The organism is Amphritea opalescens (genome assembly GCF_003957515.1).
In the GTDB taxonomy this organism is placed as follows: domain Bacteria; phylum Pseudomonadota; class Gammaproteobacteria; order Pseudomonadales; family Balneatricaceae; genus Amphritea; species Amphritea opalescens.
In genome coordinates this window covers 1-115,343 of the sequence record NZ_RQXW01000002.1, presented here as the reverse complement: position 1 = coordinate 115,343, position 115,343 = coordinate 1, and the positions used below count along the sequence as shown (strand labels likewise).

95 protein-coding genes, 5 tRNA genes and 1 other RNA gene (1 of these 101 running past the window's edge) are annotated in these 115,343 nt (G+C 49.9%); 33 read left to right on the top strand and 68 right to left on the bottom strand.

The annotated features are described in order from the left end of the window. Together EH243_RS02695 and EH243_RS02690 are read right to left on the bottom strand one after the other, a co-directional pair. Positions 1 to 2,094, bottom strand: partial view of a circularly permuted type 2 ATP-grasp protein gene (locus tag EH243_RS02695; protein ID WP_126157100.1) — the 5' portion only. The gene continues 459 nt to the left of window position 1, outside the view; 2,094 of the gene's 2,553 nt are visible here — the first part of the coding sequence; it begins with the start codon at positions 2,092 to 2,094; the stop codon falls past the left edge of the window. A gap of 51 nt (positions 2,095 to 2,145) precedes the next feature. After that, positions 2,146 to 5,496 carry a transglutaminase family protein gene (locus EH243_RS02690; RefSeq protein WP_126157099.1) on the bottom strand — a complete coding sequence of 1,117 codons (3,351 nt, stop codon included), beginning with the start codon at positions 5,494 to 5,496 and terminating at the stop codon, positions 2,146 to 2,148. Between the two features lie 563 nt (positions 5,497 to 6,059). Between EH243_RS02690 and EH243_RS02685 the strand changes: the two genes are divergently transcribed. Continuing rightward, positions 6,060 to 7,361, top strand: coding sequence for a hypothetical protein (locus EH243_RS02685; protein ID WP_126157098.1), 1,302 nt, complete (start codon positions 6,060 to 6,062; stop codon positions 7,359 to 7,361). A gap of 126 nt (positions 7,362 to 7,487) precedes the next feature. On the opposite strand, the gene EH243_RS02680 is transcribed toward EH243_RS02685, so the two are convergent. The 8 genes from EH243_RS02680 to EH243_RS02645 form a co-directional block, all read right to left on the bottom strand. Then, positions 7,488 to 9,107: a diguanylate cyclase domain-containing protein gene (locus EH243_RS02680; RefSeq protein WP_206441486.1), complete on the bottom strand. Its 1,620-nt coding sequence runs from the start codon at positions 9,105 to 9,107 to the stop codon at positions 7,488 to 7,490. A gap of 203 nt (positions 9,108 to 9,310) precedes the next feature. Then, positions 9,311 to 10,222, bottom strand: coding sequence for a pseudouridine synthase (locus tag EH243_RS02675; protein WP_126157097.1), 912 nt, complete (start codon positions 10,220 to 10,222; stop codon positions 9,311 to 9,313). A 152-nt stretch (positions 10,223 to 10,374) separates the two neighbouring features. Continuing rightward, a tRNA-Thr gene (locus tag EH243_RS02670) sits at positions 10,375 to 10,450 on the bottom strand. A gap of 71 nt (positions 10,451 to 10,521) precedes the next feature. Then, positions 10,522 to 10,598 (bottom strand) — tRNA-Asp (locus EH243_RS02665). A 379-nt stretch (positions 10,599 to 10,977) separates the two neighbouring features. Further along, positions 10,978 to 11,053: transfer RNA gene (locus tag EH243_RS02660), tRNA-Thr, on the bottom strand. An 87-nt stretch (positions 11,054 to 11,140) separates the two neighbouring features. Further along, a non-coding RNA gene (locus tag EH243_RS02655) (RtT sRNA) lies at positions 11,141 to 11,263 on the bottom strand. Positions 11,264 to 11,310: 47 nt separating this feature from the next. Then, positions 11,311 to 11,387 (bottom strand) — tRNA-Arg (locus EH243_RS02650). A 133-nt stretch (positions 11,388 to 11,520) separates the two neighbouring features. After that, positions 11,521 to 13,632, bottom strand: coding sequence for a putative bifunctional diguanylate cyclase/phosphodiesterase (locus EH243_RS02645; protein WP_126157096.1), 2,112 nt, complete (start codon positions 13,630 to 13,632; stop codon positions 11,521 to 11,523). Between the two features lie 414 nt (positions 13,633 to 14,046). On the opposite strand from EH243_RS02645, the gene EH243_RS02640 reads away from it, so the two are divergent. After that, on the top strand, positions 14,047 to 14,469 hold the full coding sequence (locus EH243_RS02640) for a c-type cytochrome (RefSeq protein WP_126157095.1): 423 nt from the start codon (positions 14,047 to 14,049) through the stop codon (positions 14,467 to 14,469). Positions 14,470 to 14,530: 61 nt separating this feature from the next. On the opposite strand, the gene rep is transcribed toward EH243_RS02640, so the two are convergent. After that, positions 14,531 to 16,546 (bottom strand): DNA helicase Rep, encoded by a 2,016-nt coding sequence (rep, locus tag EH243_RS02635; protein WP_126157094.1) that lies wholly within the window; start codon positions 16,544 to 16,546, stop codon positions 14,531 to 14,533. Positions 16,547 to 16,876: 330 nt separating this feature from the next. Between rep and EH243_RS02630 the strand changes: the two genes are divergently transcribed. Continuing rightward, positions 16,877 to 18,538 carry a putative bifunctional diguanylate cyclase/phosphodiesterase gene (locus EH243_RS02630; RefSeq protein ID WP_164549034.1) on the top strand — a complete coding sequence of 554 codons (1,662 nt, stop codon included), beginning with the start codon at positions 16,877 to 16,879 and terminating at the stop codon, positions 18,536 to 18,538. Here the strand turns inward: EH243_RS02630 and EH243_RS02625 are convergent. The 3 genes from EH243_RS02625 to EH243_RS02615 all read right to left on the bottom strand — a co-directional run bounded on the left by EH243_RS02625 (position 18,510) and on the right by EH243_RS02615 (position 22,327). After that, positions 18,510 to 20,009: a YifB family Mg chelatase-like AAA ATPase gene (locus EH243_RS02625; protein ID WP_126157092.1), complete on the bottom strand. Its 1,500-nt coding sequence runs from the start codon at positions 20,007 to 20,009 to the stop codon at positions 18,510 to 18,512. The genes EH243_RS02630 and EH243_RS02625 overlap by 29 nt on opposite strands. 84 nt (positions 20,010 to 20,093) lie before the next feature. Further along, the gene (locus EH243_RS02620) at positions 20,094 to 22,010 is read right to left on the bottom strand and encodes an EAL domain-containing protein (RefSeq protein WP_126157091.1); all 1,917 of its coding nucleotides are present in this window, start codon (positions 22,008 to 22,010) and stop codon (positions 20,094 to 20,096) included. Positions 22,011 to 22,066: 56 nt separating this feature from the next. Continuing rightward, entirely contained in the window at positions 22,067 to 22,327 is a 261-nt protein-coding gene (locus EH243_RS02615; RefSeq protein WP_126157090.1) for an accessory factor UbiK family protein, read from the bottom strand. Positions 22,328 to 22,665: 338 nt separating this feature from the next. Between EH243_RS02615 and glnK (EH243_RS02610) the strand changes: the two genes are divergently transcribed. From glnK (EH243_RS02610) to EH243_RS02595, 4 genes are all read left to right on the top strand, one after another. Next, positions 22,666 to 23,004, top strand: coding sequence for a P-II family nitrogen regulator (glnK, locus tag EH243_RS02610; protein ID WP_126157089.1), 339 nt, complete (start codon positions 22,666 to 22,668; stop codon positions 23,002 to 23,004). 53 nt (positions 23,005 to 23,057) lie between these two features. Continuing rightward, complete coding sequence (locus EH243_RS02605; RefSeq protein ID WP_126157088.1) at positions 23,058 to 24,317, top strand: ammonium transporter; 1,260 nt, start codon at positions 23,058 to 23,060, stop codon at positions 24,315 to 24,317. A gap of 172 nt (positions 24,318 to 24,489) precedes the next feature. Beyond that, a complete protein-coding gene (gene glnK / locus EH243_RS02600) occupies positions 24,490 to 24,828 on the top strand; it encodes a P-II family nitrogen regulator (RefSeq protein ID WP_126157087.1) in 339 nt (112 codons plus the stop codon). Positions 24,829 to 25,016: 188 nt separating this feature from the next. Then, positions 25,017 to 27,836: an EAL domain-containing protein gene (locus EH243_RS02595; protein ID WP_241234975.1), complete on the top strand. Its 2,820-nt coding sequence runs from the start codon at positions 25,017 to 25,019 to the stop codon at positions 27,834 to 27,836. A 43-nt stretch (positions 27,837 to 27,879) separates the two neighbouring features. Here EH243_RS02595 and EH243_RS02590 read toward each other — a convergent pair whose 3' ends face one another. Both EH243_RS02590 and EH243_RS02585 read right to left on the bottom strand, forming a co-directional pair. Further along, the gene (locus tag EH243_RS02590; RefSeq protein WP_126157086.1) at positions 27,880 to 29,187 is read right to left on the bottom strand and encodes a HAMP domain-containing sensor histidine kinase; all 1,308 of its coding nucleotides are present in this window, start codon (positions 29,185 to 29,187) and stop codon (positions 27,880 to 27,882) included. A 36-nt stretch (positions 29,188 to 29,223) separates the two neighbouring features. Continuing rightward, on the bottom strand, positions 29,224 to 29,925 hold the full coding sequence (locus EH243_RS02585; RefSeq protein WP_126157085.1) for a response regulator transcription factor: 702 nt from the start codon (positions 29,923 to 29,925) through the stop codon (positions 29,224 to 29,226). Between the two features lie 166 nt (positions 29,926 to 30,091). On the opposite strand from EH243_RS02585, the gene EH243_RS02580 reads away from it, so the two are divergent. Further along, positions 30,092 to 30,598, top strand: coding sequence for a Spy/CpxP family protein refolding chaperone (locus EH243_RS02580; protein WP_126157084.1), 507 nt, complete (start codon positions 30,092 to 30,094; stop codon positions 30,596 to 30,598). 169 nt (positions 30,599 to 30,767) lie between these two features. Here EH243_RS02580 and EH243_RS02575 read toward each other — a convergent pair whose 3' ends face one another. Together EH243_RS02575 and EH243_RS02570 are read right to left on the bottom strand one after the other, a co-directional pair. Then, complete coding sequence (locus EH243_RS02575) at positions 30,768 to 31,388, bottom strand: DUF2799 domain-containing protein (protein ID WP_126157083.1); 621 nt, start codon at positions 31,386 to 31,388, stop codon at positions 30,768 to 30,770. 82 nt (positions 31,389 to 31,470) lie between these two features. Continuing rightward, the gene (locus tag EH243_RS02570; RefSeq protein WP_164549033.1) at positions 31,471 to 31,815 is read right to left on the bottom strand and encodes a 4a-hydroxytetrahydrobiopterin dehydratase; all 345 of its coding nucleotides are present in this window, start codon (positions 31,813 to 31,815) and stop codon (positions 31,471 to 31,473) included. 139 nt (positions 31,816 to 31,954) lie between these two features. Here EH243_RS02570 and EH243_RS02565 point away from each other — a divergent pair, with 139 nt between their 5' ends. The 4 genes from EH243_RS02565 to EH243_RS02550 all read left to right on the top strand — a co-directional run bounded on the left by EH243_RS02565 (position 31,955) and on the right by EH243_RS02550 (position 36,879). Next, a complete protein-coding gene (locus tag EH243_RS02565) occupies positions 31,955 to 32,206 on the top strand; it encodes an FmdB family zinc ribbon protein (RefSeq protein WP_126157082.1) in 252 nt (83 codons plus the stop codon). 1 nt (position 32,207) lies between these two features. Continuing rightward, a complete protein-coding gene (locus EH243_RS02560) occupies positions 32,208 to 32,630 on the top strand; it encodes a cytochrome b562 (protein WP_126157081.1) in 423 nt (140 codons plus the stop codon). Positions 32,631 to 32,727: 97 nt separating this feature from the next. Beyond that, positions 32,728 to 33,783 carry an efflux RND transporter periplasmic adaptor subunit gene (locus tag EH243_RS02555; RefSeq protein WP_126157080.1) on the top strand — a complete coding sequence of 352 codons (1,056 nt, stop codon included), beginning with the start codon at positions 32,728 to 32,730 and terminating at the stop codon, positions 33,781 to 33,783. A gap of 9 nt (positions 33,784 to 33,792) precedes the next feature. Continuing rightward, positions 33,793 to 36,879, top strand: a complete 3,087-nt coding sequence (locus EH243_RS02550) for an efflux RND transporter permease subunit (RefSeq protein ID WP_126157079.1) — start codon at positions 33,793 to 33,795, stop codon at positions 36,877 to 36,879. 52 nt (positions 36,880 to 36,931) lie between these two features. Here EH243_RS02550 and EH243_RS02545 read toward each other — a convergent pair whose 3' ends face one another. Both EH243_RS02545 and EH243_RS02540 read right to left on the bottom strand, forming a co-directional pair. After that, positions 36,932 to 37,456: a gamma carbonic anhydrase family protein gene (locus EH243_RS02545; protein ID WP_126157078.1), complete on the bottom strand. Its 525-nt coding sequence runs from the start codon at positions 37,454 to 37,456 to the stop codon at positions 36,932 to 36,934. 55 nt (positions 37,457 to 37,511) lie between these two features. Then, the gene (locus tag EH243_RS02540) at positions 37,512 to 38,462 is read right to left on the bottom strand and encodes a LysR family transcriptional regulator (protein ID WP_126157077.1); all 951 of its coding nucleotides are present in this window, start codon (positions 38,460 to 38,462) and stop codon (positions 37,512 to 37,514) included. 156 nt (positions 38,463 to 38,618) lie between these two features. Here EH243_RS02540 and EH243_RS02535 point away from each other — a divergent pair, with 156 nt between their 5' ends. Together EH243_RS02535 and EH243_RS02530 are read left to right on the top strand one after the other, a co-directional pair. Then, complete coding sequence (locus tag EH243_RS02535; RefSeq protein ID WP_126157076.1) at positions 38,619 to 40,295, top strand: thiamine pyrophosphate-dependent enzyme; 1,677 nt, start codon at positions 38,619 to 38,621, stop codon at positions 40,293 to 40,295. A gap of 89 nt (positions 40,296 to 40,384) precedes the next feature. Further along, positions 40,385 to 41,806, top strand: a complete 1,422-nt coding sequence (locus EH243_RS02530; protein ID WP_126157075.1) for an aldehyde dehydrogenase family protein — start codon at positions 40,385 to 40,387, stop codon at positions 41,804 to 41,806. Positions 41,807 to 41,933: 127 nt separating this feature from the next. Here the strand turns inward: EH243_RS02530 and EH243_RS02525 are convergent, their stop codons facing one another. The 5 genes from EH243_RS02525 to aptA all read right to left on the bottom strand — a co-directional run bounded on the left by EH243_RS02525 (position 41,934) and on the right by aptA (position 47,783). After that, positions 41,934 to 42,644 (bottom strand): DUF5020 family protein, encoded by a 711-nt coding sequence (locus EH243_RS02525; protein ID WP_126157074.1) that lies wholly within the window; start codon positions 42,642 to 42,644, stop codon positions 41,934 to 41,936. Between the two features lie 198 nt (positions 42,645 to 42,842). Then, positions 42,843 to 43,946 carry a 7,8-didemethyl-8-hydroxy-5-deazariboflavin synthase CofG gene (gene cofG / locus EH243_RS02520; RefSeq protein WP_126157073.1) on the bottom strand — a complete coding sequence of 368 codons (1,104 nt, stop codon included), beginning with the start codon at positions 43,944 to 43,946 and terminating at the stop codon, positions 42,843 to 42,845. Between the two features lie 134 nt (positions 43,947 to 44,080). Continuing rightward, positions 44,081 to 44,731, bottom strand: a complete 651-nt coding sequence (locus EH243_RS02515) for a response regulator transcription factor (RefSeq protein ID WP_164549032.1) — start codon at positions 44,729 to 44,731, stop codon at positions 44,081 to 44,083. Positions 44,732 to 44,890: 159 nt separating this feature from the next. Beyond that, the gene (locus tag EH243_RS02510; RefSeq protein WP_126157071.1) at positions 44,891 to 46,381 is read right to left on the bottom strand and encodes a CoA-acylating methylmalonate-semialdehyde dehydrogenase; all 1,491 of its coding nucleotides are present in this window, start codon (positions 46,379 to 46,381) and stop codon (positions 44,891 to 44,893) included. 58 nt (positions 46,382 to 46,439) lie between these two features. Then, entirely contained in the window at positions 46,440 to 47,783 is a 1,344-nt protein-coding gene (gene aptA / locus EH243_RS02505; RefSeq protein WP_126157070.1) for an omega-aminotransferase AptA, read from the bottom strand. A 225-nt stretch (positions 47,784 to 48,008) separates the two neighbouring features. Here aptA and EH243_RS02500 point away from each other — a divergent pair, with 225 nt between their 5' ends. The 5 genes from EH243_RS02500 to EH243_RS02480 all read left to right on the top strand — a co-directional run bounded on the left by EH243_RS02500 (position 48,009) and on the right by EH243_RS02480 (position 54,529). Further along, positions 48,009 to 48,965 carry a LysR family transcriptional regulator gene (locus EH243_RS02500; protein ID WP_164549031.1) on the top strand — a complete coding sequence of 319 codons (957 nt, stop codon included), beginning with the start codon at positions 48,009 to 48,011 and terminating at the stop codon, positions 48,963 to 48,965. A gap of 223 nt (positions 48,966 to 49,188) precedes the next feature. Next, entirely contained in the window at positions 49,189 to 50,691 is a 1,503-nt protein-coding gene (locus tag EH243_RS02495) for an NCS1 family nucleobase:cation symporter-1 (protein ID WP_126157069.1), read from the top strand. A 97-nt stretch (positions 50,692 to 50,788) separates the two neighbouring features. Then, entirely contained in the window at positions 50,789 to 52,231 is a 1,443-nt protein-coding gene (gene hydA, locus EH243_RS02490; RefSeq protein ID WP_126157068.1) for a dihydropyrimidinase, read from the top strand. 68 nt (positions 52,232 to 52,299) lie between these two features. Further along, positions 52,300 to 52,746, top strand: a complete 447-nt coding sequence (locus EH243_RS02485) for a DMT family transporter (protein WP_126157067.1) — start codon at positions 52,300 to 52,302, stop codon at positions 52,744 to 52,746. Between the two features lie 280 nt (positions 52,747 to 53,026). Then, entirely contained in the window at positions 53,027 to 54,529 is a 1,503-nt protein-coding gene (locus EH243_RS02480; protein ID WP_126157066.1) for an NCS1 family nucleobase:cation symporter-1, read from the top strand. Positions 54,530 to 54,658: 129 nt separating this feature from the next. Here EH243_RS02480 and EH243_RS02475 read toward each other — a convergent pair whose 3' ends face one another. From EH243_RS02475 to ftsY, 20 genes are all read right to left on the bottom strand, one after another. Continuing rightward, complete coding sequence (locus EH243_RS02475; protein ID WP_126157065.1) at positions 54,659 to 56,065, bottom strand: NAD(P)(+) transhydrogenase (Re/Si-specific) subunit beta; 1,407 nt, start codon at positions 56,063 to 56,065, stop codon at positions 54,659 to 54,661. Positions 56,066 to 56,067: 2 nt separating this feature from the next. Then, complete coding sequence (locus EH243_RS02470; protein WP_126157064.1) at positions 56,068 to 56,355, bottom strand: NAD(P) transhydrogenase subunit alpha part 2; 288 nt, start codon at positions 56,353 to 56,355, stop codon at positions 56,068 to 56,070. After that, complete coding sequence (locus EH243_RS02465; protein ID WP_126157063.1) at positions 56,355 to 57,539, bottom strand: Re/Si-specific NAD(P)(+) transhydrogenase subunit alpha; 1,185 nt, start codon at positions 57,537 to 57,539, stop codon at positions 56,355 to 56,357. The genes EH243_RS02470 and EH243_RS02465 overlap by 1 nt, the downstream gene beginning before the upstream one ends. Positions 57,540 to 57,684: 145 nt before the next feature. Further along, the gene (locus EH243_RS02460; RefSeq protein WP_126157062.1) at positions 57,685 to 58,914 is read right to left on the bottom strand and encodes a Zn-dependent hydrolase; all 1,230 of its coding nucleotides are present in this window, start codon (positions 58,912 to 58,914) and stop codon (positions 57,685 to 57,687) included. A 238-nt stretch (positions 58,915 to 59,152) separates the two neighbouring features. Next, positions 59,153 to 59,761 carry a GTP cyclohydrolase II gene (gene ribA / locus EH243_RS02455; RefSeq protein WP_126157061.1) on the bottom strand — a complete coding sequence of 203 codons (609 nt, stop codon included), beginning with the start codon at positions 59,759 to 59,761 and terminating at the stop codon, positions 59,153 to 59,155. 124 nt (positions 59,762 to 59,885) lie between these two features. Next, entirely contained in the window at positions 59,886 to 60,887 is a 1,002-nt protein-coding gene (locus EH243_RS02450; protein WP_126157060.1) for a TIGR03842 family LLM class F420-dependent oxidoreductase, read from the bottom strand. Positions 60,888 to 60,937: 50 nt separating this feature from the next. After that, complete coding sequence (npdG, locus tag EH243_RS02445; protein WP_126157059.1) at positions 60,938 to 61,606, bottom strand: NADPH-dependent F420 reductase; 669 nt, start codon at positions 61,604 to 61,606, stop codon at positions 60,938 to 60,940. Continuing rightward, positions 61,603 to 62,388 (bottom strand): coenzyme F420-0:L-glutamate ligase, encoded by a 786-nt coding sequence (gene cofE, locus EH243_RS02440; RefSeq protein WP_126157058.1) that lies wholly within the window; start codon positions 62,386 to 62,388, stop codon positions 61,603 to 61,605. Before cofE ends, npdG begins: the two co-directional genes overlap by 4 nt. Before the next feature lie 9 nt (positions 62,389 to 62,397). Then, positions 62,398 to 63,009 carry a 2-phospho-L-lactate guanylyltransferase gene (gene cofC, locus EH243_RS02435; protein ID WP_126157057.1) on the bottom strand — a complete coding sequence of 204 codons (612 nt, stop codon included), beginning with the start codon at positions 63,007 to 63,009 and terminating at the stop codon, positions 62,398 to 62,400. Positions 63,010 to 63,022: 13 nt separating this feature from the next. After that, positions 63,023 to 64,039 carry a 2-phospho-L-lactate transferase gene (gene cofD / locus EH243_RS02430; protein ID WP_126157056.1) on the bottom strand — a complete coding sequence of 339 codons (1,017 nt, stop codon included), beginning with the start codon at positions 64,037 to 64,039 and terminating at the stop codon, positions 63,023 to 63,025. Further along, a complete protein-coding gene (cofH, locus tag EH243_RS02425; protein ID WP_126157055.1) occupies positions 64,036 to 65,295 on the bottom strand; it encodes a 5-amino-6-(D-ribitylamino)uracil--L-tyrosine 4-hydroxyphenyl transferase CofH in 1,260 nt (419 codons plus the stop codon). The genes cofD and cofH overlap by 4 nt, the downstream gene beginning before the upstream one ends. Positions 65,296 to 65,944: 649 nt before the next feature. After that, a complete protein-coding gene (locus tag EH243_RS02420; RefSeq protein WP_126157054.1) occupies positions 65,945 to 66,598 on the bottom strand; it encodes a TetR family transcriptional regulator C-terminal domain-containing protein in 654 nt (217 codons plus the stop codon). A gap of 176 nt (positions 66,599 to 66,774) precedes the next feature. Beyond that, complete coding sequence (gene trmB, locus EH243_RS02415) at positions 66,775 to 67,506, bottom strand: tRNA (guanosine(46)-N7)-methyltransferase TrmB (protein ID WP_126157053.1); 732 nt, start codon at positions 67,504 to 67,506, stop codon at positions 66,775 to 66,777. Between the two features lie 133 nt (positions 67,507 to 67,639). Continuing rightward, entirely contained in the window at positions 67,640 to 68,437 is a 798-nt protein-coding gene (locus EH243_RS02410; protein WP_126157052.1) for a thiazole synthase, read from the bottom strand. 60 nt (positions 68,438 to 68,497) lie between these two features. Beyond that, a complete protein-coding gene (gene thiS / locus EH243_RS02405; protein ID WP_126157051.1) occupies positions 68,498 to 68,698 on the bottom strand; it encodes a sulfur carrier protein ThiS in 201 nt (66 codons plus the stop codon). A 16-nt stretch (positions 68,699 to 68,714) separates the two neighbouring features. Continuing rightward, a complete protein-coding gene (locus tag EH243_RS02400; RefSeq protein WP_126157050.1) occupies positions 68,715 to 69,095 on the bottom strand; it encodes a DUF423 domain-containing protein in 381 nt (126 codons plus the stop codon). A gap of 121 nt (positions 69,096 to 69,216) precedes the next feature. After that, complete coding sequence (gene rpoH, locus EH243_RS02395; protein ID WP_126157049.1) at positions 69,217 to 70,074, bottom strand: RNA polymerase sigma factor RpoH; 858 nt, start codon at positions 70,072 to 70,074, stop codon at positions 69,217 to 69,219. A gap of 281 nt (positions 70,075 to 70,355) precedes the next feature. Further along, positions 70,356 to 71,375, bottom strand: a complete 1,020-nt coding sequence (gene ftsX, locus EH243_RS02390; RefSeq protein ID WP_126157048.1) for a permease-like cell division protein FtsX — start codon at positions 71,373 to 71,375, stop codon at positions 70,356 to 70,358. Further along, positions 71,365 to 72,027: a cell division ATP-binding protein FtsE gene (gene ftsE / locus EH243_RS02385; RefSeq protein ID WP_126157047.1), complete on the bottom strand. Its 663-nt coding sequence runs from the start codon at positions 72,025 to 72,027 to the stop codon at positions 71,365 to 71,367. The genes ftsX and ftsE overlap by 11 nt, the downstream gene beginning before the upstream one ends. A gap of 43 nt (positions 72,028 to 72,070) precedes the next feature. Continuing rightward, complete coding sequence (ftsY, locus tag EH243_RS02380; protein WP_241234974.1) at positions 72,071 to 73,459, bottom strand: signal recognition particle-docking protein FtsY; 1,389 nt, start codon at positions 73,457 to 73,459, stop codon at positions 72,071 to 72,073. Between the two features lie 164 nt (positions 73,460 to 73,623). Between ftsY and EH243_RS02375 the strand changes: the two genes are divergently transcribed. Next, positions 73,624 to 74,853 carry a peptidase M16 family protein gene (locus EH243_RS02375; protein ID WP_126157046.1) on the top strand — a complete coding sequence of 410 codons (1,230 nt, stop codon included), beginning with the start codon at positions 73,624 to 73,626 and terminating at the stop codon, positions 74,851 to 74,853. A gap of 33 nt (positions 74,854 to 74,886) precedes the next feature. Then, a complete protein-coding gene (rsmD, locus tag EH243_RS02370) occupies positions 74,887 to 75,498 on the top strand; it encodes a 16S rRNA (guanine(966)-N(2))-methyltransferase RsmD (protein ID WP_126157045.1) in 612 nt (203 codons plus the stop codon). Between the two features lie 381 nt (positions 75,499 to 75,879). Here the strand turns inward: rsmD and EH243_RS02365 are convergent, their stop codons facing one another. Beyond that, positions 75,880 to 76,086, bottom strand: a complete 207-nt coding sequence (locus EH243_RS02365; protein ID WP_126157044.1) for a hypothetical protein — start codon at positions 76,084 to 76,086, stop codon at positions 75,880 to 75,882. Between the two features lie 280 nt (positions 76,087 to 76,366). Then, positions 76,367 to 77,626: a M48 family metallopeptidase gene (locus EH243_RS02360; RefSeq protein WP_126157043.1), complete on the bottom strand. Its 1,260-nt coding sequence runs from the start codon at positions 77,624 to 77,626 to the stop codon at positions 76,367 to 76,369. Positions 77,627 to 77,811: 185 nt separating this feature from the next. Between EH243_RS02360 and coaD the strand changes: the two genes are divergently transcribed. Together coaD and EH243_RS02350 are read left to right on the top strand one after the other, a co-directional pair. After that, a complete protein-coding gene (coaD, locus tag EH243_RS02355; RefSeq protein ID WP_126157042.1) occupies positions 77,812 to 78,291 on the top strand; it encodes a pantetheine-phosphate adenylyltransferase in 480 nt (159 codons plus the stop codon). A gap of 35 nt (positions 78,292 to 78,326) precedes the next feature. Then, the gene (locus EH243_RS02350) at positions 78,327 to 78,572 is read left to right on the top strand and encodes a YfhL family 4Fe-4S dicluster ferredoxin (protein ID WP_126157041.1); all 246 of its coding nucleotides are present in this window, start codon (positions 78,327 to 78,329) and stop codon (positions 78,570 to 78,572) included. A 116-nt stretch (positions 78,573 to 78,688) separates the two neighbouring features. Here EH243_RS02350 and EH243_RS02345 read toward each other — a convergent pair whose 3' ends face one another. The 4 genes from EH243_RS02345 to EH243_RS02330 all read right to left on the bottom strand — a co-directional run bounded on the left by EH243_RS02345 (position 78,689) and on the right by EH243_RS02330 (position 83,281). After that, complete coding sequence (locus tag EH243_RS02345) at positions 78,689 to 79,201, bottom strand: DUF501 domain-containing protein (protein ID WP_126157040.1); 513 nt, start codon at positions 79,199 to 79,201, stop codon at positions 78,689 to 78,691. Between the two features lie 14 nt (positions 79,202 to 79,215). Then, positions 79,216 to 80,202, bottom strand: coding sequence for a M14 family metallopeptidase (locus EH243_RS02340; RefSeq protein ID WP_126157039.1), 987 nt, complete (start codon positions 80,200 to 80,202; stop codon positions 79,216 to 79,218). Between the two features lie 77 nt (positions 80,203 to 80,279). Continuing rightward, a complete protein-coding gene (recG, locus tag EH243_RS02335) occupies positions 80,280 to 82,361 on the bottom strand; it encodes an ATP-dependent DNA helicase RecG (RefSeq protein WP_126157038.1) in 2,082 nt (693 codons plus the stop codon). A 14-nt stretch (positions 82,362 to 82,375) separates the two neighbouring features. After that, positions 82,376 to 83,281 carry a hydrogen peroxide-inducible genes activator gene (locus EH243_RS02330; protein ID WP_126157037.1) on the bottom strand — a complete coding sequence of 302 codons (906 nt, stop codon included), beginning with the start codon at positions 83,279 to 83,281 and terminating at the stop codon, positions 82,376 to 82,378. A 56-nt stretch (positions 83,282 to 83,337) separates the two neighbouring features. Between EH243_RS02330 and EH243_RS02325 the strand changes: the two genes are divergently transcribed. Beyond that, the gene (locus EH243_RS02325) at positions 83,338 to 84,198 is read left to right on the top strand and encodes an SDR family oxidoreductase (protein ID WP_164549030.1); all 861 of its coding nucleotides are present in this window, start codon (positions 83,338 to 83,340) and stop codon (positions 84,196 to 84,198) included. A gap of 9 nt (positions 84,199 to 84,207) precedes the next feature. On the opposite strand, the gene EH243_RS02320 is transcribed toward EH243_RS02325, so the two are convergent. The 6 genes from EH243_RS02320 to hemB form a co-directional block, all read right to left on the bottom strand. Next, positions 84,208 to 84,960: an ABC transporter permease gene (locus EH243_RS02320; protein WP_126157035.1), complete on the bottom strand. Its 753-nt coding sequence runs from the start codon at positions 84,958 to 84,960 to the stop codon at positions 84,208 to 84,210. Next, the gene (locus tag EH243_RS02315; protein ID WP_126157034.1) at positions 84,957 to 85,649 is read right to left on the bottom strand and encodes an ABC transporter permease; all 693 of its coding nucleotides are present in this window, start codon (positions 85,647 to 85,649) and stop codon (positions 84,957 to 84,959) included. Before EH243_RS02315 ends, EH243_RS02320 begins: the two co-directional genes overlap by 4 nt. Before the next feature lie 67 nt (positions 85,650 to 85,716). Then, the gene (locus EH243_RS02310) at positions 85,717 to 86,475 is read right to left on the bottom strand and encodes an ABC transporter substrate-binding protein (RefSeq protein WP_206441482.1); all 759 of its coding nucleotides are present in this window, start codon (positions 86,473 to 86,475) and stop codon (positions 85,717 to 85,719) included. Between the two features lie 40 nt (positions 86,476 to 86,515). Continuing rightward, positions 86,516 to 87,289, bottom strand: a complete 774-nt coding sequence (locus tag EH243_RS02305) for an ABC transporter ATP-binding protein (protein WP_126157032.1) — start codon at positions 87,287 to 87,289, stop codon at positions 86,516 to 86,518. Between the two features lie 286 nt (positions 87,290 to 87,575). After that, positions 87,576 to 89,795, bottom strand: coding sequence for a polyphosphate kinase 1 (ppk1, locus tag EH243_RS02300; RefSeq protein WP_126157031.1), 2,220 nt, complete (start codon positions 89,793 to 89,795; stop codon positions 87,576 to 87,578). 45 nt (positions 89,796 to 89,840) lie between these two features. Then, positions 89,841 to 90,851 (bottom strand): porphobilinogen synthase, encoded by a 1,011-nt coding sequence (gene hemB / locus EH243_RS02295; protein ID WP_126157030.1) that lies wholly within the window; start codon positions 90,849 to 90,851, stop codon positions 89,841 to 89,843. Positions 90,852 to 91,111: 260 nt separating this feature from the next. Between hemB and elbB the strand changes: the two genes are divergently transcribed. After that, the gene (gene elbB / locus EH243_RS02290; protein WP_206441480.1) at positions 91,112 to 91,765 is read left to right on the top strand and encodes an isoprenoid biosynthesis glyoxalase ElbB; all 654 of its coding nucleotides are present in this window, start codon (positions 91,112 to 91,114) and stop codon (positions 91,763 to 91,765) included. A gap of 323 nt (positions 91,766 to 92,088) precedes the next feature. Further along, positions 92,089 to 93,321 carry a GGDEF domain-containing protein gene (locus tag EH243_RS02285; protein WP_126157028.1) on the top strand — a complete coding sequence of 411 codons (1,233 nt, stop codon included), beginning with the start codon at positions 92,089 to 92,091 and terminating at the stop codon, positions 93,319 to 93,321. Between the two features lie 21 nt (positions 93,322 to 93,342). Here EH243_RS02285 and EH243_RS02280 read toward each other — a convergent pair whose 3' ends face one another. Continuing rightward, entirely contained in the window at positions 93,343 to 94,287 is a 945-nt protein-coding gene (locus tag EH243_RS02280; RefSeq protein WP_241234973.1) for a LysR family transcriptional regulator, read from the bottom strand. A gap of 146 nt (positions 94,288 to 94,433) precedes the next feature. Here EH243_RS02280 and EH243_RS02275 point away from each other — a divergent pair, with 146 nt between their 5' ends. Continuing rightward, positions 94,434 to 95,414 (top strand): DMT family transporter, encoded by a 981-nt coding sequence (locus EH243_RS02275; RefSeq protein WP_126157027.1) that lies wholly within the window; start codon positions 94,434 to 94,436, stop codon positions 95,412 to 95,414. An 81-nt stretch (positions 95,415 to 95,495) separates the two neighbouring features. Here the strand turns inward: EH243_RS02275 and hisF are convergent, their stop codons facing one another. The 3 genes from hisF to hisB are packed head-to-tail and all read right to left on the bottom strand — an operon-like array spanning position 95,496 to position 97,552. Continuing rightward, the gene (hisF, locus tag EH243_RS02270; protein ID WP_126157026.1) at positions 95,496 to 96,269 is read right to left on the bottom strand and encodes an imidazole glycerol phosphate synthase subunit HisF; all 774 of its coding nucleotides are present in this window, start codon (positions 96,267 to 96,269) and stop codon (positions 95,496 to 95,498) included. A 41-nt stretch (positions 96,270 to 96,310) separates the two neighbouring features. Further along, positions 96,311 to 96,958, bottom strand: a complete 648-nt coding sequence (gene hisH / locus EH243_RS02265; RefSeq protein WP_126157025.1) for an imidazole glycerol phosphate synthase subunit HisH — start codon at positions 96,956 to 96,958, stop codon at positions 96,311 to 96,313. Further along, on the bottom strand, positions 96,959 to 97,552 hold the full coding sequence (gene hisB, locus EH243_RS02260) for an imidazoleglycerol-phosphate dehydratase HisB (protein ID WP_126157024.1): 594 nt from the start codon (positions 97,550 to 97,552) through the stop codon (positions 96,959 to 96,961). It lies immediately after the preceding gene. 295 nt (positions 97,553 to 97,847) lie between these two features. Between hisB and EH243_RS02255 the strand changes: the two genes are divergently transcribed. The 4 genes from EH243_RS02255 to EH243_RS02240 all read left to right on the top strand — a co-directional run bounded on the left by EH243_RS02255 (position 97,848) and on the right by EH243_RS02240 (position 101,536). Next, positions 97,848 to 99,983, top strand: a complete 2,136-nt coding sequence (locus tag EH243_RS02255) for an AsmA family protein (RefSeq protein WP_126157023.1) — start codon at positions 97,848 to 97,850, stop codon at positions 99,981 to 99,983. Continuing rightward, on the top strand, positions 99,983 to 101,035 hold the full coding sequence (gene mutY / locus EH243_RS02250; protein ID WP_126157022.1) for an A/G-specific adenine glycosylase: 1,053 nt from the start codon (positions 99,983 to 99,985) through the stop codon (positions 101,033 to 101,035). The genes EH243_RS02255 and mutY overlap by 1 nt, the downstream gene beginning before the upstream one ends. Positions 101,036 to 101,080: 45 nt before the next feature. After that, entirely contained in the window at positions 101,081 to 101,353 is a 273-nt protein-coding gene (locus tag EH243_RS02245; RefSeq protein WP_126157021.1) for an oxidative damage protection protein, read from the top strand. A 107-nt stretch (positions 101,354 to 101,460) separates the two neighbouring features. Beyond that, a tRNA-Phe gene (locus EH243_RS02240) sits at positions 101,461 to 101,536 on the top strand. A gap of 467 nt (positions 101,537 to 102,003) precedes the next feature. Here EH243_RS02240 and EH243_RS02235 read toward each other — a convergent pair. Together EH243_RS02235 and EH243_RS02230 are read right to left on the bottom strand one after the other, a co-directional pair. Next, positions 102,004 to 102,993, bottom strand: coding sequence for a TRAP transporter substrate-binding protein (locus tag EH243_RS02235; RefSeq protein ID WP_241234972.1), 990 nt, complete (start codon positions 102,991 to 102,993; stop codon positions 102,004 to 102,006). A 146-nt stretch (positions 102,994 to 103,139) separates the two neighbouring features. Beyond that, the gene (locus EH243_RS02230; protein WP_126157019.1) at positions 103,140 to 103,970 is read right to left on the bottom strand and encodes a phytanoyl-CoA dioxygenase family protein; all 831 of its coding nucleotides are present in this window, start codon (positions 103,968 to 103,970) and stop codon (positions 103,140 to 103,142) included. A gap of 83 nt (positions 103,971 to 104,053) precedes the next feature. Here EH243_RS02230 and EH243_RS02225 point away from each other — a divergent pair, with 83 nt between their 5' ends. Beyond that, positions 104,054 to 104,974, top strand: coding sequence for a LysR family transcriptional regulator (locus tag EH243_RS02225; RefSeq protein WP_126157018.1), 921 nt, complete (start codon positions 104,054 to 104,056; stop codon positions 104,972 to 104,974). Between the two features lie 29 nt (positions 104,975 to 105,003). Here the strand turns inward: EH243_RS02225 and EH243_RS02220 are convergent, their stop codons facing one another. The 5 genes from EH243_RS02220 to EH243_RS02200 form a co-directional block, all read right to left on the bottom strand. Beyond that, positions 105,004 to 105,582, bottom strand: coding sequence for a dimethylsulfonioproprionate lyase family protein (locus tag EH243_RS02220; RefSeq protein ID WP_126157017.1), 579 nt, complete (start codon positions 105,580 to 105,582; stop codon positions 105,004 to 105,006). A gap of 27 nt (positions 105,583 to 105,609) precedes the next feature. Next, positions 105,610 to 105,813 (bottom strand): hypothetical protein, encoded by a 204-nt coding sequence (locus EH243_RS02215; protein WP_126157016.1) that lies wholly within the window; start codon positions 105,811 to 105,813, stop codon positions 105,610 to 105,612. Next, entirely contained in the window at positions 105,810 to 108,011 is a 2,202-nt protein-coding gene (locus EH243_RS02210) for a two-component system response regulator (RefSeq protein ID WP_164549029.1), read from the bottom strand. Before EH243_RS02210 ends, EH243_RS02215 begins: the two co-directional genes overlap by 4 nt. Beyond that, positions 108,004 to 108,972: a diguanylate cyclase gene (locus tag EH243_RS02205; protein WP_206441479.1), complete on the bottom strand. Its 969-nt coding sequence runs from the start codon at positions 108,970 to 108,972 to the stop codon at positions 108,004 to 108,006. Before EH243_RS02205 ends, EH243_RS02210 begins: the two co-directional genes overlap by 8 nt. Positions 108,973 to 109,083: 111 nt before the next feature. Then, the gene (locus EH243_RS02200) at positions 109,084 to 113,070 is read right to left on the bottom strand and encodes a CHASE domain-containing protein (RefSeq protein ID WP_126157014.1); all 3,987 of its coding nucleotides are present in this window, start codon (positions 113,068 to 113,070) and stop codon (positions 109,084 to 109,086) included. Positions 113,071 to 113,477: 407 nt separating this feature from the next. On the opposite strand from EH243_RS02200, the gene EH243_RS02195 reads away from it, so the two are divergent. Continuing rightward, entirely contained in the window at positions 113,478 to 115,085 is a 1,608-nt protein-coding gene (locus tag EH243_RS02195; RefSeq protein WP_126157013.1) for an NAD(P)/FAD-dependent oxidoreductase, read from the top strand. The last annotated feature ends 258 nt before the right edge of the window (positions 115,086 to 115,343 follow it).

Here is a 115,343-nt window from a genome sequence, read left to right as displayed (position 1 = left end):
TAATGAAGCCCGAATCAAGGAGACCGCCTGCAGCGCTTTCTCAACCCGAAGGCCCATATCAATAAAGCGCCAGCCGAGCCCACGTACCATGCTCTCCTGCCAGAGACCCGACAGTGCTAACAATGTGGTCACCAAGGGGTCGAGCGCTTCTTCTGGGGCGGCGGTGAGACCCTGTTTCAGGGATTCGGCCAACCCGCCGAGCTCATCTCGCAGATCATTGATGACCCGCTGAGTATCCGCCGACAGCATCTCACGCACCTGATCGGAACACTCCAACAGTGAGTTCAAGTTTGCCGTGACACTACCTGAACGTTTGCCATCGAGTACCACCGATAACAACTCAGCCTCAGGCTGCGCCGATTTAGGCGATCCTGACAACGTAAAGCCCGGATAGGTCGTGGTCAGCTGTGTCACCGTTTGCAATAACACCTGCTCGGTCTCTTTCGGCATATGGTAAGTACTGTTGATCTGTACGAACACCGTCCGCAACAGCCGCAGTGCCGCCTCAGCACGCACCGCATAACGTCCTAACCAATATAAATTTTCGACCACCCGACAAGGGAAGGCAATCCGCGGTTGCGCAGGAGTCGGCATCGGCAAAGGCTGCGACTCATGTAACGAAATCTGTCTTTCAGGCTCAGAGGCCAAGATCCAGGTATCTTTACTGGTCGCGCCTCGAAGGTTACTCAGATTAAGGCTTTTCGACTGACTACCCACCCGCGTCAGCCCACCGGGCATCACATGGTAGGATGAGTCCATCGCGACAGAGAAACCTCGCAGTATCGATGGTCGCGGTAGCAACTGGTTGTTTTTCCACGACGGGGTCGTCGATGGGCGGACATATTCCTGTGCTGTAAAAGATAAAGGCTCCTGACGTATCTTTTCAATCAGTGCCAAGCGTTTAGGTTCATCTAGCTCAGAACCAAAAATACTGTGTTCCGAGGGTCGACGAAAGCACTGTTTAATCACCAACTGGTCAATATGCTCAATCACATAGGTCAGATCCTGAGGATCACCACACCAATAGGTTTTAACCGATGATAGCTGTGCTTCACGGCCTAAGAAGTGATTAGCGATCTGCGGTAGATAACGTAATAACGCAGGATTCTCTAAGAAACCCGACCCCATGGGGTTAGCAACGATCACGCGACCAGAGCGAACCACTTCCAGTAAACCGGGCACACCAAGGCGAGAATCGCTCTTGAGTTCAACCGGGTCACAGTAAAAATCATCCACACGGCGTAACACCACATCGACCCGCTCTAAGCCACCTAAGGATTTCATCCACAGGTAACCTTTACTCACCCGCAGGTCACTCCCCTGAACCAAGGGAAAGCCAAGATAATTCGCTAAATAGGTGTGTTCGAAATAAGTTTCGTTATAAGAACCGGGGGTTAGAATCACAATCCGCGGTTGTTCTTGCGTAATCTGACTGGCTAAGCTGCTGAGCTTTAGCCGTAATGACTGAAAAAATATGGATAAACGGTGTACATGACTATCACGAAATAACGATGGCAGCACCCGTGACATCACCGTGCGGTTTTCCAACGCATAACCCGCACCACTCGGCGCTTGCGTTCGATCACCAATCACCAGCATCTTGCCCGTATGATCACGCACCATATCGGTCGCATGCATCACCAATTGATGTTCACCGGGTAACGACAGGCCATCACACGCACGCAAAAAACCGCCGTGACTGAAGATCAGCTCCGGCGGTAATACACCATGACGTATGAGTTCACGGTTGCCATACAGATCCTTTAAGACGAGATCCAATAGCTCAGCGCGTTCCTGTAGACCGGATTCAATGCTAGCCCACTCTTCGCTGGCAATCAGCGCAGGAACAGGGTCAAGCTGCCACGTGGCACTCGATGGGAAGCCACTATTATAAGTGGCGCCATCGTCGCGCAAGATACGTTCGGCCTTTTGCTGACGCTCAGAAATCCCTGGGGCACCCAAGGTTTTTAGTCCATCAAGCAGATACTGCCAATGCGGCTGAATCTCAGATTCGCTGCCATAGACCTCATCGTACCCAGAGCCGGCGGCTTTATAGTGCAGCCCCTCAGGGCTTTCTTCGGCTCGCGTTTCCATTAAGTATCTACACCAACGTTATTTCAGGCCGCATAGTATGCCACGACTGGACTAGGTTTCCATCTGTCTACGTAGATCAAGTGTATGTGGATACTCATTTGTAGGTCGCTCCTCCGGTGGTGCCATCGGCCGTGGTGGCGCATGATTGACGAAGAACTCACGTAACCCATTGAATTCAGGCATTTGCATCTTCGTATCGAGGGTCGGTGTATGCTCCGTATTACCAAAACGATTAATTCGGCGAGATTCAGCCTCAAACGCATTCACCGGGAAGGTTTCATAGCTACGGCCACCAGGATGCACCACATGATAGCTACAGCCACCAATGGTCTGCCCATTCCAGGTATCGATCAGATCGAAGATTAGGGGTGAATGCACGCCAATGGTCGGATGCAATGCCGACTGCGGCGCCCAAGCTTTATAACGCACCGCCGCCACGAATTCACCCTGACGTCCAGTCGATCGCAGAGGTAAGCGACGGCCATTACAGGACAGCACATAACGATCCGGCGTTAACCCTTCGACTTTAACCTGTAGACGTTCAACCGATGAGTCGACAAACCGCGCGGTACCGAAACTACCCACTTCTTCGCCCAACACGTGCCAAGGCTCGATCGCCCAGCGTAACTCGATCCGCACATCATCAATGTTCACGCTGCCATAATGGGGGAAACGGAACTCTTCAAACGGTGCCAACCACGCCTGCTGGAAAGGAATCCCATGCTCTTGCAGATCCTTAACCACTTCACGAATATCCGCCCAAACATAGTGTGGCATCATAAAGCGATCATGCAGTTCAGTACCCCAACGCACCAACGGTTTCTTATAGGGTTCCTGCCAGAAACGCGCCATCAAACAACGGATGAGCAACGCTTGCACCAATGCCATCTGAGGATGAGGCGGCATCTCAAAACCACGGAACTCTAATAAGCCCTGTCGACCAGAGGATAGTCCCGGCGAATAAAGCTTATCGATACAGAACTCTGAACGGTGAGTATTACCGGTAATATCGACCAACAGGTTACGCATCAGTCGATCGATCAACCACGGCTGATCCACAATACCATCGGGCATCAGATCAAACGCGGTTTCCAGTTCATACAACATCTCTTCACGGCCTTCATCCACACGGGGTGCTTGGCTCGTAGGGCCGATAAACATGCCGGAGAATAGGTATGAAAGCCCCGGATGGTGCTGCCAAAAGGTAACAAAACTGCGCAGTAGATCGGGACGGCGTAGGAACGGGCTATCGGCAGCCGTCGCCGCACCCAAGGTGATATGGTTACCACCGCCGGTGCCGGTATGTCGGCCGTCGAGCATGAACTTCTCAGCGCCAAGTCGAGATAAACGCGCCTCTTCATACAACATCTGCGTATTATCGGAAAGATCACGCCAGTTATCCGACGGGTGAATATTCACCTCAATAACACCGGGGTCTGGGGTTACTTTGAAGCAACGTAAGCGATCATCTTTCGGCGCTTCATAGCCTTCAATGACGACCGGCAGATCCATCTCGGCCGCGGTATCTTCAATCAGCTCGATCAGCGCAACATAATGCTCTAAATGCTCCAACGGAGGCAGGAAGAGATATAAACAACCATTACGAGGTTCAATACAGAGCGTGGTGCGTACCACTTCTACCGGCTGTGTAACTTTATCCACAGGCTCAGCGTCGGCGGCATCAGCAGCTGACAGAGCAGCACTCGCACCCGCTTCAGGCAGCTCACCGGCCGGTGCTAATGGATCACGCCCCTGATCACGATGTAATGCTTCATCGGCGACCAGCGGTAACGAATCAAGCGGCAAACGCAAACCAATCGGTGAATCACCGGGGATCAGCGTAAGCGTATCCCGACGCAGAGGCCAAGGGCTAGAGCGCCAATGTTGCTCACCATAATCCCAACCTAATGGCAGACAGAAACCAACCGGCTTCTCTAAACCTTGCGACAACAGTTGCGCTAGTTTCTTGCGCTCCAAGTCATCTTTCAAATCAGCCTTCAGTGGATCAACATTATCCGGCAGGCTCTGCTCTTTCCACAGATAATAAAGCGTATCTTCATAAGCAGGTATGACCCGCGAAGTGGGCAATCCGGCTTTTTTAGCTAAACTCTTGGCAAACTTTTTCGCGATTTTACGCGTGACGCCATAATCTTTATCAACCCGCGCCAGCAATTTAGGCTCACGCCACAGCGGCTGCCCATCATTACGCCAGAAACAACCCAAGGCCCAACGAGGCACCTCTTCTCCGGGATACCACTTACCTTGGCCGTAATGCAGCAGCCCACCGGGGGCAAATTTTTCCCGCAAGCGGAACAGTAGATCTTTCGCTAAGCTCAGCTTCTCATCGCCTAGCGCTTCCGTATTCCATTGAGCGCCATCCATATCATCAATCGACACGAAGGTCGGCTCACCGCCCATGGTCAAACGGACATCCTGTTCGATCAATGTTTGATCAACCGCCTCACCAAGGGCTTCAATATAGGCCCACTGCTCCTCGGTATATGGTTTAGTCACGCGCGGATCTTCATGAATCCGGACGACTTCATTACTGTATGAAAATTCAACCTCGCAAGGATCGATCCCCCCCGCGATGGGTGCAGCCGAACGTGGCGATGGGGTACAGGCCAACGGAATATGCCCTTCACCGGCAAATAAGCCCGAGGTTGGGTCGAGTCCAATCCAGCCCGCGCCGGGGATAAAGACCTCACACCAAGCATGCAAGTCAGTGAAGTCGGTCTCGGTGCCCGAAGGCCCATCCAAGGCTTTAACATCGGCCACCAGCTGTACCAGATAACCGGAAGCGAAACGCGCGGCCAAGCCTAAATGACGCAGAATTTGCACCAGCAACCAAGCGGTATCACGACAGGAACCGCGCTTCAGTTGAAGGGTTTCTTCACCACTTTGAACGCCAGGCTCCATACGAATATTGTAATCAATATCTTGCTCTAACCGCTGATTCAGATAGACCAAGAAATCATTCATCGGCATCGGTTCACGGGGCACAGAACGCACCCACTCACGAATCAAAGGTCCGTGATCGGCGATCTCAAGATAGGGTTTCAGTTCTGAATGCAGCTCTTTCTCGTATTTGAAGGGAAATTTTTCCGCATACTCTTCGAGAAAGAAATCAAACGGGTTAATAACCGTCATATCGGCGATAACTTCGACTTCTACCCGCAGATGATCGCTCTTCTCCGGAAAGACGATACGCGCAAGGAAATTACCAAATGGATCCTGCTGCCAATTAATGAAGTGATTTTCTGGGCTCACTTTCAACGAATAGGCCTTAATCGGCGTACGGCTGTGCGCCGCCGGCCGTAACCTAATCGTGTGGGGAGACATTTCGACCGCTTTGTCGAAGCGATATTCAGTAATATGGTGGATTGCGGTTCGTATAGCCATTCGGTACCCCGTAGATCGATATGAAACCTAATTCTGAAAAAACAAAATATACATAGCGCTGAATTCAGCAACTGCCGACTAAGCGGTGGCAGCCTAAAAGCCTATCATTACCGTTGAGTGTGACAAACGATAATGATTTACATCATAGTGCTGCCTTTGACACTCGATAAGCAAGTAATCAAAAGTAGCGTTTTACGTTACTACTGTAAAAATAGTTGAATCTAGCCAGCTACGCACCATCACAGAGCGAATAATTACCACTGCCGCTATAAAAACAACTCAACTCAACAGCTGCGCACTGCATCAGGGCATAACCAGCCATCATTTATCCTGTCTGTAAGGTAGAGCAATAAACAGGCCAGAGACAGCTATTTAGATAAGATACTCAGGATAAAACGCTCAAAACTGCGCAGTCCCTCGCACCACATTGTTACTGCCGGTACATTGAAACCCTGAGTTCATCCGCCGCCACAGATCATTCGCGCCCACAAACAGAACTTTATTTACCCCGTCACTAAGCGGTATGATCGGCCCCTCGGCACTTTCAGCAGCATGGACAACCAATGAATCAATCCTCACCAACCGCCATCACCGGCTGGATACTGCTGCTCATGCTGCTACTGGCTCTCCTGTCCGCACTCACCCAGATCATTCCCGGCTATATCGCAGGCATTCCCGCTTGGGCCGCCGCAGCCTTACTATTGCGCCACCAGAAACCTAACCAACTCATTCAGAGCGTCATACTCCTATCCGTAGGTGTGATCGGCCTGACTTTCGGCCTGCTTAACGGTGCCGATACACGCTATCTATTCAAAGCGATCGAAGCCAATCAGTTGGTGGTTGCGATGCTGATCGGCGTCAGCTTTCTGCGTATTGTGGCCGCAAACAACATTCGCTGTGACGAGCAGCTACCCACAGGGCGGAAGGCGCTGCTCAATACGCTCTTCGGCAGCCATCTCATTGCTGCTGTTATTAATATGTCGTCGGTAATGATTGTTGGTGATCGACTCAGTGCCCGCCAGCCGTTAACCCCCATACAGGGACTCACACTGTTACGGGCATTCAGTAACTGCGCTATCTGGTCACCCTTCTTTGCATCAATGGGGGTCGTCTTGATCAGTGCCCCTGGGGCGCAACTGGGCACGCTGATGCTCTATGGTCTGCCAACCGCGCTGATCGGCTTATTATTGAGTAGCTGGCAGATCGCATGTCATCCCGACACTTCGCATGCTCAGGGCTACCCGATGCACTTTAAGGCGTTATGGATGCCGCTACTGCTAGCGGTTCTCGTGATGGCTGCCCATTGGCGTTGGCCCGAGCTATCGGTCATGACATTAGTCACCCTGATCGCCATCCTGTTCGTCTTAGTCTATCTATCCATCAAGCAGGGTATGAACAGCATTAACTTGCTCAAGCTTCATGTAGATGAAGGACTGCCAAAACTGGGCAGCGAAGTCACTCTCTTTCTTGCCGCCGCCGTCATGGCCGCGGGCGTCGCTGCCCTATTAGAGTCACTACAGATACGTTTAGCACCGGAACATTTCACCGCGCCAGAAGCTTGCCTAACACTACTCGCCTTGGTGGGGTTAGCCTTGATCGGCATGCACCCCGTCACTACTGCAGTACTGGCGGGCAGCATCTTGATGCCTAGCGTTAGCGACCCGAACCTACTGGGTATCACCCTACTACTGAGCTGGTCGATCGGCGTTGGCTTATCGCCTTTTTCCGGTGTTCAGCTCAGCTTGCAGTCTCGTTATGGCTTATCTGCTCTCACCCTCATGAAATTCAACCGGTACTACGGCCCGACGATGCTCACCGTTGGCTTTGCGGTGATTTGGCTCTATGCCGGTATAACGGAACAGTAATAAGACCTTTTCTGAATTAAGTCAGGCGCGCTCCCATAGCCGGACAACAAAATGATCAATGAAAACGAAGGGATAGTAGCGGCTGCTTTTAGAGGCTGACATAACAGCGCTTAAGCGAGAGCAACCTTAACGGCTGTCGCCATCAGATGAGAAGAAACGCACATTGTTTCGTCCTCGACGCTTGGCTTCATACATCGCCGTATCGGCATTTTTAATAAGCTCTGTCGACGTATGCCCATCCGCTGGATATTGAGAAATACCCACTGATGCGCCGATATGCAGCACCTCACCGCAGACGTCGATAGGCTCATTGATCGAGCTTATCACCCGATGAGCGATCTCGTTGATCTCATCTCGACCTTCTGGATTATTCAGAATAAATATAAACTCATCTCCACCCACTCGGGCGACGGTGTCTGATTCACGTACCAGGGCGAGAAGCCTCTTCGCCACCTCTTTTAACAGATAGTCGCCGACATTATGGCCAAAACGGTCATTAACCGGTTTAAAGCCATCGAGGTCGAGAAACATCAGCGCCACATGGCACTCTTCACGTTGGACGCTGACCAGCTTTTGGCTGATGCGATCCATCAACAGAGTACGATTGGGCAGGTCCGTCAAACCATCATGAAACGCCAAATGCTTGATATGTTCATCTTTACGCCTCAGCGCCGTAATATCATTAAACACCGAGATATAACGAACCGGCTTACCGTCCACATCACGCACCATGCTGATCGTCAGACGCTCTAGGTAGAGATCACCGTCTTTACGACGACTCCATATCTCGCCACTCCAGCGGCTATTGCGGGTAATCTCCTGCCACATAGCCGCATAGAAGGCCTGATCATACTGGCTTGATTGCAGCATGCGCGGGGTCTGCCCAGCCGCTTCTTCGGCGGTATAGCCCGTTATCTCGGTAAACGCAGGGTTGACCGATAGAATAACTCCGTGGGTATCGGTAATCAGTACGCCATCGAGGGTATTATCAAACACACACGCCGCTAACTTAAGCGCCTCCGCGGTTTCTTTAAGCACAGTCACTTCGCTGGCTAGAATAGAAAACCCCTTGACCGTACCATCGACATCGAAGTCAGGAATATAGTGACCAATAATATGACCATCATTGCCGTTGGCTTTACTTAACGTGCGCTCAAAGCGTTGCGGCTCGCCAGCGAGCACTCCCTGTATATAAGGTTCATTCAGGGTAAATAGCTGTTCGCCCGTCAACTCCTTGAACGTAAGACCGATAATCTTCTCGGGCGGACGGCCAAACCACTCCATATAAGCATCATTAGCTTCACGGCAGCGTAAGTCACGATCCCAATAACCGATCATACTGGGCATAGCGTTAAGGATCGATCGCGTAAAGGCTTCCCGCTGGGTACTTGCTTGCAATGCCTGCTCAGACTGCTTGAGGGCCTGCTGGGTATGCCGCAGTCGGTCAACAAGGTAGACAACAAAACCACTAATTGACGCAAACAGCCCCGCCCCCACAAGATCGATCCCAGCACCCATCGAGGACGGCATCGGCCATACTGGCAACAGCAAAGTCACGATCAAACAGGACAGAAGGATCGCCAGCCACCCCGCCTGCGCACCCAAATAGAACGCCGCCGCAAATACCGCAGGATAGAAGGTAAGCCACACCCACTCGGGGGCTAGCTCATGCAGCGGCCACAGCCGAAGAGCGGCAGCCAAGCCAACGAAAAGAAGCGCAAAAAGAAAAGATTTAATAATCCCCATTCCTTTTTCAAGATGACATCATGATACCTTTAAGGCATCCCATCTTGTTTGAGTGTCCATGAATAATCAGCAAAGAACAATGTAAACCGGCCCAAAAGGCTCGCTAAACGGGCTAAGAACCGCTTGCTTCGGCCTATAGGTCCACTAGAAACCTTAGCCGAACACAACAATGGCTATACCGCAGTCCCGCCATAGCCCCACATCTACACCTCATCCAACAGTAAGGTCTTAAGGTTCATTTGATAACCACAATGGAAAGCGCGAGGCTGTGATGTCACCGGATCGATAAAACGTAGCTGCTGCGCCAACAACTGCAAAGGTTGCGCAAAATTATCGGCAGACTCTGGCTGCAATTCAGGATAATAGCGATCGTGCAAAATCGGCCAACCGAGTGTCTGCATATGCACCCTCAGTTGATGGGTTTTACCGGTAATAGGTTCTAACTCGAATAACCCTCTACCCTGAATCCGATCGAGACAACGAATCAGGGAATGGCTATTAGGTGTCCCATCCACAACCTGCATCCTAAATCGCGGATCGCCGTTTTCTAACCGATTAACTACCTCCCATTGCTGGCCAATAACAGGCTCATCAGCATCAATACGGGCGATCGCTTGATAGGTTTTGTGCATCTCCCGAGACGCAAACAGCTGATGGTACAGATGGCGGCTATCCGAATTAACCGAAAACATCGCCAACCCCGTCGTCACCCGATCAATCCGGTGCAGGGCATGGAGATTGTCGATCCCCGTCGCCGCCCGCAGACGATTTTGCAAACACTCATTCACATAGGCCCCACCGGGCGTCACCGGCAGAAAGGGCGGTTTATAGGCAACCAATATATGGGCATCAGCAAATATAATCGTCTCATTAAACGGAATAACCGGCTCACTCGCCACTTCCCGATAGTAATAAACCCGCTGCTGAGGCAGATAGGGCGAGTCTGATGTAATAGCACTACCGTCGTGCCAATGTAACTTGCCATCCCTCGCCCGCTGTCGCCAAATGTGCGCATCAACCTGTGGAAATTTATAGATCAGGTACTCTAAAACCGTCGCCGTACCCGGATTAACCTGCGGCAGTGTCAACTTAGACGGGGATTTGGCAATAGCCATCATTGAATCCAAAAGGGAGTTTTGTCGATTTATTATCACGCATGAAACGAGACATAAGTTAACGACATGTTACTACAAATGAAAAATCTATATTAGACGCCTCACTGACACAATCAGCGAATCAAAGCGTTAGCATATAGTGAGGAAGGAAATGGTGCCGCCACCAAGAGTCGAACTCGGGACCTACTGATTACAAGTCAGTTGCTCTACCAGCTGAGCTATAGCGGCTTAACAGACGGCTAACAATCGTCAACCGGATGAGATAACTGTTAAATCAGACTAACAGTCTCTCTGAAAAGTGGCGGAATGGACGGGACTCGAACCCGCGACCCCCTGCGTGACAGGCAGGTATTCTAACCAACTGAACTACCACTCCGCAGTGGACTTTACTACAGGACTCGAACCCGCGACCATCATCTCCGTAAGAGTGACAGACATACCAACCAACAGAACTTCCACTTCGCAGTGGACTTTACTACAGGACTCGAACCCGCGACCATCATCTCCGTAAGAGTGACAGACATACCAACCAACAGAACTTCCACTTCGCAGTGGACTTTACTACAGGACTCGAACCCGCGACCATCATCTCCGTAAGAGTGACAGACATACCAACCAACAGAACTTCCACTTCGCAGTGGACTTTACTACAGGACTCGAACCCGCGACCATCATCTCCGTAAGGGTGACAGACATACCAATCAACTGAACTACCACTTCGCAGTGGTTTAGTTTCAATTAAGAAACTAGAAAAATGGTGCCGCCACCAAGAGTCGAACTCGGGACCTACTGATTACAAGTCAGTTGCTCTACCAGCTGAGCTATAGCGGCACTATATTATTGGCTAAAGAGCAAAACCCTTTAGCCGCTTTATTAAAAGCTATTGGTAAGTAAATACCGTCAGTTCCTAATAAAATTTGGTGCGCCTGGAGGGATTATACGGCTACGCCGTACCCTTCGGGCTATGCCTATGGCATATTGTCTCGCTTCGCTCGGCTCAAACCCCATCGAGGGTTCTCACCCGCTAGGCGGACAGTGTTTTATTAAAAGCTATTAGTAAGTAAATACCGCCAGTTCTTAACAAAATTTGGTGCGCCTGGAGGGATTCGAACCCCCGACCAACAGGATCGGAACCTGCTACTCTATCCAGCTGAGCTACAGGCGCACTATTCATCAGTGATGATGAGGGCGTGTATATTACCGATCTAGTGAAGTACTGTCTATCGCTAAAACAAAATTTGTCAATCATTCTGCTCGGCAATGATTGATGCTTCAGGATCACGGAATAATCGCCAAACTTAATTAGTAAACTGATGCTTCTTATACGAGGTTATCGGCACTTCCCGCAGTTGATTTTCACCCGCCTCAGGAATCAGCGCTCCCATCCGTTTTGCCCGTACCGCACGACTGAAATAGAACCCCTGAAATAATCGACAACCCCAGTGCTCAAGATATTCCAGCTCTTCGCGCTTCTCTACCCCTTCGGCGACCACGTTGATACCCAAGGTTTGGGCCATCGCAATAATAGTAGAGACGATCGTGGCATCACTGCTGTCGGTCGTAATATCCTGAACGAAAGACTGATCGATTTTTAAGGTATCCAAAGGCAACTGCTTTAAGTACTGCAGCGAAGAGTAACCTGTACCAAAGTCGTCCAAGGAGAAGCGAATACCTAGCTGGGAAAGGCGCTGCATTTTCGTTTTCACCGCCTCGATATGATTTAACAAAATCCCTTCTGTTAGCTCAAAGACCAAATACTCCGCCCTAACACCAGTACCCAGCACAATATCTTGCACCTGCTCAACAAAGTCACTTTGCTGAAACTCGCGAGGACTGATATTGACAGAGACGACCAATTTTTTACCTTGCCGCTCCCACTCCGCCATCTGCTTACAGACGTCGGTTAACACCCATTGACCCACACTACAGATCAGATCGGTCATCTCGGCAATCGGTATAAAGGCTGATGGATTGATCAGACCGCTGTTATCATCCGCCCAACGGACCAGTGCTTCGGCACCGACAATACGTCCATTACTTTTAACGAGCGGCTGATAACAAACAAACAACTTATCGTCTTTGATCGCCTGCCTCAGGTTCTCTTCAACCTGCTGACGCCGGTCAGCATGTTCTTGCATCTGCTCAAGGAAAAAGCGCACTTGGTTGCGCCCCTCTTCTTTAGCCCGATACATCGCCAAATCCGCTTGCATCAAGAGATTTTCAAGCTCATTTTTCTCCCCATCAAACAGCGCGATCCCGATACTCGGCGTTACATGTAGATCCCGCCCATCAATCTGATGGGAAGTAGAAATCCCTTGACGAATTTTTTCGGCAATACTGAGCGCATTATGGGTCGCGGCTGATTCCGTCTTGCCAAGATCGGGTAGCAGTACAACAAACTCATCGCCACCCAACCGGGCGGGCGTATCTGCTTTTCGAACGGATGAACGTATGCGTGCGGCAACACTATTTAACACCGCATCGCCGACATTATGGCCCAGTGAATCATTGATCGTTTTAAAGTGATCTAAATCTAAATAGACCAAGGCCCCTATCTGCCCCGATCGTTTCGCCCGCATCACCTCTTGTTCCATACGCTGTATCAACATGCGGCGATTAGCTAAACCTGTTAACGGATCAAAATAGACATGCTGTTCGATCGCTTCTTGGTGCGACTTCAGTTCCGATGCCGTTTTATTAATCTGCTCTAGCATACGATTAAAACCACGGATCAGTTCGTGCAACTCCCCTTTGCCGCCTCTTTCGGGAAGCGTTAACGCATAGTTTTTCTGAACCGTCACCTCCTCCATAGCCCTGAGTATCTCGTCGACAGGTTCAGAAATGCCCCGTTGTATCCGCTTGGAGAGTAGCGACACCCCTAACAGAGATAAGCCATAAAGCACCAAACCAAATAATAGATAAACTAACATCTGCTGCTCGATAGCCGCCAAGCCATATTGCAGATAAATCTGCCCGACCAGCTCACCCTGATATCTAATCGGTACGCTGTATTCAAATAGATCGAAACTAATTTGATGGCCCTCTTTTAGCCCCGTCCGAAGCGGGAATGAGGGCGTCGGCAGCGGCTGATCAAGTTCGCTTTTAACCGCTCGAATAAATTCCGAACCATCCGTTCGGTAAACGTAGACGCCCAATAGGTTGGGTTCAGAAAAGTAACTATCCAATAACGCGGTGGTCGATACAGGAGATGCGCCGGCCGCCAATACATTAGCTAAGTGAGGGGCGGAAAGCTCAGAGAAAACATGTGCCCTGTCAATCATCAGATTACGGTTGTGAAACAGCTCAAAACTAAGCACAACCAAACCGGTAATCAATAACACGACGGCAACGGAAGTGACAAATAGACGATGCAGTCGGCGGGTAACGGAAACAGAAGATCGCTGAGACATCAAAATATCCCAGTTAATCGGCTATGTCGGCATAAGAAAGCAGCAGAGGACAAGCGCTCTTGCAAAAAAACGAAACCCATCACCATAATAAATCCTTTTACGGTCTTGAAGTCACGCGACTACCGACTGATTTACAGTCCGCGGGGATAAGTTGAAGATAAAAAATCCTATCCGTATATAAAACACCAAAAAGCCCATTCTAGCCAGTCAAAAGCCCATTTAATTCAGCCTTCTGCCCTTTTTTAGCGCCCTGCTGCCAATTATTTAGTCCTGATGAGCCCTACACCCATTTTCGTTGTGGGTAATTACCGCTATAATGCCGGCCGATATACATTTATAAACGCTGTAACCAGTCTGTTAGAGACGTCCCTGCAGCTACCCGTTTTTAAAATTAGCGATGATGAGGTCGTGACTGTGAGTAAATTTGCTGCCAAAGCTATTTCTACCCTGTTTGCCGTAGTGCTGGGTTTTCTGGCCACTTCAACGATGGCCAACACCGATAACGATGCCCTTATAGAGCGCATCCAAAAAGTTGGTTCTGTCTGTGTCGAAGGCGACGCATGCGCTAGCGCTCCAGCGCCTTCAGCTTCAGCTGCTGCGCGTTCTGGATCAGACGTTTACAACGCTAGCTGTACTGCTTGTCACTCTACTGGCGTACTGGGCGCACCTAAGTTTGGTACTAGTGACTGGACTGAACGTGCCGCTAAAGGCATGGAAACACTGATGCATAGCGCCCTGAACGGCTTTAATGCAATGCCACCTCGTGGTACCTGTGCTGCCTGCTCTGACGATGAAATCCAAGCCGCTGTACAATACATGGTCGACAGCGCAAAGTAATATTTGAGCTATCGTAAAAAAGGCCGCTGATGCGGCCTTTTTTATGGCTTAAATTTCGCTGTTACAGATCATCCAATAAACCACGCAAACCACTCAAGGTGGCATTACCACGAGCTTTATTCGTGGCCTCGCAGACCTCGCCTCGCCCTTCATACTCTAGATCGTCTTCTGGTAGCTCATCCAAAAAGCGACTAGGCTGACAATCAATTAGTTCACCAAACTGCTTTCGTTTGCGCGCTAACGTCATCGTTAATGTCTTTTTTGCCCGCGTGATGCCGACATAGGCCAGTCGCCGCTCCTCTTCAATATCGCCATTTTCGATACTGTTACGGTGCGGCAGGATCTCCTCTTCCATACCCATCAGATAGACATGATCAAACTCCAGCCCCTTAGATGCATGTAGCGTCATCAGTTGCACTCGGTCAGAATCATCTTCCTCCTCCTGCCGCTCCATGATATCCATCAGAATCAGGCGTGCAATCGCCTCACGAATACCGGCATCTGGGTCATCTTCTTGCAGACGCTCCAGCGTATTCCGTAGAGAATCCACCAGTATCCAGACGTTCTGCATCCGTCGCTCGGCCACCGTATCGCTGGAACTGTTCTGCGCAATCCAGCCAGCAAAATCGATATCTTCTATCATCTTGCGCACCGCATCGATCGGGTCGCCCTGTTCGCACTGCTGATAGATGCTTTCCAGCCAGTTTTTAAACCGCCGCAACCGCTCAACTTGAGCGGGTTTCAATATCTGCTCCAACCCTAGCTCACTACAGGCATTGAACAGACTAGTCGCCCGTTCGGTGGCATATTCGCCCAGCCCTTGCAGCGTTGTATGACCGATCTCTCGCCGAGGCAGGTTAATGATCCGCAGGAAGGCATTATCATCATCAGGATTCACCAGCACCTTCATATAGGACATGATGTCTTTAATCTCAGCGCGACCAAAAAAAGAGGTTCCGCCGTTGAGCTTATAAGGCACTTGATAACTTTGTAGCTTCAATTCGAGTAATCGAGCCTGGTGGTTACCGCGATAAAGGATCGCAAAGTCTTTGAACTGATACCGTTTACGCAGATGCAGATCTAAGATCTCAGTGGCAATGCGTTCACACTCACCATCTTCATTACGGGTAAAGACTACCCGCAGTGGGTCACCAAACCCCATATCACTCCACAGCGTTTTATCAAACACGTGGGGGTTATTCGCAATAACCGTGTTGGCCGCTTTTAGAATACGCCCGGTCGAGCGGTAGTTTTGCTCCAGCTTAACCACTTTCAACGAAGGAAAGTCATCCTGCAGCTGCACTAAGTTTTCCGGCCGCGCACCCCGCCAAGAATAGATCGACTGATCATCGTCACCCACAACCGTCAGCATCCCCCGTGTCCCCACGAGCATTTTTACCAATAAGTATTGCGTGACGTTGGTATCTTGATACTCATCGACTAACAGATAACGAATCTTATTTTGCCAACGTTCAAGAATCTCTGGGTGTTGGATAAATAGCTGCACCGGCAACAGAATCAGATCATCAAAATCCACCGCATTATAGGCTTTAAGACTCTTTTGGTAGGCTTCATAGGCACGGGCCGCGAGAACCTCAGCGGGCCCTTCGGCACTCGCCAACGCCTGATCTGGCCCCAGCATATCGTTCTTCCAATTGGAGATCGTATGCTGAATGGAGTCAACCTGATCGGTTTCTTCTTCATGGTGCAGCAGCAAGCTCTTTAACAGCGCTTTACTGTCTTGATCATCAAACAGCGAAAAACCGGATTTAAAACCTAGGGTTTTAAGCTCTTTGCGAATAATAGTCAGCCCCAAGTTATGAAACGTTGAGACGGTTAACCCCCGAGTGGCTTTGCCTTTAACCAACGAATTAACCCGCTCTTTCATTTCGCGAGACGCCTTATTAGTAAAGGTCACCGCCGCAATATTATGGGCTTTGATACCACAACTCTCGATCAGGTAGGCAATTTTACGGGTAATCACGCTGGTCTTACCGGAACCTGCGCCAGCCAACACCAAAAGCGGTCCGCTAATATAATCTACGGCTTCCCGCTGCTTCGGATTAAGTCTCGACATGTTAAATATTAACTCTGAAGGCTAAAGTTTTGCCTGTAGGCGGCCGATAGCATTATGTTAAACTTTTATAAAAAAGCATTAAAAACACGGTAATTTATTGTTTTTAAAGCAATAAACAACCAAACAAACGTTTAACTCTCAAAATTTGCGTGTTACTCTTTAGTCGCTTACAGGGAGACAATTATCGCATGGAATGAATTGTCTTATCAGTAGTAAATAGGGGGGAATGAACATGGTAGTTTGCTCTCTAGTGTATTTGATATGTTGTCTGTAGCTTCAAACAACCCAGAATGTCTTATCATTGACAGCTGCGGGATTGATACCTCTAAAATGGTCGATCTGTTGCAGCGGCATCAATGCACCTCCAGGCAATGCAGCTTCGATCAAGCTTCAGAGCTACTGGCACGAACGGATTGCCAGCTGATTTTCTTACATACCTGTTATACCGACACCAACGCCCTCTCTGAGCTGCACTATCTGCGTCAATTATATCCGATGATTCCGATCATTCTGTTTGACGATAAGATCGACACCACTCGCATCGATGAGTCGATGCTGTGGCGAGCAAACGATTTTATCTCCACCGCTGAATGTACCGATGAGATATTGCAAAGAGTGCTCCGCTATAATCTCAAGGTTTACCAATACCGTACCGAGATCGAGCGCCTGAACCAGCTTGATCCACTCACGGGCATGATGAATCGTCAGCAATTTTATAAAGAACTGGGGGAACAACTCAAATCATCAAAAAAGCCCGCAACCGTTCAGCATTTCGCACTGATCAGTGTCGATCTGGATGGTTTTAGGCGCTTTAATAATCTAAATGGCTATACCGCCGGTGATCTTGTTGTTAAAGAGATGAGCCAAAGGCTGACAAAATTGTCACCCGGACTCACCTGCCGACAGGGAAACGATGAATTTATTCTGCTACAGGGTGCCGATAGCCGTGAACACCTTACCCAACAGAGCACGCAACTGTGTAAGCAGATTATTCATAGCCTGACCCAGCCCTATACCTACCCAGATGTAGAAGTCATTCTCCCTTGCAGCATAGGCGTCGCCCTCGCGCCAGAGCAACACTACGAAATCGACACCCTGATTAATCAAGCCACATTGGCGAGAATCAAGGCGAAAGAGAAAAGCTGCTGCAGCTATGTCATCTTCGACCGGCAAGAACACCCCAAAGACCAATCCCATATCGCCATCGAGCCGGAACTGATTAACGCCATCCGTCGAAATGAATTTGAGCTCTTCTATCAGCCACGTATCGATATTGCGAGCGGTAATATTATTGGTGCTGAAGGCTTAATTCGCTGGCGACATCCCGAAAAAGGGTTGATCTATCCCGACGCCTTTATACCAACCGCGGAACGTACAGGGCTGATCGTCCCTATTGGCTATTGGGTAATTCAACAAGCAGGACAAGACCTCCAACGAATAGCCGCCAGCGGCCTCAGCATTGAACGACTGAGTGTAAATCTTTCCTTCCGCCAATTTCAGGACAGCTATCTCTGCCGGACGATTCAACGACTGATCAATAAGTACACGATTGATACCTCTATTCTCGAATTTGAACTCACCGAATCCGCGCTGTTCAATAACGAAGTTCATGTACAGGAAGGTATCGAAGAGCTGCACACGTTAGGCATCAACTTTTCACTGGATGACTTTGGCACCGGCTACTCTTCATTCTCACTACTGCAGAAGCTACCCATCAGCAGCCTGAAAATTGATCGCTCTTTCGTTTCAGGTGTGATGACAAACACCGATGATCGTGAAATTGTTAAAGCCCTAATTCGCTTGGCCCATAGCCTCAATAAAGAGATTATTGCCGAAGGGGTCGAAACCAAGCAACAACTCAACTTCCTTTCCCGCTATGGCTGCCATCAAGCCCAAGGCTACCTATATAGCAAACCGATTCCCTACGAAGAGTTTGTCTACCTACTAGAACACGGTTATCAGCTCAAAGAGGAGAGCGCCGCAACCCAATAGCCTCAAGCAGTGCGGCACTGCTGATATCTGCTTCGCCCTGCAGGTCGGCAATGGTTCTTGAGACTTTTAACACGCGATGGGTTGCCCGGGCAGACAACCCCATTCGGCTCATCGCTTGCATGAGCAACTGCTCCTGCTCAGAACCTAACTGACAATGCTGCTCTAACCCATTCACATCCAGTTGAGCGTTAATACAGCCCTGCCGTTGCTGCTGAATATCTCGAGCACGCACCACACGCGTACGAATATCCGCACTATGCTCACTAGTTTCAGCCGGCCCCATCAACTGCTCAGGTGTTAACCCTGGCACCCAGCTCTGCAGATCGATCCGATCCAATAGCGGCCCCGATATCCGCGCCTGATACCTCTGAACCTGATCCGGTGTGCAGCGACATCGACCACTCTGATCACCCCGATAACCACAGGGACAGGGGTTCATCGCCGCCACTAACTGAAATCGAGCGGGGAAGCTGGCTTGCAAGGCGGCACGGGAAATATTAATCACTCCAGATTCTAGCGGTTCGCGCATCACTTCTAACACTTGGCGACTATATTCGGGCAATTCATCAAGAAACAATACACCTTGGTGGGCCAAAGAGATCTCACCGGGGCGAGGATTACTGCCACCGCCCACCAGCGCAACGGCCGAAGCGGTATGATGCGGCGTTCTAAAAGGTCGAATACCGGTATAAAGCCGGCTATCTTTCACCCCCGCAATCGAATAGATAGCAGCCACATCCAACAATTCATCGGCAATCAGCGGCGGCAAGATACCGGGCAACCGACTCGCTAACATACTTTTACCACTGCCGGGCGGACCGCAGAGCAGTAAATTATGGCCACCGCCAGCGGCAATCTCTAACGCACGCTTCGCTTGATACTGCCCCCGAACATCGGCCATATCCGCTTCAATGACATCACTGTTCGGCCAATCAGATGCCGTTGCTGCGGATAACAGGTTAGCACCTGCTAAGTGATTGCTCACTTCTAGTAGCGATCCAGCAGCAAACACACGCAACCCCGTCACTAACCCCGCTTCCTGAACACTGTCTGTCGCCAGAAACAGGCTTCGCCCCGCCTGCCGACAACCCAGTGCGACCGGCAACACCCCCGCAACGGAACGCAAACCGCCCGATAGCGCTAGCTCAGCCAGAAACTCATAGCCTTCGGCACAGCCTTGGGGTAACTGCCCACTGGCGAGCAAAATACCCACCGCTATCGCGAGATCATAGCGCCCGCCCTCCTTGGGCAGATCCGCCGGTGCGAGATTGACTGTAATGCGTCGAGCAGGGAATTCAAAACCGCAATTCAGCAGCGAACTCCGTACCCGTTCGCGACTCTCTTTGACACCGGTTTCTGGCATACCAACGATGGAAAAACTGGGCAGACCGCCCGATAGATGAACCTCCACCGCGACCGGTGGAGATTGAATACCCAGCTGTGCCCGGGTGTGTACAATTGCTAGTGCCATAATCCATCCTTGGATCGTTAAATCATCTCTAATAACCTAGTCAGCATAGCTTATTTACCTCTGCGAATAGGGCAAAGGGTATGCTTATTGTTCCTGCTCTAAACGCTCAATCAGTTGTTTCATAGTAAGATCCGAGCCGACATACTTACCGCTCATCCGCAAACACCCCTGCCGAGTTAGCCGCGTCATCTGGCCCGTTGTACGCACCCCTTCCGCTATCACTCCTAGCTCATTATCCTGAGCGACCGAGATAAGCTTCTCAACCTCGCGGATATAACGGCTATCGCGCATCTGCTGTTCCACCAGCGACGCATTCAAGAGCAACATGTCGGGTAGTAGCGGCGAGGTAAGCCGCTCAAAAGAGTGGCCCTGCGGATCCAATAAGATCAACACCCCCAACGCTTTAAACTCTTCCACCTCTTCGGGAAACAGCTGCAACTGATCATAGTGCAAACTCATCATCAATCGCTGAGGAGGGATTCCAGCCTTCACCATCTGCCGCACTAATTGCGCGATCACGTCTGCAGAAAACAGCTCTTCATCCTGCAATCGGAGGCTCAGGTTCTGAAACCGCTCAAAACGATTCCAATCCATAATTAACGGCAACAACTGTTGTTCAAGTTGCTGATGGTACTCATCCAGCAGACCATAACGGGATAACTGAGGGATAAACTGAGCCGGCGTTAGAATCCCCTGCGTGGGATGATTCATCGCCAGCGATACCTCCGCCGCCACTAAGTGGTGCCCTTGCAAGGAATAAACAGGGTTAAACCGCAACTGCAGCCATCCATCGGAGACCCCCTGAGCCAAGGTTTCTCGACTGAAAACCGCACCACTCCCTAACGCGACATCATATACGCGAAAACCGTTATGGCAATCGGGGGTGCGCAGCACTAGCCTAGCCCGATCAAGCATCAGCTCCGCACTAATATTGCCGCCTTCGACCAATACGCCACCCATCGCATAATCTCCCAGCAATGGTTGTTCCGCCGTATCGGCTCGCTCCAGCAATACACCGGCGATACGCTCGGCAAACTGCTCAAGCACCATCTCATCGGAGCAATCGTCCAAGACAAACACAAAATTTTGCTCCTGATCCACCGCCAACAGATCACTCTCGCGCACCTGCGCACTCAGCCGCGCACCAATCGCCGCCGTCAATTGCTCCCGATCGGCCTCATCTGTCTGTAGCTGCAGCAATATTAGACCTCGCCCTCGGTGCCCTAAACTATCGCGTAGCAGCTGCTGATTAAGTTGCTCCAATAACATATGTTCATCCGGCAACCCCGTCAGCGCATCATAGCTGGCATGATTAAAGCGGCTTGGATCACCATAGGCACTGCTAATATCTGAAAACTGCGCAACAAAACCTTCAATTTCGCCACTTTCATCCCGCTGGGCCATCAAGCTATACCACGCGGGGTAACTATGGCCATCCTTATGACGGTTCCAGAGCTCACCTTCCCAGTAGCCTCTTAACATCAACTGCTGCCACAGATGGTCAAACATTTCGGCGGCAATATTGCGGTTGGTGACGATACCGGGCCCTTGCCCCGCCACATCTTCAAAGGCATAACCACTGATCTCAGAGAAACTCGCATTGACGCGATAGATGCGGTTATCCTCATCCAACAACATAACCGCCTGAGGCGTGTAATCGAACAGGCCCTGCTCAGGATGCTGCGCCAATTGCCGGCCGGCAGCCTGTGCGGTACGCATCGCATTGACAATGAACAAACCTGCCACCGGATTCCAGCAAATCTCCAACTGCAACCATAGATTGTTATCTTCAATAAAGGGCTGCCATGACAACGTTGCCGTCCCCTGAGAACGAGCCAACATCATGCCATGCTGTAATTCAAACAGGCTCTCTTCAGCATGCACCTGCGACAGTGACACGCCACTTAACTCACCCTGCCAACCCAACATGCCAGTGTACTCCTGAGTCGCGAACTGATAACTCAGATCTGGCAGGATGCAGGCATACATAGGCAGATGCATAAAGACTCCTTAAACGGCAAGATGAAATAGTTGTTTGAACGGGTGTGTGTATCGGCTTAGTCGCCGGCTTTGTTAACCTGCTGTTCCAACCGCTCAATCTCTAATTGTAACTGCTCTAGTTTAGCCCGACTTCGGCTTAATACCGCACTCTGGGCATCAAACTCTTCTCGGGTAACCAGATCCATCCGACTAAAAGCGCCCTGTAACAGGGCGTTAATCTGTTGCTGTAGTTCAGTTTCTACCGAGCGGTGCCGAGTTTGTTCAAATAACTGCCCGATCTGCCCGCTGATACCCTCTAGTATTTTATGATTAATCATATCTCATCTTTCCAATGATATTGGCTAACTATTTTCATAACACTATAACAATAAAAGGAAAATTAGCCGATTCACATCGGTTATTAATCTTCGCCTCACACAAAACGCACCAAAAAGGCGCCTGCACAACAATTGTGCACCAGTTATTTATCAACAAAAGCCCTAATCCCCCTTATAAAAAGAAAGAATCTGCCAATAAACAAAATAACCTACTGTTTTTAAATGATATTTAATTTTATGGCACGTCCAATGCTTTGTATGAGCCATACCGTTTATTCCTGTGTTGATAACCAATACAGCTCTTTAAAAACAGTTTTACTTAGTGGAGATCAGATCCCATGAAACTCATCTCAGCAATTATTAAACCATTCAAACTGGATGACGTGCGTGAAGCACTTTCCGACATCGGCGTACAGGGTATCACTGTCACCGAAGTGAAAGGCTTCGGCCGTCAAAAAGGCCATACAGAACTCTACCGCGGAGCAGAATACGTTGTCGACTTTCTGCCCAAAGTAAAGGTCGACGCTGCTGTGGAGGACGGCATCGTTGATCAGGTAGTGGAAGCGATTAGCAAGACGGCTCAAACCGGCAAAATCGGAGACGGCAAAATCTTCGTTATGCCGCTCGAAGAAGTTGTTCGGATCCGTACCGGTGAAACAGGCGACAGCGCTCTGTAAGCAACCTTTTTACAACCGAAAACAACTCTAAGCATAGGCTTCAGGGGGAAGTGATGGAAAACCAAATTTTTGAATTACAATATGCAATGGACACCTTTTATTTCTTGGTGTGTGGTGCATTAGTTATGTGGATGGCGGCAGGTTTCGCCATGCTAGAAGCAGGTCTGGTGCGTGCGAAAAACACCACTGAGATCCTGACGAAAAACGTTGCCTTGTTTGCAATCGCGTCGATCATGTATCTGATCTGCGGTTATGAAGTGATGTACGGTGGCGGCATCTTCCTTAGCGGCATCGAAGAAGTTGATGTTGCTCAGGTGCTGGCTGATTCAGCTGAAGAAGGCTTCGACGGTGGTTCTGTATACTCCGGCGCATCTGACTTCTTCTTCCAAGTGGTATTTGTTGCTACGGCAATGTCTATCGTCTCTGGTGCCGTTGCAGAACGTATGAAGCTTTGGGCTTTCCTTGCTTTTGCGGTTGTTATGACCGGTATCATCTACCCAATGGAAGGTGCATGGACTTGGAACGGCGATGACGTTTTCGGCATGTACAACCTAGGTGACCTTGGTTTCTCTGACTTTGCCGGTTCTGGTATCGTTCACATGGCCGGTGCTGCTGCAGCGCTTGCAGGTGTCCTACTGCTAGGCGCTCGTAAAGGCAAATATACTGCTAACGGTGTGAGTGCTATCCCTGGTGCCAACCTACCATTAGCCACCCTGGGTACATTCATTCTGTGGATGGGCTGGTTCGGTTTCAACGGTGGTTCTGTACTGAAACTCGGTGATGTCGCTAGTGCACACTCTGTTGCCATGGTATTCCTAAACACCAATACGGCTGCTGCCGGTGGTGCTATCGCAGCACTGATTACCGCTCGCCTACTGTTCGGTAAAGCAGATTTGACTATGCTACTGAACGGCGCGTTGGCCGGTCTCGTCGCTATCACCGCTGAGCCTTCTACCCCAACCGCACTGCAAGCAACCTTATTTGGCGCGATCGGTGGTGTATTGGTTGTCTTCGCTATCATTACTCTGGATAAACTGCGCATCGATGATCCTGTAGGTGCCATCTCTGTTCACGGTGTTTGTGGTCTACTGGGTCTGATGCTAGTACCTGTCACCAATGGCGATTCAAGCTTCAGCGGTCAGTTGATCGGCGCAGCTACTATCTTTGTCTGGGTATTCGGTACCAGCCTGATCGTTTGGGCCATCATCAAAGCCGTTATCGGTCTGCGTGTGACTGAAGAAGAAGAATACGAAGGTGTCGATATCGCTGAATGCGGTATGGAAGCTTACCCTGAATTTACCAACGGTAAATAAAACCGACGGTCGAAAATAAAAACAATACGGTATAAGGGGAGCTTCGGCTCCCCTTCTGACGTTTTATTAACTTATTGATTCTGGGTATACTAGGCTCAAGATTGATCTCCAACCGTCTGAGGCCTGCAGGAATACCCTGTCAGAACAACAGATCCAAGCGAGGATATAAATGATGAAACTGGTAAGTGCGGTAATCAAACCGTTCAAACTGGATGATGTACGTGAAGCCCTGTCAGAAATTGGCATTCAGGGTGTCACCGTCACAGAAGTTAAAGGCTTTGGACGTCAGAAAGGCCATACTGAGTTATACCGTGGCGCAGAGTACGTTGTCGATTTTCTCCCAAAAGTTAAAATCGAAGCCGCTATTTCGGACGACTTGGTAGACCAGGTCATCGAAGCGATCACCTCTACCGCGAATACCGGTAAGATCGGCGATGGTAAAATTTTTGTCACGCCGCTTGAACAAGCGATCCGTATTCGTACTGGCGAAACCGGTACTGACGCACTATAAGTCGCGGCATAATATGGCTTAAATCGATAAAGGCGCCGACACTCGTTGGGCGCCTTTTTTATATTCATCACCTAAACCTATCCGTTTAAATCAATCACTGAGCAAGAACCTAGCCTCATTCCACCACAACCGTTTCTACGCCCAATACAACCAGCTCTACAGCAGCCGTCTGAAAGACGAGTGAACGCATGCAAGACAGCTATCATTTAGGTATACATACCCGTTTCAGGCAGAAGAACCAAAACTTTTGTTGCAATAGTACCTATACTCCAATCATGACCTTTAAAACGACCAACAAAGTGTACCTCGCCGTCCTGATATATATTGTCTGGGTCGTACTCTATGTTGTCTGGGATTACTCCCACGAACATGAGCGAATCTACCAACAAATTGATAATGATTTGATCAGTAGTGCCGTCGCAACACCGCTAATATTACCCAAACACTTTCATCATAAGGGTATGCAGCCTGGCGATGTGATGCCGGAAGAGGATCTCGACAATACTCTAAAGCTCTCTCGTTTTGTTCGCAGCAGCAACATCATCTACGTCTATACCCTCATCAAAGAAGATGACACCATCTTTTTTACTAGCTCTAGCAGCACGGTCACTGAACTTCAGGCGGGCAAGAATCTATACAATTACTTTTTACCCTATGATGATGCAGATCCGCGAATAAACCTGGTATTTGCCGATCAAAAACAACGATTTTTAGAGATAACGGACGCTTGGGGACATTTCCGTAGCGTTTTTATTCCTCGCACCTCGCCGGATGGTTTGCAGTACATCACGGCGGCCGACATTGAAATTAGTCAGATTCAAACCCAGTTAAATCAACGGTTAATACAACAGATAGGCGTGACGGTTATCTTTTTGTTATTCCTGCTGCCGATTCTATGGACCTTCTCCTCTGCACAGCGCCGCTGGGCCAAAGACCTTGAAGCCAGTGTGCGCGAACGCACTGAAGAGCTGCATAGCAGTAAAGCGTTCCTCTCGTCGATCATCGAACACTCACCGGTTGGCTTTTTCCATTACGACCAGCACGGCACTATCTCAATGATCAACCAGCGCTTTACCGATATTATCGGAGCACCAAGCGATAGTATTGTTGGCATAAACCTTCTGGAAAAACTCACTAATGAGGACGTTATCGACGCCCTTAACGAGTCTCTACAGGGTGATGTCGGCTATTTCGAAGGCCCCTATGTCTCAATTATGGGTCATCGTTCAATGCACCTCATCGCCGAGTTTGTTCCACTACGAGATAAAATGGGGGTGCTTAATGGTGGGGTCGGAGTCTTCAATGATGTTACCGAACAACAAGCGACCACCGACACCCTGAAAAAACTATCCCGAGCCGTAGAACAAAGTCCAAGTGCTGTTGTGATAACAGATCTTAACGGCAATATTGAATATGTTAACCCTCGCTTTACCGATATAACCGGCTATACCGCCGATGAAGTCATGGGGAAAACCTCCCGCTTGCTCAACTCAGGTGAAACCTCCAAAGAGGTTTATCATGACCTGTGGAAAACTTTGCTGTCGGGGCAGGAATGGCGAGGCGTGTTCCATAATAAGAAGAAATCCGGCGAACTATACTGGACCGAAGAGATCATCTCACCGATCACCAATAATCTGGGCCAAATCACCCACTTTGTGGCCTTGCAAGAAGATGTAACAGAAGCGCGCCGAATCTCTGACGAGATCGATTTCCAAACAACCCATGACCCTCTGACCGGCCTGTTAAACCGCCAGCAATTTGAAAATGAGCTGGCGCAAACAATCGAGCATGCGCATCAACATCACTCCCACCATGTGCTCTGTTTTATCGATATTGATCAATTTAAAATCATTAATGATACCTGCGGCCATATGGCTGGGGATGATATGTTACGCCAGCTCAGCAACCTGATCAGGGACAAACTGCGCAGCCATGACATATTCGCCCGCCCCGGTGGGGATGAGTTTTTACTGCTGCTAAAAAATGCCAGTCTAGCCCGTGCAGAACATATCATCCAAGTGATTATGACCGACCTTAAACAGTTCCGTTTTCAGTGGGAAGATCATAATTTTACCGTCGAAATCAGCGCTGGCCTTACCATTATCGATCAGAATACCGACAGTGCTGTAGGCGCCTTACAGGATGTTGATACCGCCTGCTATACCGCTAAAGATGCCGGACGTAACCGCATTCATATTTACAATGACCAAGATGAACAACAACTCATTCGTAAAGGTTATATCCAGTGGGCCAGCGAGATCCATCGGGCGCTCGATGAGAACGCGTTTAGACTCTATGCCCAACCGATTGTGCCACTCCAAAAAGAGCAAAAAATAGGCTACGAGATACTGTTGCGCTTGTTATCTGAGCAAGGTGAAATCATCGCGCCAGACGCCTTTCTCCCGGCAGCAGAACGTTACAATATCGCACCACAGATCGACCGTTGGGTTATCCGCAACAGCCTACAGTGGATGGCTAAAAACATTGATAACCTTGAGCATATCTCAAGCCTAGCGATCAACCTCTCAGGGCAGTCTCTGGGTGATGATGCCCTACTCGGCTTTATTATCCGCAGTATTCAGCAAGGCCCAGTACCGGCCCATATGATCAAATTTGAAATCACCGAAACCGCGGCGATTGCCAACCTCAAAAATGCTCAGATATTTATCCGCTCGCTGAAAAATCTCGGCTGCCGCTTCGCCCTAGATGACTTCGGTAGCGGCTTATCCTCATTTGCTTACCTGAAAAACTTGCCCGTCGATCTGCTTAAAATCGATGGTATGTTCGTGCGTAATATACTGATCGACCCCATTGACGAAGCGATGGTTCGCTCTATCAATGAAGTCGGTCATATTATGGGGATGGAAACCATCGCGGAGTTTGTTGAAACAGACGCTATGATGGAGCGCCTTAAAACAATGGGCGTAGATTATGCGCAGGGTTATGCGATCAGCCGCCCAGTGCCGATCGATACCATCCTCGAGAGCACAGCGCTAACAACCGTATAAAGGGCCATCGCTAGCGCCATCACCAAGCTAAACCTTAACGACGTTATACCTTCGGAAAGCTGAGTAATAACACCAGCCCCTCACCCGGCTGACTACTCGCCGATAAACTGCCACCGAGCAGCTGTACCGCTCGCTGAGCAATACTCAAACCCAGACCATAACCGTTCTGCTGCCCCGTAAACCGGACAAAAGGTTTGAACATTTTCGCTAACTGCTCAGCATTCAAACCTTGGCCGGTATCTGTCACTCGGATTAACACTTTATCCGCCGTGAGCTCCGCTGCAATGCTGATTTCGGTACCCGCCGGTGTATGTTTCACCGCATTCCCCAGAATATTACTCAGCGCTCGCTCAAGCAGCGCAGGGTTACCCTTTATCCGATAATTCACGGGGTTCCACTGAATCGGGTGATGCGGCGCACTGAAGCGATAGTCCTCTACCAGCGTACCAATAACGCTAGCCAACTCAAAGGGCTGATCTGAAACCTCCATCTGCTCTAAGCGAGATAAGCGGAGAATCTCATCGATTAGCCGATTGATACGGTCACACTCCTGATTAATCCGATCAATATATTGCTGATCGGCGCCTGACATCTTCTGCCCGGCGAGGCCCGCTGCCATCTGCAATCGCGCTAATGGCGCCCTCAACTCATGGGAGACATCCTGTAATAGGTGGGTATTGGACTGCAGCGTTTGCTCGACATATTCCGCCATCTGATTAAATTCACGGCTTAACTCACCGATCTCATCCCCTCGACGACTTAAACCATCATCCGTTCGGGCGCTGAGATCACCGTTGTAAAGATCCCGGGTATACTGGCGTAAGCGGTTAACGGGCCGCACGACCATCAAACTGATCAGCAAGGCGGCAATCCCCGCCACCACCATTAACAAACCCACCTGTACCGAAAGAAAGAAGCCAAACAGCTTATCCTTCAGCGGCGGCGGTATATGGGTTTCCACTAGCACCCGATATTGACGGCCATTATCCGATATCAGCTCCATCACCATAGGGCTACGCATCTTTTTCTTATCATCTCGGCCAAAGATAACCACGCCTGTCTGCAGATCCTTAATCTGTATACGGTCTCGAGATAAACGTTTATCGGTATGGTGTTTATCATCATGATCACGCCGCCACTCTTTTTTTGATGGAAACCGACCATTACGCTCATAGCGATCAATCAGCAGCTCCGCCTGACCTAACGCCCGAGCACTCTGAACATCGCGGTCCCGTTCTGTCTCTGACAGGTGGCCAACCACGAACGCCGTTAACGCGATAACCAGAAAACTGGTTAGCCAAACGGTGACGAATATTTTCAGAAAAAGTCGTTTATACCAGCGAATTACCATCTACCTACCTTGCTTCGCTTGACGCGATATCATGCATTACTCACTTACCAGCATATAACCGGCACCACGAACGGTTTTGATCAACTCACTGCCCGGCATTGCCGCTGCCAGCTTTTGCCGTACTCGACTCACATGAACATCAATTGCTCGATCATAGGCCGTCAATTTACGGTGTAGCACCTTCTCGGTCAGTTCATCTTTACTCACAATAGAACCAACCGCCTGCATCAATTCGGCCAATACATTAAATTCCGCACTGGTCATCTCGATCTCATTGCCCGCCACTTGTACCCGCCGCTTACCGGGATCCAGTTCAATATTATGTAGACGCAAGACCGCTGCGGTTTCTTCCGTGACGGCGGGCTGTCCACTACGACGTAATACCGCCCGAATACGGGCCACCAGCTCACGGGGGTTACAGGGCTTACCGAGATAATCATCGGCGCCCATCTCTAAACCGATAATCCGATCGATATCATCTCCTCGGCCGGTCAGCATAATCACAGGGGTTTTCACCCGTGGACGAACCTGCTGCAATAGCTCAAGCCCTGTCTGGCCAGGCATCATAATGTCGAAGATCAGTAGATCATAGGCACCATCCCGCTGTAATAGCGGTAATGCCTGCTCAGCACTGTGAGCAAAACTGACCTCGAAGCCTTCTGACTGAAGGTACTGCCCCATCAGTTCACAAAGTTCCTGATCATCATCGACTAATAGTAATTTCACGTTATCACTCATAAATAGCTCTCTTTCCCAATAGTGTCAGAGTAATCAAGCCACGGGGTAATTACACCTGTCTAAAACACCCTTTACCAAACTTTACATCGCCTTTACCCAACTTAGCAGGGGAGTGATACATACTGCATCCATCAAAACAAACAAACAATGCTTTCGGAGAACGACCATGCGTAAACAAATCATTATAGGTATTACCGCTGCGATTATTGGTGCTGGTGCACTGACTGCAGGTATCGCTTCCGCTCACGATAAAGATCGTTGCGGCGACCGAGAAGAAGGCCGTCAAGGTAAACATGCACAGATGGAAGATGGTAAGCATGCGGGCAAACGGCTACACGCCATGGCCGAGAAGTTGGGTCTGAGCGAAGAGCAAGAAGCCCAGATGAAAACACTCTTCAAAGATCGTCACGAGCAGATGAGAGAACAGCGCGGTCAGATCAAAGAGATGCATGCTGCGCTAAGAAACCTTGATGTTAACGCGGCGGATTATGATGAACAGGTTGCAGGCCTAGTCACTCAAGCACAGGAAAATACAGCTGAGATGATACAGATGCGGGCCCAGCAGAAAAAAGATATGTTCGCGATTCTCACACCTGAACAACAGGAAAAATTCTCAGAAATGCGTCCAGACAAACCTCGTCACGGTGGTAAAAAACACAGCCACGACGATTAATATTGATTAACCCCGTCAAATGGGTCGGCTGAATCAGGCTCCAGTCGACCCTTTCGGTAGCTTCCTCCTATATGACCTCGTCATATATTCACCACCACCTTGTAATAAAGGTTATTTGCCCTGCTTTATATCGCAGGGCTTTTTTTTACCTGTATTTCCTGCATTTAGCTCACAACTGCGAGCGTAGATCGGTTTCCAACACATTCAGATAACGCGACTCTCTATCCACCGCCTGCTGTTGCCGTCTAATATGAAAACTACGCGATCGAATAGTCGACTCTAATTCATGTATCTCATGGAGCAGTCGCGATCGTCTCTTGGACGACACCCCTTCAGCCACGATCTGTTCACGCTTATGCTCTAGGTTTCGTCTATCATCGTGCTGCGACGATTGCAGCGAACTTAATTCCTCTTCCGCATCGTCCAGCCGTTCGACCTGTCGATAAGCCTGGGTGCCTAGCTCAAAGCCATAGGCAAACGCTTCGCGAAGATCGCCATCACACGCCATATTAAATCGATTTCCTGCGCGAGCTTCCCGATAACCATTCGTCGCGGTGCAATAGCGTATAACGCCCTGATCATACCCCTGAAGATACTCATCTATCTGCGGTACAACACCATATTCTGAACAAGCTTCCCGATGTTGCTCCAGACGCTCCGTCGCACGCCCCACCACACCATCATTAAAACCTATCAACTGCCAATCAGCCGACAAACACTCTTCTCGGTCGAGTGTGGCACAGCCTGCCAAGCCTAGGCTTAGCAGGACGATAAGTGATCGCGTTCTCATGCGTGTATTTCCCTATATTAATCGAAACGATATGATGCCCAACAGTCGCTGAATACAAGCCGAACAGAGAAGCTGCACGGGGCTATTTAGCAGCGATGGCATCAATCAATGCCGCACAGATAAAATCATTGACCGATAGCCCATCAAACACGTGAGTGCTGTAACGCACCCGACAATGCCCGTAACTCACGTCAAAATCTGGATGATGATCCTCTTTATGAGCGATCTCCGCCAACGCATTCACAAACGCCATCGTCTGGTGAAAATCGTTAAATTTAAATGTTTTTTCAATATGCTTAGCCGCCGCATCGATCTGCCAGCCAGACGCCAGCGTTATTAACCGTTGCTCCGCTTCCATTCGGCTCAACGCCACCATCCCTTTATAGGGAAGACAGTGACGTTCTTTCAAACAGGTTGGTTCATTCATTCGTCTCTCCGACAGATTAAAACCTTGGCTCCAGTATAAACCGGGATATGCCGACAGCCGCTAGATTGATTAACTCAGCATCTGAAATCCATGTTAAGGTTCTGCTCTGACAAGACTGCAGAATACAAGGACAGAGATTATGCCGACTTATGACTACCGCTGCGAAACAACTGGCGATATTTATGAGGTGCGTCACCCAATGACGCTTAAAATTTCCAGTTGGGCCGATCTCTGCGATATCGGCGGTTTCAATAGTGGCACGATACCCTTAAATGCAGCCGTCACCAAATTACTCAACACCGCGGATATGATTAGTCATACCCCTCGACAAAAATCTAAACCGCAACCCTGTACGGAGTGTGCGGGTTGTCACCAAGATTGTGGAAGCTAATATGTTATTCAAAATGTTCGGTAAAGCACCTATCTTAACCCTGTTACTCAGCCTTCTCTTAATCAATTCCGCCACAGCCGGGGCACTCAAGCCCACCATGAAAGAGATGCGCCTCCACTATAAGCAGGCGATGGATGCCCGCGACCCCGCCGTTTTTAATGACAAGATTGCCGAATTTTTAACCGAGCTGGACACTGCACGGAGCTATAAATTTTCACCCGAACGAAAAGACCTCTCTCTGGAAGGTTTGAATAAGGTACAGACCCTCGTCAGCAGCCTCCCCCCCGCGACAGCAGCTAACCTGCCGCAACTACAGAGCCAATTAAAAGAAGTGGACCAGTTACGGCTGGAATACCATAAAAAAGTAAAACCGGGCGTTTTCGATCTGCTCCTCGACACATTCAAAAAAGCGTTAAACCTGTAGCACAATCTATGTATCAGTTTTAACCGAAACCGCTGTCGACATTTCATCCATCTGTGGTATAGATATTATTCATCATTCACAGAGGCAGCGGCGCTCTATGTCCGGCAAAATTGTTACCCTGTTATGCACAGCCCTCTTACTCTCTGGGTGCGAACAGCAGCCTAACGCGAAAGCGCGTCAAGCCAAGCCACACTTGGTTGAGGTCATGCAGGCAGCCCCCGCCGATATTGAACTAGAGCGGATTCGCACCGGCACCCTCGAAGCCTTTCAAACCATCAATATCTATACTCAGGAAGAGGGGATCGTCAAACAGATTCTGCCCCGCGAAGGCGATCGGGTAAAACGGGATGAGCTGCTCGTCAGATTAGATGATCAACTACTCAACGCCCAGTTGCAGCGGGCCAGAGCCGTACGACAACAGGCCGAAACCGAATTAGAACGGCTCAAAAACCTGATTAAACGCAACCTCACTGCCCGTTCAGAACTCACTAGCCGAGAAACCGACCTCGCCGTCGCTCAAGCCGATGAAAAGGTCATCGCTACACGGCTCGGCTATACCCGTATCCGCTCCCCCATTGACGCTGTTGTTACCGCCCGCCATACCGAGCCGGGTAATCTGGCCGAACAATCTGCCCATCTATTAACCCTTGCCGATGTCAGTCGCCTGCGGCTTAAAGTCGATGTCTCTGAATTACTGATCAATCAGCTGTCGATCGGTATGCCGGTCGATATTCAGATCGATGCGTTACAGAGCAGCCAGCAATTAAAACCCTTTGCCGTCTCAGGCACCGTTAGCCGAATCTACCCCACTATCGATCCGGCCACCCGCAGCGGCACCCTTGAGATCAGCCTCAACCCCGCGCCCCAGGGTGCTCGGCCGGGTCAGTTTGCCCGCGTGAAATTTAAAATCGCTCGCCAACAAGTGTTGTTATTACCCTTCGGCAGTCTGCGCCAGTCCGCCAATGGCAGCTATGTTTACGTCACCGACAGCGATAATAAAGTACAGATACGGCCATTAGAAACCGGTATCAAAACCGGTGAGCAGATCGAAGTGCTGGCGGGCCTCAAGCCTGGCGAACAGGTGATCACCCGAGGATTCACCAATCTTAAACCGGGGATGTCGGTGACTATCGTTAACCGGACAACGGACTGAGGCTAACCCATGAGACACTCCAAAGGGCTAGCCAACTGGTCTATCCGTCACCCCGTCGGGGTGATCATGCTGGCGCTGTCAGTGATCGTCATCGGCTCTTTTGCCCTTAATCGTCTATCGGTCGATCTATTACCCCATATTATCTATCCGGAAATCCGTGTCCGCGTACTCGACAGCGGCGTCCCACCCACGGTCATGGAGGACCGCGTCACCCGTAAACTCGAAGAACAACTAGCCATTACCGAAGATGCGATTCATGTGCAGTCGACCACCACCCAAGGCACCACCACCGTCGATCTCGCCTTTGAATATGGTAAAGATATTGATGTCGCGCTACGGGATGCCAGCACCCGACTAGACCGAGCCCGCCGCACCCTGCCGGACTCAATCGATTCACCGGTGATCTATAAGCTCGATCCCTCACAGATTCCGGTGATGGAATTTGTCATCAGCTCTCAAATTCGAGACAGTGCCGCGCTGCGCCAGTGGTCCGACGATGTGATTGCGAAATGGCTGCTCAACCTTCCCGGAGTAGCGGCTGCCGAAGTGGGCGGAGGGGTGGTGCGTGAAGTCCATATTATTCCGGACCAACAGCGCATGGCCGCCTACGATATCAGCTACAACACGCTCTCAAATGCCGTCACCCAAGGTAATGGGGACCAAGCCGCGGGACGGATCACCATGCCCGGCAATGAGCTCAACAGTCGCATCAGCGGCCGGCTGATCTCGCTAGAACAGCTGCGACAACTACCGGTGGCCCGTCGAGGCGACACCACTCTCACCCTCGCAGACTTGGCCAATGTGTCGTTCAGCACCGAAGATGAACGCATTCTGATTCGTGCCGACGGCATTCCGGGCATCAAATTATCGATTCAAAAACAACCCGCAGCCAACACCACCTATGTGGCCGATCAAGTCAAAGAGCGCTTAGCATGGCTCAAGCAACAACAGATTATTCCCGACGATATCAGCGTCACCCAGGTATCCGATCAATCTATCTATGTTAAACAGTCCCTCAATAATGCCACCACAGCGGCGATCAGCGGCGCGCTACTGGCGATGGCCGTGGTCTACCTGTTCTTAGGTAACCTGCGCCATACACTGATTATCGGTAGCGCGATCCCGATTGCGATTATGTTTACCTGTGTATTGATGGGGCTTGGCGGCCTAACGCTTAATATCATGACCCTCGGAGGGTTGGCATTAGGTATCGGCATGTTGGTGGATAACACCATCGTGATGCTGGAAAACATCAGCCGCCATCAGCAAAATCATGAACACCCCCTCGCGGCAGCCAATAATGCCGCCACCGAGGTGAACAGCGCTATTATCGCCTCAACCTCCACCAACCTCTGCGCCATACTGCCCTTCCTGTTTATCGGCGGGCTAACAGGCTTACTCTTTCAAGAGCTGATTATTACCATTTCAGCGGCTATTTTTGCCTCCATGGTGATCGCACTGACACTGGTGCCGGCACTCGCGGCGGCCACTAAGCCCTCTCGCAGCGGCGGGGTTAGACACCTAACGGACCGCGCGATCAAAGGCCTGCAACGAATTTACACCGCTATTTTAAAACGTTTTCTACGATACCGGCTGCTGACTCTTTTGGCTTTTATCCTTGCCCTCATCGTCTCTCTACCGGTATTTACCAGCGGTAAACAGATCTTTCTGCCAGCGTTGGATGACGGTCGAATTACCATCAGAATCACCGCCGATACCGGCATCTCGCTGACAGAGATGGACGCTCGAGTCACCCAACTGGAAACCCTATTTTCCCAACAACCAGAAACAGACACCGTCTTTACCCTTGTGGGTGGTTCGGTATTCGGCCGATCCCAGCGGGAGCAATCCAACCGCTCGACCGTTATCGTACAGCTTAAATCGGTTGCCGAACGTGAGCTGTCCAGTCATCAATGGATAGAAAAGTTACAACGCCAGATCGCATCACTACAGCTAGCAGGCTTCACCGTGAGAATGACCCAAAGAGGCATCCGCGGTATCCGCACCAACAGCGGCAGCGAAGATATCAGCCTACGATTGCAGGGGCCGGATAATAAAACCCTGATCCGTCTAGCGGATGAGTTAACCGATCAACTCAAAGCGCTACCCCAGCTACGCAACCTGAGTCACTCGGCAGAAGACCGTCTGAACGAACTCTCTATCAGTCTCGACCGGGTACGCGCCAATCAACTCGGTATCGATCTGGCCGATCTGATAGAGGCCACACAGATAGCACTACAAGGCAAAGTCATCAGCGAATTTATTACCGAAGACCATGCCTACGATATCCGCCTACGACTCGCCGAACAGCATTTCAACACCCCTGAATCGATAGAAACCCTGCTCCTCTTTCCCGGCACCGGCTCATCGCCGCCGGTACACCTGTCCGATGTCGCCAGCATTCAACTGATTGAATCGCCAGCGAGTATCCAGCGGGATAACCAGATGCGGATCGTCGAGGTTTCTGCCTCTCTCGCACCGAATATCACCTTGGGAGAAGCACTCAGCGCGATCAATACCCTACGGGATAAGGTCGTCCTGCCTGAAGGGTATAGCGTCTATGACGGCGGTTCAGAAAAGGTGCTGGCGGAGCAGAACAAGCTCACCACTATGTTGCTGGGGTTAGCGCTGTTTTTGGTCTTTGTGGTAATGGCGATTCAGTATGAATCACTGCGCAATCCACTGATCATCATCTTTGGTGTGCCTTTTGCTGCTATCGGCGTCGCCGCGGGACTCTGGCTAACCGGCATTCCACTGTCAATGCCGGTCTGGCTAGGGGTGATTATGCTCACCGGTATCGTGGTGAATAACGCGATTCTGCTAGTCGAATATGTAGAGATCGCCCGCGATAAAGGCAGCAGTATCTCAGAGGCGATTCTCGAGGCCGCTCGACTGCGATTACGGCCGATCATTATGACCACCCTAAGCACCGTGGCGGGTATGTTGCCACTGGCGCTGGGCTGGGGAGATGGCGCCGAAATGCTGCAACCCTTGGCGATCACCGTGATCTGGGGGCTCAGCTTTTCGATGCTCGTCAGCTTAGTCCTGATCCCCGTGACCTACCATCTGGTCAATCATCGCTCATCTAAGGCATAAGGGCTTAGGCCTTAGGACTTGGGCCGTCAACGTTAAGCCGGAAACATCCGGTTTAACTCAGTTTCTTCAGCAATGTCTTATGCTTACGGCCGTTCTCAACATATTTATCCGCATTGCTATGCATATTGGCGATAGCATCGGCACTCAACTCTTTAACCACCTTCGCCGGCACACCCAGAATCAGTGAGTTATCGGGAAAGACCTTGCCTTCCGTCACAACCGCGCCGGCTCCGACCAAGCAATTTTTGCCAATCACCGCGCCGTTTAGCACAACCGCCTGAATCCCAATCAGCGACCCCGTTCCAATATGGCAGCCATGTAACATCGCCTGATGGCCAATAGTTACCCGCTCTTCAACCATCAACGGATAACCCGGATCGGTATGCAGCACCGCGCCTTCCTGCACGTTACTCCCCTGACTGATCACAATCGGTTCGTTATCCCCACGCAATACCGCCTGCGGCCAAATACTCACACCCGCCTCTAAGGTCACATGACCAATCACCGTCGCCTGATCGGCCACATAGGTATCTGCATCCACTTGCGGCTGCTGACCGTCTAATTCATAAATCGCCATCGCTGTTCTCTCCTGTTGATAGGTTATTACCGGGGATCTGCGGCCCTACGACGGCCTAGCCTGCCTTTCCGACGGTAGCTTTGTTCATCTCCCCGCGCCAATTCCCCATCAGGTGCTCTTGGTAAGCACAGGCTTTAATCAGCTCAATCACTTTTAGGGTGATATTTCGTACCGGGCGCTCATGATTAATGGCCAGATACACATTACGGGTCATTTCCGGTTCAATAATTTTTAATGCTTTCAGCTGTCCAGCCTGTTCTAGATGGAAAAAAGCCGAGGAGGGCAAAATCATATGACAGTGCCCCTCACAGACAAACCGCAGGCTGGTGAGCAACTGACCATAGGGCATTTTTTTCTTTAGCTCTATCCCTTCACGCTTTTCATACTCGCGAATCTTACGCCCTAGGGATTCTTTTTCTGAGGTCGTGACTATTTCATAGTCGACCAGATCTTTAAAACGAATCGTATCGAGATCTCGGTTTTGATCATTCAGTTGCGTGGTGAAATAGAGATCTTCGCGGATCAAAAGCTCACGGGAGATGCTCTTATTATCCGCTCCCTCCTCATAGGTGATCGCCAGATCCGCTTCACCACTGGCAAGCTGTTCAACCACCTGATAAGACAGTCCCATGCGCAGATCCAGCTCCACATTGGGGAAGGCGCTCTCAATCACCTGAGACACCGGCATCGCCAGCAGGTTAACCCCCGCCTGATTCATCACGATAACCAGCTTACCTTTGGGGCTGCCCTCAAGCTCTGAAATATCACTGATCGCTCGGTTTAGCTGTCCCACCACCATCTGCACATGTTTTTCAAATAGCAGACCCGATTCGGTGAGCTGCACCCCTTTGATACCGCGGGAAAAAAGCTGTGATTGCACCTCATGTTCTAGCTTAGAGATCTGCAAGCTTAGGGCCGGCTGGGCAATATCCAGCTGTCGAGCCGCCGCCGCGATACTTTTCATCTCGGCCACTTTAAGGAAATACTGCAGCTGTTTAATATTCATAACGGACCCAAGATCAGTTTTACACGGCTAATAACGACAACTAAACGCCTTATCTATAACGAATTAATTATAACCTATAAACATTATCTATAGTTTTATTATAACCAGTGCTTTTCTAGTATAGGTCTAAAGCAACTAATAAAAGCAGTGGTACCCATGAGCAACGCGACAGATACAACTCGAATGAGCGGCGGTGAAGCGATCATTGCCGCGGCTGCAGCCAACGGAACAGAGACGATTTTTGGCATTCCTGGCGCGCAGATCTACCCGATGTTTGATGGCATCTATAACAGCTCCATCGATCTGATCGTTCCCCGCCATGAGCAAAGCGCCGCTTACATGGCCATGGGTTATGCCAAATCGACCGGCAAAACCGGCGTCTTCTCTGTGGTACCAGGGCCCGGCATTCTCAACACCACGGCGGCATTATGTACCGCCATGGGTAACTGTAGCTCTATTGTCGGCCTGACCGGTCAGGTGCCTAGCTCATTTATGGGACAGGGACGTGGCCATCTGCATGAACTGTCAGACCAAGCGGGTACACTCAAAACAATTATCAAGGATGCGATCACCATCCATCAGCAGGATAATGTGTCGGACAAGGTCAATCAGGCCTTTGCCACCTCCCGCAATGGTCGCCCCGGCCCCGTAACCGTTGAGATGTGCTGGGATGTGATGGCTGAGCAACAGGATGCCGCCATCCATACACCGGAAGCCGCAGTGAGCCCAGCAATCAATCCGGATGAGATTAGTGCCGCCGTCAAACTGATTCGCGGTGCCAAAAAGCCGATGATCATGTGCGGTGCGGGTGCGCAACATGCATCCGCCGAGGTATTAGCACTAGCTGAACTTCTGAATGCTCCCGTCACCGGTTTTCGCAGCGGCCGAGGCATCGTCGCTGAAGATCATCCATTAGGTGTTCCGCCGGTTGCCGCCCGCGAACTCTGGGATGACACCGACCTGCTTATCGGCATCGGCTCCCGCCTAGAGATGCCCTATATGCGCTGGGGTAACTATATGGAATATCAGCAGGTGCCGACCTCCGGCCCTAAACTAATCCGTATCGATATCGACCCCGCCCAGATGAATATTTTCACCCCAGACGTGGGCGTTATTGCCGATTCAGCCGCCGCCTGCCGCCTCTTAACCGACCAACTCGCTTCGCAGGTCTCACCGGATAGCAAACGCATAGATGAGATAGCCACTGCCAAAGCCGTGGCTTGGCAGGCGATCCAAAAGGTACAACCGCAGATGTCCTACCTCTCGGTTATCCGAGATGTGCTACCCCGCGATGGCTTCTATATACCGGAGCTGTCTCAAATGGGATTCACCACTTGGATCGGTGGCTTGCCGGTACTCGCACCACGCACCTACATCGAAGGCGGCTTTCAAGGCACCCTTGGATATGGTTTTCCCACCGCGTTGGGCGTGAAGGTCGCCAACCCTGATAAAGCCGTGGTGTCTGTCTGTGGTGATGGCGGTTTTATGTTTGGCGTACAAGAACTGATTACCGCCGCCGAACATAATATTGGTCTGGTCACCCTGGTCTTCAACAACAATGCCTATGGTAATGTGCGCCGAGATCAGGATATGCACTATAACAGCCGTTACAGCGGCTCTGAGTTACTCACCCCCGATTTTATTAAACTGGCGGAAAGTTGCCATGTGAACGCCTACCGCGTGACGTCTCCGGCAGAATTAAAACCCGTGCTGGAAAAATGCATCAATAACAACGCACCGGCACTGATCGAAGTGGTTTGTGAACGGGGCGAAGAGACCTCTCCTTGGGAGTTTATCCACATGCAACAACGACTATCCCAGCCACAACGCTAACACGTGACCTTCTGCACTCGGGCTTTAATATGTTGACGTCCCGGTGTTACTGGCCAATGATGAAACAAAAAAATAAGTAAGGAAGCCCTATGTCCGAATTCAATCTCACCATCGACGGTACTGCCATCAACACCGGCGAAACACTCGATGTGATTAACCCGTCAAACGGTGAACCTTTTGCCCAATGCCCTCTGGCCAACCCCGCGTTAGTCGATCAAGCCGTCAATGCTGCCCGACGCGCCTTTCCGCAGTGGAGCGCCACCTCCGATGAAGCTCGCAGTGGGCTGATCCATCAGCTAGGTCAGTTATTGGAACAGCATCAAGAAGAGTTGGAAACACTCATCTGCCAGGAAACCGGAAAACCCCGTGGCGGCCTGAACTTTGTCGGCGCAACGATGGAACTAATGGGCTCGATTGGCTGGACCCACGTCACCGCCGATATCACCTTAGCCGATGAGATCATTCAGGATGATGACGAACTGTTCGTCAAAGCCTACCGCAAGCCGCTGGGCGTTGTCGCTTCGATAACCCCTTGGAACTGGCCGCTGATGATTGCTATTTGGCATGTTATCCCCGCTCTGCGGGCCGGCAACACCGTCGTCATCAAACCATCTGAGAAAACGCCTTTAGCCACATTGCGCTTCGTCGAACTGGCCAATACAGTGCTACCCAAAGGTGTTCTGAATATCGTCACAGGTTATGGCGATGTGGGTGGCGCACTGGTTGCACACCCCGAAGTGAACAAGATCATTTTCACCGGTTCCACTCCTACCGGCAAGGCGATCATGGCATCGGCGGCCACTAGCCTGAAACGACTCACCCTCGAACTCGGCGGTAACGATGCGGCTATCGTGTTGCCAGATATCGATATTGATAGCGTCGCGCCACAGCTATTTGGTGCGGCCTTCCACAACAACGGCCAAACCTGCGCCTGCCTGAAACGGCTTTATGTGCATGAATCTATCTATGATGAGGTCTGTCAGGCATTGGCAGAACAGGCAAAAGCCGTGGTAGTTGGCGATGCACTCAACCCTGACAGTCAATTAGGCCCGCTACAGAACGAAGAGCAACTCAACATTGTGCTTAAGCTTGCCGCAAGCGCCACCAACGCTGGCGGACAGATTCTCGCTGGCGGCAAACGTATAGGTTCTCAAGGTTTTTTCTTTGAGCCGACCATCGTTGCTGGGCTGAGTAATGGTGATGAACTAGTCGATGAGGAACAGTTCGGACCGATTCTGCCGGTGATTAAATACACCGATATCGACAGCGCCGTTGCACTGGCCAACGATAATCCAAATGGTTTAGGGGGCTCTGTCTGGTCTGCCGATATTAGCGCGGCTGAGACCATCGCACAGCGATTAGAGTGTGGTACGTCTTGGGTGAATACCCATGGTGCGGTACAACCGGATGCGCCCTTTGGTGGGACAAAGCAATCGGGATTTGGCGTTGAGTTTGGCCATCATGGCCTCGCCGAATACACCTCACTGCACACCCTTAAAATACAGAAATAAACATTCTAGCTGACACTCCCGATATCCGCTTTAGAGGATATCGGGAGTCTATTATCATTAAGCCCGTAACACCGATAACAGAAGGGGATGTCTCGGTTAACAGTTGCTATTAATCAGCAAAAGACGCTTAGAAATGCCACTTCAGCAATAGTGCAGGGTTCCTCTCATCGGCACCATCAATGCCATACTTATTGCTCCAATGAGAATACTCGATACCCACATAAACCGGTGACGCTGTACCAATCAACTTGCCCGCATTCCATTTCAACTGTGAGGTAAAGTTAGTTTCTGATGCGTGATCATCTTCTTCGCTAGACCAGTCGATAAAGCCATCGTAGAGAAAATCCGCATTGCCGATGCTAAATGGCACACCCCATGTCAGAGTGACCATAATATCGTCGTCCGTGTTTTCATTATTCACTTGATAGATATTCGCGTTGGCATACTGGAAGCCGGGCAGGTCTAAACCTACACCCAAGCCTGCCATATAATTATCGAAACCTTCACCACTCTCCCAAGTACCGGCAAGATAGACATCATTGACCAAGCCAAACGAGAAATCTGCACCTGTTACATAACCGAGGCTTAAACGGGGTGACAACTCAAAATAGGTGGATGTATCACCATCATCGGATTTCTGACGGTCGATAAAGAAAAAGGTATCACCCCAATCATGGCCGCTGGCATGTTCTACAGTAATGGTTTGCTGATCCGGATCAACCACTTCAAAGTTGCTTCCTTTTACATAGCTCAGACTAAAGTCGCTCCACTGCTGTTTAGCGGATACCCCAGTTGAAACTAAAGCACAGCATAACGTGCACATTGTTTTAATTTTCATCTATGACCTCTATATTTATTTTTATGCGTCAATTTACACATCGAAGCATCGATACTAGAGGTTTTTTTACCAACCGGTAAATACATCTTTATAACCAAAAACACACCTAATTACTTAACTAATGCGCTTAAGGTTAAGTAAAAAAAAGCCTGAATATATTCAGGCAATTATTATGCAAACAAGCAGACAGTTTATTAACTAAGCCGCAGCATCAAGATCATCTACCCGACTAGCAATGACTGAAGAAAGATATTTCCCTGGCAAATTTTTATATTGTGGATAAATAGCCAACCGCTCTTTAAGTCGGTATCCACATTCAGAGGATTTAAACTCCAAAGATTGAATCTTCGGCCATGCTCGTTCCGGATTAATATGATCAATGGTTACTGGGGACACACCTCCCCAGTCATTAATACCAGAGTGGAGATAGTCCCGATAATATTCCTGCAGATTTGGCGGTGCCTGAATACTAATCGTATGATCAAGAATTAATCGAGCGACCGCGAGAGTTTTCAACATCTCCTCATGACTCGGCTCTGGTGCATCCGCCATCGCCGTTCCGGGCTTCGCTTTAAAATTCTGAATAATTACTTCTTGAATATGACCATACTTTTTATGGATCTCATTAATCGCAACTAAGCTATCAATGCGTTCCTGCCAAGTTTCGCCGATACCGATCAGAATCCCGGTTGTGAATGGTACATTATGCTTGCCGGTCAATTCGAGGGTGCGCAACCGCTGCAACGGCACTTTATCAGGACAGGCGTAGTGCGCTTCTCCCTGTTCCATCAGGCGACGGCTAACATTTTCGAGCATCATCCCCATACTGGCCGACACCGGGCGCAACTTGATAACGTCCTGCTCGGATAGGGTACCAGCATTCACATGCGGTAGCATACTGGTGTTCTCAATCACCATCAGGCACATATCATAGAGATAATCGATAATGGTGTTATAGCCCCGCTCCGCGAGAAATTTACGTGCTTCTGGATAGGTTTTTTCCGGCTTTTCACCTAGGCTAAACAACACCTCTTTGCAGCCCATTTTTTCACCCTGATAGACCACTTCCATGACCTCTTCCGGTGTCATGATATTCGCTTCAGGTGAGCCTGGTGCTTTGACAAAGGTGCAGTAACCGCAAGTATCGCGACACATATTCGTCAAAGGCACAAACACTTTTCGAGAATAGGTAACAACATCTCCCCAGTGCAAATCACGTAACGCGGATGCCTGATGCCTGAGTAACTGAATCTGGTGACTATCAGCATGTTCAAGATTATATGCTTGCTCAACAGAGATCATTTGAACGTCTCCCGGTTTATTTTTTTATTTATAATCAGGCGAGATGACAACGCCGCTAAACAATAAGTAACTTCAATATAGAATAATTTTACCACTTGGTCAATTTTATTATAAAAACAATTATTGTATAATTTTCAATAACTTAAACTAACAGCTAACTGAGTTCTATTTTGTACTCGAAGTTTTTTAAAGATATCTGACACATGCCGCTTAACTGTCGACTCGCAAATCCCCATCTCAAAAGCGATCTCTTTATTCATCAAGCCGACTTTCAGATAGTCGAGCACATCCCGTTGCCGGCCGGTTAAATAATCGAGTTTCGTTTTAACACCAACATCTTTCAAGGGGAGGTGTGGCGCAGAAAAACTGGTCGGATAAGGACTAATCGAGCGGCTTCGATTTAAGCCACTATCGACATCGGTCAGTAAATCAGCGATGCGCTTGGCGATAATATCGACCGGCTCAGTCTGTTGAATCACGCCCGAAATATTGAAAAATTTCAGCTTTACTTGCAGCTTTTCACTGACCTGATCACAAATAACCGCAATCGGATTCTGCGTTTTATACAGGTGGGATAAAATCAGCCCATGATCGCCAATAGAGAGAAAGCTTTCATGCACCAAGATAAGGTCGAACTCTTTCTGTTGCCGTAACCCCTGAACAAAGGCGTAATCACTCCCAGCATCAGTAAAATCGATAGCATTAAGTGTTAAGTTCAGCACACTCTTCAAGCCTTCTCGACATAGAGGCCTGGCATCAATAATCAAAATTTGCTTACGTCGCATGGGATCACCTTTGTTGTTATAAGAAAATGGTGTCTTGCTAGTAGGTAGGACAATCATCAATCGAAATAGATAGGCAGGCTCGCCAGCGTTAAACCGACCAAGCCTGCGTTGCAACCGGAAAGGCTAATCGGCAGAGATCAGCCTCGGTTAACGGTATCGTTAGCTTGGGAAGGCGAACGAAACACCTTCACGTACACCACTGGAAGGCCAGCGCTGAGTGATAGTTTTACGTTTGGTATAGAAGCGCACGGCATCTGGACCATAAGCGTGTAGATCACCAAACAGTGAACGTTTCCAACCACCAAAGCTGTGGTACGCCACCGGTACTGGTAACGGTACGTTAATACCGACCATACCTACTTGAATATTGTCCGAGAAGTAACGCGCCGCTTCACCATCACGGGTGAAGATACAGGTGCCATTGCCATACTCATGGTCATTGATCAGCTGCATCGCCTCTTCCATGGTATTCGCACGGACCACCTGCAATACTGGGCCGAAGATCTCCGCTTCATAGCTGGACATGCTCGGGGTTACATTATCAATCAACGTCGCGCCCACAAAGAAACCATTGTCAAAACCATCAACGACCGGGTTACGACCATCGACCACAACCGTCGCACCATCCGCTTCGGCGCTATCGATAAAACCGTTCACCTTTAACTGATGAGCACGGGTAATAACCGGGCCAAAGTCGTTTTCGCTGTTGCTGTAGGCACCCACTTTTAGTGGCTCCATTGCCGCTTTCATTTTCGCGACCAAGGTATCTGCCGCCGCATCACCAACGGCAACCGCAACGGACAGCGCCATGCAACGCTCACCGGAAGAACCAAAGGCCGCGCCTAACAGCTGATTAACGGCGTTATCCATATCCGCATCGGGCATAACGATGGCATGGTTTTTTGCGCCACCCAGTGCCTGACAACGCTTACCGTTGGCATTGGCCGTGCTGTAGATATATTCCGCAATCGGCGTAGAACCGACAAAGCTCACAGCTTTAACACGGCTATCTGTCAACAGTACATCCACCGCTTCTTTATCACCGTTAACCACGTTGATCACGCCTTTAGGCAAACCCGCTTCTTGCAGCAACTGAGCGATAAACAGCGTGGATGATGGATCACGTTCAGACGGCTTGAGGATAAAGGTGTTACCGCAAACAATTGCCATGGGATACATCCACAATGGCACCATCGCGGGGAAGTTAAACGGCGTAATACCCGCGACCACACCCAGTGGTTGAAACTCGCTCCAAGAGTCGATACCGGGGCCAACATTGCGGCTGTGCTCGCCTTTTAGCAGTTCTGGCGCGCCACAGGCATACTCGACGTTCTCAATGCCGCGTTGCAATTCACCGGCGGCATCATGGGAAATCTTGCCATGTTCTTCACCGATCATTTCACAGATCTTAGCGGAATTTTCTTCTAGCAATGCTTTAAAACGAAACATGACTTGGGCACGTTTCGCCGGTGGCGTATTACGCCATGCTGGGAACGCTTGCTCTGCTGCGGCAATCGCCTCTTCAACGGTAGCAACAGACGCCAATGCGACCTGCTTGCTCTCTTCACCCGTCGACGGATTAAATACTGCCTGTGTGCGAGCCGCATCTGTGCGCATCTCGCCATTAATCAAATGACCTAACGTTTGCATAATAGCCTCATCAATAGTTATATTTTTTATCGGTACAACATGCATTCAACGGCAGCGATTAATCTAGCTCCATAATAGATTCACCAATCGCGTTAATAACGTTGTCGATCTCTTCCCGCTCCGTAATAAACGGCAGGCCCAACTGAATAGTGTCGCCGCCATAACGAACATAAAAGCCCTTCTCCCAACACTTCATTGCGATCTGATAAGGACGTAAACCCGGTTCACCAGGCGCAGACGCAATGGTAATCCCGCCGGCTAAGCCATAGTTACGAATGTCGTTGATATACTTTGTGCCCTTAAGGCTGTGCAGCGCCTGTTCAAAAATCGGGCTAATCTCATTCACCCGAGGAATCAGCTTGTCATTCTTTAACACATCCAGTGATGCTAACGCCGCAGCACACGCCACAGGGTGACCTGAATAGGTATAACCATGTGGAATTTCCATCATGTATTCCGGGCCACTGTTATCCATAAATGCTTGATAAATTTCAGTTTTAGCAATAACGGCACCCATCGGAACGGCACCATTAGTGAGCTGCTTCGCCACATTGATCATGTCCGGCACCACACCAAATTCTTCGGCACCTGTATACGAACCCATGCGTCCAAAGCCAGTAATAACCTCATCAAAAATCAACAGGATATTGTGTTGATCACAGATCTCACGCAATCGTTGCAGGTAACCTTTCGGTGGTGGAATAACACCGGCAGAGCCGGCCATCGGCTCAACAATCACTGCTGCGATATTAGACGCATCATGCAGCGCGATCAGCTCAAGCAGTTCATTCGCTTTTTCAACACCGTTCTCTGGCATGCCTTTGGTGAAAGTATTTTCCGGCAGCAGCGTATGTGGCAGGTGATCGGCATCCACACCCAGACCATAGAGTGTGCGGTTAGCGCCGATGCCACCCACACTAAATCCACCAAAGTTAACCCCGTGATAGCCTTTAGCTCGGCCGATCAACTTGGTTTTAGTGCCCATGCCTTTCTTACGCCAGTAAGCCCGAGCGAATTTCAGTGAGGTATCCGCGCTTTCAGATCCTGAACCCGTGAAGAACACATAATCTAACCCATCAGGGGTTAGCTCTTTGATTCGGTTAGCCAATTCAAACGCCTTGGGATGGCCATACTGGAAAGCCGGAGCATAATCTAACTGTGTTAGCTGATGCGCCACCGCTTCCGCGATCTCTGGTCGACAGTGTCCTGCACCACAGGTCCATAATCCCGACAGACCATCAAATACCTTCCTGCCACTGGTGTCGGTCAGGTAAGCCCCTTTGGCTTCTACAAACATCCGAGGATCATTTTTAAACTGGCGATTGGCGGTATAGGGCATCCAGTAAGCTTCGAGCTGCTCGCGAGTCATACCCGCTGCTTTGCTAGGATCAAATTCATGCATATTCATCACCTCGTTAAGGTTTTTTATTTTCAGGTTATGCCTCAGACACCGTGCTGTGTTACTCGAAACCACGCCGCTTCAGTTATCCCATCATCTACTGGCCCGAAGGTTGGTTAAATCCAAAAGAATTTACCTTCAGTCAATCAAATACTTACCATATGGTAAATTTTATGTATATTGTATAACCATTGATCAATCTTCAGTCAAGCCTGCATTGAGGTGGATATGACACAGAAAAATATAATAGGCCATATTGCCGGTGCCGATATCAGGATGATAAAAATCTTTAAAGCGGTGGTTAAATGCGGTGGTTTTTCAGCGGCAGAATCAGAGCTTAATATCAGCCGGGCGGCTATCAGCATTGCCATGTCTGACCTAGAACAGCGACTGTCACTTAAACTCTGTAATCGCGGCAGAAGCGGTTTCTCACTTACCGATGAAGGCGAGCAGGTTTACCTTGCCGCCCTAACACTACTGTCTTCCCATCAGGAGTTTCAGCAACGGATCAATAGTATTCATTCCGAACTTAAAGGCGATCTCGCCATCGGCATTACCGATTGCCTGATCACACTACCGAGAATGTATATAACCGATTCACTTAAGGCTCTTAAGCAACAGGCTCCGGACGTTAATATCAATATTGAGATGGTACCCGCTAATCAGGTTATAAAGAGTTTACTCGATGGGCAGATACAGATTGGCGTTGCACCGGTGTTCAGTAAAAACCTCAGTCTCAAGTATGTTCACCTCTATGATGAGGAATCATATTTATACTGCAGCCATGAGCATCCACTGTTCCATATTCCCGAGAACAGCCTACAAGCAGAACATATTGCCAGCCACGATATGGTTTGCCCCTCTTATCAACATCCGGCAGAAATCAAAAAGCACCTAAAACAATTTAATAAAAACGCCCGAGCATCGGATCGAGAAGGCACGGCTTTTCTTATTCTAACCGGTTGTTATCTCGGTTATCTTCCGGCGCATTTCGCCCACCCTTGGGTAGAAAAAGGCTTAATGAAACCGCTGCTCACAAAACATTTTAATAGCTTAACCCCTTACGCTGCGATCGCCCGAAAAGACCTTGCGCCAAATTTAATTCTCTCCTGCTTTATGGACAGGTTACATCAACTCATTGATTCATCCGCGGCAGAAAATAATGCTGAAATAAAATCAGCTTAGCGGTTCATCAATCAAGAAAAGCCACAGAATTTATAGAATTAATCTAAACATATCAGTCACTTAATTAATAAAAACAATATTTTTACCAAGCGGACAAATAAATTTGCTAAGCATCTCAATAAAACCTATATTTACCAAACGGTAAATTTTTTGTTGCCGCAAACACTCTTTACAACATAAAAGTTCATTTAGAACTTTAAAAATAAAAATAAGAGGAAGACCTATGAAGAACGCATCAACTGACTCTTCATCCGCCATCAAAGTCGGTGAGTTCTACGAGCTTGAAACCCACTCTGATGTCTCCAATAGTGCTCACTACAACGAAGACATTGCCCCAACTCAGGTAAAAGAACGGACGTGGAATGTCTGGAATGTCGCCGCTCTTTGGGTCGGTATGGCTATCTGTGTCCCTACCTACACCCTCGGTGGTGTATTAACTGCTTATTTCGGTTTGTCCGTGATGGAAGCGCTGATGGCTATTCTAGTAGCCAATATTATCGTGCTAATTCCACTGACACTGAATGCTTTTCCGGGAACGAAGTTCGGTATCCCCTTTCCCGTTTTACTGCGCTCACCCTTTGGTATGATCGGCTCTAACATCCCCTGTTTAATCCGAGCGATGGTCGCCTGTGGCTGGTTTGGTATACAAACCATGTTCGGTGGTCTTGCCATTCATATCATGTTGTCAAACCTGCTGCCTGGATGGGAATCCCTGGGCGGTACCGGTGAAGTCATCGGTTTTTTCACCTTTCTGGTGATCAACCTCTATATCGTTATTAAAGGGGCCGAGTCGATTAAAATTCTAGAAACCATGGCTGCACCTTTGCTGCTCGCCGTTGGTATCGGTTTGATGATGTGGGCTAGCCCTAAAAGCTCTTATGAAGCGCTATTAGCTATTCCACCGAGCCGCCCTGAAGGTGCCTCATTCTGGGGATACTTCTTCGCTGGGGTAACCGCGATGGTGGGTTTCTGGGCAACTCTATCCCTTAACATCCCGGATTTCAGCCGCTATGTCCGCTCGCAGAAAGATCAGATCGCGGGACAGATTATCGGCCTGCCGCTGACGATGTTCTTCTTCGCCGCTTTGGGTGTCGTACTAACAGCGGCATCCACCACACTGGTCGGTGAAACCATTTCCGATCCGGTATCTTTGATCGGTAAAATTGATAGCCCCTTCTGGGTGGTGATTGCGATGATCATGATTATTATTGCCACACTTTCGACCAATACTGCGGCCAATATTGTCTCACCCACCAATGATTTCCAAAATATCGCACCGAAGAAAATCAACCAAACCCGTGGCGCACTGCTCACCGGTCTGATTGGTGTGTTGCTGATGTCTTGGGAGCTGCTGAAAAAGCTGGGATTGATCGAATCCGATGTCAGCGTTGAAGCGATGTACAGCGGCTGGTTGCTCGGTTATTCATCATTGTTAGGTCCCATTGCCGGCATTATGATCGTTGATTACTTCGTGATTAAACGTCAGCAGCTTAACCTGCCAGACCTGTATAAAACCCACGGTATCTACAGCGGCTTTAACATCAATGGCTTTATCGCCTTTGCCATTCCTGTTGCCCTAACGCTGTACTCACTGATGACCGATCAACTGAGCTGGTTCTATCAGTATGGCTGGTTCACAGGTTCGATTCTCGGCGGTATCACTTATTGGTTCTGCGCCCGAAATCAGACCGTTACTGCTGCCGATCTCGCCACTCAAAGCGACTAACAATAGCCCCCTGCGCAGTCGTAGGGGCTTGGTTTTACCTATTTTTAGCGGCAGAAATTAATTCTGCCATACATAAATACACTGAGGAGTTGTGCCTATGTCTATCATCATTCGAAATGGCACTGTCGTTAACGCCGACCAGACGTTTAGTGCAGATATCTATTGTGAAGAGGGGAAAATCGTCGCCATCGGCACCGATCTCGATGTACCCGCCGATGCGGAAACTATTGATGCCACGGGGCAATATATTATGCCCGGCGGTATCGATCCTCATACCCATATGCAACTACCGTTTATGGGCACTGTCGCTTCCGATGACTTCTATACCGGCACGGCAGCAGGTCTCGCCGGTGGTAACACCACCATTATCGACTTTGTCATCCCCGCACCGCAGGAATCGTTACTCGATGCCTATAAAAAGTGGCGTGAATGGGCTGAAAAGTCCGCCTCCGACTATAGCTTTCATGTTGCCATTACTTGGTGGGATGACTCCGTCGCGGCAGATATGGAAACACTAGTCAAAGAGTATGGCGTTAACAGTTTCAAACACTTCATGGCCTATAAAAATGCAATCATGGCCAATGACGAAACCCTCGTAAAGAGCTTCCGTCGCTGCATGGAGTTGGGGGCTATACCGACGGTACATGCCGAAAATGGCGAACTGGTTTTCCAACTACAACAAGAACTACTGAATAAAGGCATCACCGGGCCAGAAGCTCATCCGCTTTCTCGCCCCCCCGTGGTCGAAGGCGAAGCCGCTAACCGGGCTATTCAGATCGCCCAAGTGATGGATGTGCCAATCTATATTGTCCATGTGTCCTGTAAAGAGTCTCTTGAAGCAATCACCCGTGCCCGCAGCGAAGGCCAGCGCGTGTATGGGGAGTGCTTAGCTGGGCATCTAGCTATCGATGATAGCGTTTATCGCAATGAAAGTTTCGAATTTGCCGCCGCTCATGTGATGAGCCCACCATTCCGTTCGACTGAGCACCAAAACGCGCTCTGGAAAGGACTTCAGGGAGGCAACCTGCATACTACGGCTACCGACCACTGCTCTTTTTGTGCCGGTCAGAAAGCCGCAGGCAAGGATGACTTTACCAAAATACCGAACGGCACCGCTGGGGTCGAAGACCGTATGGCAGTGCTTTGGCATGAAGGAGTTAACAGTGGCAAGTTAACCATGAATGAGTTTGTCGCTGTCACCTCGACTAATGCGGCCAAGATCTTTAATATCTACCCGCAAAAAGGCGCTATCGCGGTCGGCGCAGATGCCGATATCGTAGTATGGGATCCAGCAGGCAGCCGCACGATCTCCGCCAAGACCCATCACCAGAATGTCGATTTCAACATTTTTGAAGGTAAAACAGTTAACGGGATTCCAACCCACACCATTAGCCGAGGCAAAGTAGTCTGGGCCAATGGTCAACTCAATGTCGAACCCGGTAGCGGACGCTATATCAACCGCCCCGCCTTTAACCCCGTGTTTGAAGCGCTGGCCAAGCAAGCCGAACATCACGCACCGGTTGCCGTAAAACGTAAATAACAGGGCTACATAAGTCGGGGGGGGATGAATCCTGTTGCCGACTCAGTCAGAATGAATAGAGAGATACCATGATCGTTTGGATAAGTATGCTAATCGTACTGCTCGCCGGTAGCATGTTACCACTTCAAGCAGGGGTGAACGCACAACTGGCCCGAGCCGGTGGCAGCGCACTCTGGGCATCGGGTATCTCCTTTCTGGTGGGCACTCTGACCTTAATGGTGGTTTACAGCAGTCTCCGTTTACCTTGGCCAGCTCTCCATGAGCTGAAAGCCGCTCCGTTATGGGCTTGGAGCGGAGGTCTAATGGGTGCCTTTTTTGTAACCTGTATGGCTTTTTTCGCCCCTAAACTAGGAGCCACCACCCTACTGGCTCTGATTATTGCTGGTCAGATCATTGCCTCATTGCTACTCGATCACTTCGGCGCACTGAGCTTTAACGTTCATGAGATCAACCCTTGGAGAATTTTCGGGGTTATCTTGATCGCTGCCGGTATTATTCTCGTTCGCAAATTCTAAAGCTATCCACGAGGGCCGCACAGTAGGCCCTCTCCCACGCTTTATCCTCTAGTTCTTTGCTCATAAAACGCACAGCAACAGCGCAGCCTGCACCAAAACACGGCTGCACTGCAGCTCAAAAAGATTAACCAGCCTCTCTCGCCTACCATTAATACTCGTAACTATATGATATTTAATAGCTTTATAAAATAATCTATATTTTTTACATTTGGTAAAATACTGGCATATTATCTGCAATCCTCTTACTAATAACCTTACTGGCTCAACAAGAGGAAAAATAATGAGTAGACATACGTCAGGCGCATCAGCCTCCATTAAAGTAGGTGAGTTCTACGAGCTTGAAACCCACTCTGATGTCTCCAATAGTGCTCACTACAACGAAGACATTGCCCCAACTCAGGTAAAAGAACGGACGTGGAATGTCTGGAATGTCGCCGCTCTTTGGGTCGGTATGGCTATCTGTGTCCCTACCTACACCCTCGGTGGTGTATTAACTGCTTATTTCGGTTTGTCCGTGATGGAAGCGCTGATGGCTATTCTAGTAGCCAATATTATCGTGCTAATTCCACTGACACTGAATGCTTTTCCGGGAACGAAGTTCGGTATCCCCTTTCCCGTTTTACTGCGCTCACCCTTTGGTATGATCGGCTCTAACATCCCCTGTTTAATCCGAGCGATGGTCGCCTGTGGCTGGTTTGGTATACAAACCATGTTCGGTGGTCTTGCCATTCATATCATGTTGTCAAACCTGCTGCCTGGATGGGAATCCCTGGGCGGTACCGGTGAAGTCATCGGTTTTTTCACCTTTCTGGTGATCAACCTCTATATCGTTATTAAAGGGGCCGAGTCGATTAAAATTCTAGAAACCATGGCTGCACCTTTGCTGCTCGCCGTTGGTATCGGTTTGATGATGTGGGCTAGCCCTAAAATCTCTTATGAAGCGCTATTAGCTATTCCACCGAGCCGCCCTGAAGGTGCCTCATTCTGGGGATACTTCTTCGCTGGGGTAACCGCGATGGTGGGTTTCTGGGCAACTCTATCCCTTAACATCCCGGATTTCAGCCGCTATGTCCGCTCGCAGAAAGATCAGATCGCGGGACAGATTATCGGCCTGCCGCTGACGATGTTCTTCTTCGCCGCTTTGGGTGTCGTACTAACAGCGGCATCCACCACACTGGTCGGTGAAACCATTTCCGATCCGGTATCTTTGATCGGTAAAATTGATAGCCCCTTCTGGGTGGTGATTGCGATGATCATGATTATTATTGCCACACTTTCGACCAATACTGCGGCCAATATTGTCTCACCCACCAATGATTTCCAAAATATCGCACCGAAGAAAATCAACCAAACCCGTGGCGCACTGCTCACCGGTCTGATTGGTGTGTTGCTGATGTCTTGGGAGCTGCTGAAAAAGCTGGGATTGATCGAATCCGATGTCAGCGTTGAAGCGATGTACAGCGGCTGGTTGCTCGGTTATTCATCATTGTTAGGTCCCATTGCCGGCATTATGATCGTTGATTACTTCGTGATTAAACGTCAGCAGCTTAACCTGCCAGACCTGTATAAAACCCACGGTATCTACAGCGGCTTTAACATCAATGGCTTTATCGCCTTTGCCATTCCTGTTGCCCTAACGCTGTACTCACTGATGACCGATCAACTGAGCTGGTTCTATCAGTATGGCTGGTTCACAGGTTCGATTCTCGGCGGTATCACTTATTGGTTCTGCGCCCGTAAACAAACAGTAGACCTCGGTAAACTAGCGACTCAAGGGGAGTAACGCCGCAGACAGTATAAAAATAATAAAGCCCGGTCTGTTATTTAACAGCCGGGCATTCTTTTATCCGTGCTTTAGCTTACTGGAGCTTAAGGCTTAGAAGTTAACGTTAAGAAACCGTCGACCAACCGATTAAGCCGCTTCATGCAGGACCGCAGTCAGATCCATGATCGCCTGCTTGCCATCACCAAACAGCATCACCGCATTATCCATTGCGAATAACGGATTAGGTAAGCCGGCAAAGCCTGGACTCAAGCTGCGCTTAATAATGACAACACTCTTCGCCTCATCAACATTCAAAATAGGCATACCATAGATAGGGCTACCTTTATCTTCACGAGCCATCGGATTGGTCACATCATTGGCACCAATCACCAGCACCACGTCAGTTTTACTGAAGTTAGGATTAGACTGCTCCATGGTTTTCATCGCCTCATAGTCGATCTCGGCCTCGGCCAAGAGCACATTCATATGCCCCGGCATTCGCCCGGCAACCGGGTGAATGGCAAATTCCACAATAGCCCCACGGCCCACTAAGGTATCCGCCAATTCACGCACCGCATGCTGAGCCTGCGCCATCGCGAGACCAAAGCCGGGTACAATAACCACCCGCTGTGCATCTTCCAGCATCATGCTCACCTCATCCGGTGAGGCGGATGTTACCTTGCCCTGATAGACCTCATCGGCATCGATGGTTGGGCCATCACTCGCCACCATTTTACCGAACAAGACATTCAACAATGAACGGTTCATCGCGACACACATAATCTTCGTCAAAATAAGACCGGAAGCGCCCACCAGCGCGCCAGAGATAATTAGCACGTTATTGCCCATAATAAAGCCCGCAGCCGCCGCCGCAATGCCCGAATATGCATTGAGCAAGGCAATCACCACCGGCATATCCGCCCCCCCTATCGGCATAACCAGAGTGCCCCCCAGCAACAGCGCTAAACCCACCAGTAGCAAGAACCCGCCACTACCCAGCTGGTTATTCACCAGTAGGAAAATAACCGCGACAGAGGCCAACAACAATCCTAGGTTAATAAACTTCATGCCGCTAAAGCCGATCACTTGGCCCGGTAGAACCTCCTGTAGTTTGCCAAATGCCACCGCACTGCCAGAAAAGGTGACCGCACCAATCAGCACCGCCAGCATGATCGCACTCTTGGCGATAACCAATGTTACCCCGCTCAGTTCGGTGCCGCTCGCTAACACCGAGAAATAACTGGCCGCGGCCACCCCCAGCGATGCTCCGCCACCTAAGCCATTCAGAATCGCCACCATCTGTGGCATTGAGGTCATCTGCACCTTAATCGCCATCAAAACACCTATCAATGTGCCCACCGCCAATCCGGCAAACACAATTTCATAGTGAATCACCTGCCGATCCAGCAGGGTAATCACAATGGCCAGCAACATACCCAGCGCCGCTAAACGGTTGCCTCGCACGGCGGTTTTTGGCCGCGTTAGGCCCTTAATACCCATAACAAACAGTAATGCCGCGAGCAGATAGAAGAGGTTAATCATGATGCTATTCATCATTAGCCCCTCCGCTTGAACATTTTAAGCATACGATTAGTGACCATAAAACCGGCCACCACATTAATCGTGGCAAAAACAATCGCCACGAAGCCTAACAATGGCACCACAGTGCTGGACTCATCACCGGAACCCGCCGCCAAAATCGCGCCGACAATGGTGATACCCGAGATCGCATTACTACCGGACATTAATGGGGTATGCAAGGTCGGCGGCACCTTGGTAATAAGCTCAACCCCAAGGAACACCGCCAACGCAAACAGCGATAACAAGACAATGAAGGCTTCCATTATGCAACCTCCTCTAACCGTGGCATTGAAGCTAACGGCGGCAGATCTAATCTCTCGCGTAGACCGTTATTGATGATCTCGCCACCGTAGGTAACCACCGCCTGCTGGATAATTTCATCATCAAAATCCAAATCACAATCACCCTGCTCATTGAGTAGATGATGTAACAGGTTCTCGATATTATTGCCGTACATCTGACTCGCATGGTACGCCACCGTAGCCACGATATTATCCGGACCAATGATCGTCACGCCCTGTTCAACCACTACCTCACCATGTTGGGTCAATTCACAGTTGCCGCCCCGCTCTGAGGCTAAATCGACAATCACCGCTCCCGGTTTCATCTGACCAACCATCTCAGCGGTAATCAATACCGGTGAACGAGCACCGGGAATAGCCGCGGTCGTAATAACAATATCTTGTTCGCTTAGCACGGCGGTCATCAATTCACGCTGGCGCTGAAGAAAATCCTCCCCCTGCTGTTTGGCATAGCCTCCCTGACCTTCGGTGGAGTCCGCCTCTAACGCCAACTCAACCGGTTTGGCCCCGACCGAAATAATCTGTTCCCGCGCGGCAGGCCGCACATCATAAGCCTTAACCACTGCGCCCATACGCTTAGCGGTGGCCGCCGCCTGTAAACCGGCGACGCCGGCCCCCATAATAAAGACCCTCGCCGGACTAAGGTTACCCGCCGCAGTCATCATCATCGGGTAGATTCTCGAGGCTGCATTGGCGGCCAATAGTACCGCCTTATAACCGGCTAAGGTTGCCATCGAGGTCAACACATCCATACTCTGAGCACGGCTAATACGCGGAATCAGTTCCATCGCGATACTACTGATACCCTGTTCCGCTAAGTCTGTAAAACGTTCAGGTTTGGTGAATGGGTCCATCATGCCGATCAGTAACGGGCTATTTTCCAGCCAAGCTGCCGCTTGATTCAACATCGCCCCAGACAGATTCACCCGCAACAGAATATCCGCTTGCTGATACACAGCCCGCGCAGAGGAATTTATCTGCGCCCCCACATCCCGATAATCCTGATCACTAAAACCTGCTGCAAGCCCCGCACCGGTTTCAACCACGAAGGTGGCACCGGTGGCTGATAAACGGATGATATTCTCTGGTGTTAAGGCAACCCTTGATTCGTTCGCCAAGGGTTCTTTTGCAAGACCAATTTTCATACCCATACTCCCCAAGCCGCCCCTTATTTCAGACAACAGGACGCCTATGCGCGTGTAAAACACGCGCAGGTATCGAGTATGAGAGAAAGTGCCCGGAAGCGGACTTAGTTTTTGTTAGATTTATTCTTAGAGTGTGTTGCAGTGATTAGAGACAAGCTTGATTAAGCACCGCTTGTAACAACACATTGCACCCGGCATGGAGGTCTTCGGGTTTAGCATTTTCTTCTTCGTTATGGCTGATACCGTTTTCGCAGGGCACAAAAACCATCCCTGTAGGCGCAACACGCGCGATATAACAGGCATCATGGCCAGCACCACTGACAATATCACGATGACTATAGCCCGCGTCTTCAGCGGCCTGACGTACTGAATCAACACAGCTGGTATTGAATGGCACCGGTGGAGAATACCAGATCTGCTCGAACTTCATCTCCAAGCCCATTTCATCGGCAATCTTGGCGCACACATCACGCAGCTGTTGATCCATTTTCGACAACACATCATCATTCGGATGACGGAAATCGATGGTGAAAAAGACTTCGCCAGGAATAACATTACGTGAGTTCGGGAAGACCTGTAGCAAGCCAACCGTCGAACAGGCATTCGGCTGATTCGCCAAGCCAATATTATTCACCTCTTGGACGATTTTAGAAGCCCCCAGCAAGGCATCTTTACGGCGTAACATCGGTGTTGGGCCCGCGTGAGCTTCCTGACCGGTTAAGGTCACTTCATACCAACGCTGCCCTTGAGCATCGGTGACCACCCCAATAGAGGTCTCTTCCTCTTCGAGAATGGGCCCCTGCTCGATATGCGCTTCGAAAAACGCCTTAACCGGGCTGCCGACTTCATGTTCACCAGCATAGCCAATGCGCTGTAACTCTTCACCCATCGTCTTACCATCAAGATCAGCCCGACTTAAACCGTACTCTAGATCAAAGACCCCGGCAAAAACACCCGATGCCACCATTGCGGGAGCAAAACGAGAACCCTCTTCGTTAGTCCAGATAGACGCTTCAATCGGATGGTCGGTTTCGATGTTGTTATCATTCAGGGTACGAATCACTTCCAACCCAGACAGCACGCCATACACACCATCAAACTTACCACCGGTTGGCTGAGTATCGATATGACTCCCCATCACCACTGGCGGCAGATCATTATTCTTACCTGGACGGCGAGCAAAAACATTGCCGATTTTATCAACCCGGACAGTACAGCCTGCAGCTTCACACCACTCAGTAAATAGATCACGGGCCTGCTTATCGAGATCGGTCAGCGCCAGACGGCAACAGCCACCCTTTTCAGTACCTCCGATTTCGCCCATCTCCATCAGGCTGTTCCAAAGTCGCTGTTCATTGGTTTTTATGTTTTTCATCGATAAAGGCTCCTAATTAACGCTATTGGCGATGCCCGTTAAAGGGCGAAAATAAAGGACTACAAATGATTTCCCATAGAATAAAACTAGTTTAATTTTACCATATGGTCAAATTGTTTTTCGAGACCTCTTTTAGATATATATTCTCTTTGTTCTTTCGTTCATTAGATTGGGTAAATATGGATCAAGAATCGATCCCGTGGTGTCTTAACTCGCCATCCTAGCTCGTCTAGTGCAGTTATAAGCTAACCAGATGACCCATTTTAAGCTGTTTTGCCTGCATATAAGCCAAATTATATTGTTGATAATCGACCTGTATCGGTAACCGGCTCACGACAAAACCTAATGTCTCTAAACTACTGATTTTATCCGGGTTATTCGTTAGCAAACGCAGCGTCGAAATATTCAGCGCATTGAGTACTGCGGCGGCGATCCCATAGCAACGGCCATCGACGGGTAAGCCAAGCTGTAGATTCGCCTCAACCGTATCCGACCCTTGATCCTGCAATTGGTATGCGCGCAGTTTATTCTTCAAGCCAATGCCTCGTCCTTCCTGACGCAGATAGATCAATACGCCACAACCGGCCTCGCCAATAATGCTCAATGAACGATCCAACTGTTCACCGCAATCACAACGGCAGGAGGCAAACAGATCACCAGTGGCACACTCGGAATGAATTCTCACGATCGGTGCCGATACCAAATGGGGCTGCCCCATGACCAATATAATGTGCTCTTTACCATCATTAGGATCGGTAAACGCCGTCATCAAAAATTCGCCATAGGCGGTCGGCATACGCACACTCACCGCGTCGGTCAGCGTTGCTAAATAAGCCTCTGTCGACATAACTATCTCCGTGTAGAACCTTGCTAAACCCTTTGACTCTAGCTCCCCCCTTGAAACAAGAATGCATCGAAGTACTTCAACATAACCCGCTCAGGCCCCGAAAGGCCTGAGCACTGAGGTCTTCTTAGCTAAACTGAGGAATAATATGCTTACCGTATTTCTCGACGATATTCTCCTCATCACCGTTATCAAGATAGATATTGAACTGAGTCGTACCGGCGGCTTCAAGGGCTTTGAGTTTAGTGATATGTTCATCAACCGATCCCAAAACACAGAATTCATCAACAATATCTGGAGTAATGAAGTCCAAGAATGGGTTATCACTCTGACCATGTTTAGAATAATCATAGCCCTGACGGTTTTTGATATAAGAGGTCAAACTTTCTGGCACCTGACCGCTGCTATCACCATACTTTTCAACGATATCGGCCACATGGTTACCCACCATCGCCGGGAACCACTTGGTTGCTTCAAGGCAGCGCTCTTTGGTACCAAAATAAGCGGGGGCAGACGCAATAACCTGATAGTTACTCATATCACGCCCCGCCGCTTTACCGGCATTGATCGCCTGATCCTTAAACCATTCCACCAGTGTCGGAGAGCCAATTTGCAAGACTACGCCATCACCAACTTCACCCGCTGTTTGCAAAGCTTTCGGACCATACGCTCCAATATAAACAGGCAGTTCATAGCCCTGCGCCCAAGGGAATTTTACCGGTGCCGGACAATCGTCATACATCACCTCTTCACCTCGAACCAAAGCCTTCACCTTGGTTGTAAACTCGGCTACCCGGGCAAGGTTGGCCGGTTTTTTACCCAACACCCGCACACCGCTGTCACCACGACCAAGGCCAATATGAAAACGACCATTACTTTGTAGCGCCAAGCTACCGAAAAGACTGGCCGCCTGGGACCAATCACGGGCATTAGGATGGGTTACACAGGGACCAAAACTGATCTTAGAGGTATGTTCCATACACATTGCCATGGCCGGATATGATTCACGCCACAGAACGTGAGAATCATAAAACCAGCAATGTGTAAAACCGGCTTCTTCCGCTTGTTTAGCCAAATTACGGGCGCGCTCAGGGCTAATAAAACCTTTAAAAGTAATACCGAAATCCATAATTATTCTCCTAGTAAGGACTTGTTGCGTATCAGTGATGATGCTTATGCTTAATGATCAGGGGCCCAGATTTTCACTCCCGCATGGGAGAACGGCACCTTTTTCGAAATATTCAGACGAATTAGAATCGGGGTAATCGCTTCAATACAGCGAGCATTCACGGCAGGACCGGCGTTATAGGCATTCACACCAAGGCTGGAAATCAATTCCATCACAGCTTCTTTTGCCTGCAGGTTGTTACCGCATACTAAAATATCGCAGTTAATCGGCTGACCGAGATTATTCAACGTAGCGGCAGAGACGTTATGCAACGCACCGACCACGGGAATGCCATCGCCTAACAAGGCTTGCGCGGCTTCTGTGGCCGAGCCTTCTGCAGGCATATCCACCGCTTTCGGATCGCCATCGGCCAGTGGCACAACAATATCCACTAGGATCTTATTGCTCAGATCAGGCTTAATCGCCTTTAGCGTGGCGCTATGGGCAGCAAAAGGCACCGCCAAAATCACAATTTCATCAGCCGCCGCGGTCACTCCTCGATTATCGGCACCACTGATAACACCCGTTGCCTCAGGCTGTTTTTCGTTCAACTGTTGCGCAATCTCAGCCGCCCGCTCACCATCGCGAGAGCCTAGTGCAACATCAATACCCGCCGCAGCAAAACGCAGCGCCAATCCTTTCCCTTGCGGGCCTGTTCCACCCAAAATAGCAATTTTCATCGAAATAGATCCTCTTGTTGTGGGCGCACTAGGTCACGGGCAGAACTTTCACATCGCTGCCAGTCAACGCCTTTAAATATCAACACCGGCTTTTTGCCGTTTTTACTCATCAGCAAACCGGAAGCCGCTGCAATTTCATCTGCTAACGCGGGAACGGTGACCGACAGCACGCGGCCGTAGGCATCCATATCCCCTGCGAGATCCACTTTAGCCGGCACATTGGCGAGACCAACGGCCACATTTACTAAGCCCATCCGCCAAGGGCGACCAAAGGTATCGGTAATAACAACGCCTAATGATTTGCCACTGGCCCGTTCTAAGTCTTGGCAAATGCCCCGGGCACTCTGATCGGGGTCATGGGGAAGGAGAATCACCTTACCAGCCGCATCCACATTGGACTCATCCACCGCTGCATTGGCGCAGATAAAGCCCAATCGATGTTCAGCGATAATCGTGCCTTCATCCTGTTCAGGTCGCTTTGATGTCCGGACTAAACGTTTAGATTCCGATAACACCACCTGCACCTTGCGTGGATCTTTATTCAGTTCACTGCCCAACGTCTGCGCTTCGACGGTTGGGCTAATATCATTCAGATCAATAATTTGACCTTCCTGTTTGGACACTACTTTATGGGCAATCACGATAATGTCGCCGTCATCAAGCGAGCATTGGTTGCCATCGAGCGCCGCAAGTATCAAGCCAGACAGGTCATCACCAGGGTGAATATCAGGAATGCCATCGAGCGCATGAATACTGACTTGGTTATGTGCATTACTATTCATAAGAACATCCTATGCAGATATTTTTTCAAACCAGATTTCGGCTCGGTTTAGGTCATCGGGGCAATCGACATCAAAAGATAGATTTTCAAGAAACAGCCGCTGCGTATGCAGCCCCGCTTCAAAGGCCGACAAGAGGTGGACCTGACAGGAGTTTGGCCCAAAACTGAACGGCATCACATTCGGCGGGGTGGTCATAATGGCATTGGTTCCACCATCATATGAGGGACAAACCACCACCGACGGGCGTGCTTCCCGATGGCTAAGCAGATATTCAATCTCCTGATAATCCAGCGTTTCGATATCGCCGGGAATCACAAGTTGAGTCTCAATTCCACGCTGGGCGTTATACTCAGCGGCTAAGGTGACAGCAGCATTCAAACCAGCTAGTTTCTGCTCTTCCAACAACACATCGGCACCAAAACTACGGGAAATATCTTCAATACGCTTCGATTCCGTCACCACCAACACATTATGCTGTGGATATCGTTGACGCAAAAAACCAAGGTTCTTTTCAAATAAAGTCAGCGTTAACTTTTTCCGCTGGCTACGGCTCAACACCTTCGCCAAACGGCTTTTAGAACGCTCAGGGCTTTTCATCGGAATAACAATTGATAACGTCATAGCCAGCTCCTAGTTACACCGCGAAGCGAGGCGCGGATTCACGGGCAGAATCATGGAGCGGCGCAGAGGCAGCAGCGACCTTCCCATTACCCGCCTGATAAAAGTGAACAATGGTTTCCGCTAGGCTGACTTTCTGTTGTCGGTTAAACATCAGCGTATCGGTCGCCAATACGTATTCGACCTTAGCGGATAGCTCAGACATCATGTCGCGATCCTGCTGATCGATAATCATGCCGTCGATCAAGCCGTTATAGACATCCGCCACCCCAATCACATCACAGCGATAGCCTGCAGCCGTCATCATCTTATCCGCCGGACCTTTCACCGTTTGGCCATTCACTAGTGGAGATATCGCTACCTTAAATGCAGAAGACTGCTGCAGCGCATCAACGATGCCCGGCACCGACAAAATAGGTTTAATACTGACAATCGGATTACTCGGCGCAATCACAATCAAATCGGCCCCAGCAATAGCACTCAGGGCTTCTGGAGTCGCCGAGGCGGTCTCAATACCGGCAATATGAAAATCCAGTATTGCCGGTTGGCAGGCGTGTTTGACAAAGTAATCCTGAAAATCGATCCAGCCACTTTCAATCATCACTTTATTTTGAATACAGTCATCGGTAGGCAATAGAATTGGTGTGCTAACACCATAAGCGCGGGCGATATTAGCAGCAATCACGCTGGGTCTAACCCCCTGCTGACGCTGCTCGGTACGGTAGATATGGGTGGCGAAATCTTTATCCCCCAAATACATCCAGGTATCCGATCCTAAGCCTTTTAGCTGATCCAACACTTGGTTGCTTTCATCCTTCAGCCCCCAACCTTTGATGGTATCGATCTCGTCGGCTAGGGTATAGGTCAGGGTATCAATATCGGGAGACACCCATAATCCGTGAAACGCCTGATCATCAGCCACGTTACCAATCACGCTGAACTGCGCCGAAAACCGGCTAAAAGCAAAACCTTCGGCCATCTTGGCACCGCCCACACCGCCGCTCAGCAGCACAACCTTCAACGGCGAGCTCATGAGGCCACCCGCACGCTAGCGTTTGTGGTCGCGATAAGCTGAAAGCCTTCTCGGCTAGCTATTTCAGTGGGTTGACGTGCAAAGGTTTCAACTACGCTATAGAGCGTGTTACGCCGTACTGGATCGCGCCCCGCACCACTGATCATGCGAATCATATCTTCCGGCAAAATCTCCTGTTCATTCTTACCACCTGCGGCCCGCGAGATACTTTCATTCATCAGCGTGCCGCCCAGATCATTCGCGCCGGCCTGTAGCATCTGTTGTGCATATTCTGGCCCCAGCTTTACCCAAGAGGCCTGTATATTATCGACCCAACCGTGCAGCATCAGCCGAGATACCGCATGCATACGAATGTTTTCATCTACTGTTGGACCCGGTCTAACATTGGGAATATTCATATATAGCGGGGATTCGTAGTGAATAAATCCCAGTGGAACAAATTCAGTAAAACCACCGGTTTTCTTTTGGATTGTGCGTATTTTGCCGATGTGCGAAGCCCAATGTTCTGGACTATCGATATGGCCATACATAATGGTAGCGGTTGTCGGCAAGCCTAACTGATGAGCCGTGGTGATGATTTCAATCCACTGCTCAGTAGTCAATTTATCCCGCGTCAGTTGTTGACGAATTTCAACATCCAGAATCTCAGCGGCGGTACCCGGCATCGAGCCTAAACCATGGTCGATTAAATCTTGAATAAACTCAGCAATAGACATTTTGCTCTTTAATGCGCCAAACCAGATTTCAAAAGGCGAAAAGGCATGGATATGCATCGCCGGTACACGCAGCTTAATAGCCTTGAGGATTTCACGGTAATGGCTACCCTCAATATCGGGATGTAAACCGCCCTGAATACAGACCTCAGTGGCTCCCCGCGCCCAAGCCTCTTCAGCTCTATCGGCCACCTCTTCAAAACTCAGCAACTCGGCAGTGGCTTCATCTTTACGCTTGGCAAAGCCACAGAACTTACAGCCCATATAGCAAACATTGGTAAAGTTAATGTTGCGGGTTATAACAAAACTTGCTTGGTTGCCCACAGTCTGTTGACGCAGATAATCAGCTGTTGCAATTAATCCATCAAGCTCGACACCTGTAGCACCAAATAGGGTGACGGCATCGGGTTCTGAGAGCTCAGTCCCCTCTATAACAGAAACCAGTATGTCGCGGATGCGGACATTAATACCATCCAACTGCGCCAGCAGTTTCTGTTGCACTGACACACTGTTATCCAAACTTAAAATACTCGGAGCATTCATATTTCTTTCCTTAATTTTAAATTCAATGACACCTAAGAAAAGACGTGGGGTGCTGACGCTGATTGACGTTATTAACACGACTCAGCATTGAATCAACCTTGCAGAGAAAAGAATGAATAGCGAAACGAAGGAGACAAACAGCAATGTAAACGACAGAAGCGAAAACCACGCTAATGACCAAAAAGGCTGTTTTAAAAATCAGCCGCTGTTGAATTGAGAGGGTCTGAATAGACATCAGTATCACCACTTCTTATTTATTCTTATTCTCGGTAGAGGTTTGCATCCACAAACTTTTACCAAACGGTAAAATAATACTAGACTAACTTTTACCATACGGTCAAGCTTTTATTGCGAGGTAATTACAGCCCTCAAATAAACACCATAACTATTTGAATAATAATGATTTACATATAATTAATATCTTAATCATAAAAACCAATCGGACGGATTTACTGAGAAAAGAGATAGCCGAAAGAATACTATTGATAAAATATGTCGCGAGGAAAACCCAATAAGCAGCGTCTTCATCACGGCCATCAAGCACCACTAGAGGTATTATCGAGACGTAAAAAAGCCAGATAATATTCTGCGAAGAAGCTTATCTGGCTGTTTAAATAGACAACTTAGTACAAAGTAATCATCGATAGATTTACTTCATTCCTAAGCCTTTAATAACGAGATGTGTCAAAAACTCAGTAGCGCGATCGAAATCATTATCCTCTAGCTTCTCTTTACCAAGAGAGAGGCTTACCTGGGAGGAGAAATCCGCATAGGTCTGGGTCGATGACCAGATCATGAAAAACAGATGGTAGGGGTCGACTCTATCCATAACACCCTCCGCAATCCATTTTTCAACCAGCTTCACATCATCATCTAAAGCCGGTGTCAGATGGGTCTGAAGATATTTTTTCAGATAGGGAGCGCCATTAATAATTTCGATAGCAAACACTTTAGATGCGTTCGGATAGTGCCGCGAAATCTCAATTTTACTCTTGATATAGTTAGTGAGTATCTCTCTGGGAGAGTCGCCTAACTGATCCATCAAAGTCATCTTCTCGATCAAAATATCAAGGATATTTCGCAACACGCGTTGGTATAATAGCTCTTTAGAAGAGAAGTAATAGATCAAATTTTGCTTCGACATTCCAGCTTTTTCTGCAATCGTTTCGAGCGCAGTGCCATGATAGCCATTTTGCGAGAACAACTGTTCTGCTGCACGCAAAATTGTATTCTCGTGGGCTTCGCGAATACGAGAGCGACGACGCGGTTTGTTAATAACAATTTCTTCCGATGAATTCGGCATGGTAGCGGGATATCCGGGAATAGAATGAAGTACTGAACGCTTATTTTACCATGTGGTCATGGATGAGAAAAACAAAGTCTAAGATGCGTCTCAACCTAACACTGAAACACACCCTTTTAGGCCGTGATAATACACCACAGCAACCCTCTTTTTTACCAACCTTAAGGCCGCTAGCCTTAATCGGCGGTTCGCTCAAACATAAGATCCCACACTCCATGGCCAAGACGCTCGCCACGCTTCTGGAACTTAGTCACTGGACGCCACTCGGGCTGCGGTGAATAAGCCTGATCACCCGCTACATTACGGTAGCCCGGCGCCGCACTCATGATCTCCATCATATGCTCAGCGTAATTTTCCCAATCGGTAGCCATATGAAACTGACCGCCTACCTTCAACTTTTTACGCAATGTTTCGGCTAAGGATAGCTGGACGATACGACGTTTATGGTGTTTTTTCTTATGCCAAGGATCGGGGAAAAACAGCTGCAGTGTACTCAGGCTTTCATCGGGTATACATTGGGCCAACACTTCAATCGCATCATCACAGAAGACACGGATATTCGTCAGGCCTTCCTTCTCAATATTGCTCAGCAAGCGACCCACACCAGGACGATGCACTTCGATACCGATATAGTTTTTCTCTGGCTGATGCTTCGCCATCTCAATCAGCGAATCCCCCATACCAAAGCCGATCTCCAGCACCACCGGCGCCTCGCGACCAAACACCTCTGCCAGATTGAGCATCCCCCGATCCAGCGTCAGCCCCATTTCGGGCCATACGGTCTCCATTGCTTTCTGCTGGCCTTCCGTCATCCGGCCAGCGCGCAACACGAAGCTTTTAACGGTACGCATATACTTTTCCTCAGTGGCTTCTGAGGTCTGCTGTTCAGGTTTTTTATCTTCTGACATCAATCTGGACTCTTAGTAAAACAAAACAGCCTGATCGGTGGATCAGGCTGCTACAATCGTTGGTTTAATCAGACAGCCTAACGGGCCACCTTTACATATAAATCAATAGGTTAATAACGCAGGTTAGGCATTATTATTTAGATACGATGGTGCCTTCCATTGGCGAAGAGGCGCTGGCGTATTTCTTCCGCGGCATCCGCCCAGCTAAATACGCTTCACGACCGGCTTCAATCGCCTTACGCATCGCAGAGGCCATCAGCATAGGATTGCGGGCACCGGCAATCGCCGAGTTCATCAATACCGCTTCACAGCCCATCTCCATGGCAAAGGCCGCTTCAGAAGCGGTACCGACACCGGCATCCACTAACACCGGCACTTTGCAATCTTCCATAATCACATTGATATTGTGAGGGTTGAGAATCCCCAATCCAGAACCGATCATCGAGCCCAACGGCATAATCGACACACAACCGAGCGATTCTAACTCTTTGGCAACGATTGGATCATCGCTGGTATAAACCATCACTTTAAAACCATCCCGCACCAAGACATCGGCGGCTTTAATGGTTTCGACCACATTTGGATACAGTGTTTTCTGGTCGCCCAATACTTCCAGCTTCACCAAGTCGTGACCATCCATCAATTCACGGGCCAGCATACAGGTGCGAATAGCGTCTTCCGCATTAAAACAACCCGCAGTATTCGGCAGAATAGTGTACTTATCGGGAGAGATAACATCTAAAAGATTAGGTTCATCCGGATTTTGACCAAGATTCGTACGTCGCACCGCTACCGTGACAATTTCTGCGCCACTGGCTTCGATCGCCAAACGGGTTTCTTCCAGATCGCGATATTTACCAGTACCAATCAAAAGCCGTGACTGAAAGCTACGGCCTGCAATAATCAATGGATCATTCTGTTGTTCAGACATTGTGTTCTACCCAATTAGATTCTGTCATATTCTCTAAAGCATGTATCCGGTTGCGACTCTTCAACCGCCACCTATCGCATGTACTACTTCAACCCGGTCGCCTTCGCTAAGCTTAGTGTTAGCATGGCGGCTACGGGGTACGATCTCCAGATTTAGCTCGACGGCTACACGACGCTCCCCTAATCCTAGCTGCTCAATCAGGTCCGCTACCGAAGCGCCTTCTTGAACGTCTAGACTGTCACCATTCACCTGTATCAACATTGAGCTTGTTCCACGTCTATTCACTTAACTGCCGAAATGCAACCCGGCCAAGATTTAACCAGCCCGCTAGGAACAACACGCCACCCACAGGGGTTATCGCTCCTAACCAATGCTGACCACTGAGCGCCAGCATATAGAGACTGCCGCTGAAAAAAACCATCCCCGTGATAAACAATATCGCTGTCTGATTCCAACCCCGATCGGGCTGACGCAGCATCAGTATGCCCACACCGAATAACGCTAACGTATGAAACATCTGATATTGAATACCGGTCTGTAGCACATCGTATAGCCGCTCACTCAATTGCGTACGCAGCATGTGTGAAGCAAAGGCACCCAAGCCTACGGTGATAAAACCACTCAGCGCGGTGCAAAAAATAACAAATCGAGCAGACATAAAGAGTTCCGGGAGATAAGGGTAGCTATTCTAACAAAGCTAAGCGGTCGCGATAAGCAATAAAAAAGCCGCACTCAAGGGAGGGCGGCTTTTTTTACTCGCATCGTAGAAGACTGAATGTTCAGGCTTCTAACATCGAGACCTTAATTTTCTTCATCGCGTTCTTTTCTAACTGACGAATCCGTTCCGCTGACACTTCATAGCGTGCTGCCAGCTCATGCAGTGTGGCTTTATCTTCACCTAACCAACGCTGGACCAGGATGTCACGGCTACGCTCATCCAGTTGTTCCATCGCTTTGCTCAGACGCTGATTAGAGTCAGCCTCCCAGTTAGAGTCTTCCACCTGGCTAGCAGGATCTTGACTATGATCTTCCAGAAAATAAGCAGGCGATTGATAAGCCCGTTCATCATCGTCACCCACCGGTGCATCGAAGGCCATATCGGCACTGCTCATCCGACCTTCCATCTCGCGGACAACATGCTCATCAACACCCAAATCACCCGCCATCGCGGTGACTTCATCATTGGTTAACCAGCCAAGATTTTTCTTCTTGCTACGCAGGTTAAAGAACAGTTTACGCTGTGCTTTCGTGGTCGCAACTTTAACAATACGCCAGTTACGTAGAATAAATTCATGCATCTCCGCCTTAATCCAATGCACGGCAAAAGACACTAGACGTACGCCCATGGTCGGATCGAAACGTTTCACGGCTTTCATCAAGCCAACGTTACCTTCCTGAATCAAGTCAGCCTGAGACAGACCATAACCGGAATAAGACTTAGCAACATGCACGACAAATCGCATGTGAGATAATACCAACTGACGCGCTGCTTCAAGATCGTTCTCGAAATACAGACGTTGTGCCAGTCCGCGTTCCTCTTCTACTGTGAGAACAGGAATCGCAGTCACCTGACGTATATATGCCTCCAGATTTTGACCCGGAGATAATACTTCAATGACCCGTAGGCTCTTGCCCATTTCTCAACCTCATTACTTATTCGTTTAAAGAGTATCAGTATAAGTTACAGCTATGACACTCTTCAGTCAGATTAGTTCCAACTATATAAAACCACTAACCACACCCACTTACAGGCTCTTTAATCATATGGGCGTCTAGCGGACCAACAAAGATAACGACAAGACTAGCAGATGGCAAGCATAACGCCTTAGTCACTTTACCTATATTTACACTTAATCCTGCGTTTAGGTTTGATGCAGCGCAAAATTTACTCATTTTAAAGAATAATCGGCGCAAACACCTATTGTGGCTGAATCTCACGAAGATGACGCCCGACGGCCAACCAAGCACCGGCTAACCCCAGCAAGATACTCAAGATCAGCAGTAAAATGGTTTCACCAAAGCCCAAACCGGCCAGTTCAAACTGACTATTATACAGCCTCACCAGGTGTTCAACTGGGCTATTCAGTAACAACAAACTCAGTTGAATCAGTACCCAAGCCGCTAGGCCGCCAGCCACCCCAAACCAAACACCGTCATAAAGGAAAGGACGCCGCACATAGGCATCGGTCGCCCCCACCAGCTTAGCAATAATGATTTCGTCACGCCGGCTTTCAATGGATAAGCGGATCGTATTACCCACAACCAGCAGTACCGCTGTGATAAACAGTGCCGTCAGCACCCAAACCATCCGCTCGGCCAAGAGCACAAACCCAGCCAAGCGCTGTACCCACTCCATATCGACCACCGCTTCGTCCACCTGGGGTAACGCCTGTAATTTTGCCTGCAGTAGCGGCACCTCCGTCACCGACAGGTTCCGCGGCATTACCATCACCACGGCAGGTAGCGGATTACTATCCAGAAAGCTGAAGACATCGCCAAAGCCAGACATCGCCTGAAACTCAAGCATCCCCTGCTGGGCCGTAATCAATTCGGTACCGGCGACATCATCCCGCAATAGCAATTCACGACTGAGCGTCTCTGCATCTTCATCGGAGGCTGTCATTTTGAGATACAGAGCAACTCGAGGATCACCCTGCCAGCCATCGCCTAACTGCTGCAGGTTTTTCAGCCCCGTATAGAGCGCACCCGGCAGTGCTAACGCGATGGCCAGCACCGCCAATGTCATAAAGGTCGTTAGGGGCTGCGCCAACAGCGAAAAGTAGGATTGCTTAGCAACCTCAAGGTTATGCCGTAGGTAGCTACGCCCTTTATCCGACATTTTCAGTCGATGGTGTTCTGCGCCGCGATGAATCTTCGCATCCCGTTTCGGGTTTGGCTCAACCCGTACAGCCCCTTTGCGACGTTGATTATTTTCCATCGGCCACCAACCTACCCCGGTTGAGGGTGATCACCCGGTGAGGCATCCGCGCAATCAAGCCCAAATCATGGCTGGCAATCAATACCGTGGTGCCTACTTGGTTAAACTGCTGAAACAACCGCATCACCTCTTCAGAGAGTTTCGGGTCTAGGTTGCCGGTCGGCTCATCGGCCAACAATACTTGCGGTTTATGCACAATCGCGCGGGCAATACCCACCCGCTGTTGTTCACCACCCGACAAAACCACCGGATTAAGTTTCTCTTTATCTAACAGACCAACCTTATCCAGTGCCGCCCGCGCTCGACGCGTGGCATCGGCGGGGTCAAAGCCACAAATCCGCAACGGCAAGACAATATTTTCAAACACGGATCGATCGAACAGTAACTGATGATTCTGAAACACCACGCCCACGCGACGGCGATGATAGGGAATCTGCCGATTACTTAAGGTGGCTAAATCCTGATTGCCCATCAATACGCGGCCATTAGAAGGCCGTTCCATCAGCATCAACAGCTTGAGTAGCGTACTTTTACCCGCACCGGAGTGACCAGTCAAAAAGGCCATCTCACCACTGGCAAGGCTAAAATTAACCTGACTCAGTGCATCATAGCCATTGGGGTAGCGCTTGGTGACGTTGTCGAAACTGATCATTCGTATATTCGATACATGATGTTAGGTCGTTGCTAAAAACCGGCTAATCAAACAGGGCCGACACAAATTCTTTCGCTTTAAAAGGCCGCAGATCATCAACCTGCTCGCCGACACCAATATAACGAATCGGCAGATCCAACTGTTTAGCGATGGCAAAGATAATACCGCCTTTTGCGGTACCGTCTAGTTTCGTCAAGCTAATACCGCTGACGCCCACCGCCTCTTTAAACAGCTTCGCTTGGCTCATGGCGTTTTGACCGGTGCCCGCATCCAGCACTAGCATCACTTCATGGGGCGCATCGGGGTCTAACTTTTTCATCACCCGCACAACTTTTTCAAGTTCCTGCATAAGATGATCTTTATTCTGTAAACGCCCTGCGGTATCGGCAATCAACACGTCGATATTCTTAGCTTGCGCCGATTGCAGCGCATCATAGATAACCGAAGCGGAGTCCGCCCCGGTATGTTGAGCCACCACGGGCACATTGTTGCGATCACCCCAAACTTGCAGTTGCTCGACAGCCGCGGCACGGAAGGTATCACCTGCCGCTAACATCACGGACCGGCCTTCCGCCTGATATTTCTTCGCCAGCTTACCGATAGTGGTGGTTTTACCCACACCATTAACCCCCACCATCAGCAGCACAAATGGCCCTTTACTCTGGCTGAAGTCGATCGGTTGTTCTACCTGATCCAACAGTCCCGCCAGTTCTTCTTTTAACGCAGTATAGAGCGCATCGGCATTGGCCAATTGTTTACGACTCACGCGGGCGGTTAGCTTATCGATGATCTCTGTCGTTGCCTCAACCCCGACATCCGCCAGCAACAGTTGGGTCTCGATCTCTTCAAATAGATCATCATCGATCTCTTTAGCACCGAGAAACAGATTACCCAAACCTTCAGTTAGATTGCCTTTGGTGCGGCTCAAGCCTGCTTTAATGCGGCCAAAAAAGCCGGGCTTCTGTTTAGTCTCAACAGCAGCGGTTGCCGCTGCCTCTTCAGGTTCGACCGAAACCGCAGGCTCAGCGACATCTACCGGTTCATCGACGGGCATTTCTTCAGGAGCTGTGGCACTGAGCGTTTCGGCTGGCGATTCGTTATCCGCACTCGGCGTTATCACTTCATCAGCAACGGGTTGCTCCTCGGCAACCGGAAGGACTGGTTCCGCAAGAGCCTCTGCTATCACCGGTTCTGGCTTTTCGATCTCGACCGCTGCGTCCACCGTTAGGGCTTCTTCGACCGCTGTCTCGTCAGCCGATATAACGTCTTCAACAGGGGTTTCTATCGCTGCTGGCTCAACCTGTGCGACGGAGATCTCATCCTGTTCGACAACCGCTTCCGCCTGTTCAGCTGGCAGTTCGACTGCCTCGGCTGAACCTTTCTGAGTATCATTTTTCTCAGACTTGAAAATTGATTTAAGCTTCTTAAACATGCTTGTTTACTGTCCGATGCCAGGCGCTGAAAGTGCAAAAAAACAGGGTAATCCCTGTTCCATCCGCGAGTCGTCCTGTATGTTTCTTTGAGGCCGAATATCTTACCATAGTAAAGCCCAGCTAGGGCACTGGAAACAGGCCATAAAATGATCAGGACGCATCGATGTCAGAAGCCAAACCGCCGCTATTCAACCGTACCTACCTGAAGATTATCGTCTGGATCGTCGCCATTGCCATTGTGTTACTGACCGCTGGCCATAATCGTTCGACCTATATCGACATCAAGCAACAGGCGGACTTGCCTCTCTATTTTGTCAACGAGGACGATTCTGATCTGCAGCTCAATTTTTTGTTCCGTACCGGCGCAGCCATTAATAGTGATCAGCAATTGTTACAAAAGCTATTAGAACAACACGTTAAACAACAATTAATCGACTTAACCTCATTACCGTCGTTTAGTGCGCTGAAGGCCACACTCCGCGTCGGCATATCCCCCGATAAGATCAAGATATCATTAACTATACCGGCAGTGTCCGCCGATCAAACCGATAAGATACAGGTATTAGTCGAGCAACTTTTACAACAGCTGCGCTACCGGCCAAGCGCTGAGCTCGAACAACGCTGGACGCGACTCGAAGCCGAGCAATATTTAAACCTCAAAGATCCCGAAAACCGGCTACTCAGCGAATTCGGCAACCAGATCAATGGATCGACGACCATCCACCCCCTGCAGCGTTTTGCCGATGTTTATCGCCACAGCATTACGCCCAGCGCCATGACCCTCACGCTCCTGGGGCCCAATACCAAAGCTCTGGCACAACAACTCAGCACAGTATTTCATGCTTCCAGCAACACACAAATCAATCCGTTAATGGCGATTGCGCCAACCCACCAGCGCCTACCACCGCAGGGCAACCAAACCTACCTGCTAACCGGCCTCGTGTTGCCCGGCCGCCAACAACCTCACTTTGCTACCGAGCGATTAGCGGTGAGCACGCTACAACAACTGTTAGAACAACAGTCAGAGTTCAAAGCCCGTCTCATCTGGAAATCGCTGGACAAGCAGGGTTATCTCGCTATGATTCAGCAGGGCACCAATATCAACGCTGATACCGACCTCTCACCGCTGATGAAGTCGCTACTGGCACAACTCGATGACCGACTTATCAATGAAACCCGAGAGAGGCTAGTGAATAACTACAAAACGCAGATGGAACAGAGAAGCGCCCAATTGGCGATGCTCGATACCATTGCGTTTTATCAACTACCCTTAGACTACCTAAATAATGTCGAAGCGAAACTCAATCAAGCCGACGACAAGGCGGTCAGGGAAACAATCCGTCAATTTCTCACCGGTCCCGAGCGCTACCAACTCATTCTGCCGGCATACTGAGCATTGCAACGTTCAATCTTTTAAGGAATCAACATGGCTAGACGTCGCCCACAACGCGCTTCTCAGAAAATCAGTTCTGGAAACCAACAGTTACGGATCATTGGTGGCGAATGGCGTGGCCGTAAACTGAGCTTTCCCGAAGTAGAAGGCCTTAGACCCACCCCCGATAGGGTCAGAGAAACCCTGTTTAATTGGTTGTCGGTTTATATCCCTGCTGGCCGCTGTCTCGATCTGTTCAGCGGCAGTGGCGCACTCGGCTTTGAAGCCCTCTCCCGCGGTGCAGCCCATGTCACCATGGTCGATAATTCATCGGTGGTGATTCGCCAATTAAGGCAGAACATTCAAGACCTGAAAACCCAAAATGCGGAGCTGATCACCAGCTCGGCCACCGACTGGTTGGAAAAGCGCAGTGGCGATTTAGACGTACAATTCGATGTGGTTTTTCTCGATCCACCCTTTCATCAAGACCTTTCCGCTATCTGCTGTCAGTTGCTGGAACAGAACGGCCTACTCACCAGCACCGCGATGATCTATCTAGAAACCGAAAAAGAGCTCACCGACCCCTTAGTGCCCGACAATTGGACGCTATACCGAGAAAAAACCGCCGGACAGGTCACCTACCGGCTTTATAAAAGAGCCCTTTAATCATCACCCCCCTTGGTGCGATTCATTCTTCATCGACACCCTACACCGCTAACCCGTAGGGTGCTGATGAGCTTTGCGAATCGCACCATCAACCATGAATACCGAAGCATAATCACGTTCCTCTTGGTGCGATTCATTCTTCATCGGCACCCTACATCGCTAACCCGTAGGGTGCTGATGAGCTTTACGAATCGCACCATTAATCATGAATACCGAAACATAATCACGTTCACCTTGGTGCGATTCATTCTTCATCGGCACCCTACATCGCTAACCCGTAGGGTGCTGATGAGCTTTACGAATCGCACCATCAAACATCGATACCGAAACATAATCGCGACCCTCTCGGTGCGATTCATTCTTCATCGACACCCTACATCGCTAACCCGTAGGGTGCTGATGAGCTCTGCGAATCGCACCATTAACCATCAATACCGAGACATAATCACGACCCTCTCGGTACGATTCATTCTTCATCGACACCCTACATCGCGAACCCGTAGGGTGCTGATGAGCTTTGCGAATCGCACCATCAAACATCGATACCGAGACATAATCACGACCCTCTCGGTGCGATTCATTCTTCATCACACCCTACATCGCTAACCCGTAGGGTGCTGATGAGCTTTGCGAATCGCAACATCAAACATCAATACCGAAACATAATCTCGTTCACCTTGGTGCGATTCATTCTTCATCGACACCCACATCGCTAACCCGTAGGGTGCTGATGAGCTTTGCGAATCGCACCATCAAACACCGATACCGAAACATAATCACGACCCTCTCGGTGTGATTAATTCTTCATCGGCACCCACATCGCTAACCCGTAGGGTGCTGATGAGCTTTGCGAATCGCACCAATGGTGCTAATACGGCAGCGCATCATCGACATAATATCGCACTTTCATCTGTTCGATCTGTTTCAGCGACACCCCATCGTTGGTTTTGAATGTCAAATTAAAGCGCTGCCCAGGGCGGACAATACCCGACTGATGAGCAACATAACGATGCACCTTGCCTTCGCTATCCTGTGCAATAAAGCCCATCACCACCCCTTTTAAAGACCGACTTCCCGAATAATACCACTGGGTTGTCCAACTGGTATTGCTGGCGCGGCGCTGCTGCTCAAGCCTCATATAGCTTTCAACCGCCTTCACAAACTGCGCATATTGCGCCTGACGTACCGCCTCCTGTTTAGCTTGCTGATGATCAACATAGGCACCCAAGGCTGTGGATAAGATAGCCGAGACTCCGCCGCCTTCCCCTGCCGTAGCCTGATCATTGTTATCCTGCTTCTGCCATAGGCTATTATCGTCACGTAACTTGTCCGCATTCGGGTTGATCCGCCCCGCTTGATAATACGGCTTCACCTTATCGGCCAACGCTTTGGTTTCGGCTGCACGCTCGGCATTCACGGGATGATCGTGGGCAAATAAGCTACGGGCGTTACCCTGTTGTTGATACTGCCGCTGCCAGATATGGGTGGCGGCATAAGGGTCATAACCGGCTAAGGAGCTGTACAACACACCGATACGATCGGCCTCTCGCTCTAGCTCATGGGTATAGGCGGCCTGATAGCCCTGTTGACGGGCCGTTTTCGATGTCAGCAAACTAATCTGCTGTGTGGTCTGCCGCTCACCCACATGATTAGCCACGGTGTGGCCGATTTCATGAGCGACCACCGCGGCTACCTCATCATCATTCAGCTGCTGCATAAGCCCACGATGGACCACGATATAGGTGCCGCCCGTGGTAAAAGCATTAAAGGAGTCCCGATCAAGCAAGATAGGCTGCCAACGCTCTTGACTCAGATGGCTCACCCGATGAACCCGGTCAAAGATCCGGATCAGGCGCTGATACTGCTGCCGGTCTAAAGCAGCATTCACCTGACGACCGGCCTTTTTTTCATTCAACAATAATTGTTCAACCGCGGCATTACCCTGCTTTATCTGGGCACTGCGGTCAGCTGCACTTAGAGTGCGCTGCCCCGTTACTCGGTCGGTTTCAGTAATCGACTCGGCAACGTCATACAGCCCCTTATCGATGCTCTGTAGCGCAGTACAACCACTGAGCAGCACCACACCGCATAGCGTTAAAAATGGCACTAAACGCCAACTAATCTTCATCCGATCACCTTTTAATCATTTGCACTTACAGGTATATTCTTTATTGTAATTAAAAATATCTTCTTATAACCACCAAAGATCAATACATTCCATTATTGTATTTGTGATAGCCTTGCAATTCAGCTAATATCGCGCCCTTGCGGATTTGCTAATATTCATTCAAGCAGAGTAGACGTGAACTCATAATGAACATTGCAGTATACCCGGGTACATTTGACCCTATAACAAATGGACACGCCGACCTTGTTGAACGGGCTTCTAAGCTGTTTGATAAGGTCATTGTTGCCATTGCATCTAGCCCCAATAAGGAACCCTTATTGCGACTGGAAGAGCGGGTTCGCCTGGTTAAGACGGTAACATCGCACCTAGACAATGTTGAAGTGATTGGCTTTGATTGTTTATTGGCAGAACTGGTACGCAGGCATAATGCCAATATTATTCTGCGTGGCCTTCGTGCGGTTTCTGACTTCGAGTATGAGTTTCAGCTCGCCAATATGAACCGTAAACTAGCGCCGAAGACAGAGAGTATTTTTCTGACGCCGGCAGAGCACTTATCTTATATTTCATCCACCCTGATACGTGAAATCGCGTGCCTTGGCGGTGATGTAGAACAATTTGTGCACCCTTCAGTCAATACAGTGCTGAAAGATCATTTCGGTCACTAATATTTAAGTAAATACGAGTCAGTGAGGTAGCCACAATGTCATTAATTATCACAGATGAATGCATTAACTGTGACGTATGTGAGCCGGAATGTCCTAATGAGGCGATTGCTCCCGGTGATGAGATATACGAGATCGATCCGAATAAATGTACCGAATGCGTCGGTCACTATGACACACCTCAGTGTGTTGAAGTCTGCCCTGTAGACTGCATTCCTAAAGATCCAGATCACGTTGAAAACGAAGAACAGCTGATGGAAAAATACCACAAGCTGACCGGTTAATAGGCGCTGACCATTTGCGCTTAGCGACACTCAACGGTGTGACGCTCAGTCATAACGTATAAAAGCAGGCACTCGCCTGCTTTTTTTATGCCTGTCACTATCTCACGCCAATCGACTTACAACGACAACTGGCGCTTATCCAGCTCATAACGTTGATCCAGCAGAGCACCTATCGCCGTACCGCCCACCGCCAGGTGATAGGCATATTGCATATGCAGACAACGCACCTTATCCCAGTGACGAATCCCCCCAATACCATAACTATCAAACAGTTCAGTAAAGCCTAGCTCGGCAATCCGTTGTCGATCGGTATCGGCCATCATCTGCCAACGCAGATCGACATAGCGCTGCTGATCCGCTAAATGTGCCTCGCGTAACTCTTCATCGGTTTCTAACTGCTGCTCGATACGCTTCACTTCGCCCGCCGTTTCAATCTCGGCGATCGCCTGATAGAGGTCTTTCGAACTCAACCAATAAAGGGTCGGGAAAGGCTGATCATCCACTAGCGAACGCATCTGCAACACCGCTGGCACGCCCTCAGCGCTCTGCCAAGCGATATCCACAAGCCCACGAGGCTCACGACCCAACTGCCGTTTAATCAGTTCAAGCTGCTGCTTAGAGGCGGCCATAGGTATTCCTCGGTCTATTTCTCATCTTTTTGATATAAGCGCTCGGCAAGTGTCACCGCCTCTTCACCGGCAACGGGCACCCTGGCAGGCATAATCAGCGTACAGTTATCGAACGGTGCCGCGATGAGTGTTTGATCATCCGTGGCAATCAACTCGCCCTTCGCATACTGCTCAAAGCCACTCACGGACTCCGTAAAACGAAAGTGCTCGGTCTGCGCGTTCAGCACCCGATCGATCCGATAATACCCCGCCAGATCATCCGCCGCATAACCCCACTCAGGGATCTCCACCGCGCTGTCGAGCATACCGTGCTGGGCAATAAACCCGAGGGCCACCGCCAGTGCCTGTTGAGAGGTCGATTTAGCAAAGTGCTGGCCACATTCCGCCACCAACGAAACGCCCTCGGCGGCATGCCGTTGATGCTCCGAAATCAAAATACCCCGATGATAACTCCCCAGATCATATTGCAGCTGAGGAAAAGGAAAACCGAGCCGCTCGGCAAATTCGGTATTGCCCGCGGTCTGTGGATAGATCAGCATCGGCGCAACGGCGAAGGTGGTTGAATGCAGATCCAAGACACTATCGGCATTCTCAATATAGGGCAGTAACTCAACGGCGCGATGGGTTTCGTGGGTATCCGGGCAGTTTAAACGCTCGGGCAGCCAGATACGGTTCATGTCTTCATCGAGACAGCGACTAGCAAACGGCCGCTGGGGATCAAAGGTCTGATAGGCTCCCACATTGGCAAATATCAGTGTTAAGGCACCTTTGACCGGCTGAATTTGGTTTTCTAACAGCCATAACAGCGCATTCGCGCCGCAGATTTCATTACCATGGGTGAGCGCCTGCACCACTAGCTCGGGGCCATCACAACCGGAATCCAGTCGGTGAACATAGTCGACACCCACATTGCCCTGCCGCCAACCGCTCAGATCACGGGGCAGCAGCTCAATAGGCGCATCCGATTCAGCAATAGAAAAGCGACAAGGCGGTACAGTCATAGAGTACTCACAAACTTCATTAATCGAATAGTTTACACACAGCTAGCCATCAATCTTAGAACGACCACAGGCCGCCCCTACACACTGGCGTATTGTTCATCTCGGCCGAGCCAGCGCTGAATAATGGCATCGCTCAGCTGCGGATCCGCCATAATATGCCCAGCCACCTGTTTCACTCGGGTCAGCAGGTCAGCATCCCGTTGCAGGTCAGCCACTTTAAACGACATCATGCCGGTCTGCCGAGTACCTAGCACCTCACCGGGGCCACGCAGCTCAAGATCCTTTTCCGCAATACGAAAACCATCGGTGGTTTCACGCATCACAGCGAGCCGTTCCCGCCCCTGCTTCGAGAGAGGCGCATGATACATTAACAGGCAAAAACTCTCGACTGACCCTCGGCCTACTCGACCACGTAACTGATGCAACTGTGCCAGCCCCAGTCGCTCGGGATTTTCAATAATCATCACCGAAGCATTGGGGACATCCACCCCCACCTCAATCACCGTGGTTGCTACTAGCAGATCGAGTTCCGCCGCTTTATAGCTGGCCATAATGGCGGTTTTTTCAGCGGGTTTCATACGTCCATGGATTAAGCCGATACGCAGTTCAGGCAGCGCTTCTTTTAACTCCGCCTCGGTCACTTCAGCGGCCTGACACTGCAACGCCTCAGATTCTTCAATCAGGGTGCAAACCCAGTAAACCTGTCGCCCCTGACCACAGGCATCGCGTACCCGTTCGACCACTTCAGGGCGGCGCTGATCGGAGATCACCACCGTATTCACCGGCGTTCGTCCGGGGGGCAACTCATCAATCACCGAACAATCTAAATCGGCATAGGCACTCATGGTCAAGGTCCGAGGGATCGGCGTGGCGGTCATAATTAACTGGTGGGGAGCTCGATGATCGGTACGCCCCTTCTCCCGCAATGCCAGCCGTTGATGCACCCCAAAGCGGTGCTGTTCATCCACGACCACTAGCCCGAGATTAGCGAAAAGAACTTCGTCCTGAAACAGCGCATGGGTGCCCACGACCACCTGTGCCGAGCCATCGCCGATCACCTCTAGCTGCGCCTGACGTTTTTTGCCTTTCAGCTTACCCGCCAACCATGCCACCTTCAGCCCTAGCGGCTCTAGCCACTGACTAAAGCTGATAAAGTGCTGTTCGGCTAGGATTTCAGTCGGCGCCATCACCGCCGCCTGAAAGCCCCCTTCAACCGCCTGTAATGCGGCCAATGCGGCCACTACCGTTTTACCAGACCCCACATCCCCCTGCACCAACCGTAACATCGGATAGGGTTGTGACAAATCGGCACTGATCTCTTGGCTGACTCGCTGCTGAGCTCCCGTTAAGGGAAAGGGTAACTGCTGTAGAAAAGCGTCTTGATAGCGCCGATTGCCCTGTAGTTCCGGTGCGCCGACCTGCCGGGTTCGTTGGCGCAGCTTAAGCAGCGAAAGGTGGTGCGCCAGCAGCTCTTCAAAGGCCAAACGACGCTGCGCCGGATGATAGCCATCGAGTAGCTGTTCCTGATCGGCATCTACCGGTGGACGGTGAAGGTAACTGACCGCCTCATTTAACGAGGGTAAGCCCCATTGCTCCCGTAGATGCTCTGGAATCAATTCCGTTAATGATCCATTGGCGAGATAGGCCAGCGCACCGTCGGTTAACGCCCGCATACGGGTCTGATTGATCCCTTCGGTGGTGGGGTAGATCGGCGTTAAGCTCTCTTCCACGGGCGTGATAACATCATCATCCACCCGCCGATATTCCGGATGGTAGATCTCCAATCCGCTCGCGCCGGTACGGATCTCCCCAAAACAGCGCAGACGAGTGCCCGGTTTCAGGCTATTTTTTTGTGCCGCCGAAAAGTGAAAAAAACGCAGGGTTATAGTGCCCGTGCCATCCTGCAGCCGACAAACGAGGCTACGTCGTCGGCCCATCGCGATATCAGCACCTTTGACCTCGCCCTCAATCACCCCTTCATCACCGGGGCGTAACCCGCCAATAAGCATAATGCGAGTACGATCCTGATAGCGCAGCGGCAGATGAAACAGCAGATCTTGCAGCGTATGGATATCCAGCTTCGCTAACTTATCCTGCAGCGCCGCCCCGACACCTTTCAGTTCCGTAACCGGTAATTGTGCGAGGCTATGTTTGTTCATATCAGTCGTTCATATCAGAGTTTGTCTTCGGCGACCGAGCAACTTTTAAGTGCATCGATCAGCAGGTCGATCGCCTGCGGCCGAGGAAAACTGGCACGCCAAGCCAAGCAGACAGTACGCACCGGCGGTGGTGATTTAAAGGGTTTAGTTACCACCATATCCGACTGATAGTAGCCACCGGTTGCCGATTGAGGAATCACACTCGCTCCCAGCCCAGACGCCACCATCATGCGGATAGTTTCCAGTGAACTACCTTCGGTAATCGTATGTTTATCAGAACCATGGGAGAGGGTTGGGCAGGCTTCCAATACCTGATCGCGGAAACAGTGACCCTCGCCAAGCAGCAAGAGGTCTTGCTCGTGCAGCGTCTGACTATCGATCTGGTCTTTACTGGCCAAAGGGTGATCCTTGGGCAATAACATCAAGAAGGGCTCGTCATAGAGCGGCCGAGTAAGAATATCGGGCTCATCAAACGGCAGAGCGACAATAATGGCATCCAGTTCGCCATTACGAATCTTCGGCCGTAAATTCTCAGTAAAATTTTCTTCGATATACAGGGGCATTTTTGGCGCCCGCTTTTGTAACTCGGGTACTAGCTGTGGAAACAGATAAGGCCCGATCGTATAGATGGCCCCAACGCGCAGCGGACTAGCGAGCTGATCTTTACCCTCTTGGGCCATATCTTTAATCGCTTCAGCCTGCTCCAGCACAGTCTGTGCCTGACGTACCACTTTTTGTCCTACCGGCGTTACCCGAACCGCATGCTTACTCCGTTCAAACAGTGCAGTACCTAGCTCATCTTCCAGCTTTTTCACCGCAATACTCAAGGTCGGCTGGCTGACAAAGCAGCGTTCAGCGGCACGACCAAAATGCTGTTCTTTAGCAAGGGTAACGATGTAACGTAACTCGGTAAGAGTCATAGGCGGCTTTCCTTTGTTATGATACAAACTCAACCTGATACAGGATAAGTAAGGTGATGCATAGGTTAAACAAAAATCAGATTCTAATCGCGGGTTGCGGCGATGTCGGTAGTCAATTGGGCTTAAACTTAATCGCCCAAGGGCATCAGGTATTTGGCCTACGTCGTAATATAAACCAGCTACCCGTCGGCATCCAAGGCATTGCCGCTGACCTAAGCCAGCCTGACACGCTTCAGGCGCTGCCACAACCGATTGATACCGTCTTTTATATCGTCTCAGCGGGTCGCCGAGATCAAGCCGTTTATCAACAGGCTTACTCTCAGGGTCTACAAAACCTCCTCGACGCACTACAACAGCAATCGATTAAACCCCGGCAGTTGTTTTTTATCTCGAGTACCGCAGTCTACCATCAACAGCATGATGAATGGGTCGATGAAACATCAGCCACCATTCCGGACAATTTCTCTGGCCAAATCATGCTCGAAGCGGAAAATATCGCGCTCCACAGCGGCATAGCCGCAACAGTGGTTCGCTTCAGCGGGATTTACGGCCCCGGTCGGAACTACATGCTCGGTCAGGTCAATCGTGGCGTAGGCTACCCTGCTGAACCGCCACGCTATAGTAACCGCATACACCGTGACGATTGTGTCGGCGTGTTAACCCACCTACACAATCTCTCCCATCAACAAGCTCTGCTGCCACTCTATCTAGCCAGCGATGACAACCCCGCGCCGCTGCACGAAGTCAGCGACTGGCTGGCACAGCAACTCGGGGTTGAGATAACAGAAAGATCAGCGCGGCGTACCATTGGCAGTAAACGTTGCAACAATACGCGGCTTAAGCAGTCCGGTTATCGCTTTCGCTATCCGGATTACCACGCGGGCTACCCTCAGTTGATCCAAGCGTTTAAGCGCTAATGGCCGATGCTATTTCTGGTCGATATGAGGGTCACGCAACAGTGGGTCGAGATTTTTCGGCGTATCGGTATGGTGATAATACTGGTAACGGTTAAAGCGATACTCCATAAAACGGAAGAGACCGATAATCACCGCACTGATCGCCAGATAGACCATACCCGCCGCCAGAAACATCTCCAACGGTGTATAAGTACGGGCAATAATTGTCCGTGCCATACCGGTCAGATCCAACAGTGTAATCGTACTCGCCAGCGCACTGCCTTTAAGCATTAGAATCACCTCATTGCCGTAAGCCGGCAAGGCGATACCAAAGGCACGGGGGAGAATGATTCGCTGCACCTGCACCGATTTACTCATCCCCATCGCTTCCGCCGCTTCAATCTCACCCACCGGAATGGCCTGAATCGCACTGCGGAACAGCTCGGCACTATAGGCCGCCGTATTCAGGCTGAAGGCGATAATTGCACACCAGTAGGGCTGTTTCAGAATCGGCCAGAGAATCGAATCTCGCACGGCATCAAACTGAGAGGCGCCATAGTAGACCAGAAAGATCTGTACGAGCAGCGGCGTCCCACGGAAAAAATAGATATAGATAAAGGGAAACACCTTCACCCAAGGCAGTGATGAGGCTCGCATCAGAGACAGCGGTATCGCCATCGTAATACCGATAAGACCCGATACCAGTACCAGCTCCATCGTTAACCAAGCACCATCCATTAAGCGGGGAAGGTACTGCCAAATCACACCCCATTCCCAGGTCATCCTCGACTCTCCCGAGCAGCAGGGTTAGCAACCCGCTCCATAAACATAGTAAATCCTGTAGTCGCGGCGGTTAGTAGCAGATAGATACAAGCAGCCACTAGGAAAAAGGTAAACGGCTCTTTCGTGGCGCTAATAGCCACCTGAGATTGCCGCATAATATCGTTCAATCCTACCACCGAAACCAGTGCGGTATCCTTGAGCAATACCTGAAACAGATTACCCAAGCCCGGTATCGCCAGACGCCACACCTGCGGCAGGATAATACGGAAAAAGGTCCGACGAGTGCTCATGCCACAAGCCATCCCCGACTCCCACTGACCGTCAGGAATCTCCATCATCGCCATACGAAATACTTCGGTGGCATAGGCACCAAAGGCAATCGATAATGCGGCAACACCCGCCACAAAAGGCCCTATCTCGATATACTCATCGTAACCAAAACCACTGGCGATCCACATCAGTAACTGCGAGCCACCGAAATAGATCGTCAGCACTAAGAGGAGTTCGGGAAGTCCGCGCACCAGCGTGGTATAGCCGGTCGCCAGCCAGCGAGCAAAACGGTTTTTTGACAGTTTCGCCGCCGCGCCGGTTAGACCGAACACCAGCCCCACGAGCAAGCTAGTCAACGCTAGTTGAATCGTGACCCAGGTACCGGAGAGAAGGAGATGACCAAAGCCTTGCAGGTCCATGAAATACGCCTAAAAAACGGGCCGGTCAAAGCCGGCCTCTGTGATAAAAATGGTTATTCACTCACCATTAATAGATTGAGAATGGGAAGTACTTTTCATTGATTTTAGCGTAGGTGCCATCAGCAACGATCGCTTTGATCGCAGCACTGAACTTATCTTTCAATGCATCGCCTTTACGTACGGCAATACCGATTTCGTCATTGATATCGATATCTTCACCTTGGAAAGCAAAACCTTTACCTTCGTCAGAACGTAACCAATCGTAAGCGGGGAATTTATCCGACAGCAAAGCATCCAGACGACCCGAAGCCAAATCCAGATAAGCATTGTCTTGGGTGTCATAGAGTTTCACATCAACCACATCACCAAGATTATCTTCTAGGTATTGCCCAGCAATGGTGGCACGTTGTGCGCCAACGGTCTTACCTTTCAAACCCTCTTTGGTAACTTCAACCGCGCTGCCTTCAGGGGTAACGAAAGCCAGTACATTGGAGTAATATTTTTCAGAGAAATCGACCACTCGCATACGCTCTTCGGTGATCGACATAGAAGCGATAATCGCATCATATTTTTTTGCACGAAGCCCCGGAATAATACCATCCCAGTCCTGTGCTACGATTTCACAGTCTGCGGCCATTTCAGCACAAAGTGCTTTGGCGATCTCAACATCAAAGCCTATCAACTCACCGCTAGAATCCACCATATTAAATGGGGAATAGGCGCCTTCTGTTGCGATACGGATTTTATCTCCAGCGGTCGCTGCCTGAGCGGCCATTAAACCACCTGTCACGAGAGCTACGGTGGCAAACAATTTACGAATATTCATCATCTATTTCCCTTACAAATTATTTTTAGTCATTGAAAACCTAGCTATGGCTTGCCATAAATTCCTGCACACGCTTAGATTTCGGATTATTAAACACTTGCTCTGGTGGGCCTATCTCTTCTATCTGTCCTTCGTGTAAAAACACGACCTGACTGGACACATCTTTCGCAAAACGCATCTCGTGGGTAACGATCAGCATTGTTCTGCCCTCTTCAGCCAACTCCTTCATCACCGCCAATACTTCATTGACGAGCTCGGGGTCGAGGGCGGAAGTGGGTTCATCAAACAGTAACACCTGTGGGTCCATCGCTAGGGTTCGTGCAATAGCCACCCGTTGCTTCTGACCACCGGACAGATTATCCGGATAGGCATTACGTTTATCCGCTAAACCAACTTTTTCCAACAGCTGCTCAGCACGAGCAATGGCGTCAGCCTTCTTTTGTTTCAGCACCTGAATAGGCGCTTCAATAATATTTTCTAGGATGGTTTTATGGGGCCAGAGATTGAAGTTCTGAAAAACAAAACCGATGCGGGCGCGCATCTGCTCTAATTGCTTACGGTTAGCCGCTTCTAGGTTGCCATCTTTACCGAGCTTGAGCTTAAGTCGTTCATCACCCACGGTAATCTCACCTCGGCTAGGATGTTCCAGCAGGTTAATACAGCGTAAGAGGGTACTTTTACCGGAGCCACTGGAACCAAGAATAGAGATCACATCACCATCATAAGCGGTCAATGACACCCCTTTAAGAACGGCAAGATCACCGTAGGACTTATGAATATCGTTCAACAATAACGCTGTTGGGGCATTCGCCATGATCAGGCTTCCATCTGGTATTTATTGTTCCGCTGATAACGGCTAATAAAGTGAAGGATAACGCCTACCTGTTAACCACGCTAACGAGGTAAGCCGGCAGGATCGTCTGCTGCTATCCTGATGTTTCTTATCAGAAACGTCATACAATCTAGCAATTTTCCACAAAATGCCAGTGGAAGCAAACAAAAAATAGAACCCAGTGTGACAGGTAAACCTCAGATAGCCGCGGGATAGGCACAAAAAATGGCCCCGAAGGGCCATTTTTAAAAGCGACAAACCGCTCAGATTAACTGCTAAATTGTCGCAGTAACGCTTCCTGTGCACTCACCGCTTCTTCGCCCTCTTCAGGCTTGTTGAGGGTATAACTACCATCGGAGTGTAACGTCCAACTACGGCAGTTATCGGCGAGATAAAGATCCAAGTCGCTCTTCACGCGATCGGCCAACTTACCGGTCAGTGGGAAGCATGTTTCTACGCGATTAAGCATATTACGCTCCATCCAATCGGCGCTGGCACACAGCACATCAGGCTTACCTTTGTTGCCAAAATAAAAGACCCGAGTATGTTCTAAGAAACGTCCAATAATTGAACGTACCGAGATATTCTCGGAAATACCCTTAATACCCGGTCTCAGACGGCACATTCCCCGCACGATCAACTCAATTTTGACCCCGCGCTGAGACGCTTGATAAAGCGCCCGAATCAATTGAGGCTCGGTTAAGCCGTTAATTTTAATGATGATATGGCCGTTTTTACCATGTTTGGCTTCCCGGTCGATCATCTCCAACATCTTAGCATGCAGCGTAAAGGGTGCATTATGCAGCTTCTTCAGCCGCAAAATCTTACCCATACCGGTCAGTTGGTGGAAGATTTTATGCACATCTTCGCCGACATCCGCATCGCTGGTCATATAGCTATAATCGGTATACAACCGCGCAGTACCGGAATGGTAATTACCGGTACCTAAGTGGGCATAACGCACCAACTGATTGTCTTCTCGACGCACCACCAGCATCATCTTGGCATGGGTTTTAAAATCAACCACACCATAAACTACCAGCGCACCCGCTTCTTGTAATCGGCCTGCCAGTTGCAGATTCGATTCCTCATCGAAACGCGCCCGCAATTCGATCACCACGGTGACCTCTTTACCACTGCGCGCGGCATCCACCAGCGCATCAACAATATCCGAGTTAACCCCCGTACGATAAAGGGTCTGCTTAATCGCTAACACTTTTGGGTCTTTCGCGGCCTGCCGCAGTAGATCAACCACCGGCGAGAAAGACTGGAACGGATGGTGCAACAGCTGATCTTTGTGGCGCAACACGTCGAAAATATTTTTCTGTTTATAGCGCCCAGACATGCCAGGGGTAAAAGGCTTCCAGCAAAGATCTTTGCAATCAACCAAGTCACGCAACGCCATCATACGGGTCAGGTTGACCGGACCATCGACCCGATAGGTATGTGCTTCATCCAGATTAAATTCACGCAGCAGAAAGCGAATCAACACTTCCGGCGTCCGTTGGTCCACTTCCAACCGGACAGCCGCGCCATACTTACGGGAGTGTAGCTCACCCAGCAGCGTGCGAGCCAAATCCTCAACCTCTTCTGAATCGAACGTCAGATCGGCATTTCGGGTAATACGGAACTGATAACAGCCCTCCACCGTCATCCCCGGAAATAGCTCATCGGCATATTCGTGAATCACCGATGACAGGAAGATCAGATTATCGCCGCCATCACAGAGTTCATCCGGAAGACGAATCAAACGGGGCAATGAGCGAGGCGCAGGAATAATGGCCAAGCCACTTTCGCGACCAAAGGCATCCTTACCATCCAGCTCAACAATAAAGTTAAGGCTTTTATTCACTAAACGGGGGAAGGGATGTGATGGGTCCAAGCCGATCGGACTGACCACCGGCTGCACTTTCTCTTCAAAAAAGACCCTGATCCACTCTTTCTGCTCATCGGTCCAGTCGCGTCGACGTTTAAAGTGGATATTCTCTTTTTCTAGCTGCGGAAAGATCGTCTCGTTAAGAATCTTGTACTGTCGCTCAACTTGCGCACTACAGATCTCGCCGATCCGGTTCATCACCACCTGAGGGTGCATCGCATCGGGCCCGACCGATTCACGGCCATACTTCAGCTGCGCCATCAATTCAGCAACACGGATCTCGAAAAACTCATCCAAGTTGCTGGAAAAGATCAACAGAAACATCAACCGTTCCATCAGCGGATGGGTCTCATCCAAAGCCTGTTCCAGCACCCGAATATTAAACTGTAGATGACTCAACTCTCGGTTGATATAGAGCTCGGGGGCTTTCAAATCCAACGGCGGTTCTTCAACCGGCTCAGTCACCGCAATCGCTTCGCGACTTTCAACCAATGCGATAGAAGCTTCATTAGCATCCGTTATTAGCTCAGCGAGTTGCGCCTGCTCAGTGTCTGATAAAGCACCCTGCTCAGCGACCTGCTCCGTTCCCTGTTCTTCAATCTGCTCGCTCATTACTGCCCCCTTAGCTGTTATCTATTATTCCGTCACAGCTGAATATCACTCATTCAGTATCTGTGCGGCTCGTTTAGCAAAATAGGTCAGAATCCCGTCACAACCGGCCCGCTTAATACAGGTCAGCGATTCCATCATCACACTGCGTTCATCCAGCCAGCCATTCTGAAAAGCCGCCATATGCATCGCGTACTCTCCGCTGACCTGATAGACGAAGGTAGGCACTTTAAACTCATCTTTTACCCGGCGTACCATGTCCAGATAGGGCATTCCAGGCTTCACCATCACCATATCAGCGCCTTCAGCCAGATCCAATGCCACCTCATGCAGCGCTTCATCGCTGTTAGCCGGATCCATCTGGTAGTTAAACTTATTACTCTTACCCAGATTAGCAGATGAACCCACGGCATCGCGGAAAGGCCCATAGTAAGCACTCGCATACTTAGCAGAGTAGGCCATAATACGGGTATTTACCTTCGAGCTCATTTCCAGCTCTTCACGAATACTACCGATACGGCCATCCATCATATCGCTCGGTGCGACAATATCCGCACCCGCTTCTGCATGAGACAGCGCCTGACGTACTAGCGTATCCACCGTCCGGTCATTTAAAACATAGCCGTTCGTATCAATAATGCCATCTTGACCGTGGGTCGTGAACGGATCCAACGCCACATCGGTAATCACACCGAGTTCAGGGCAGGCATCTTTCAACGCTTTGACCGCACGCTGCGCCAAACCATCGGGGTTATAGGCTTCTTCCGCCAGTTCAGACTTAGCACTCGCCGGCGTCACGGGGAAAAGAGCCACCGCAGGCACCCCTAAAGCGACCAGTTCGCGGGCTTCTTGAACCAGCAGATCGATACTCATCCGCTCGATTCCCGGCATCGACGGAATCGTTTCGCGCTGGTTAGTCCCCTCGATAACAAACACAGGGTAGATAAGATCATTAGGCGTCAAAACATTTTCACGCATTAGGCGGCGGGAAAAATCATCAGCCCGCATACGACGCATACGGGTCTCAGGGAAAAAACGCTGACTATTAGTAAATGACACAGAAAACTCCTTTTAGAAGCAGGTATTGGACCGGAAAACAATGACATTATTATGACAGAAGCCACTGAGTGACGACTATAGATAAAGCATTATACTTAGTGATCTAGATTACAAATGGCGCAGATACTTAATGACGGGGCGATACTACCGAGCTTAAAATCTCAGACACTGTTAACCCAGACGTAATAACCGGAACCCATTAGCTAAGCTATTTAATAAAACCGGGTTCCAATCTTCACACTTAATAGGGAGTACCGATAATGAAAAAAGTTGCAGTAGTATTATCCGGCTGTGGTGTCTACGACGGTTCTGAGATCTATGAATCTGTTCTAACACTCTTAGCGATAGAACAGGGCGGCGCCCGTTATCAGTGTATGGCTCCCAATATTGAGCAGATGCATGTTATTGATCACCGCAACGGCGAGGTGATGGCCGACCAGCAGCGCAATGTCCTCACCGAAGCGGCCCGCCTTGCCCGTGGAGAGATTATTGACCTCGCCACCGCCAACCCCGCCGACTATGATGCCTTGATTATTCCCGGTGGCTTTGGGGCGGCGAAAAACCTAAGTGATTTTGCGGTTGCAGGCGCCGCCGCAAAAGTTAACCCCGATCTACTGGCCTTCACTCAGGCAATCCACGCCAGCGGCAAACCGGTTGGCCTTATCTGTATTGCTCCGGCAATGACACCCCTACTTTTCGGAGAAGGCGCGACCTGCACCATCGGCAATGATCAGGAAACCGCCGCGGCGATCGAAGCGATGGGCGGTCAACATCAGGACTGCGATTGCAGTGATATCGTCTTTGATGAGAAATTCAATCTTGTGACGACACCCGCCTATATGCTGGCCGGTAGCATCAGTGAAGCGGCTAGCGGTATCAACAAGTTAGTCAATAAGGTGCTGCAACTTTGCTAACAGTGAAGATGCACGGCACCCCAATCAACGCATCACAGTAATCGTTTAATGTTACTTATCTGATTACTCGCTACGCCGGTTTTATCGGCGTAGCACAACCTCCTGTCACAACCCCTCGCCTGTAAAAGTTATACACAACTCTAGATTCTTTCGCATTTAGTCCTTCTCATAGGCTGCCACTAATGGCCTGTGGATAACTGCAATTGTAGCTTTTTTGACCTATATCAGTTCCAACGAACAGTTTCCCAAAAGAACTATCCTGATGCCTGTGGATACATTTATATTGTGCAATCTGATCCGTGATCAAAACCGGAAGCAACAGGATGAAATACTTAACTGCCATGTATATCTCATTAAGCGAATCGCTGGGCATCTATACTCCGGATCAACTCTACGAGCTATTTACCAACAAACAGCACAGCATGCCGATCTCCCGTCACCGGGCAGCCATCATGCAAAGTCGAGTATTCTTCTTCTGCGCTATTTTTGCGGTACTGGTGCCGACCTGGTCGCTGATCGATCTTTTGTTTCTACCTTCTCCTCTTTGGGCTGAACTGTTAGTCATCCGCATTCTGTCAGCCATCGCTTTTATTTTTTTGGCTTGGCAGGCCCGCAAAGAGCCCGATCTAAATCGCGCCCGCTGGCTACTCGCAGGCATGCTATCGATAACGCCGCTGTTTTACTTGGTCTCTGACCACTGGTTGCAAGCCTATGAACTGAGCGGCACCGAACAGGTCATTGCCGAACTCTACGCCCTATTGCCCTTTGTTATGATTGCCGGTCTAACCCTGTTTCCGTTGACCTTAAAAGAGCTACTCTTCTTCGCCACTCCGATGTTGGCGGTGGTGGTTCTGTCATCTCTGCCACAGGTCAAAAGTGATATCCCTCAGGCGGTTTCAACCATCTGGTTGTTCTCTCTGATTCTTGGTGTCGCCATCTTTGCCTCCCTCAATCAGCTGCGTTACATGCTTTCACAGGTCAACCGCGCCAGTTACGACGTCCTAACCGGCTTACTGACACGCCGCGCCGGTATCGAAATGCTGGATCTGCAATTCCGTTTATCCCTTATGAGCGACTCACCCCTATCGATTCTTTATCTCGATCTAGACCATTTTAAAACCGTCAATGATATCTATGGGCATGATGCCGGCGATGTGGTGCTAAGAACCGCCGCACAACAACTCAACGACGTGGTTCGTAAAGGCGATAGTGTGATCCGCTGGGGTGGCGAGGAGTTTATTGTGATACTGCCTACCGCAGCCCCTAATGAGGCCGATGATGTGATTAACCGTATTATGCACGCCGGACTCGGTTTACGTCCTGACGGCGCCCCTGTGACAGCCAGCATCGGTGTCGCAGAGGTTCAGGCCGATGCCGTTAATGATTGGAAAACCATGATCGAACTGGCGGATCACCGGATGTATACCGCTAAGATTCAAGGCCGAGCCCGTAGTCTTGGGGTCAATCAAGCCGAGCTACTCTGGCCTGTTGCCGCAACCTCGAATAAGCTCGCCGAAAAGTCAGTCGCTCAGCATGAAGTAGCAGAAGAGTCTTAACATCCCACTCAAGACCGCTACTTAATCGGCCGGGAAAGGGATCTGTTCTTGTACCACCTCGCGACACAGGTTACGCAGCCAGACGCTGCCCGAATCCTGATCAACCGCTTTCGGCCATACGAGGTAATAATCGGTATCTTTTGACTCGAAAGGCAGTGGCTTAATCATTAAGCCGAACCGTTCGGCATAGCGGGATGCCAGTAAACCGCTGGAACTAAACAACAACTGCGTTCGCCCTACAGCTTCTAGCGCCGCCATAAAATAGGGGGTGCGCAACGCAAAATGCTTTTCTCGCGCCAACTTACCCAAGGGGTCATTACCCGGCAACTTGGCCCGCCCGCCTAAGTTAACCAACACATGGGAGTAAGCCAGATAATCCGCTATGGATACCTCCTGCTTTGCCGCCAAGGGGTGATTCTTGGCCATAATCAGGACATATTTCTCTCGCCCCAGTAACAGCCGCTCAAAATGATGGGGCACCCGGATAAAGCTACTACAGAGGGTCACATCACAGACCTGATCAGCTTCGTCCAACAAACTGCTTTCCGTCACCGTCGTGGTATCCAGAGAGGCATTCGGTGCCTCCCGATAGAAACGCTCAGCAATGCTCGGCACATACACCTGAGCTTGGTAATGGGTTGTTTGCAAACGGAAGGTACGATCACTCAATTGAGGATCAAAGGGCGGTGACGACATTAAGCTGGCGATCTGTTCTAACATCTGCCTTACTGGACTTTCCAGCGCCAGCGCCTTAGAGGTTGGAATCATCCCTCGGGCTGTACGCACAAACAAGGGATCATCAAAGGCTTCACGCAAACGCAGTAATACTCGGCTCATCGCCGATTGGCTAATAAACAGACGATCTGCGGCCCGTCCGACATTGCGCTCCTCAAGCAGATAGAGCAGCCCCGTGAGGCTCTTGATATCTAGCTGTTGAAACTGCCCTGGCAATACCAAGTTATTCACAGCTCCTCCTCACTCGGTCTACGACCATGAACTCTTTCAAAACATTACCCGATTTATGCATAAAGATATGAACTATTATGCATTGGAAACAGAATAGAATAAACGCCATGCTATAGCTTCTGCTGTTGACACTTGCGAGCACTGATATGACTCTGGATCGTAGCCGTTTTCTATATGGCCTGTTTTTTTGCTGCATCACCTTGATGTTCTGGGGCATGTTACCGATTGCACTAAAGCTCTCCACCGGCTTTATCGATCCGATTACTCTCACCTGGTTACGCTTTACCTTTGCTGGGGCCGTGATGTTTCTATGGCAATTTAATAGAGGCAAGCTATCTGAGTTTCGCCACCTCTCAAAAACCCACATAGCCAGCCTATTGATTGCCGGCACCATGTTGATTGTGAACTACACCTTTATGGTCTGGGGCTTAAGCTACCTTCACCCCGGCGCCGCACAACTCAGCTTTCAATTAGCGCCGCTGTTTCTAACGCTGGGAGGCTGGTGGTTTCTTAAAGAACGGGTGTTTTGGCAGCACTGGGTCTGCTTTGCGCTGATGGCGAGCGGAATGTTGCTGTTTTTTCATCCAGCGATTGAAAGTAGCACCGGACTCACCGGTATCGGTTTTTTAATCATTCAGGTTTCGGCACTCGGTTGGACCGCATACGCCCTAATTCAAAAATCCCTATTTAAGGTGCTATCGCCTTCTAATATTCTACTGAGCATCTACCTCTATGCACTGATCATCATGCTGCCCTTTGCCCACCCCAGCAGCTTATTAGAACTGAATAGCCAAGATTACTGGGTGGCGCTGTTTTGCTGTGTTAACACCCTTGTCGCCTACGGTGCATTCGCTCAAGCAATGCGCTACTGGCAAACGGTACAGGTGAGCGCCTGCGTAGCCATGACACCGGTGGTGACCTTTATTCTGTCTGAGGTTTGTGTCGCCTATGGGCTTTTCAGTGAGGTGATATTTTCGGCCGAGGCCGATCAGTTGAGCTTGCTAGGCATGGCTTTGGTTATCGCGGCGGCGATCACCGTTCAACTGCTTAGCCCGATGCTGACAAGGCGCCATCAATCAACGCTGGAACAAGCTTCCGTCCTAAAAGCCCCTTTAACTAACGACTAAAATAAAAAATCCGCTACCAGAAACGGATAGCGGATTCATAAGGCCAGCCGAAAATACGGCTCAAATGTAAAAGATAACGCCTTAAAGGCGAACTTCTATGCCCCGTTCTTTCATATACTGCTTCGCTTCGGGGATGCTATATTCATTAAAGTGGAAGATAGACGCCGCCAACACCGCATCCGCCTTACCTTCAATACAGCCCGCCACTAAATGATCCAAATTACCCACGCCGCCAGAGGCAATCACCGGCACATTCACCGCATCACTGATCGCCCGAGTCACGCCGAGGTCATAACCGTTTTTCACCCCGTCCTGATCCATTGAGGTCAGCAAAATTTCACCGGCCCCTAACTGCACCATTTTTTTCGCCCACTCAACCGCATCTAATCCGGTTGGTTTACGGCCGCCATGGGTGAAAATCTCCCAACGATCGGCTTCACCCGGCTGAGAGACTTTCTTGGCATCAATCGCCACCACGATGCACTGGGAGCCAAACTTATCGGCCGCTTCGCGCACAAAGTCAGGATTAAACACTGCGGCACTGTTGATCGACACCTTATCTGCACCAGCATTCAGCATGGTGCGAATATCATCCACCGTACGAATACCACCGCCGACGGTCAGGGGAATAAACACCTGAGAGGCCATCCGTTCCACCGTGTGTACCATGGTATCCCGCCCCTCATGGGTGGCGGTAATATCAAGAAAGGTGATCTCATCGGCACCCTCTTCGTCGTAGCGTTTGGCCACTTCAACCGGGTCACCGGCGTCGCGGATATCGACAAACTGAACCCCTTTTACAACGCGACCGTTCTCTACATCGAGACAGGGAATAATACGTTTTGCCAGTGCCATGATTTTTACCTATAAGAACTCATATACGACTATTAAACAGATTAGCGTTTGCCATCCCAGTTAAGGAAATTCTTCAGCAACTGTAGCCCCACCGTATGACTCTTCTCGGGGTGGAACTGCGTGGCGAACACATTGTCTCGCGCGATAGCCACATCGATATCCACACCGTAATGACAGTTAGCCGCCACCAATGGTTTATCCACCGCATCAACATAATAGCTGTGGACAAAATAGAACCGACTGCCGTCATCAATCCCATGCCAAAGCGGATGATCGAAGCGCTGATGCACCTCATTCCAACCCATATGTGGCACTTTTAGACGCTCACCGTCGGTCTCTTTCAGGTCATCGCCAAAATACCGTACGGTGCCATCAAAATGGCCCAAACAATCGACCCCACCGTTCTCTTCGGATCGCTGCATCAAGGCTTGATAGCCGACGCAGATGCCCAAAAAAGGCTTGCCCGAATTGATAGCTTCGGCAACCTCTTTATCAACCCCTAGGCGACGAATCTCGGCCATACAATCACGAATTGCACCAACACCCGGCAGCAAGACCCGATCCGCATTACGCACCTGTTCTGGATCGGCAGTAACCAACACCTCAACATCGGGCATGACATGTTCCAGCGCCTTGGCAACGGAATGCAGGTTACCCATACCGTAATCGATGACTGCAACACTACTCATTTATAGCGATCCTTTCGTCGATGGCATTTGATCCGCAGCCCGCTGATCAATCGTCAGCGCACCTCGCACCGCCCGACCGAAAGCTTTGAAGATCGTTTCCGCCTGATGGTGAGCGTTAAAGCCTTTCAGGTTATCGATATGCAGGGTGACACCTGCATGATTAACAAACCCTTGGAAAAACTCCCAGAACAGCTGGGTATCCAAACGACCAATACTGGCACGGGTAAACTCAACATTCATGTCCAACCCTGGGCGACCGGAAAAATCGATCACCACCCGGGACAGCGCTTCATCTAATGGACAATAAGCATGGCCATAGCGCAGGATACCTTTTTTATCCCCCACCGCCTGAGCAAACGCCTGACCGAGGGTAATACCAATATCTTCAACGGTATGGTGATCATCGATGTGGTTATCACCTTTAGCGACAATATCCAGATCAATCAGGCCGTGACGAGCGATCTGATCTAGCATGTGCTCAAGAAAGGGGACGCCGGTGTCAGCATTCAGCTTACCGCTGCCATCAAGATTCACCGAAATAGTGATCTGAGTTTCCAGGGTATTACGGGTGACGGTGGCTTTCCGTTCAACCATGATCTTCTCCGCGATGGGTTAACAGAATAGTTTAATAAAAATATTCATAAAAATAAGACGGCCATTATACAACCAATAGCACGCTAATGCGTAGCACTGGCGGCGATTAACCCATGCAAAAAGCGAACTCAACTAACTGATTTCATTTGCGGTTAATCTAGGGTCTGTAAAATCGTTCTGCTACTATGCTGTTAATGATCCATTTTGCAAAATATGTATAACAACAAAGAGACGTTATTCGTCATGCTGTTGTACCGATATATCTGTTCACAGATTCGTGATCCAAGGAGATGACATGAAAACGCTGTTAAAGATTTTTGGTGGCCTAATTGCACTACTACTCATCGTAGTAGTTGCAGGCGGGGTCCTGCTGGGGATGTTCTTTGATCCCAATGAATACAAACCTGAAATCCAGAAGCTAGCCCTCGAAAAGGGCGGCGTTCAGTTGCAGATTGATGGCGATCTTGGCTGGTCCGTCTTTCCTTGGCTCGGTATTGAAATCAATCAGATAAAGGTCAACTACCCTGGCCAGCCTCAATTGGCTGAACTGAATCAGGCACAGGTATCGGTTGAACTGCCGGCACTGATCTCTGGCAACGTGAAGATGAGCAGCATCCTGCTAGACGGCCTGACCTTAAATCTGGAAAAAAACAAAGAGGGCCAGACTAACTGGGCGCTTACCACAACAGAAGCTGCTGACAACGCAGCAGTAGAAACAACAACGGCTGCCGAAACCAGCGGTGGTGCGGCGATTGCGTTAGATATCGAGAGTATCTCGATCACCAACGGTAATATCCGTTATAGCGACGCATCAACCGGCAGCAAGGTGCTGCTGAATAACTTCACCATGACCTCTGGCAAAGTCACCACCGGTGCATACTTCCCTGCACAGCTGAGCTTTCAAGCAGAGCAATATCAGGCAGACCAAAAACAACTCACCGTTGATGCGGCACTCACCGCAGAATTCTTCCTCGATCTCGCTAACCAGCAATACAACATCAAAGGCTTAGAAAGTACCCTTGGCCTGAGTGGCGTACCTTTTAACGGAAAATCCGTCAAGGTAACACTTAACAGCGATATTGAAAGCAACCTAGCAAGCGAGACCGCCAGCCTAAAAGGCATGAGTCTGAAGGCAGCTAATCTCACGGCCAGCGGTGATGTCAAAGTCGTTAGCTTCAGCAAGCCGGTCATTAGCGGCAATCTAAATGTTGCTCAGTTCAGCCTACAAGAATTACTAGCGGCACTGGGACAGCCCGCTATTGAAACCACTGATCCAGACGTACTCAAAGCGATTAGTTTCAATGCTCAACTAGGCGGTGCCGCTAACACCCTAGGGCTGAATAAAATGAGCCTGAAACTGGATGACACCAGTTTCAATGGCAGCTTCGCGATGAACTTGGCTACCGGTTCTATCGCCTTCAACCTAACGGGTGATGAATTGAATGCCGATCGCTACCTGCCGCCCGCATCAGAACAGCCGGCACAAGCATCATCAGGCAGTGCGACCAAATCCACCGGCTACTCCAAAGAACCGGTCGTTCCGGTCGAGCTACTTAGAGGGCTGAATATGGATGTTGATTTGGGCCTGAAAAAACTGCTCATCAGCAACCTGACTCTAACCAACTTACAACTGGCGACCAGCGCCCACGGTGGTTTAGTCAACATCAAAAAACTCAATGCCGATATGTACAGCGGCACACTGCGTAACTCCGTCATTATCGATGCTCGAAAATCACCCACCAAACTGACGGTTGATAAGAACATCAGCAGCATCCAAATCGGCGACCTGCTAATGGATCTAGCCGAGGTTGACCGTCTGACCGGTACCTTTAACACCCAGAGCAAGATTACCGCGCAGGGCGAGTCGGTGTATGCCATCGTTAACAGTCTCAACGGCTATGCCAAAGTCACCATGCCGGATGGTGCCGTCAAAGGTATCGATATGGCTCAGACACTTTGCCAAGGGTTTAACAATATCACCTCACTCGGTATTGATGCCGATCAGGTAGACCGTTCCACTCCCTTCGCCGATCTCAGCAGCAACTTCACCTTCACCAACGGTGTGGTCAGCAATCAGGACCTGACTGCTAAACTCGACGCCATCACCCTGAGCGGTAAAGGTAGCGTCAGCCTGCCGGCTCAGACTATGGATTACCGTCTTGGGTTAACTATTGAAGACGACCTGTTTAAGAAATCCTGTTCAGTGAATAACAACCTCGAAGGAGTCGAGTGGCCCGTCAACTGTAAAGGCAGCTTCGATACACCACCGGCGCAACTGTGTCGCCCCGATGCCAGCGTGCTAACAGACCTGCTGAAGCAAAAAGCGAAGAAGGAACTCGAAAGCAAGCTGATGGAAAAACTCGGCGGCGATGAAGGTGATAGCAAAGTCGAAGGCGCTAAAAAGTTACTGAAAGGACTTTTTGGAAGCTAATGACCACCGATCAGTTTTCAACCGCCGTGCTCGATTGGTTTGATCAGCACGGCCGTCACGACCTGCCTTGGCAGGCCAACAAGACCGCCTATTTCACCTGGCTCTCTGAGATCATGTTGCAACAGACTCAGGTCAGCACGGTGATCCCCTATTTTGAGCGTTTTCGTGAGCAGTTTCCCACGGTGGAAGATCTTGCGGCAGCAGAGCAAGATGAAGTACTGCACCTCTGGACTGGCCTTGGCTACTATGCTCGCGCCCGTAACCTGCATAAAACCGCTAAGATCGTCAGTCATGACTTTGGCGGTCAATTTCCTGACAGCGTCGACGCACTGGAGCAGCTACCCGGTATTGGCCGCTCCACCGCCGGGGCGATTCTATCGATCTCTACCGGTAAGCGCGCCGCTATTCTCGATGGCAATGTGAAACGGGTCCTAGCGCGTTACTACGCCATTGAGGGCTGGCCAGGCACCACCGAGAACATGAAGCAGTTATGGCAGTTTGCCGAACAAAACACGCCCCACCAGCGAGTCGCCGATTACACCCAAGCGATGATGGATATGGGCGCGACCCTCTGCACCCGCAGCAAACCGGCTTGCCTACTCTGCCCTTTAACCAGCGGCTGTCAGGCGCGGCAGCAGGGCAGCGAGAATGAGTTACCGGCCTCGAAACCGAAAAAGGCCATTCCCGTTAAACAAACGCTGATGCTGCTGATTGAAAATGACACCGGCCAAATACTCTTACGTCAACGGCCTCCTACCGGCATCTGGGGCGGCCTCTGGAGCCTTCCAGAAACATCTGACCTACGTGATGCCGAACATGAAACCGGCTTGCCAGTCGATGCTGACAGCGCCACAGCACTGACACCCATAAGGCACACCTTCAGCCATTTCCATCTCGATATCACACCGGTGCACATAGAGCTGCGCGATAATGACCTTACAAACAGTGTCATGGAACAGCCCGCCACTCTCTGGTATAACTTACGCCAGCCACAGAAGATCGGTCTGGCCGCCCCAGTCAAAAAGCTATTGGGCAAACTAAAAACGAGCTAAACACCGGTCTCAGAGTAAACGATCAGACTAACCTTGGAGAACACCATGACCCGCACCGTAATGTGCCGCAAATACAAAGAGGAACTGGAAGGACTCGATAAACCCCCTTATCCGGGAGCCAAGGGCCAGTTAATCTTCGATACCGTATCGAAAAAAGCGTGGACCGAGTGGACCAACCACCAGACCATGCTGATCAACGAAAAACACCTCAGCTTAATGGACCCATCGACCCGTGAATTCCTGCAACAAGAGATGCAGAAATTTATGGACGGCGATGACTACGAAAAAGCCGAAGGCTACGTTCCACCGTCGAAATAAGTACAAAAAACAACCAATCAAACAAAAAAGTGCAAAAATAAACAGTTTTATGCTGCAGGATGATTGACAGCGCAGCCTGAAATCAGTTTAATACGCACCTCTTGTTTGCCCGGATAGCTCAGTCGGTAGAGCAGAGGATTGAAAATCCTCGTGTCCTTGGTTCGATTCCGAGTCCGGGCACCATTAATTTGGTTGAAAAAGCCTCACTTCATAGTGGGGCTTTTTTGCGTCTGGACTACTGTAACTCGGAACACGAACCCGGTTCGATGATTCGTCGCTGCGCTCCTCTCCCTTCGGGCCATCGCCAAAGAGCGGCTATGTTGTAATAACCTTCGGCATGACTCCGAGTCCGGGCACCATTCAAGAATAAGTCAACCTCGTTAATCTCGTTAAGAGAAGCGGGGCTTTTTTATGCCTGAAGAATACGAACCTAGCTCGCTGATGCAGCGTCCGCGATAAATAAGAATACCCCTCTACAAAAGAGACCGAAAAAAGCGCTAGTCTTTGCCGCTTTCAAGTGCCATCTGATACCCCATATCGCTGCTGGAAGCAGATCCCACGGCACTGCAGAATGAAGACAGACTCTTAGAATAGATAAAACAAAACTATCCAATAAGTAGGTTGCCGTAACATTGTTAAATGTTCGCTTATTATTTTGGATAGCCCTTAATCTGTTGCTTTAACTCTTTCAGTACAGCAACACCATCAACACCACGCTCCGCTGCCGCTTTAATCCAGGCCTCATCAACACCCACCACCAATTGTTTAAAGGCAGTCGCCATCGGATCATCTCGGTCAACCAGATGAATATTCACACCCATCTTTTGAGCGTACTCTAAGCCTGCTTTATCGCCTGCATCCCAGGCGGCACCCGCTAATGCCGAAAACTTCTCGCCTGACACGGCTAAGATAGCGTCGCGATCGTCTTTCGTGAGTGAATTGAGAAAATCAGGATTAATAAAAAATGAAAAACTACCGAGATACATCCCTCCGGGTAATACCGTAAGATTCGGCGCAACTTCCGTTAACCGATAATCTTTCTGTGACGCCACAGGCATAAAGACACCGTCCACAATACCTTGCTGCAACATCTCATAAACCTTTGAACCCGGCGCACTCACACCCGTTACCGAGAAACGTTCAGCCAGTGCAGTTTGAACACCACCACCTAATCGAATTTTCTTACCATTCAAGTCGGCTAATGAAGCTAGAGGCTTTATCGTCTGTATTTGACCGGGGCCATGCGTAAAAAGCCCTAGCACATGCAACCCGGCATGCTCGTTAGCCTGCGTGAAATATTTTTCATGTATCCGCCAATAGGCTACAGATGCAGCCTCGGCATTAGCATTCATTAAAGGTTGTTCTATTGCCTGTGTCAGCACAAAGCGGCCAGGAACATACCCGTGATAGCTCCAACTTGCATCGACAACATTGTCTTCCACCAACTCAAACATTGTTTTGGGATGACCCAAGCCATACTCGAGTACCACCTTCACCCGCCCCTGAGTGGCTTCTTCAACCCATTTGCCCCATGTCGGAAAAACAACACTGTTTTGGGGATGCTGGGGTGAAGCCCAAGTCGCTATTCGTAGAATCTGAGTCGCCATAACGCTCGATGATAAACCCAGTAAACTACTCATTATCAGAACCCTGATGAGGTAACCTTTAATCATTTTGACACCTATTATTTTTATTTGATGTGATTTTTTAGTGCTAACAACACAATATGTATAAATCTTAAAGTAGAGCCTCTATTCATTAAAAATGTTTACTCAACATTCTTTTGTTAAGCGCGATAAAACTCGGGGAAGATCGCATTATCAGAAGGATAGCTGCCAGGGCTCACGCGAACCTCCTCAGGATTAACACTGGGGTCGGTGCCCGGTCTTGGGTCCCAGATAGCATCATCGCCTAACCAGCGGGTTGAGAGAGCCATTCGATCCTGAGTACTCGATTCGTTACCCGGTGCGCCATGCAGAGTCCAAGCAGAGAACAGCAAGGCATCACCGGGCTGAAGATCAAAGCCGATAATATCGAAATCATCGCGGGCAGCTTCAATATCCGGGCATGGAACGCCCTCGCCAGTGCCTGTCCAAGCATTCTTATCAGCGCCTGATGCGCCGAAAGCCTCCGGCAAATAAACCAAATCGTCTTGCTGAGATCCGCGAACAAACTCTAGGCCACTGCCCGCTACCGTCACCGGCGTGAGTGCTAGCCATACGGAGGCAATCTGCTTTCCCTTGAACGGCCAGTAAGGCACATCTTGATGCCACGGCGTCGGTATGGCTGTTTCAGCTTTCTTAATCAATAGATGGTCAAAATAGAAGCGGGCGCTCTGACTCTGCATCGCCTGGGCCGCTAGACGGGCGCAACCGGAGTCCTTGGCATATTGGTAGATGAGATCATGGGAGCGCCACAGGTAACGGTCGGTAAACATCCGCCCTTTTTCGGCCCCAGGGTTCGCATCATTACAGAGTTTACCGGGGTTTTCGAGTTGCTGCTGACCAAAGGCAAGCAGCTTGGCAATCCACTCGGGATCAACCGCATTACGAATACACACAACACCGTCTTGCTGATACTGAAGAATCTCGGTCTCGGTCAAGTTTCGCTGAGTCATGTCAGTTTCCTTTTATATTTATTGTTGACCTGACTATAGCGTTCTCAATAGTATTGATTAAGTCTATAAAGTTGATATCTATTATGGAAAAATTTGATTACAGCGCACTGAGCTTTAAAAGCCTTAAAACGCTTAAGCTAATCTATGATTTAGGTTCGCTAACAGCGGCAGCGATAGAGCTTGGGCAAAACCAACCCACCATCAGCTATACGCTGGATCAAATGCGGGCCGCCCTGCAAGACCCGCTTTTCGTTCGCTCTGGCCGAGGTGTAGCGCCAACGAGTCGCTGTCATCAGATCATGCCGGAGATAGATAAGCTGCTTCGAGGGATGTCGGAACTGCTTCAACCGGAGGAGTTTGAACCCAGCAATGCCAACCTAGACGTCACCATCTCTTGTAATCAGTATGAATTACAAATCATCGTGCCCAGCTTGGTAGAGCGATTAAATCGGCTAGCACCCAATATCCGTATGGCCTTTATTCAGTCCCATGTGAGCGGGCATCGTCAGTTACAGCGAGGCCTATGCGATCTGCTGCTCTCTCCGGTCGTACGTGATTATGAAGCGCTCTACCAACGCCGGTTATTTAAAGACCGCTATGTCTGCCTGATGTCCGCTGCACACACCTTAGCCAAGCAACCGATCGGCCTTGATGACTACCGAGCCGCGAAACATGTAGAGATCCATTATGAGGGCGGCTGGAAACCATTCTACCTAAGCGCGCCAGAGCTGCAGGGGGTGAATTTAAATGTCGCCCTAAGCCTACCCAGTGTCTCCAATTTGATTCCGACAATCGCCAGTACCGATCTACTGATGACACTACCTGAACGGTTAGCGCGTCTGATTGGCGGATCCATGCTAATTAAAGACCCCCCCTTTATCAGTGATTTTGAACTCTGCTTATATTGGAACAAAATGACCCACCACTCAAAGGCCCACCAGTGGTTACGAGAACAGATCATCGATATTTGTAGCACGCTGGACAGCCCCAGATCGACAACTTAAAGCGGTTCTTATTGGCGCATGAAAGCCCGTTAGCGGGTCAAACACCAGATAGCGAATAACGGTTTATCCAGCGATTGCATGGCATGAAGAATATTGGAAGGGTTGTACACATAGCCACCCAGACCCGGTGAGTGCCAAGGGTTATCCTTTTGACGCCAGCGCCCCTGACTCAAAACGATATAGACCTCTTCCGGTGGATGGTGGTGATCGGGGTAGGTTATACCTGGCTGCATCAATGCGACACCCACGGTAATATCCTCGCGAATATCTAGCCCTCTCGGGCCGATGATCTGCGCATTCAGGTGACCCGCCATAAACTCAGGTCTATCGGGTGCCGATCTTTGATACCAGGTTAGGTAATCGGCGATAGCGAAGAATGAGTGAGCCAGAGGATGTAGCCTGACCGGTAGTTCATCAACACTCTCAACCAATTGCGCCATGAGGCCACTCAAGGGGTTTTCCTGCTTCTCCCGTGCAGCGATAGGATTCTCAACTTTAAGCCCTTCGCAGATCTCCCGAACCGCCTCTTTCGCCGATAATGGAAAACCGACGGGCTCTCTCAACAGTTGACGCAGTTGCGCCTGAAATTTATGCAGTGACGTATCCATACAACATCTTGAACCACGGCACCCTTACTACTCTGCCGTTTCTATTTTTTTAATATAGGCTTGCATCGATGCCAGATTAAGCTGATCGACCTGATTCTGAATTTGTAGCTTAACGTTTGTCTTAGCTTCGCTAGAATAGAGTCGATAGAGGGCGAAATTAACGCCCAGCGACAAAACAAACAGCAACACGACCACGATTAACGCATCCAGATGAATCTCAAACTTTTTCAATGTTCGTCCTTTTCTAAACCGGGCTCGATCCGCTTTAACCACTGATCGGCAGGTTCGGGTATCGAAAACAGATAACCCTGCATCAACGGCTGACCATTCTGACGCAGATATTCGGCTTGTGCCTCGGTCTCAACGCCTTCGGCAACCACGCTGAGTTTAAACCGTGCCGCGATCTGCTGGATAACATTGACCAGCTCCGCATCGTTCGGATCATTCAGCATATCGCGGATAAAACTTTGATCTATCTTTAGCTCGGTCAACGGCAGGCTCTTAAGGTAATAGAGGCTGGAATAACCGGTGCCGAAGTCATCGATGGAAAAGCTGACTCCGGAATCGGCTAGCGCAATCATCTTGCCGACCACCCGATCAATATTATCCAGCATCGTACTTTCCGTCACTTCGATCACTAACTGACTAGGCGCCACGTTATACCGCTGTAAACACTCTTCCGTGTAACTAACAAAGTCATCGCACTGAAAACATTCAGAACTCACATTAACCGACATTTTAAGCTGGGGATGACTCTCCCGCAGCGGCCCTAGTAGGGCAGATACATGATCAATCATCCAGCGATCGATCTGAACAATAAGGCCTGACGCCTCTGCCAACGGGATGAACGCCGCAGGGCTAATTAAGCCCTCTTCAGGATGCACCCAACGGACTAACGCTTCCGCGCCATGTAACCGACCATCGGAATAGATCTGTGATTGCAGATACACCCGCAGCTGCCCCTGCTGAATGCCTAAACGTAATTTATGCTCATCGGTAAGGCGCTGTTCTATACGTTCGCCCATATCGGTTTCAAAAAAGACGACCGCACCATCATTACCGGTATTTTTCGCCCGAAAACAGGCGGTTTCAGCATGACTAATGACAGAGGAAACAGGCTCTTCCGAACTACCCGGATAGATCGCAGCGCCCACCGCCGCCCGCAACTGAAACAGATCATTTTCAATGGTTTTCGAAATCTCGGCAACCAGCGCCTGAATACCATAGGCATGTTGATGTACGGTGTCGGCGGCCTCTTCAGAGCTCCCATGCACTTGCGGCAACAGCATCGCAAATTGATCACCCTCCAAGCGTGCCAAGGAGTTACCATCGGTTAAATAACCGGTCAGCGCCTGTGCCAGATCAGCCAACACCTTATCGCCCAACGCCGAGCCCCGGGTCACACAGAGATTACTAAATCCCTGTAAACCAAACACCAGCAATGCGCCAAAACCCCCTTGTCGATAGGTGTTACCCAACAACTGAGATAAACGGTCGGTCAGCAGCAGTCGATTCGGTAGCGAGGTTAAGGGGTCGTGCCAGGTCAGAAAATCCATCCGCTGCTGAACTTCACGTAGCTGAGTAATATCGCTGAAGACACCGATATAACATTTAACCACCTCGTCTTCATCGTGGACCGCACTGATGGTCAACAATTCGAGATACAGCTCACCGTTCTTGTTCTTATTCCAAACCTCGCCTGTCCAGTGGCCGGTGCTTTTAATCGATTGCCACATCTCGCGATAAAAACATTCATCATGGCGACCAGACCTCAACATACGAGGGGGTTGCCCTAATACTTCCTCTTCGGAATAACCGGAAACTCGGGTAAAGGCGCTATTAACGGCAATGATCTTTCCCTTAGGGTCAGTAATCATCACACCATCACTGGTACTTTCAAACACCTGCGCAAATAGTTTCTGACGCTCACGCACCTCTTCCAGTTCAGTTGAATAACTGAGCATCTGGGTATGCTGCTTCTCCAGTAAACAGAGCTTGTAATGCAGCCGCTGGTTCGCCTCTTCTAACTGTTTGACCAGACTTTTCAGCTTTAGGTGGGTATTCACCCGCGCCCTGACCACCGAGACAGTAAAGGGCTTGGTAATATAATCCACCGCGCCTAATTGCAGCCCATGTTCCTCAGAATCCGACTCGCTTTTTGCGGTCACAAAAATAATAGGGATATGGCTGGTTGCACTATCAAGCTGTAGTTGTTTACAGACCTCATAGCCATCCATACCGGGCATCATGACATCGAGCAAAATAAGATCTGGCCGCTCTTTGTGAATCAAAGACAAGGCTGAGGGGCCATCGGTCGCAATCATAATATCGAAGTCGGCCTGAAGTGATTGCGCCAGCACATGAATATTGCTGGGGACATCATCAACCATCAACAACAAAGGTCTTGCGGTTGATAATGTTCTATTCATCAGGGCTCCTTGGTTCTTCGCTGAAGCAGATCCGATTACGGCCGGAACCTTTTGCTTCATATAACTGCTTATCGGCTAACAAAAATAGGGATTCAGGCGGTTGGTCGTTATTTGGCTCCAAACAAGCAACCCCCACACTAACCGTGACTCGATCATGATCGGCATCGGGGGACTGCGGCATATTTAACGCCCGCACCTCAACCATCAATTTTTCAGCCACCGCTACAGCACCCGCCAAGGGGGTATTGGGGAGCACAAAGACAAACTCCTCGCCGCCGTAGCGCATTAGCTGATCAGATGCTCGACTGATCACTTTACTCAGTGCAGCCGCTAACGCCTGCAAACACTCATCACCCTGCCGGTGACCGAAAAAATCGTTGTACAACTTAAACTGATCAATATCCACGACCAACATGGACAAACAGCTACCTTTGCGTTGCAGCCGCCCCCACTCCGCAGCCAAACTCAGATCGTAAGCTCGCCGGTTACCGATACCCGTTAGTGCGTCAATCAACGCTCGCTGCTCCAACATATCGGTGCGGCGCTTAAGCTCTAAGTGAGTGCGCACTCTTGCTAGCAGTATAGGCGAAGAGATAGGTTTATGAATAAAATCCACCGCGCCAAGTCGAAAGCCTTTCAACTCATCGATCTCTTCATGCAGCGCGGTCACAAAGATTATCGGCAGATCGCGAGTCTCGTCGTTACCTTTAAGTTCATGGCAAAAACTAAAGCCATCAACCTCGGGCATCATCACATCTAACAGGAGGATATCGGGAAGCTGTGTGCGTAGCACCTCCCTCGCTTCAGCCACACTGCGGGCAATCAGTACTTCATAGTGAGGGTTTAACAGATCACCCATCAGCCGCAGATTAGTCAACTCATCATCAACGACCAGCACCCTGGCAGGTGAACTCGGCCGACTTTGTTGTTGATGCTCTGTTTGCATGAACGATTTGACCATATAACGCTACTCAATCCATACAATGACAATAGAAGAAAGTTCTTAACGTGCAACAACCACTTTAGCAGCCCAGTGCCCGTTTACCAAGCAGATCATTTTTCACTTCTCCGCTTAGTCGCTGGGGCCCTCTTGCGCATCATTTTCCTGCTGCCAATGGGTCTTAATGATCTGCTGCGCATGCGGATAATCAAAGCCATCGATGGCTCTGATCAACCCCTGTAGCCAGTGACCGCTGGTGAAATGTTTATACGTATCCAGCTTGGCTATTAAGTCCGCAGGAACTAAGCGATGCCGGTCAACCAGAGCGGCTATTTGCTGTAATAGCTGTTCTAGTTCAGCGGCGCTCTCTTCACTTAGATCATCACTACCCTCCGTTTCCGGCTGTTGCAGATGCGGTTGAATATATTCAAGCGTGCAGCTAATTATCTGCAGTAACTGCTCCAATGACGCGGCATGAAAGTGATTCAAATCGGCTATTTCCAGCTCTAACGACGCGGCTTCCCGCTGTAACGGTAGAGCGCCCACATTACCGGCAATGCCTTTAAGCGAGTGCAGTGTTTGCCTCAATAAGCTAGGTGATGTACCCGCCACCACCGCCGGTAGCAACTGGGCATCGAGCCTGCGAAGATCATCACTGAACGCTCGCAACAGCCCCTGCAACGCCGCCTCGTCATTACCTAAGCGTTGCTGTAATTGATCGAAACTAATCCACGTTTGTTCATTCTCACCGCACCCCTCTGGTGCCATGGGTGCGTCAGAAAAAGAGGCGACGATTTCATCGGCTTTGAAATATCGTTGCAGCGTGGTGGCCAGCTGAGTTAGCTCAATCGGTTTAGTGATATAACCATCCATACCCACTTTAATCGCAGCGGCTTTGTCCTCTTCGAGAATGGCGGCGGTCATGGCAATAATAGGCAGATGCTGCCCAGCCGGTTCTGACGCCCGATAATCTTTGGTCGCGGCAAAGCCATCCAGGTTCGGCATCTGCAGATCCATCAATACCAGATCATAGGCGTTGGTCGCCAATTGATCTAAAGCCTCTAGTCCATCACTCGCTAGATCAACGCTGACACCCAATTTTTTGAGCATCACCTTAGCAACTAATTGGTTGGTTTCTTGATCCTCCACCAGCAGGATTCTTTTGCCCTTCAAGACTTCACTTTGATCTAAATAATCAGCAGCCATCGGTTTAGGCCCCCGCCCTAAGCTACGCAGCACACCGTTATACAGCCTGCGCGGGGTCACCGGTTTGATGATGACCGCATCTGGCTGCGAGGGGGTACCGATCAATTCCGCCGCACTCTCATCCGAATTAATCATTAACAGAACATGCCGCGCCCGACCGCGCTGTTCGAGTTCGGCGGACAACGCCGGCCAATGGCTACGACTACTGCTATCAAACATAATCAGATCCGCCTGCAGCAGCTCCGGTGAATCAAGCCCTTCGGCTTCACTGCTCACCACGGTAACGCTCGCGCCCAAAGATGTGAGTAGATCATAGCTAATACGCTGGCCAGTCGGCTGAGTATCCACCATTAACACCGTCACGCCCTCTAACCGCCCCTCGAGCAAATGGTCACTCCCAGGCACACGCCCTACCATTGCACTAAAACGAAACTCGCTTCCCTTGCCAAAGACACTGCTCGCCTCGATGCTACCGCCCATCAACTCCGCGAGTGATCGACAAATAGCTAACCCCAATCCGGTGCCGCCATATTTTCGCGTGGTTGATGCATCTAACTGAGAAAATGAATCAAATAATAGGTGGATCTGATCTTCCGGCATACCGGGGCCGGTATCGCTCACCCGGAAACCCAACCTAATCTGATCGGCCTCACAAACCGCATCGACCGTCAGAACAATCTCGCCCTCGGCGGTAAATTTAACCGCATTACCAATCAGGTTATTTAATACCTGCCCCAATCGAAGTGGATCACCGATCACTTTTGCGGGCAGATACGCCGGCAGATCAAGATAGAGACGTAAACCTTTTTCGTGAGCATCAATAGCGAAGAGGTCGATCGAGCGGGTAACCACCTCCTCTAGTTGAAATTCGGTGTGTTCCAGCGCTAACCGATTAGCATCCATTTTGGAGTAATCGAGAATATCATTGAGCAGGCTCAACAGGGCTCTAGAGGCGTTAAACATCCGCATAATATAGTCACGCGCCGTGTCGGGTAGATCAAACTCCGTCAACAACTGACTCAGACCCACAATCGCATTCATCGGCGTACGAATCTCATGGCTCATATTCGCTACAAATTCGCTTTTCGCCTGACTGACGGCCTCTGCTTGCTGCCGCGCTTGTTCGAGCATCTCAGAGGCCTTCGCTCGTTCGGTCACATCCACCACCGCAACGATAATCACCTCTTGATCCTGATAGATAATTGGCCGCGCCGTTAATTCGACACGAATCTCGCTACCATCCTTTTTACGGTGCACCGACTCCTGAGACAGATCTGTAGCGATGAGGGTTGGTAGGGTACAGCCGTCCACCACCATATCCGTCAGCATCATCCCCTTGAACTCATCACGGTTATATCCATAGTGAATCTCAGCCGCATGGTTGATCATCAAAAACTGACCGCTGGCACGTTCAAGCAGCATCATCGGCACCGGTGCTAACTCAAAAACTTCGTGATAGCGACGTTCACTGGCTTTTAACGCCTCTTCAGCCTGTTGCCGTCGAGTGACGTCAATGATGATCGAGAGAATCAAGGTTCGATGCGCCATTTCGATCTTACCGTTACGCAGCTCAACCACTCGTTCATCACCATTCGCTAAGATATGCGTTAAACGGATCAACTTTTCCTGATTGGTCTGCAGTGATGCGCTCGACGAACTCAGACTATCCAGAGTCATACGCTTAAAGGCATCGATGCCGTAACCGTAAAACTCCAACGCCCCCAAGTTGGCATCAAAGATACTGCCATCCTCTGGATCACTGAGCAGCATCACCACCCCCGCATTGCTGAAGAGTAGTCGGTGCCGCTCTTCACTAACGCTGAGCTCTTCGGTCATCTCACGGGCTAAACGCTGCGCGGCTTTTTGTGAAAACGAGAGATTGGCGACAATCCAAAACAGCAGTAAATCAAAGACTAAGCCGCAGATCGCGACAATGATGGGCTGGCTTTTTTCAGCCCCGGTGAGATAGCCTGGCCGACTATAGAGATAGAGGCTCCAATTATGGCCGCCCATATCCAGCACATAAAGACCATCAAATGCCGGATCATGCCCTTCGGCTCCGTACCGAGGAGAAATACCAGGCACATTGTTATAAAGGATCTTATCCGCGGAGGCTTTAGAACCATCATAGATCTCAAAATCGATATGATCCTGACCGGAGCCCAAGATCCCCTGCATGAAATCGCCCATCCGAAAAGCACTAAAAACGTAGCCAAACAGGGCCTTGCGCCGCTGGGCTAAAGTCTCTACCGGCTCTCCGCTACGGTACAGCGGATAGTACATCAGGAAGCCATATTGCGTATCGGTGTCGGTCTCTTGCACCAACGTAACCCGCCCAGACACGGTCGGTTTGCCGGTATCTCGGGCAATATTCATCGCCTGTCGTCGGGTAGGTTCCGAGTACATATCAAAACCAAATGCGCGCTGATTCCGCCAATCAAACGGCTCTAAATAAACGATGGCACTATAAAGATCTCTTGGGCCCGGCGGTTTAATACTGTAGTTTTGGAATCCCTCTCCCCGTATCGCTTTTTGATGTGCATTAAGATCTTCAGGTTCTACCATGACCGCATAACCCAACCCCTGAATACCGGGGAAGTGCTCCTGTAGATCAAGTGTATCGGTAAAAGCCTTCCAGTCTTTGCGGTCGAGATCATTGGCAACGTTAAATAGGCCACTGCCACTGCGCAGTGCCATCGCATATTCGGCCATCCGCTGCTCCATCGCTTTATGCACATCCTGAACCTGAAACGAAAAACGCTCCCCTGCACGCTGTTTCACCGCGCTATCCGAGATATACCAAGCCAGACCCGTTAATACCAAAGAGACGAACAAAACAACCCAAGCGATGATCGGACGGTGCTCTAAAAATTGACGAATACTGATGCGATACGTGGCTGGTTGGGTTGGCATAGATGATGACTCCTACTAATGGACACGAGATCCCTACGACTACGCTATAAACATGCCTCTACCCATACGCTGATATAAAAAGGCTGAGTCAATATATGTAACCTATTAAGACTAGAACACATTAACAGGTTATCCATTAACGCGGGAGATGTCAGGTCAATCATCAAGAACAAAGCAGGCAAAACAAATAATTAGCTCACCTACGCGGTTGCCATCCATGCTGGATAAGCCCTCGTTAGCAGGCTCACCATGGATTCAGATATCGAGACCAATGCATTACTAGACTGTCACTCAAGCAGCTAAACTGTTCGGCATTGCACCCCAAAATGCAGTAAAATGCCGCCTTTACTATAACTAAGTAACCATTGAGCGGCTGACGCGGCTCTTTAACTCCGGATTTTTATCAGATGATACGTGTTTCAAATATTAAACTGCCCCTTGACCATGATGAGCAGGCCCTTACCGATGCCATTTTAGCCACCCTCGACATTACCGCTGAACAATTGACCGCGGTTGAAATCCGCCGTCGTGGTTACGATGCACGCAAAAAAAACACTATTTTTCTGATCTACACCCTGGATATCGACACCACCATTAATGACGAATTACTGGTAAAGCACGCCAGTAATCAATCCATCCGACAGACACCGGATATGGAGTACAAATTTGTTGCACAAGCGCCGACAGATTTGCAGGAACGCCCACTGGTGATCGGTTTTGGCCCCTGTGGTCTACTCGTCGGCCTCATACTGGCGCAAATGGGTTATAAGCCCCTTATTATCGAGCGGGGCAAAGCCGTACGTGATCGCACCAAAGACACCTTTGGCTTTTGGCGGCAGAAAAAGCTTAATCCGGAATCCAACGTTCAGTTTGGTGAAGGCGGCGCAGGCACCTTCTCTGACGGTAAGCTATCGACCCAAATTAAAGACCCCAAGCAATATGGCCGCAAAGTGCTAACCGAATTCGTAGAAGCCGGTGCGCCAGAAGAGATCATGTATGTCAGCAAACCCCATATCGGTACGTTTCGACTGGTCTCGATGGTGGAAAAAATGCGCGCCAAAATCATTGAGATGGGCGGCGAGATTCGCTTCAGCGCCCGAGTCGATGATCTACATATCGACGACGGTCAGGTAACCGGCGTTACCCTGTCTAATGGCGAAACCATCCATTCAAAACATGTTGCTCTAGCGATCGGCCATAGCGCCCGAGATACCTTTCAGATGCTGTTCGATAAAGGCGTCTATATGGAAGCCAAACCGTTCTCGGTGGGTTTTCGTATCGAGCATGAACAATCACTGATCGACCGCGCCCGCTTCGGTAAAAACGCAGGCCATCCTATTCTCGGGGCGGCAGATTACAAACTCGTGCACCATTGTAAGAGTGGCCGTTCGGTCTATAGCTTCTGCATGTGCCCAGGCGGCACCGTGGTGGCAGCTTCCTCAGAAGAGGGTCGCGTGGTGACCAACGGCATGAGCCAATACTCCCGTCAGGAGCGCAACGCTAACAGCGCCATCGTGGTCGGTATCGATCCCTCCGATTACCCCGGCAACCCATTAGCCGGTGTCGATTTTCAGCGGCAATTGGAGAGCAATGCCTATCTGATGGGCGGTGAAAACTACGATGCGCCGGCACAGAAAGTGGGCGACTTCCTCAAAGGCCGTTCCTCAGCAGAACTCGGCGATGTCCAACCGTCGTTTAAGCCCGGAATAAGACTGACCGATCTATCCAAGGCGCTACCCGACTTCTGTATTGAAGCGCTGCGCGAAGCGATCCCTGAGTTTAATAAACAGATTAAAGGCTTCGCCAAGGATGACGCCCTGCTCACCGGCGTCGAAACCCGCACCTCATCGCCGATTTCGATTAAACGTGGCCACGATATGCAGAGTATTAACACCCGTGGCTTATACCCCGCAGGTGAAGGTGCCGGCTATGCCGGCGGCATCATGTCTGCCGCGATCGATGGCATTAAAATCGCCGAAGCGATCGCATTAAGCATCAATGAGCAGCAGGGCTAATACGCTGATTCCCGTAGGGTGCCGGTGAGGAACGAACCGCACCGATGGTGATGAAATAATCGCACCGATGGTGCCAATGACAATAATACAGCTGGCGCTGATGTCGATGGTGCGGTTCGCAAAGCTCACCAAGCACCCTTGTATCTCTCAGCGATGGATGATTAGCTATCTCCATTGCAAAGAAGTCAGTCAGTTTGGGAGCACCCTTAGCACTTTGATGCTGTGCCGTAGATTAAACCTGACTTCTTTTTTCTCCAA

Bases quoted from the DNA above. Each gene is read 5' to 3' on its own strand.
- ftsY (WP_241234974.1), bottom strand. From the start codon at position 73,459: ATGTTTAAGAAGCTTAAATCAATTTTCAAGTCTGAGAAAAATGATACT.
- ftsE (WP_126157047.1), bottom strand. From the start codon at position 72,027: ATGATCAGTTTCGACAACGTCACCAAGCGCTACCCCAATGGCTATGAT.
- EH243_RS02285 (WP_126157028.1), top strand. From the start codon at position 92,089: ATGAAATACTTAACTGCCATGTATATCTCATTAAGCGAATCGCTGGGC.
- EH243_RS02465 (WP_126157063.1), bottom strand. From the start codon at position 57,539: ATGAAAATTGGTCTTGCAAAAGAACCCTTGGCGAACGAATCAAGGGTT.
- EH243_RS02565 (WP_126157082.1), top strand. From the start codon at position 31,955: ATGCCGACTTATGACTACCGCTGCGAAACAACTGGCGATATTTATGAG.
- EH243_RS02605 (WP_126157088.1), top strand. From the start codon at position 23,058: ATGGAAAACCAAATTTTTGAATTACAATATGCAATGGACACCTTTTAT.
- EH243_RS02255 (WP_126157023.1), top strand. From the start codon at position 97,848: ATGAAAACGCTGTTAAAGATTTTTGGTGGCCTAATTGCACTACTACTC.
- EH243_RS02275 (WP_126157027.1), top strand. From the start codon at position 94,434: ATGACTCTGGATCGTAGCCGTTTTCTATATGGCCTGTTTTTTTGCTGC.
- trmB (WP_126157053.1), bottom strand. From the start codon at position 67,506: ATGTCAGAAGATAAAAAACCTGAACAGCAGACCTCAGAAGCCACTGAG.
- glnK (WP_126157089.1), top strand. From the start codon at position 22,666: ATGAAACTCATCTCAGCAATTATTAAACCATTCAAACTGGATGACGTG.
- EH243_RS02420 (WP_126157054.1), bottom strand. From the start codon at position 66,598: ATGCCGAATTCATCGGAAGAAATTGTTATTAACAAACCGCGTCGTCGC.
- EH243_RS02205 (WP_206441479.1), bottom strand. From the start codon at position 108,972: ATGGTCAAATCGTTCATGCAAACAGAGCATCAACAACAAAGTCGGCCG.
- EH243_RS02690 (WP_126157099.1), bottom strand. From the start codon at position 5,496: ATGGCTATACGAACCGCAATCCACCATATTACTGAATATCGCTTCGAC.
- EH243_RS02550 (WP_126157079.1), top strand. From the start codon at position 33,793: ATGAGACACTCCAAAGGGCTAGCCAACTGGTCTATCCGTCACCCCGTC.
- EH243_RS02320 (WP_126157035.1), bottom strand. From the start codon at position 84,960: ATGACCTGGGAATGGGGTGTGATTTGGCAGTACCTTCCCCGCTTAATG.
- hisB (WP_126157024.1), bottom strand. From the start codon at position 97,552: ATGGTTGAACGGAAAGCCACCGTCACCCGTAATACCCTGGAAACTCAG.
- EH243_RS02675 (WP_126157097.1), bottom strand. From the start codon at position 10,222: ATGGCTATTGCCAAATCCCCGTCTAAGTTGACACTGCCGCAGGTTAAT.
- ppk1 (WP_126157031.1), bottom strand. From the start codon at position 89,795: ATGAGCGAGCAGATTGAAGAACAGGGAACGGAGCAGGTCGCTGAGCAG.
- EH243_RS02475 (WP_126157065.1), bottom strand. From the start codon at position 56,065: ATGAATAGCATCATGATTAACCTCTTCTATCTGCTCGCGGCATTACTG.
- aptA (WP_126157070.1), bottom strand. From the start codon at position 47,783: ATGCATGAATTTGATCCTAGCAAAGCAGCGGGTATGACTCGCGAGCAG.
- EH243_RS02575 (WP_126157083.1), bottom strand. From the start codon at position 31,388: ATGAGAACGCGATCACTTATCGTCCTGCTAAGCCTAGGCTTGGCAGGC.
- EH243_RS02310 (WP_206441482.1), bottom strand. From the start codon at position 86,475: ATGAATATTCGTAAATTGTTTGCCACCGTAGCTCTCGTGACAGGTGGT.
- EH243_RS02360 (WP_126157043.1), bottom strand. From the start codon at position 77,626: ATGAAGATTAGTTGGCGTTTAGTGCCATTTTTAACGCTATGCGGTGTG.
- EH243_RS02450 (WP_126157060.1), bottom strand. From the start codon at position 60,887: ATGGATTTCGGTATTACTTTTAAAGGTTTTATTAGCCCTGAGCGCGCC.
- EH243_RS02580 (WP_126157084.1), top strand. From the start codon at position 30,092: ATGCGTAAACAAATCATTATAGGTATTACCGCTGCGATTATTGGTGCT.
- cofE (WP_126157058.1), bottom strand. From the start codon at position 62,388: ATGAATAGTAATGCACATAACCAAGTCAGTATTCATGCGCTCGATGGC.
- npdG (WP_126157059.1), bottom strand. From the start codon at position 61,606: ATGAAAATTGCTATTTTGGGTGGAACAGGCCCGCAAGGGAAAGGATTG.
- EH243_RS02340 (WP_126157039.1), bottom strand. From the start codon at position 80,202: ATGACTGTACCGCCTTGTCGCTTTTCTATTGCTGAATCGGATGCGCCT.
- EH243_RS02225 (WP_126157018.1), top strand. From the start codon at position 104,054: ATGGAAAAATTTGATTACAGCGCACTGAGCTTTAAAAGCCTTAAAACG.
- EH243_RS02515 (WP_164549032.1), bottom strand. From the start codon at position 44,731: ATGCGACGTAAGCAAATTTTGATTATTGATGCCAGGCCTCTATGTCGA.
- hisF (WP_126157026.1), bottom strand. From the start codon at position 96,269: ATGGCACTGGCAAAACGTATTATTCCCTGTCTCGATGTAGAGAACGGT.
- EH243_RS02350 (WP_126157041.1), top strand. From the start codon at position 78,327: ATGTCATTAATTATCACAGATGAATGCATTAACTGTGACGTATGTGAG.
- EH243_RS02315 (WP_126157034.1), bottom strand. From the start codon at position 85,649: ATGGACCTGCAAGGCTTTGGTCATCTCCTTCTCTCCGGTACCTGGGTC.
- EH243_RS02530 (WP_126157075.1), top strand. From the start codon at position 40,385: ATGTCCGAATTCAATCTCACCATCGACGGTACTGCCATCAACACCGGC.
- glnK (WP_126157087.1), top strand. From the start codon at position 24,490: ATGAAACTGGTAAGTGCGGTAATCAAACCGTTCAAACTGGATGATGTA.
- EH243_RS02330 (WP_126157037.1), bottom strand. From the start codon at position 83,281: ATGACTCTTACCGAGTTACGTTACATCGTTACCCTTGCTAAAGAACAG.
- EH243_RS02345 (WP_126157040.1), bottom strand. From the start codon at position 79,201: ATGGCCGCCTCTAAGCAGCAGCTTGAACTGATTAAACGGCAGTTGGGT.
- EH243_RS02510 (WP_126157071.1), bottom strand. From the start codon at position 46,381: ATGCAAACGTTAGGTCATTTGATTAATGGCGAGATGCGCACAGATGCG.
- rpoH (WP_126157049.1), bottom strand. From the start codon at position 70,074: ATGGGCAAGAGCCTACGGGTCATTGAAGTATTATCTCCGGGTCAAAAT.
- coaD (WP_126157042.1), top strand. From the start codon at position 77,812: ATGAACATTGCAGTATACCCGGGTACATTTGACCCTATAACAAATGGA.
- EH243_RS02535 (WP_126157076.1), top strand. From the start codon at position 38,619: ATGAGCAACGCGACAGATACAACTCGAATGAGCGGCGGTGAAGCGATC.
- ftsX (WP_126157048.1), bottom strand. From the start codon at position 71,375: ATGGAAAATAATCAACGTCGCAAAGGGGCTGTACGGGTTGAGCCAAAC.
- hisH (WP_126157025.1), bottom strand. From the start codon at position 96,958: ATGAGTAGTGTTGCAGTCATCGATTACGGTATGGGTAACCTGCATTCC.
- EH243_RS02595 (WP_241234975.1), top strand. From the start codon at position 25,017: ATGCAAGACAGCTATCATTTAGGTATACATACCCGTTTCAGGCAGAAG.
- EH243_RS02230 (WP_126157019.1), bottom strand. From the start codon at position 103,970: ATGACTCAGCGAAACTTGACCGAGACCGAGATTCTTCAGTATCAGCAA.
- EH243_RS02325 (WP_164549030.1), top strand. From the start codon at position 83,338: ATGCATAGGTTAAACAAAAATCAGATTCTAATCGCGGGTTGCGGCGAT.
- EH243_RS02545 (WP_126157078.1), bottom strand. From the start codon at position 37,456: ATGGCGATTTATGAATTAGACGGTCAGCAGCCGCAAGTGGATGCAGAT.
- EH243_RS02630 (WP_164549034.1), top strand. From the start codon at position 16,877: ATGGTCGATCTGTTGCAGCGGCATCAATGCACCTCCAGGCAATGCAGC.
- EH243_RS02555 (WP_126157080.1), top strand. From the start codon at position 32,728: ATGTCCGGCAAAATTGTTACCCTGTTATGCACAGCCCTCTTACTCTCT.
- EH243_RS02195 (WP_126157013.1), top strand. From the start codon at position 113,478: ATGATACGTGTTTCAAATATTAAACTGCCCCTTGACCATGATGAGCAG.
- EH243_RS02410 (WP_126157052.1), bottom strand. From the start codon at position 68,437: ATGTCTGAACAACAGAATGATCCATTGATTATTGCAGGCCGTAGCTTT.
- EH243_RS02645 (WP_126157096.1), bottom strand. From the start codon at position 13,632: ATGTCTCAGCGATCTTCTGTTTCCGTTACCCGCCGACTGCATCGTCTA.
- EH243_RS02585 (WP_126157085.1), bottom strand. From the start codon at position 29,925: ATGAGTGATAACGTGAAATTACTATTAGTCGATGATGATCAGGAACTT.
- EH243_RS02470 (WP_126157064.1), bottom strand. From the start codon at position 56,355: ATGGAAGCCTTCATTGTCTTGTTATCGCTGTTTGCGTTGGCGGTGTTC.
- recG (WP_126157038.1), bottom strand. From the start codon at position 82,361: ATGAACAAACATAGCCTCGCACAATTACCGGTTACGGAACTGAAAGGT.
- mutY (WP_126157022.1), top strand. From the start codon at position 99,983: ATGACCACCGATCAGTTTTCAACCGCCGTGCTCGATTGGTTTGATCAG.
- EH243_RS02365 (WP_126157044.1), bottom strand. From the start codon at position 76,086: ATGAAGAATGAATCGCACCGAGAGGGTCGTGATTATGTCTCGGTATCG.
- cofG (WP_126157073.1), bottom strand. From the start codon at position 43,946: ATGATCTCTGTTGAGCAAGCATATAATCTTGAACATGCTGATAGTCAC.
- EH243_RS02485 (WP_126157067.1), top strand. From the start codon at position 52,300: ATGATCGTTTGGATAAGTATGCTAATCGTACTGCTCGCCGGTAGCATG.
- cofH (WP_126157055.1), bottom strand. From the start codon at position 65,295: ATGAATGCTCCGAGTATTTTAAGTTTGGATAACAGTGTGTCAGTGCAA.
- EH243_RS02235 (WP_241234972.1), bottom strand. From the start codon at position 102,993: ATGAGTAGTTTACTGGGTTTATCATCGAGCGTTATGGCGACTCAGATT.
- hydA (WP_126157068.1), top strand. From the start codon at position 50,789: ATGTCTATCATCATTCGAAATGGCACTGTCGTTAACGCCGACCAGACG.
- ribA (WP_126157061.1), bottom strand. From the start codon at position 59,761: ATGTCGACAGAGGCTTATTTAGCAACGCTGACCGACGCGGTGAGTGTG.
- EH243_RS02615 (WP_126157090.1), bottom strand. From the start codon at position 22,327: ATGATTAATCATAAAATACTAGAGGGTATCAGCGGGCAGATCGGGCAG.
- EH243_RS02560 (WP_126157081.1), top strand. From the start codon at position 32,208: ATGTTATTCAAAATGTTCGGTAAAGCACCTATCTTAACCCTGTTACTC.
- EH243_RS02495 (WP_126157069.1), top strand. From the start codon at position 49,189: ATGAAGAACGCATCAACTGACTCTTCATCCGCCATCAAAGTCGGTGAG.
- EH243_RS02540 (WP_126157077.1), bottom strand. From the start codon at position 38,462: ATGAATATTAAACAGCTGCAGTATTTCCTTAAAGTGGCCGAGATGAAA.
- EH243_RS02220 (WP_126157017.1), bottom strand. From the start codon at position 105,582: ATGGATACGTCACTGCATAAATTTCAGGCGCAACTGCGTCAACTGTTG.
- EH243_RS02305 (WP_126157032.1), bottom strand. From the start codon at position 87,289: ATGGCGAATGCCCCAACAGCGTTATTGTTGAACGATATTCATAAGTCC.
- EH243_RS02570 (WP_164549033.1), bottom strand. From the start codon at position 31,815: ATGAATGAACCAACCTGTTTGAAAGAACGTCACTGTCTTCCCTATAAA.
- EH243_RS02625 (WP_126157092.1), bottom strand. From the start codon at position 20,009: ATGGCACTAGCAATTGTACACACCCGGGCACAGCTGGGTATTCAATCT.
- thiS (WP_126157051.1), bottom strand. From the start codon at position 68,698: ATGTTGATACAGGTGAATGGTGACAGTCTAGACGTTCAAGAAGGCGCT.
- EH243_RS02375 (WP_126157046.1), top strand. From the start codon at position 73,624: ATGTCAGAAGCCAAACCGCCGCTATTCAACCGTACCTACCTGAAGATT.
- EH243_RS02400 (WP_126157050.1), bottom strand. From the start codon at position 69,095: ATGTCTGCTCGATTTGTTATTTTTTGCACCGCGCTGAGTGGTTTTATC.
- EH243_RS02500 (WP_164549031.1), top strand. From the start codon at position 48,009: ATGACACAGAAAAATATAATAGGCCATATTGCCGGTGCCGATATCAGG.
- rep (WP_126157094.1), bottom strand. From the start codon at position 16,546: ATGTCGAGACTTAATCCGAAGCAGCGGGAAGCCGTAGATTATATTAGC.
- EH243_RS02525 (WP_126157074.1), bottom strand. From the start codon at position 42,644: ATGAAAATTAAAACAATGTGCACGTTATGCTGTGCTTTAGTTTCAACT.
- EH243_RS02480 (WP_126157066.1), top strand. From the start codon at position 53,027: ATGAGTAGACATACGTCAGGCGCATCAGCCTCCATTAAAGTAGGTGAG.
- EH243_RS02200 (WP_126157014.1), bottom strand. From the start codon at position 113,070: ATGCCAACCCAACCAGCCACGTATCGCATCAGTATTCGTCAATTTTTA.
- cofD (WP_126157056.1), bottom strand. From the start codon at position 64,039: ATGAGCTCGCCGTTGAAGGTTGTGCTGCTGAGCGGCGGTGTGGGCGGT.
- elbB (WP_206441480.1), top strand. From the start codon at position 91,112: ATGAAAAAAGTTGCAGTAGTATTATCCGGCTGTGGTGTCTACGACGGT.
- EH243_RS02460 (WP_126157062.1), bottom strand. From the start codon at position 58,914: ATGAAAAACATAAAAACCAATGAACAGCGACTTTGGAACAGCCTGATG.
- cofC (WP_126157057.1), bottom strand. From the start codon at position 63,009: ATGACGTTATCAATTGTTATTCCGATGAAAAGCCCTGAGCGTTCTAAA.
- EH243_RS02210 (WP_164549029.1), bottom strand. From the start codon at position 108,011: ATGAATAGAACATTATCAACCGCAAGACCTTTGTTGTTGATGGTTGAT.
- rsmD (WP_126157045.1), top strand. From the start codon at position 74,887: ATGGCTAGACGTCGCCCACAACGCGCTTCTCAGAAAATCAGTTCTGGA.
- EH243_RS02685 (WP_126157098.1), top strand. From the start codon at position 6,060: ATGAATCAATCCTCACCAACCGCCATCACCGGCTGGATACTGCTGCTC.
- EH243_RS02590 (WP_126157086.1), bottom strand. From the start codon at position 29,187: ATGGTAATTCGCTGGTATAAACGACTTTTTCTGAAAATATTCGTCACC.
- EH243_RS02620 (WP_126157091.1), bottom strand. From the start codon at position 22,010: ATGCATCTGCCTATGTATGCCTGCATCCTGCCAGATCTGAGTTATCAG.
- EH243_RS02245 (WP_126157021.1), top strand. From the start codon at position 101,081: ATGACCCGCACCGTAATGTGCCGCAAATACAAAGAGGAACTGGAAGGA.
- EH243_RS02680 (WP_206441486.1), bottom strand. From the start codon at position 9,107: ATGGGGATTATTAAATCTTTTCTTTTTGCGCTTCTTTTCGTTGGCTTG.